Below are 110471 nucleotides of genomic sequence, written 5' to 3'. Positions count from 1 at the left end.
TGGTCGGCGCTGCCCAGCGTGTTCCAGATGTAGAGGATGGCGACGACCGGCACCAGGATGCCGAACAGCATCCAGCCAAGACCGAGGGTCAAAAGCCCGAGGAAGAACACCAATATGGCGAAGGGAATGGTGAGCAGGGCGACGATGATGTAGTCGAGCACGAAGGCCAGGATGCGCCTCGTGCGCACGCCTTCATAGGCCCTGACATCGTCAAGCCTTGTGTTGATGATTTCACCGTCGAGAACGCGCGCGTTCATGTCATTTCCTCGTAACAGGGCCCGACTTAGGGTGCGGGCCGCTCGATGATGAAATGGTGAAGGCCTGTGCCGGAATCAAGGTCGGCGCTTTTGGGAGCGCAGGGATCGAGCGACGCAAGACACAATCCGAATCGGTTGAATTTGCCGCGCGGATGGCATTAGCTTGTTGCGGCGCAACAAAAGCACTCTGAAGCAGAGGCGAGGGGACGGGGAAATATGGACTACGACATGCTGGTCATCGGCAGCGGCCCCTCGGGCCGCCGCGCCGCGGTGCAGTCGGCCAAGCTCGGCAAATCGGTGCTGGTGGTCGACCGCGGCCGGCGTCTCGGCGGCGTCTCCGTGCACACCGGCACCATCCCCTCGAAGACGTTGCGCGAGACGGTGCTCAACCTTTCCGGCTGGCGCGAGCGCGGTTTTTATGGACGCGGCTACAGGGTCAAGCAGGATATTTCCGTCGGCGACCTGATCGAGCGCCTGCACAAGACGCTCGATCATGAGGTCGAGGTGCTGCAGCACCAGTTCATGCGCAACACCGTCAAGAGCGCCCGCGCGGCGGTAAAATTTCTCGGCCCCAACAAGGTCAGCCTGACATCGGACAATGGCGACTACAGCGAAGTCGGCTTCGCCAATGCACTGATTGCGGTCGGCACCAGACCACACCGGCCGCGCGACGTGCCTTTCGACAAAACCCGCGTCTTCGACAGCGACGAGATGCTGGAGCTCGACCGCCTGCCGCGCACGCTGACGGTGATCGGCGGCGGCGTCATCGGCGTCGAATATGCGACGATCTTTTCCGCGCTCGACGTGCCGGTGACGCTGGTCGAGCCGCGCAACTCCATCCTCGATTTCGTCGACCGCGAGATCGTCGACGATTTCATCCACCAGATGCGCGATCGCGGCATGACGATAAGACTGGGCAGCGCGGTGAAGGAAATCCGCTCCAAACCCGAAGCCGCCGAGGTGGAACTGGCCGATGGTCGCACCATCCGGTCGGAGGTCGTGCTCTACGCCGCCGGCCGCACCGGCAATGTCGGCAGCTTGGGCCTCGACGTGGTCGGTATCGACGCCGACTCCCGAGGCCGTATCAAGGTCGATCCGCAGACCTTCCAGACCAGTGTGCCCAACATCTATGCCGCCGGCGACGTCATCGGCTTTCCGAGCCTCGCCTCGACCTCGATGGAGCAGGGCAGGGTGGCCGCCTGCCATGCTTTCGGCGTGACGTTGCCGCCGCCGCCGGAAACATTCCCCTACGGCATTTACGCCGTGCCGGAGATTTCAACCGTCGGCCAGTCCGAGGAACAGGTGCGTGAGGGTGGGGCCGCCTATGAGGTTGGCGTGGCGCGCTTTCGCGAGACCTCGCGCGGCCACATCATGGGCGTCAATACCGGCTTCCTGAAGCTGCTGTTCTCGATCGAGACACGCCGTCTGCTCGGCGCGCATATTGTCGGCGAGGGCGCCACCGAGCTCATTCACATCGGCCAGGCGGTCATCAATCTCGGCGGCACCGTCGACTTCTTCGTCAACAACACCTTCAACTATCCGACGCTGGCGGAAGCCTACAAGATCGCCGGGCTCGATGCCTGGAACCGGATGGGGCGGGGGTAGGGCAAAACGGGGTTTATTCAGCGGTTGCCGGCTCGATGATGCTCCGCACCTGCGAAATCCGGTCGGCTGGAAACCCCGACATTTCAGGATGCCGGCGGGCCAGGCCCTCGCACTGAGCCCAGTCTCTATCGGAGCGCTGTCAGCCCGTCCGCACCGCCGCTGCCGATTCCGTCAGCCATTGCCTGACGATGGTGACGTCTGGGTCACCGATCTCGTGGCCAGAGGCAACGATGCGCGCGTCAACCTCGGCGCCGTGCTGGTTGAGCAGCGTCACCAGCGCTGGCGCGAAGGGCCCGTAAGTCTCGTCGGCGGCGCCGGCGATGATCAGCGTCCGTGTTCCCGCGAGGTCGATCGCCGGTAGCTGGTCGAGCACGGGCATTGGCCTGAGCAGCGCCGCCCCGCGGACGATGCCGGGATGGAGCAGCATTAGGCTGGAAACCAGATTGGCGCCGTTCGAATAGCCGAGAAATGTAGCACGGGTAAGATCGAGCTTGTGGCGCCTGGCGACTTCGCTTGCGAATGCCGCGAAGGCAGCGGTTTCGACGAGGATGCTCTTTTGCTCGAAGCGTGTCGGTGTGATGCGCTCGAACCAGCGGAAACCGTCTTCTTGAGGGATACGGCCACGCACCGCGACCAGCGTGGCGCCGGGTGCGATCCGTCTTGCCAGCGGCACCAAAGTGGTCTCGTCGACACCCGATCCATGCAGCAGAAACAGGCATTCACGGCTGTCTTTGCCGGTGTCGTAAACGCGATAAGGAAAGGCCAGATCCTTGAGCAGCGGGCCGTTTTCGACGCTGTCGCCAGTCATCCCGCATCCTCTTGATTATATGAGGTTCCGCTGAATTTGCCGGCTTCAAAACGCAATATTTTCGTGCTCCGCGAAAGTTGATTGAACCAGGCGCATTCCAGCCCGTTTCTGCGCCGATACACTCCACGTGGAGGAATCGGAGCGGTGCGCCGGGGGTCGCATTGCTGGACATGAACAACCAGCTTTGAGGCCTTTTGTCGATGACTACCCCTGTTTTGTCGGATCGCAATTTGCGTATCCCGGATCGCAATTTGCGTATCCCCGAACGCGATACGCGTATCGATGTACTGCGCGCGCTCGCACTGCTCACCATTTTCGTCGACCATGTGCCGGGCACCGCGTTCGAGACCCTAACCTACAAGAATTTCGGCTTTTCGGATGCGGCCGAGGCGTTCGTGCTGATTTCCGGCATCTCGGTCGCGCTTGCCTACGGCACCAAGTTCCGGCCGGGTGGCCGGCTTCTGGCCACATTGAAGATGTGGCGGCGGGCGGGCATGCTCTACGTCGCCCATGTCGTCACGACGATGGTGGTGATCGCCTTGTTCTGCGCCGTGGCGGTGTTCACCAGGCGGCCGGAACTGCTCAAGCTGATCAACATCGAGCCGCTGATGAAGAACACGCCGGAAGTGCTGGTGGGCATCGTCACGCTCGGCCATCAGCTTGGCTACAACAACATCCTGCCGGTCTATGCCGCGCTGCTTTTGATGGCCCCGGTCTTCGTACTGTTCATCAGCTATCGGCCCGTCGCTGCCCTGGTCGCGTCCGGTGCGCTGTGGCTCATCGCCGGCATCTGGCAGATCGCCCCGCCCAACTATCCCGAGCCCGGCTTCTGGTTCCTGAACCCGCTGTCCTGGCAGTTCCTGTTCAACATCGGCTTGGCCGCCATGCTGCATGTCAGGCGTGGCGGCGTCATTCCGGTCAACCGCTGGCTGGTCGGCGCGGCCGCGGCCTATGTGGCGACGGCGCTGGTCTGGGTGCACAGCCCGCTCTGGGGGCAGATTACCTGGTTCAAGCTGCCCGTGGTCATCGGCGGCTTCGACAAGACCTTCCTGTCGCTGCCGCGTCTGTTGCACATCCTGGCGGTCAGCTACCTCGTCGTCGCCTTGCCGGCGCTGTCGAACCTGTTTCGCACCAGCCCGGACCATCCGCTGGCGATACTCGGCAAGCGCTCGCTGCCGGTCTTCATCGCTGGCACGGTGATCGCCATGGTCGCTCAGGTGATGAAGCTGATCAATCCGGGTGGGCTTGCCTACGACACCTTGCTCCTGTCAGCCGGCATCGCCATGCAGTTCGCGCTCGCCTTCTATCTCGAATGGCTGTCGACGATCGGCGGCGCGGGTAAGGTCCGCGCGACGCAAAAGGAAGTCGCGCCGGTGCGTGCGCCTTTCGGCATCTCCGCCTTGGCGAGGGTCAATCGCTGAGGCGCGTGCGGTTTCAGCCGCGAGGCGAAGCCGACGAGGCGCGCACGATCAATTCGACCGGCAGTTGCCGGCGATTTGTCGTGCCGTCATTTTCCAGAATCGCCTTGACGGCGAGACGGCCCATCTCGGCAATCGGTTGGGCGATGGTGGTCAGTGGTGGCTCGGATGCTGCGGCTTCCGGAACGCCATCGAACCCGACGATGGAGACGTCATTGGGGACGTTCAGCTTGCGCGCGCTCAGCCATTCGAGCGCCGCCAGCGCCATTCTGTCCGACATCGCCAGGATCGCCGTCGGGGGGTGGGCAGAGCCGAAGATGATCTCGAGTCCCGACTTTGTGCTGGCCGCATCGTTGGCGGTTGCGTAGACGGGCACACTGGATGTGTCGATGCCGACCCGCGAAAGCTCTTTGAAATAGCCGGTGAGGCGGTCGCGCGTTCCCGCATAAACCGCGGTCTGAACCTGCTCGGGTGAAACCAGGCCTGTCCTGCCGTCGACAAAGGGCAACGCCAGCACGGCAAAGCGGCGGTGTCCAAGATCGGTGAGATGGCGCGCCGCCATGGCGGCACCGGCGACGTTGTCGATGCCGATCGCGGCGACGGCGCCATCCTCGGAGTCCAGGTCGAGCGCCACGAAGGGCAATTTGCGCTCCCGTGCAAGTTCCACCAGGCGCGAACCGCCTTCGATGCAGAAGACGATAAAGCCGTCGACCAGGGCGCTCTGGATGTTCCAGGCGAGCTGTTCGTTGTTGGCGGCCGAAACCAGGGAGATGCCGGCTCCCGTCGCGTCGCAGGCCTGCGAGATGCTCGCCATCATGACGCGGGCGAAGGGATCGTCGAAGAAGTAGGAGAGGGGCTCGGCCGTGGCGACGCCGATGGCGTTGACCTTGCCCGCCCGCAACAGCCGACCCTTGGGATCCGGCCCGCCATAGCCCATTGCCTCTGCCGCCGCCTTGACCCGTTCACGGACTTCCTCGCGCACGATCTCGGGGCGGCTGAAGACATTGGATGCGGTGCCGTGCGAAACCCCTGCCGCCTTGGCTATGTCGGCCAGCCGGACGGGTCTTCGATTGCCTGCGGTGAGTGACGCCATTGTGCGTGCCTCCTGACATGCATTTAGCACGTTCCAGATTTGCATCTAGCACTTTCGTTGGATCGATTCAAATTTTGCTTGACCGGAGATGCTTGGAGGTCTAGGTTTGAATCGATCCAAAGTGGTGGATTTGTTCTACGAAACGACCTAGGGGAGGCACGCCATGCATCCCGGCAATTATCTGTTCGAAGACATCTGTCGCAACGACTGGAGCATCGGGTCGGGTACCAACAGGTCCAGACGCCGGGGCAGGACCGACCCATGGATTCGCGACCTTCGCTTCCTGGTGGAGCGCAAACGAAACTGATCGACGCGTTTTTTGCTCGCCGATTGGATCGATTCAATGGAGAAAACCATGCATCCCATCAAGCATTTGTTCGAGGACATCTATCGCAACTACTGGGGCATCGCGCCGGCCGCCGAGCGGCCGGTGGTGCGGCGCCTGACGAAGCCGGCCGCGCGCAATCGCGATCTCTGGGTCCGCACCGAACGTCCGAGGGACTGATCCCAGCGGATTTGGCCTTAAGGGCGCGGACGGGCCAGGGCAGAAATAGCTATCCCCAGCCAGCCGGCGATGAGCAGGGTTCCTCCGATCGGCGCCGACATCGGAAACAGTCTCGATCCCAGGAAATCGCGGGCGAGAAGGTCGCCCGCGAAAAGCAGAAGCCCGGCAAGCAGGATGACGCTCGCGATTCGCAGAAAGCGATTCGCGCCGATGAGGCCGATGGCCAGGAAAACCGGCGCGTGCATCAGGAGGAACGACGCCGCTGTGCCGGTGAAGGCACCGCCGCGATGCGCGGCCGCCGCCGACAGCGCCACGCCCGCGGCGCCGACGAGACCGCCGGCAAACGCGAGGACACGGCTGGGTTCGGCGGAATTCATGTCGGCTGGTTCCCTCTTGCAACGATCTGGAGCCCCTTAAGGCTCACTCGCTTCCAGCGCCATATGGCGTATGCGCCGCGATTGGACAATCCAGTTGTAGACGGCCCCGCCGGCCATCAGCACCGATGTGGCAAGAAATACCGAGCGCATGCCGAAATGACCGCCGACGAAGCCGCCGGTCAACGGTCCCGCAACCTGCCCGACATATTGCGCCGAGATCGCCAGGCCAAGCACGTTGCCGCCGACGCCATCCGGGATATTGTGGCGGATGACGCTGGTGATGCAGGGCAGCAGGCCGCCGAGCGCCAGGCCCATCAGGAAGCGCAACCCGATCAACTGCCAGCCATTGGTGACGAAGGCTTGCGGAATGAGGAGCAGGGCAGAGACGGCCAACGCCCCGACGACGACGTTCCAGTGGCCGACGCGGTCAGCAAGCTTGCCGAGCCAGGATGCCGACAGGATGGTGCCCAGCGCTGCCGCCGACATCACCACGCCGGCGACCATCGTCACCCGGCTCTGATCCTCGATGAGCTGCTGCACATAGACGGTGATGATCGGCTCGATCGACATGGTGGCGAAGGCGAGCAGCGTGCCGGTTATCAGCATGGCCACGACCGGTCGCTTGTCGGGGATCTGCGACCAGCCGCTTTTCGGCTTCGCCGCCGACGCGGCTTTGGCCGGCTTCGGGCGGGGGGTCTCCTTGATCAGGAAGGTCGTTGCCAGGAAAGCCAGGAAGATGACGCCGCCGGACAACAGGAAGGTGGCGCGAATGCCGATCACCGGCGGCAGCGCGCCGCCGAGCAAGGGGCCGACCAGCGAACCGGCCGTGATCCCCGCCGACAGGACGCCCAGCGCCCAGCCGGAGCGCTCCTTCGGCGTCTGCATGGCCACCAGTATGGTCGACCCCGAGGAATAGCCCCCGGCAAAGCCGATCAGCAGGCGCAGCAGCACCAGTTGCCAGACCGTCTCGACCATGCCCGTCAGCGACATGCAGATCGCCATGCCGAAGCTGGCGCGCACCAGCATCACCTTGCGGCCGTAGCGGTCACCCAATCGCCCCCATAACGGCGCGACCAAGGCCGCGGCGAAGAAGGTGGCGCCATAGGCGATGCCGGACCACTGCACGATCGCCGCATGGCCCTGCGCGCCGAGCTGTTCGACATAAAGCGGCAGGAAAGGCAGCAGCAGGGTCATGGCGATGAGCGTGCTGAACGAGCCGGCGAAACAGACGGCGAGATTGCGCCGCCAGTGGATGTTGTAACCGCTCTGTTGCGTGTCTTCCTGTACCATGTCCTGCCTGCTCGATATCAGCGCTTGTTGCGGATACCATCTTGGGATACCAAACTGGTATCCGTCATGAACTCCAACCCGGCTGCTGTCAATGCGGCTTCGGAACCAAGGAAGCGCGATGTCGCAGATGCAGAATGTCGAACGACAGTTGCGCGAGATGATCCTTGGGCTCGAGATCGGTCCAGGCGAGAAACTGACCGAGCGCTGGATCGAAGGCCGCTTCGGCGCCTCGCGCACACCGGTCAGGGCGGCCCTGCTGCGGCTGGAGACCGAAGGGCTTGTGGGCAGGGACGGCCGCGGCTGGACGGTGTCGCCCATCAATCTCGCCGAGCTCGAGCAGATCGCGGTCTATCGCGAAGCGGTCGAGGTCGCGGCCGTGCGGCTGACATGCACGCACGCCGACGGGAGCGCCATCGACGTTATCGAGGCGATGCTCGATTCCTGCGACGAAAACACTGCGCGAGAGGAATGGCATCGTGTCGGCATGGATTTTCACATCGAACTGGCGCGTATGTCGGGCAATGAATTCCTGTTCAAGGCCGTGCGCGATGCCATGACGCGCCTGTCGCGCGCTCGCTGGCTGGAGGTGCGCGACGAAGCAGCCCTTGGCCGCGCCTGGGCCGAACATCGCGCCATTCTGGCGGCCACGCGCCTTGGCGATGCCGATGAAGCGGCGCGCCGGCTTTCAGCCCACATCGTCGGCAGCCGCGACCGGCTGGTGACGTCGCTCGCCAACGACCGACGCGGTCTTCGCGCCAGGGGCTTTGCCGTCGTGGCCGCTTAACGCAAGTGCCAAGGGCAGCGCACTCGCTGGGCAAAAGAGGCGGCGTCTGACGCGAAGCACACTTTCGGCCTCGCTTCGCGGATGCCGATGGCGTAAGAGCGGCGATGGAAAACAACCGATTTGAAACACCCGTGACCGTCAAGTCCGTCACGGCGGGAAGCACCCAGCTCCTGCGCACGGCCCGTGAGGCTTCCGATTACCTGCTCAACAGCTGGCCCGGCAAGCGCAGCCCCAAGCATCGCGCAGCGCTGCAGGCCTGCCATGACGCGCTGGCCGGCGACAAGCCGGCGATGAACGCCCGACGCGCCTTCATCGCCGCGGCGCGTGAAGTGGACGTTTTTGTCAGCGACAAGGCGCCCGCCTGACGCAGGGCGACGATCTGGATTGAGACGAGGCCCGCATGTGCGGGCCTTTTGCCGTCATTCCGCTGTTTCGTTCTCGATCTCGGTCTCGGGCTTTGAACGTTCGCGCGCGGCAACCTTGGCCGCCAGCTTCTCTGCCTTCTTGGCCGCTTTCTGCCGGTCGCGTTCCTTGCGTTCCTGATCGTAGTTTGGTGCTCGCGCCATATCGGCTCCTTTTGTCCTGCCTTGCGGCTCTGACCCTGCCTAGGAGCATTAGCCGTCAAACACAACAGCTGAAGCGACAGTGCGGGCGCAGCCTTGGAAATCCGAGGGGGCTTGCCAGATCGGCGCCACAATGATGTAGGAAACGCGGGGCGCCGGCGTGTTGAGAGCTGCCTGTTTGTTTTGATCAAGTGAATCATGGCCACAATCGCGCGGACGTCGGCAAGGGTTTTCTACTATGCGCGAAACGCCGCGCGCGATATCGTTCCACAAGCCCTGTTCCGCCGCAGGCTGGCCGTTCGCCTGGAAAAGGCCAGGCTTTGCGATGAGGCGGCGCGCCGACGGTTGAATTACTACAACAAGCTGCAGGATGGTTTCACGCCCAGCGCCAATGCCATGCGCATCAGCAAGCTGCCCTTCACGCCGACCATGTACTATTACGACCTGAAGGAATTCGCCCGCTACTTCGACCCCGGATTGCTCATCGACATCGAATACGGCGACGTCAGGAATGTGCCGAAAGTGCCGACGATCGTGAAGGACCGGCCGATCCGTGATGATGACAAGAACGCGGTCATCATGAAGCTCGACAAGTTTCGTCACTTCCAGATGCCGGCTGACGCCATCTCGTTCGGTGACAAGCTGCCTGCGGTGGTCTGGCGCGGCGATCTTAACAATCCGATCAGGACACGGTTTCTGCAAGCGGTGCGCGACCTGCCGTTCTGCGATGCCGGCTCGCACAAGCCCAACGCGCCGGCAGAATACGCCAAGCCTTTTCTCAGCATCGGACAGCACCAGCGCTACCGCTACATCGTCTCGCTCGAAGGCAATGACGTGGCGACCAACCTCAAATGGATCTTGAACTCGAAGTCGCTTTGCCTGATGCCGCCACCGACCTACGAGACATGGTTCGCGGAGCGGCAGCTCGAGGCCAATGTCCACTATGTCCCGCTCGAACCTGATTTCTCCGATGTTGCCGAACATGTGGCCTATTTCGAACGGAACCCGGCCAGGGCAGAACGCATAATCGCGGCCGCGAATGCCTATTGCCGGACATTCGCCAACGAACAGACCGAACAGGCGATCTCGCTTCTGGTGCTCTACAAATATTTCGTTCTGAGCGGCCAGCTCAAACCGGATGCCGAGGTCTGGCGCTATATAACTGGCTAGTTGCCGGTCCCCTCGTCGAAGCGGGTCGTCATGCGCTGGATGACGACGCGGCCGGTGCAGTACCTGGCACAACGACGCGCGAGCGTGGCGCGGGAACAAACTCAGCCGTCGCGTGTTTTGGTCGCGTTTGTCCTGATCAACGTGAACCATGGCCAGCCTGAAACGAACGACGCAGAAGGTTTTCTATTATGCGCGAAACGTCATGCGGGATGTCGCACCCCAGGCACTCTTCCGACGAAGGTTGGCCGGCCGCCTGGAACAGGCCAGGCTCTCGGACGAGGCCGTGCGCCGGCGGTTGAACGACTACAACAAGCTGCAGGCCGCCTTTGCGCCCAGCCCAGATGCTGTGCGCATCGACAACATGCCGTTCGAACCGAGCATGTACTATTACGACCTGAAGGAGTTTGCCCGCTATTTCGACCCGGCATTGCTCCTCGACCTGGAGTTCGGCGACGTCATCGGGGTGCCGAAAGTGCCGACGATCGTCAAGGATCGGCCCATCCGTGACGACAACAGCAACGCGGTCATCCTGAAGTTCAACAAGTTCCGCCACTTCTACATGCCGGCCGACGCAGTCACCTTCGCCGACAAGCTGCCGGCCGTGGTCTGGCGCGGCGATCTCAACAATCCGATCAGGGTGCGGTTTCTGGACGCGGCCCGTGATCTGCCGTTCTGCGATGTCGGTTCACACAAAAGAAGTGCACCGGCCGAGTACGCCAAGCCCTTTCTCAGCATTAGCCAGCACCTGCGCTACCGCTACATCGTCTCGCTCGAGGGCAATGACGTGGCGACCAACCTCAAATGGATCATGAATTCGAACTCGCTCTGCCTGATGCCGCCGCCAACTTACGAAACGTGGTTCGCGGAGAGCCAGCTCGAAGCCAATGTCCACTATGCGCCGCTCGATCCGGATTTCGCTGATCTCGGCGAGAAGGTGCGCTATTTCGAACGGCATCCCGCCGCCGCTGAGCGCATCATCGCCGCGGCCAACGCCTATTGCCGGAAATTTTCCAATGAGCGAGACGAGCAGGCGATCTCCCTGCTCGTGCTCTACAAATATTTCGTGCTCAGCGGCCAGATCGAACCCGATCCCGAACTCTGGCGCTTCATCGAGGGCTAACGCTACTCCGCCTAATGATCAGATGACGCTGCGGTCGAGAACCATGTCGGCGGGGCCGAAGCGATCCCTCGCCGTCAGCTGCTGGTGCCAATAGGGGTAAAGCAGAGGCGGGCGGCTGACCGCGTCGAGCCGCTGGCGTTCCTCGGAGCTGAGCTCCAGGCTTGCGGCCGCGAGATTGTCCTTGAGCTGGGCGTCGTTGCGGGCGCCGATCACCAGCGAGGAGACGGCGGGCCGGCCGAGCAGCCAGGCAAGCGCCACCTGTGCTGCCGACACGCCGCGGGCGTTGCCGATCTCGGCCAGCACATCGACGATCCGCCAGAGCCGGTCCTCGTCGCGGATCGGCGGTTCGGACCAGCCGGCGAGCTGCCGTGCGGTCGGGCTGTCGCGGTGGTATTTGCCGGACAGCAAGCCGCCGGCGAGCGGGCTCCAGACCAGCACGCCCAGCCCCTGGTCGACCGAGATCGGCAGCAGTTCATATTCGGCCTCGCGGGCCTCCAGCGTGTAGTGGATCTGTTGGGTGACGAAACGCTGCTGGTGACGGTTGTCGCTGATCGAGAGACCCTTCATCACCTGCCAGCCGGACCAGTTGGAGCAGCCGATATAGCGCACCTTGCCCTGGCTGACCAAAGTGTCGAGCGCGGCGATGGTTTCCTCGACCGGAGTAAGGCCGTCCCACTGGTGGACGAAATAGATGTCGATGACGTCGGTCTTCAGCCGCTTCAGGCTCTTCTCGCATTCGCGGATCAGGTGGTGGCGCGACAGGCCTTCGTCGTTCGGCCCGCCGCCGATCCGCATGCGTGCCTTGGACGCGATCAGCACGTCGTTCTTGCGCTTGCCGCCCAGCGCCTCGCCGATGATCTCCTCCGACAAGCCGTTCGAATAGACATTGGCGGTGTCAATGAGGTTGATACCAGCGTCGATGCACATGTCGATCATGCGCTTGGCTTCGGCAAGATCGCTGTTGCCGACCGCGGCGAACGGGCCTGCGCCCCCGAAGGTCATGGTGCCCAAAGTCAGCGTCGAAACCTTCAGGCCGGAACGGCCAAGGGTACGGTATTCCATGTCAATCCTCGCGATTGTGTTGAATTGGGGCGCCGCCGAAGGGCCGCCCGGAATGCGACCAGGCATTTGTAGGACAATTTGGTCGCCTTGTCGCCATGCCAAGACGACGGATCGATCATACCTCGCGGGATTTGTGGCGACGGCAATCGCGCTTGGGCTGCAATAAAACCGTCACTGCCGGCCTATATTGAATTCGGCTAAGGTGTTTCCATTCCCGGCCGCAGGCCAGCAGTTTGGGGTGCCGGACATCAACCGACAGGCTTGCAAGCGGAGCGACCGATATGACCGAGCTAAGACAGAATTCTCCCGCCAAGGACTGGCTCGAAGCCGAGCTCGCAGACACGCTCGACGAAGATTACGAACTCGAAATGTCGGAGCCGGCGCTGTCGATGGAAATCGCCAAGATCTACAAGAACGCGCATCCGCCTTCGATCGACCGCATGCAATATTTCCGCGACCTGATCACCTTGCAATCCGAGCTGATCAAGCTGCAGTCCTGGGTCGCCTACCACAAGAAGAAGCTGGTGGTGATTTTTGAGGGCCGCGACTCCGCCGGCAAGGGCGGCGTCATCAAGCGCATCACCCAGCGGCTCAATCCGCGCATCTGCCGCGTCGTGGCGCTACCGGCGCCGACCGAGCGCGAGAAGTCGCAATGGTATTTCCAGCGGTATGTCCCGCATTTGCCGGCAGGCGGCGAGATCGTGCTGTTCGACCGCTCCTGGTACAACCGCTCCGGCGTCGAGCGGGTGATGGGCTTTGCCGATGCGGGCCAGGTCGAGGAATTTTTCCGCGACGTGCCGGAATTCGAGCGCATGCTGGTGCGCTCGGGCATCACTGTCGTGAAATACTGGTTCTCGATCACCGACGAGGAACAGCAGATGCGCTTCCTGATGCGCATCCATGACCCAATGAAGCAGTGGAAGCTGTCGCCGATGGATCTTCAGTCGCGCGTGCGCTGGGAGCAGTACACCAAGGCCAAGGAAGAAACCTTCGCCCGCACCAACATTCCCGAGGCACCCTGGTTCATCGTTGAGGGCAACGACAAGAAGCGGGCGCGGCTGAACTGCATCGATCATCTGCTCAAGCAGATGCCGTATGAAGAGGTGCCGCACGAGGAGATCACGCTGCCGGAGCGCGTCTTCAACCCCGAATACGAGCGCCAGACGCTGCCGCGTGAGCTTTACGTGCCGGAGAAGTATTGAGCACTTTTTCTTTCTCCTCGCTTCACGGGGAGAAAGAGCTGTAATTACGTCCGCTTGATCATCACATGCGTGGCAAGCGCCGTCGCCACTTGCTCGGTGCATTGATAACCAAGCTTCAGCATATCCAGGCCGGCGAAAAGGTGCTCGCCCCTGCCAAGCAGCACCGGCGAGATTGCCAGATGCATCTCGTCGATCAGCTTCTCCTGCAGATATTGCCGGATGGTGGCGACGCCGCCGCCAACGCGCACATCCTTGCCATCAGCCGCCGCCTTCGCCTGCTCGAGCGCCGAATGGATGCCGTCGGTGACGAAGTGGAAAGTGGTGCCGCCCTCCATCGTGATCGGCGCCCGCTTGTGGTGCGTCAGCACGAACACCGGCACATGGTAGGGCGGGTTGTCGCCCCACCAGCCTTTCCAGCTGTCGTCAGGCCATTCGCCGCGGATCGGCCCGAACATGTTGCGGCCGAGGATCCAGGCGCCGACATTTTCGAAACTGCGCGCCGCGAACGCCTCGTTGATATCGGTGGTGCCACCATCTTGCCCGAGCACCATCTTGCGGAAGGTGCGGGTGTCGACAAACCACTTGTGCAAGGATCCCCCACCGATGCCGAGCGGGTTTTGCAGATCCTGATCGGGACCGGCACCATAGCCGTCGAGCGACAGGGTGAAAGCGTTGACGCGAAGTTTGGACATGGAGCCTCCTAACCAATCATGTCTGCAGCCGGCTTTCTTGTAGCAAACTGATTGCAGATCACAAGCGGTGTTCCTCACGATGCAGACACGTCCTGACAACGTCGCCAAGTGACGTCCGAACTGTTCCGTATTGATGCGCTGGGGTGGCCACTGGTGGCCGCCGAAACAGCCGCGATATCAGGCTATTCGCCGGTGAGTTCAATGAAGCGGATGTGGTTGCTGAACGGGTAGATGACCTCGACCGTCAACCGCCCATCCTCGTGTTCCAGGCCGGGTTTCATGTAGCGGTAGTCCTTGCCGGTGCGGCTGCCGGCCGCCTCCGGCCGTGCCCGCATCATACCCGGAGCCGGCGCGTTCTGTCAGCGCAGAAAATCGCCGGTTGTCGAATGAAAAGCTATTCCATCGACAGGATGAGATTGCGCACGACGGGATAGATCTCGCGCTCCCAACGCTTGCCGTTGAAGACGCCATAGTGGCCGACATTGGCCTGCAGGTGATGGCGCTTCAGATGCGGGCGCAGCGATCGGCACAATTCATGGGCGGCCGAGGTCTGGCCCAGCGCACAGATGTCGTCACGCCCGCCCTCGACAGTGAGCAGCGCGGTGTTGCGGATCGCGCCCGGATCGACCCGGCTGCCACGGAACGTAAACGCACCGGTGGCTAGTTCTGCCTTGTGGAACACGCGGTCTATGGTTTCGATATAGAACTCCTCGGTGAGGTCGAGCACGGCCAGATACTCGTCGTAGAACGTTTTGATCTTCTCGGCCTCGGCGATCTCGCCGGCCGCCAGATGGTCATGCAGTTTGCGGTGGGCCTTGGTATGGCGATCCATGTTCATGGCCATGAAGGCGGCAAGCTGCAGAAAACCCGGATACACCCGGCGTCCGCCGCCGGCATGGCGCCACGGCACACGTGAGATGACGGCGCCTTGAAACCAGGCTAGCGACTTGCTGACGGCGAATTCGTTGACCTTGGTCGGGCTCTCCCGCGGATCGATCGGCCCCGCCATCAGCGTCATCGAGCGCGGTGTCGCCGGGTGCCTGTCCTCGGACATGACCGCGACGGCAGCAAGCGCCTGAACGCAGGGCTGGCAAACCGCCAGTATATGCGCGCCCGGGCCGATCGCCTGCAGGAAGCGGATGATGTAGTCGACATAGTCGTCCACCCCAAAGCGGCCAGCCGCGAGCGGCACGTCGCGAGCATTGGCCCAGTCGGTGATGTAGACCTCATGGTCAGCCAGAAGCGTTTCCACCGTACCGCGAAGCAGCGTCGAGAAATGCCCCGATAGCGGGGCAATCACCATCACCCGGGGCTGGCGTGTGTCCATATCCTTGGCGAAGCGCAGAAGCTTGCCGAACGGCAGGTCGAGGGCCGTCTCGACGCTGACCGGCACGTCGCGATTGCCCACCCTGACGGATTTGATATCGAAATCCGGCCGTGCATGGGTGAGCTTGAGCCGGGCGATCATCTCCAGCCCGGCGGCCAGGCGCTGTTTCACGCCGTCGCCCGAGACGCCCATCTTCGAACGCATCAGATCGGCGAAAAAGCGTGTCGGAGCGATAATGTCGTCCTGAAGCTGGTAGGCCTGGTACAGCATCGAATACGTCCCATTCCCAGCGGCCATGCGGCAGTGCAAAAAATCTAGTGCAAAATTTTGTGCATTGCGAGAGGATTGTTGCCGGCAAAGGGCTCGGAGGGTCGACGGCATGACGAAGGCGGCCAAGAACAAGGTGGCCATGAGTAAGGCGCCCGTGGCAAAGGCGACCACGGCGACATTGACGATTTCGTCGAAGAATTATTCGTCCTGGTCGCTGCGTGGCTGGCTGCTTTGCCGCATGGCCGGGCTGGAGTTCGAGGAGAAGCGCATCGATATCGATGATCCCGAGCAGCGGCAGGAATTGCTCTTGTTGTCGCCATCGGTGCTGGTGCCGCGGCTGACCCATGACGGAGTGACGGTATGGGACACGCTGGCGATCGCCGAATATCTGGCCGAGACCATGCCGGGAGCGGGGCTCCTGCCGACCGACCGCGTGGCGCGCGCGCATTGCCGCGCGGTGTCCGGCGAGATGCATTCAGGTTTTCACAATTTGCGCTCGGCGCTGCCGATGAGCCTGAAGGCCAGGCACAAGAGCTTCAAGATCTTCTCCGGCGCCCGGCCGGATGTGGAGCGGATCAAGACGATCTGGTCCGAATGCCTCGAGGCCTATGGCGGTCCCTGGCTGTTCGGCGCGTCGCCGACCGTGGCCGACGCGATGTACGCGCCTGTCTGCACCCGTTTCCGCACCTATGCGGTCGAACTCGAAGCGCCGCTCACCGCCTATTGCGACACCATCTTCGCTTGGCCGCTGATTCAGGAATGGACGCAGGACGCACTGGCCGAGCCCGAGGATATCATCGAGCTGGACGTCGAATTTTAAGGCCAACCGGGCCGTTGTAGAGCGGGGCCGGGCTGTATAAGGGCGCGCTGCTACCCCTTCAGCATCTGCGCCACTTCGGGCGCGAAATAGGTCAGGATGCCGTCGCAGCCGGCGCGCTTGAAGGCGAGCAGCGATTCCAGCATCGCTTTTTCGCCATCGATCCAGCCATTGGCGCCCGCCGCCTTGATCATCGAATATTCCCCCGACACCTGGTAGGCGAAGGTCGGCATCTGGAATTCGTCCCTCAGCCGGCGGATGATGTCGAGATAGGGCAGGCCGGGCTTGACCATCAGCATGTCGGCGCCTTCGGCGATGTCCTGCTCGGCTTCGCGCACCGCCTCGTCCGAATTGGCATGGTCGATGTAATAGGTCTTCTTGTCGCCCTTGAGCAGGCCGGCTGTGCCGACCGCCTCGCGATAGGGGCCGTAGAAGGCCGAGGCGAACTTCGTCGCGTAGGACATGATCGCCACGTCCTGAAAGCCGTTGGCGTCGAGCGCGTCGCGGATGGCGCCGATGCGACCGTCCATCATATCGGATGGCGCGATGATGTCGGCGCCCGCCGCCGCCTGGATGACGGCCGCCGCCGCGACCTGTTCCACCGTTTCGTCGTTGACGATGATGCCGTCGCGCAGGATGCCGTCATGGCCATGGCTGGTGAACGGGTCGAGCGCCGCGTCGGTGATGATGCCGATCCCGGGCACCGCGTCCTTGATAGCCCGGGTGGCGCGGTTGATGATGTTTTCCGGGTCAAGGATGTGCGAGCCGGTCTGGTCACGCAGGCCCAAGTCGACATTGGGGAAGGTGGCGAGCGCCGGAATGCCGAGCTTGGCGGCGCGTTCGGCCTCCTTGACGGCAAGGTCGACAGACAGGCGGAAGACGCCGGGCATGGCCGCGATCGGCTCACGCACATTTTTGCCCTCGACGACGAAGATCGGCCAGATCAGATCGTCGACGGTGAGCCGGTTCTCCTGCACCAGGCGGCGCGACCAGTCGGCCTTGCGCATGCGGCGCAGGCGGCGGCTGCCGGTGATGTCGTCGACGCTACGCGCGCCGGCTGGCTTGGTTGGGGTGAATTTGTTCATTGCCAAAACTCTCGGCCAAAACTCTCGTTCGGCGGCTTTTACCACGAGCCCTTGCCACTGACCAATGCGACACGATTGTGCCAGGCCGAAGCCGTCGCCTCTCAGGGCTGGCCATTGCCCGAAAGAATCTGCGCCGCGCCTCCGATTGCCACGCGGAACGCCTCGTCAAAGCTGACGCCTCGTATCTGCCAGCGATAGGTCTTGCCGTTGCCGGTCAGCCGCCAGTCGGCAATCCAGCCAAGCTCCTTGTGGCTCCATACGATGCTGCCGACGAGCGCTTGCGCGCCATTGGCCTGTTTGGCCAGCAGGTCCAGCCTTGCCATGTCATTCTCGCCCATGTCTTGCTCACCCAGGTCGGCCAGCTGCGCGGCCTTCGGAAACGCGACATGCATCGACAACGGATCGGCGGCATTGGCGAAAGACTCGCGCATCGTCTCGCCACGTTCCTCCTCGGCGCTTAGCAAAAAATGCCGAGCGCCCTGTTCGGTGCTGAGAAAGACGGTGAGGGTTGGCCGCTCGCCAAGCCAGGGCCGGCTGCCGAGTTGCGCGAGCAGCTTGTCGACCGTGGCGGGCTTGTAGAGACAGGTCAGATCATGCGGCCGGTCATGCGTGCCTTGCTCGTCATGGATCGGGATGCCCTCCAGCCGGTCGTGGTAGCGGAAAGAATCGACGAAACTGCCGGCCTTGTCGCGCAGAGCGGCCATTTCGGGTTTCTCTAGCAGCCGTTGGTCGCCTGAAACTCGGACCAGGACCCGGTCCAGGCAGTCCCTGAAGCCTATCTGGCGGTTCACTTCGCCCTGGCCGGTGACGATGGTCTGCGACTGGTAGAGTTCGTCCAGCGTGGCGGCGACTGCCGGGCGCGATGCAAGGCCGAAAATTATCAGCTCGATCGTCAAGAGTGCGGCACGAAGAAATCCGGGCATGGCCAACTGTCCCCCGAAGCCGCCCGCGCCGCCGTATCGGCGTGTCGCTTACAACGGCGGCGATCTTCGTAGCATCGGGCACCACTGGCCGCCAAGACTGCGGGAACAGGCTGCTGCCATTGACGCACCCATGCGCCGCCTTTAGCACTTCAGTCCCGCAGGCGCGGGGGAGGGATTCTCTGGCGATGGATTTTGGTGGAGGCGACGAAATTCGCTTCGAGCGATTGGGTCGAGCCGGTGTCGTCACACTGACGCGGCCGCAGGCGCTCAACGCCGTCACCCATCGCATGGTCCAGGCGCTGGGCCAGGCCCTGTATGCCTGGGAGCGCGACGACGGCGTGGACGTCGTCATCGTGAAGGCCGAGGGCAGGGCGTTTTCGGCCGGCGGCGACATCCTGCACATCTATGAGGCAGGCCGGGCTGGAAAGCCGCCGGTGGAGTTCTTTGCCGACGAGTATCGGCTAAATGCCCGCATCAACGGCTTCAAGAAACCCTATGTGGCACTCATCGACGGCATCGTCATGGGTGGCGGCGTCGGCATTTCCTTCCATGGCTCGCACCGGGTGATGACAGAAAATGCCCAGTTCGCCATGCCGGAGGTCGGCATCGGCTTTTTCCCGGATGTCGGCGCCAGCCATCTGCTGCCCGACCTTGGCGGTTCCTTCGGCATGTATCTGGCCCTGACCGGCAACCGCATCCGCTATGGCGACGCGCTGTGGTCGGGGCTGGCCACCCACACCATCAAGGCCGAAGACCAGGCAAGCTTCCTCGATCGGCTGGTGCTGACCGGCGATCCGGAATCGGTGCTGCGTGGTTTCTTCGTCCAGGCAAAGCGGGAGACCGACAGGCCGGCGCTTGAGGCGATCTCTCGCCATTTTAACCAGCCGTCGCTGCAGGATGTCGTCCACAGTCTGGATCGCGCGGCAAGCGCCGATGAATTCGCGGCCAAGACGCTGGCGACCATCCGTATGCGCTCGCCCACCAGCCTTCGCGTCGCCTGGCGGCAGATCAGCGCCGGGCAGACCTTGTCGATGGACGAATGCATGAAGATGGAGTTCCGCATCCTCAACCGCATGCTTGCCGGCCACGATTTCTACGAAGGCATCCGTGCCGCCATCATCGACAAGGGATCGAAGCCGCAATGGCGGCCGGCAAGTCTCGATGCGGTCGGTGATGCGGACGTCGAGGCCTATTTCGCCCCGCTCGGTGAACGGGAACTCCAGCTATGAGCGAGGTGACGTCGCGACGCGTCGTACTGCAGCCCTCGACGGTCGAGGTCATCTTCGCCTGGTTCCAGCGCGTCATTGCCGGCTACTGCCTGCTCTTCGGCATCCTGTACTGGATCAAGCTGATCGGCTTCTACCCAGGCCCGCTCTGGCGCTTCGATCTGATGCCGGTGCATTGGCAAGTGGCGGCGGTGATGCTCGCCGTGTTTTTCCCCTTTGCCGCGGCGGGGCTCTGGATGCTGGCCTCCTGGGGTCCGGTGATCTGGTTCATCTGCGCGGTCACCGAGACCGTGATGTATGCCGGTTTTCCCGAACTTTTCGGCCATCGCCTGCTGATCGTCATCTCGCACGCGGCGGTGGCGGTGCTCTACATCGTCTTTCGCGTCGTCATCTGGCTGCAGAAACGCCCCGTTCGGCACTAAGCCGTTGAAGGCATTGACGCCTTGGCAAGCGCCGGATTTGAGCCCCGCGAAAGGTGCCTAAGCCTTTAGGTTAATTATCCTTACTCGGGTGACCGTTCGTTAAGCCTCTTTCGAAACCTCTTACCGGTAAGCTCTTGTTAGCCCTAGCGTTTAAGTCGAATTTTATGAGTATTCGATAGTGTCGCGATCAAGGTGAAAAACAAAAAATCACCAGGGCGACAAACGAGAGGCAAAGACAATGATCAATTCGCGTCCGGCGGCGAAGACCGCTAACGTTTCCGACGATCGCCGCGAGGCTATCCGTTCCCTGTACATGGAATCTCTGCAGCTGGTCGAGCGGTTGCACCGCCGTCTGCTTGACGTGATCAAGGACGAGTTCGACCGCAACGGCCGTTCCGACATCAACGCCATCCAGGCGCTGCTGCTCTTCAACATCGGCAATTCCGAGCTGACCGCCGGCGAGTTGCGCTCGCGTGGCTACTATCTCGGCTCGAACGTCTCCTACAATCTGAAGAAGCTGGTCGATCTCGGCTTCATCAACCACCAGCGTTCGCGCATCGACCGCCGTTCGGTCCGCGTCTCGCTGACCCCGAAGGGCAATGAGGTGGCCGACGTCGTCGCCGGTCTCTATGAGCGTCATGTCGGCTCGATCGAGCAGGTCGGCGGCATCAACACCGACGAGTTCAAGCAGATGAACCGCGCCCTGCAGCGGCTCGACCGCTTCTGGAACGACACCATCGCCTACCGGATGTAAGCGATCCACGAACGGCAGCCGCGCCGCAGAAGCGCGGCCCGAACAGCGACCTTCAGTCAGGGGCCGGTGCCGAAAGCACCGGCCCTTTTTCTGATCATGGATGGCCGGCCAGGCGTTCAGCGGGTCGTCACTTGAGCAATGCCGTTGCACCTGGAGCCCGTGGGCCTCGACTTCTGCCGCACGCTTTGCTTTCGTCCCCGCAATGCCTAATGTCGCCGCCCAAGGGAGCAAGATGGGTCGAAGGTGCTTTGTCAAAATCTGTTCGGTCGCTGCGGTGCTCTTGCTGGCGCCGGAAATGGCCTTCGCTGAGGAATGGTGGAGAGATTCCTTCGCCACGGAAGGCAGCAGTCCCTGCGACAACAATGACTCCAGGGTGACGTTCACCGACAAGTCGGTGGAAATGTGGGAAGTTTGGTGCACGCTCGACAGGGTCCAGAAGCTCAGAGGCCTGGACGCCGTCATCCTGGACATGACCTGCTCGGACGACGAGCAGAGCGTCGAAAAGAGACGCGGGCTGTTGCTCAAGCTCGATGACAACAAGATATTGCGGTATCCCGAGAACCAGGTTCTGCAACGGTGTTCGGAACTGGAGGCCAAAACCGACCTAAAACTCTAACCGGGACGATGCGGTTCCTGCGTGCTGCGTCCGGCCCTGGCCACGCGGGTTCGGTACCGAAAAACCACGCCTCGTTCATTTCGCCATAGCGGGGCGGCCCAAATTGGGCGCAAGGCCACGTTGCCGCCATATTCCAGTGGAACCGAGGATGGCAGTGATGCTGTCGTGAAGACCATGCGTCCACCCGCAACCGTATCGCGCCTCGTGCGTTTCTCACCAATGTGATACGGGCCATGGTTGGCTAATTGTTAAGATTGCCAATTTTAGAGTGCGGGCGAGATCGCCCGATGATCGACGCAGCAAGTGATCGAACCGCTACCTATGTCTGGAACGTCCATGAGAACCAGCCGCCGCTTTTTCCTTTCCGGAGCCTCGTTGCTCGCCGCCGCCATGGTGGCCGGCCGTGCGAGCGCGCAGGATGTGATCGGGGATATCCTGAAATCCTCGGCCCGCGGCAATTGGGACGACCAGTTCGACGCCCGCGCCAGCGAAGGCGGCAAGGTGGCCTCGACGCTTCCGATCTTCAGCCCGCAGACCGTTGCATTCACGGAGCAGGCGGTCGCGCAATATCAGAACATCGTCGGGCAGGGCGGCTGGGTAGAGGTTCCAGCGACCAAGAAACTGGAACTCGGCGTCGATGATCCGGACGTGGTGCCGTTGCGCAAGCGCCTGATGATTGCGGGCGATCTGTCGCAGAGCGCCGGCATTTCGACGGCCTTCGATTCCTATGTCGACTCGGCCGTCAAGCGTTTCCAGTTGCGCCACGGCTTGCCGGCCGATGGTTCCATGGGCAAATACACCTACGCGGCGATGAACGTTTCGGCGCAGGTTCGGCTCGGCCAGCTGCAGACGAATCTGCAGCGGCTGAAGGAGAAGGCCGGCACGCTGGGCAGCCGTTATGTGCTGGTCGACATTCCGGCCGCGCAGATCGAAGCGGTCGAGAATGACCGCGTCGTGCTCCGCCACACCGCTATCGTCGGCAAGATCGATCGCCAGACGCCGATCGTCAATTCCAAGATCAACGAGATCATCGTCAACCCGTACTGGAACGCGCCGGTTTCGATCGTGCGCAAGGACATCATTCCGCTGATGCGGAAGGACCCCAACTATTTGAAGAACAGCCATATCCGCCTGTTCGCGCCGGATGGCAGCGAAGTCGATCCGATGAATGTCGACTGGTCGACGGATGATGCCGCCAAGTACCGGTTCCGCCAGGATCCCGGTTCGGAAAACGCCATGGCGTCGGTCAAGATCAACTTCCCGAGCCCGGACGGCGTCTACATGCACGACACGCCGCAGCAGAGCCTGTTCGGCAAGATGATGCGCTTCGATTCCTCGGGCTGCGTGCGCGTTCAGAACGTGCGCGATCTCGTCACCTGGATCCTGCGCGACACGCCCGGCTGGGACCGCCAGCATTTCGAGGCGGCGATCAAGACCGGCCAGAACACGCCGATCCAGGTCACCAACCCGGTGCCGGTGCACTTCCTCTATCTCTCGGCCTGGTCGACCGGACCCGGCGTCGTCCAGTTCCGCGACGACGTCTACGCGCTGGACGGCGCCAGCGAGCTGCAGATCACTTCTTCGCTGTAAGCGACTGATAATTTTGACGAAAGGCCGCCGAAGGCGGCCTTTTTGTTTGCGGGATTGTTAGTTTCGACGCAATTCCCAAGGGAAAGCGCTACGCGCTTTTCCCGGGAAAACCGCCTCCCACTTTTCCTGGAATTGCTCTAGATCAGCCGCTGGTTGACCAGCCGCGCCACTGCTTGCGCGCGGTTGACGGCGCCGAGTTTGCGCCTGGCATTGTCGACATGGAAGCGCACCGTCGCGTCGGCAATGCCGAGAATAACCGAGATTTCCCAATCCGTCTTGCCTTCGGCGACCAGCGCCAGGCTGTCGCGCTCGCGCACCGTCAGCCGGACAGTGGCGGTGGGCGGTGGCGTCGCCAAGTCCATCAGCCGTTCCGTCAGCACGAGGCCGGCCATCTGGATGGCAAAGCTCTCATCCGCCGTGAAGTCGCGTTCGTGGAAGCCGAGATGCAGCGAGGCGATAGTGCCGTCCGCGCCATAGGAGGTGGAACACAGCGCGTCATTGATCCTGGCCTCGCTGAGCGCCTCCCAATAGACGCCGAACTGCGCGCTGTCGCGCGGGGCAAACTCGGAGAAGCGGTAGCGTGTGCGGCTTTCGCGGATCGCGCCCAGCAGCGGGTTGCACTCGAAGCAGACATAGTCGAACGCTGGGCTGCCCGGCCAATCCGCCGGCGCCAGCCGCGTGATGAAGCCGCCTGCCGCCCAATGGCTGACGGAAGTCAGCGTCGATGATGGCCTCCGGTAGAGACGGGTCTGCAGATAGGAGGCACCGAAGCTTTCCATCGCCGCGAAATAAGCGGTGCTTGCACGCTCGGCCGTTTCCGACGCCAGGGCCGGTTCGGCATGTGCCATGATCCGCGACAGCATCGATCGAACCCCCCGCTCGGCAGCCGTGATCCAGCGTGGCACAGCCGAATATGACCCGCAAGGCTGCAGCCCGGCGAAAGCCATCTGTCAATTCCGCGCTATCGGGAGGTTGATGCTGGATCATGCTCGCGTATCCAGAGAAGGAGCGGCGCTGGCTTTCGGCATTCGTGCCCGAATGGCATTGACGCTCTGCATACGCATACCGACCGTTGGGGGGGCGGCGTGCGGCCGGCCACCTGGGTGCCCCTAGGCAGCCTTGCGCTGACGCCAAGTGCCGGCCTTTTTCTGCATCGGCTTGATGCTGGCCATACGGTCTGCTGCCGTCTCGGCGATCGCCGCGCTGCAGCCTGTCTGGACGCGACGCCGATGATTGCGCATGGTCCGGCAAACAGCCGGAACCGCACCATGCAAACCGCGATCTTCATTCTCGTCGTGCTCGTCTTCGTCGCCGTTTCCGGGGCGCTGGTGCGGCTGGTGCGGGTGCCGTTGCCGGTCCTGCAGATCGCGATCGGTGCCGCCCTTGCCTGGCCGGTGCGCGGCATCCATGTCGAGATCGATCCCGAACTCTTCCTGCTGGTGTTCATTCCGCCGCTGCTGTTCAGCGATGCTTTTGGCGCGCCCAAACGCGAGCTGATGGCACTGCGCGGGCCTATCCTCGACCTTGCCATCGGCCTCGTCTTCTTCACCATCGTCGGTTTCGGCTATGCCTTGCACTGGCTGGTGCCGAGCATTCCGCTGGTCGTTGCCTTCGCGCTCGCGGCCGTGCTGTCGCCGACCGATGCGGTGGCCGTCTCCTCGATCGTCGACAGGAACGTCGTCCCGGCGCGGCTGATGCACATTCTGGAGGGCGAGTCGCTGCTCAACGACGCGTCGGGCCTTGTCATGTTCCGCTTTGCCGTCGCGGCGGCATTGACCGGCAGTTTTTCCCTGGCTGTGGCCTCGCTGAGTTTTGTCTACGCCGTGGCGGTCGGTATCCTGGCTGGCGTTGCGGCCTTGTTCGTCGCCGCCAAGGCGCTGCAACTCTTGAACCGCATCGGCGGCGTGCCGGCCGAGGCGCAGGTGCTGATCACCATCCTGCTTCCCTTCGTTGCCTATCTCGGCGCCGAGCATTTTGGCGCCTCGGGCATCCTGGCGGCGGTGACCGCTGGTCTTTTGACCGGGAGCACCGGCATATTCCGCTTCCTCGGCGTCTCGGCGCGCATGCAGACGATCTCGCTGTGGACGACGTTTTCCTTCGTCTTCAACGGCGCGCTGTTCATCGTGCTCGGCCTGCAGCTACCCGAGATCATCCGCAAGGTGCCGCCCGAATTGTCCAGCCGCCATTGGTTTTTTGAGCCGGTCCTGACGGTTCTGCTGCTGACGCTGTGCCTGATAGGCCTGCGCTTCGTCTGGATCTGGATCGGCGACATCGCGGCGGGCTTTGCCGCGCGGCTCGGCAAGCGGCAGGCCGAACCCCTCGGCCTGCGCGTGCGGCTCGCCGGATCGGTGGCGGGCGTGCGTGGTGCCATCACGCTGGCCGGCATCTTGTCGCTGCCGGTGGCCTTGCAGGACGGCTCGCCATTCCCGGCGCGCGACCTCGTCATCTTTCTCGCCGCTGGCGTCATCATCTGCTCCCTGGTGATCGCCAGCCTGGCCTTGCCGGTGATTGCGCGCGGCCTGGTCGAACCTGGCGAGGATGCGGGTGCTGCCGAGGAGCGCCGGGCTCGTGTCGGCGCTGCCAATGCGGCGATCGTCCGCATCGAGAGCATGGCGGGCAGCAGCGACGACGACGGCGAGGTGCCCAGCGTCAGACTTGTCGCCGCCGAAAACATCGTCGCCGGCTACCGGCGCCGCATCGCCACCTCCGACGAGGCCGATGAAGCCCGAGCCGAGGCGCGCGAGGCCGGGCGGGTGGAGCTCGAAATGCGACTTGCCGGCATCGAGGCCGAGCGCACTGCCGTGCGCGCCATGCTTCAGCGCGGCGAGATCAATGATCACACGGCGCGAGCGCTGTTCACAGAGATCACCCTGACGGAGGCCCTTTTGAACGGCAGGCAGACGCGGAAATAGAACCGGTTCTGCCCAGGGGCTGTGGATTTGCAGGCTCTGCCGCAAACCGGCCAGCAAATTTCGCGCCGCAAACGTGGCGGGTCGAAAACAACTGTGTTAATGGCGCGGCAATGCGTGTCGCCCAAAAGTGCGCAGCGGTTTTGGGGCAACGCTATGCATAAATAAATTGCCCCGAACCGGAGGATTTCAGGCCATGGCAACAGCAGCGGCAGCGTCGAACAAATTCGAATCCTTCTTCGAAACCACGCTGGAAGACGCCGATCCGGAGATTTTCGGCGCCATCCGCAACGAACTCGGTCGCCAGCGCCACGAGATCGAGCTGATCGCTTCGGAAAACATCGTTTCCCGCGCCGTGCTCGAGGCGCAAGGGTCGATCATGACCAACAAATACGCCGAGGGCTATCCGGGCAAGCGCTACTATGGCGGCTGCCAGTTCGTCGACGTCGCCGAGGAACTGGCCATTGAGCGGGCGAAGAAGCTGTTCGGCTGCAATTTCGCCAACGTCCAGCCGAACTCCGGCAGCCAGATGAACCAGGCGGTGTTCCTGGCGCTGCTGCAGCCGGGCGACACGTTCATGGGCCTGGACCTCAATTCCGGTGGCCATCTCACCCATGGCTCGCCGGTCAACATGAGCGGCAAATGGTTCAAGGTCGTCTCCTATGGCGTGCGCAAGGAAGACCATCTGCTCGACATGGACGCGATCGAGAAGACCGCGCACGAGACCAAGCCGAAGCTGATCCTGGCCGGCGGCACCGCCTATTCGCGCATCTGGGACTGGAAGCGCTTCCGCGAGATCGCTGATGCGGTCGGCGCCTATCTGATGGTCGACATGGCCCACATCGCCGGCCTCGTCGCCGGCGGCGTGCATCCCTCGCCACTGCCGCACGCCCATGTGGTGACGACAACCACGCACAAGTCGCTGCGCGGCCCGCGCGGCGGCATGATCCTGTGCAACGACGAGGACATTGCCAAGAAGATGAACTCGGCGGTGTTCCCGGGTCTGCAGGGCGGCCCGCTGATGCATGTCATTGCCGCCAAGGCGGTGGCCTTCGGCGAGGCGCTGAAGCCGAGCTTCAAACTCTATGCCGAGAGCGTCGCCGCCAACGCCAAGGCGCTGGCTTCGAGCCTCAAGGAGACGGGTCTCGACATCGTTTCCGGCGGCACCGACAACCATCTGATGCTGGTCGATTTGCGTCCCAAGAACGCCACCGGCAAGCGTGCCGAGGCAGCCCTTGGCCGCGCCAACATCACCTGCAACAAGAACGGCATTCCCTTCGACCCGGAAAAGCCCTTCGTCACCTCGGGCGTGCGCCTCGGCACGCCGGCCGGCACAACGCGCGGCTTCGGCAAGGCCGAATTCCGCGAGATCGGCAAGCTGATCGCCGAAGTGTTGGATGGGCTGAAGGTTGCCAATTCGGACGAGGGCAATGCCGCGGTCGAAGCGGCGGTCAAGGCCAAGGTGGTGGCGCTGACCGATCGTTTTCCGCTCTATCCGTATCTCGGTTGACCATCCTCGATTGACCGGGCGCGAAGCGTCATCTCTTATTCGCCGGCGGTGCGTCACCCCTGATCGGGTGACGCATGGAACTGGAGACTGATGATGCGCAATTTTCGTGTCGCCTCACTCGGCGCTGTCGGCTGGCTGATCTTTTGCGGGTCCGCCTTGGCGCAGACGCAGCCCGCCCCGGAGACGCCCGCCACCGCCACCTTCGGCAAATGGACAACCATCGTCGATGTGCTCGACAGCGGCCAGGATACAAGCAAGACCTGCGCGGCTTCGACGGCGTTCTTTGATGCGAGCGGCAATTCGGGCACGCTGACCTTGTCGATCTCGACCGGCGATGCGCTGCCGCCCGATGGCTATCCAACCATCATGCTCACCGTTGACAACAAGCAACTGCCGACCGGCGAGAAGATCGCGGCGACGTTCGGCGATCCCGGCGTCAAGGTTTCGGCGACGGTCTATTCCAACAATGCCGTCATCGGCCGTCCGAGTTGGACGGTCGACAATCAGGCCAAGACCAGTCTCGCGCTCCTGCGTGCCATGCGCCAGGTCATTTCGCTTGATGTGACTTTCGGCAAGCAGGCCGTCGCCAGCATCCCGATGGACGGCTTTACCAAGGCCTACCGCAGCCTCGGAACATCCTGCGGCTTCCCGACCAAGGACGTCGCGCCGTGACGTCGACGGCCGGGTTGGAGTAGGGCCCGCGGATGGACATTCTCTGGAAGGGCGTAGTCGGCGGGCTGGTGACGGCGCTGATCGTCTGGCTGTCCAAGCGAGGCAATGTCCTGCCCGGGATCCTGCCGCTGGCGCCGACCTTTGCCGTCATCGCCTTGCTCGCCGTCGGCGCCAAGGGTGATCCGCGCGGTTTTCGTGATGCCTGCCTTGCCGGCATGAAGACAATTCCCGCCTATCTTGCCTTCCTCGGCGCCTGCTGGCTGTTCATCGACAAGGTCGACTATCGCCTGGCTGTCGTTGGCGGCATCGCCGTCTGGCTGGTTGCCGCGCTGGCAATCTTCCTCGCCCCTCGCTATCTCTGAAGAAACGGAACTGCTTCAATCCCGGCCGGAAAGGCTCTAAGCCTTTCGCCTCACCAGATTCGCGAACCCAAGGCTTTTCATGCGCTGTCCCTATTGCCAGTCCGAAGATACGCAGGTGAAGGATTCGCGCCCCGCCGAGGATGGCGCGGCGATCCGCAGGCGGCGTGTCTGCCCCGATTGCGGCGGCCGGTTCACCACCTTCGAACGCGTGCAGTTGCGCGATCTTGTCGTGGTCAAGAAGTCGGGCCGGAAAGTGCCGTTCGACCGCGACAAGCTGTTGCGCTCGGTCGAGATCGCGGTCCGCAAGCGCAATGTCGACCCCGAACGCATCGACCGCGCGGTGACCGGCATCGTGCGCCAGCTCGAAAGTTCCGGCGAGACGGAAGTGGCTTCCGGCGAGGTCGGCCGGCTGGTCATGGAGGCGCTGAAATCGCTCGATGACGTCGCCTATGTGCGTTTTGCCTCGGTCTACCGCAATTTCCGCGAGGCCAAGGATTTCCATGAACTCCTGGGCGAGTTGAAGGGCGACGAAGACAAGAGCGAAGAGGACGCCGGCTGAGCATGGCAGCATTGCAACCGAGCGGGGCCGAGCAAGCGGCCCTTGATCGTCGTTTCATGGCCGCGGCCCTGCGGCTGTCGCGCAGGAATGCCGGCCGCACCTCCACCAATCCTTCCGTCGGCACGATCATCGTGCGTGATGACGGCGCTGGGCCGATGATCGTCGGCACCGGCGTCACCGCTGTCGGCGGCCGGCCGCATGCCGAGACCGAGGCGCTGGCCGAGGCCGGCGAGTTGGCGCGTGGTGCCACGGCTTACGTTACTTTGGAGCCGTGCGCGCATCACGGCCGCACCCCGCCTTGCGCCAATGCGATGGTCAATGCCGGCATTGGGCGCGTCGTCGGGGCTGCCAGCGATCCGGATACGCGCGTCTCCGGCAAGGGCTATGCCATTCTGCGCGCCGCCGGCATCGAGGTGGTCGAGAAGGTGCTGGCCACGGAAGCCGCCGAGCAGATGGCCGGCTATCTCATTCGGTCGCTCAGGAAGCGCCCGGAAGTGATTCTGAAGCTTGCGCTTTCCAGTGATGGCAAGATCGGCCGGGAAGGCGCCGGCCAGGTCGCGATAACAGGCGATATCGCACGCCGCGAAGTCTATCTGATGCGGGCCGAGGCCGACGCCGTTCTGGTCGGCATCGGCACGGCGCTGGAAGACGATCCGGCGCTGACGGTCCGCTTGCCGGGGCTGGAGAACCGTTCGCCGGCGCGCATCGTGCTCGACCGGCAGATCAGGCTGCCGGAGGCCTCGAAACTGGCCTCCGGCGTGGATCGCGTGCCGCTCTACGTTGCCGCTTGCCTGGAAGCCGATCCGCAGCGCCGTGCAGCGCTCGAGCGCGCCGGCGTGCGCTTCATCGGCACCGAAACGCATGAAGGCGGCGTGGCATTGCCGGAATTGCTCGAGGATCTGGCGGCACTCGGCATGGCAAGCGTGCTGGTCGAGGGCGGCGCCAAGGTGGCAAGCGCTTTCCTGGCCGATGGGCTGGTCGACCGCATCGTGCTCTTCCAGGGGCCGGAAGCAATCGGCGAGGACGGCATTGCATCGCCTATCGACGCTGATCATATCCCGGCTGGATTTCGCAAGCTGCGCGAGATGCGGTTCGGCGAAGACAACTACGCCGAATGGGTAAGAGACCTCTAGACCATGATCCCGAAAAGTGGGACCCGGTTTTCGGACAAGGTTATGGTCAAAACGGGAAGATAGCGTCGATGTTTACCGGAATTGTCACCGATATCGGCACAGTCGCGGCCGTCAAGCCGCTCAGCGAAGGCGTCGGCTTGCGCATCGATACCGCCTATGATCCCGAGACCATCGCCATCGGCGCCTCGATCTCCTGCGGCGGTGTCTGCCTAACGGTCACGGCGCTGCCCGAACATGGCTCGAACGCGCGCTGGTTCGAGGTGGAAGCCTGGGAAGAGGCCTTGCGGCTGACCACGGCCTCGAACTGGAAATCCGGCACCAAGGTCAATCTCGAGCGGGCGCTGAAGATCGGCGACGAACTCGGCGGCCACATCGTGTCGGGCCATGTCGACGGCACCGCCGAGATCGTCGAGCGCAAGGACGAAGGCGACGCCGTACGCTTCACGCTGGAGGCGCCGCGCCATCTGGCGAAATTCATCGCGCCAAAGGGCTCCGTGGCGCTCGACGGCACCTCGCTCACCGTCAACAAGGTGGAGGGCACCCGCTTCGACGTGCTGTTGATCCACCATTCGCTGACCGTGACCACCTGGGGCGAACGCAAGGCCGGCGACCGCGTCAATCTCGAGATCGACACCATGGCCCGCTACGCTGCGCGGCTGGCCGAGGCGGCGAAAGAGGGGCTCTAGAGTCTGTCGGACCGGCCGGTCCAAGGCGTCTCATGCGCTTCCGACAATCTTCCGCTTGCGATCAATCCGGCTTCGGCCTAAGTCACCGGCAACCCCCCGGAGATTTTTATGGCAGGCACATCCCAACACGGCAAAGCCTTCATTCGTCCGAAGGCGAAGGCGCATCTGCTGATTGTCGAAGCGCGCTTTCACGACGACCTTGCCGACGCGCTGCTCGACGGCGCGACAAGCGCGCTCGATGAAGCGGGCGCGACCTACGACGTCGTCACCGTTCCAGGTTCGCTCGAAATTCCCGCAGTGATCACCTTCGCGCTGGACGGCGCGGCGGAAGGCGGCACAAATTACGATGGTTTTGTTGCGCTCGGCACCATCGTCCGTGGCGACACCTATCATTTCGACATCGTCGCCAACGAATCCAGCCGCGCGCTGATGGACCTGTCCGTGCAGGACTCTGTCTGCATCGGCAATGGCATCCTGACCACCGAGAACGATGCGCAGGCCTGGACGCGGGCCAAGCGCTCGGAAGGCGACAAGGGCGGCTTTGCCGCGCGCGCGGCGCTAACCATGATTGCGCTCAAGGAACAATTGGGAGCGCGATCGTGAGCGAACCCGCTTCGCCCGGACAGCCCGCGGTACGCCACGCCAACAAGCGCGGCGCCGCCCGTCTGGCCGCCGTGCAGGCGCTTTATCAGATGGATGTCGCCGGCAGTGGCGTCTTCGAGATCACCGCCGAGTATGAGGCATTCCGCCTTGGCAAGGAAGTCGACGGCGCGCTCTATCGTGAGGCGGACGCCCAATGGTTCCGCGCCATCCTGACCGGCGTCGTCGAGAACCAGAAGACCATCGATCCGGTCATCCGCCAGGCGCTGACCGATGACTGGCCATTGTCCCGGCTCGATTCGACGCTGCGCGCCATTATGCGCGCCGGCGTCTATGAACTGATGAAGCGCGAGGATGTGCCGGTGGCGGTTATCGTGTCGGAATATGTTGACATCGCCAAGGCCTTCTACGAGGAAGACGAACCGAAGCTGGTCAATGCCGTGCTCGACCGCGTATCACGCCGGGTGCGCGGCGAGGGGCGCGGCAAGGACGCATCGTGACATCAATCGCCGTCGGGACGGGCAAGGAGGCGCGGCGCACCGCTTTGATCCTCGCCGCCTCGCAGGCCATTATCGGCTCGGCGGCACCCATCGCCATTTCCATGGGCGCGCTGGCCGGGCAATATCTGCTCGGTGCCGACAAATCGCTGGCGACGGCACCGATCACTGGCTTCAACATCGGTGTCGCGCTCGGCGCTTTACCGGCCGCGGCCATCATCCGCAGGCTGGGCCAGCGCGGCGGCTTCATGACCGGAACCGTCGTCACCGCGCTTGGCGGCCTGATTGCCACACTGGCACTTTTCCACGGCAGTTTCTGGCTGTTTGCCTTCGCGCTGCTGGTGATCGGCATCGGTGGTGCCTTCGTCCAGCAGTTCCGCTTCGCCGCCGCCGACAACGCGCCGCCGCAGTTCAAGGCGCGCGCCATCTCCTTCGTGCTGGCCGGTGGTATCATCACCGCCATCCTTGGGCCGCAGATCGTCATCTTTACCCGCGAATTGTTCGCGCCGGTGATGTTTGCCGGGTCGTTCGCCTCCATCCTGCCGCTGGCTGCGGTTGGCGCCATTATCCTGTCGTTTCTGCGGCTGCCGGCGAAGGCGGCGAGCAAGGTTGAAATTGCCGACGGCGATGCCAGGCCCCTGTCCGAAATCGTCACCAGGCCGCGCTTCGTCGCCGCGCTGTTTTGTGCGGTCTGCTGCTATGCGCTGATGAGCTTCGTCATGACCGGCGCGCCACTGGCCATGGTCGGCTGCGGCCTGTCGGAGGACGATGCGACGCTGGGCATCTCCTGGCACGTCATGGCGATGTTCGCGCCGAGCTTCTTCACCGGCTCGCTGATCCATCGCTACGGCGCCGAGCGCATCGTCGCCATCGGTCTGATCCTGCTCATCGGCTGCGCCATTGTCGCCTTGTCGGGCCTGGCACTGTGGCAATTCTGGACGTCGCTGATCCTGCTCGGCCTTGGCTGGAATTTCGGCTTCATCGGCGCCACCGCCATGGTGGCGGCCAGCTATCGGCCGTCGGAAAAGGGCAAGGTGCAGGGTTTCCATGACTTCGTCCTGTTCGGCTCGGTTGCCTGCGCCTCACTTTTGTCGGGCATGGTCTACAACGCCTGGGGCTGGGAGATGCTGAACTGGATGATCTTCCCCGTCACCGTCCTGTGCTTCGTCGCGCTCGGCGCGCTCAAGCTGACGAGTCACCGCAAGGCGAGCGCCTGATCCCTAAACTGCTGTCGACCTGACATGATGTTGTCAGCATTGCTTCGGTTGAATTTGCCGCGCAGAAACAAAATTATTGCGCCTGTACCTATTGTTATGAAACCGTGTGCCCCGACTGGCCGTTGAAGCCATGCTCATATGCGGCCACCGCATTCCGGTTCACAGCAAGAGGTTTCCACAATGTTTTCAGTCAAGGTTTTCGCCGGCGCGGCATTGGCGCTGGCCGTCACGGCGGTATCCGCCAGTGCTCAGGTGGTCGTCTCCTCGAAGATCGATACCGAGGGTGGCGTGCTCGGCAACATCATCCAGCTCGTTCTCAACGCCAACAACATCAAGACCACGGACCGCATCCAGCTCGGCGGCACGCCGGTGGTGCGCAAGGCGATCACCGCCGGCGAGATCGACATCTATCCCGAATACACCGGCAACGCCGCCTTCTTCTTCGAGAAGGCTGATGACCCCGCGTGGAAGGATGCCGCCAAGGCCTATGAGGCGGCCAAGAAGCTCGACTATGACGCCAACAAGATCGTCTGGCTGTCGCCGGCGCCGGCCAACAACACCTGGGCGATCGCGCTGCGCAAGGAAGTGACGGACGGGAACAAGCTCGTCACGCTGTCGGACTTCGGTAAATATGTCGCCGGCGGCGGCAAGGTGGTGCTCGCGGCTTCCGCCGAGTTCGTCAATTCGGCGGCGGCCCTCCCGGCCTTCCAGACCACTTATGGCTTCACGCTGAAGCCGGACCAGCTGATCACGCTTTCGGGCGGCGACACAGCGGCGACAATCGCCGCGGCCGCCAACCAGACCAGCGGCGCCAACGCCGCCATGGTCTACGGCACCGACGGCGGCATCGCGCCGTCCGGTCTGGTCGTGCTCGAGGACGACAAGGGCGTGCAGCCGGTCTATCAGCCCGCGCCGATCATCCGCGAATCCGTGCTCAAGGAACATCCGGAGATCGAGACGTTGCTGAAGCCGGTCTTCGCCAAGCTCGACCTCGTCACGCTGCAGGAGTTGAACGGCCGCGTGCAGGTCGGCGGTGAACCGGTAAAGGGCGTCGCCGAAGACTTTTTGAAGAAGAACGGCTTTCTGAAGTAGGACGATTCCGGCGTGCCGCATGCGTGGCGCGCCGGGACGACCGACGGGGAGGGCGTGAACATCCGTTTCGACAAGCTTGGCGTGGTCATCGCCGCGATCGCGGCCTATGCGGCGTTCCTCGCCCCTTTCGCTACGTTCCGTGCCAACCGGATCGTTTCAGGCCAGGCGCGCTCGATTCTCGAGGCGTTGCCGGCAACGACGGGGGCGGTGCTGTTCGGCATCATCGTCGCCGCCGCGCTCATAGCACTGTTCAGGACACCGCTTGTGTTGCGCCTTGCCGCCAGCGTGGCGACGCTTGTCGCGCTCGCGCTGTTGATCGGCGTGGCCGGCACATTCCTCACACCGGCCGGCAACACCTTTGTCAGGGTATCGCCGGCCTCCGGTTTCTGGATCCTCATTTTTGCCTTTACGCTTTTACTGGCCGATGTGCTGACAAGGCTGAACCTGTCGCCCTTGGCGCGAATTGGTGTGCTTGTCGTCGCGGCTTTGGCGATCGGCCTGCTGTTGATGTCGGGAAGCTGGGACAATTTGTCGATCCTGAAAGAATATTTCAACCGCGCCGACAGTTTCTGGGCCGAAGGCTCCAAGCACGTGACGCTGGCGCTTGGCTCACTGGCCGCGGCGGTCATCATCGGCCTGCCGCTTGGCATCCTCTGCCACCGCGTCGAAAGGCTGCGGGCCGGCGTGCTCAACGTGCTCAACATCATCCAGACCATTCCTTCGATTGCATTGTTTGGCCTGCTGATCGCGCCGCTCGGCTGGGTCGCCACCCATGTGCCGGGGGCTGCCGCGCTCGGCATTCGCGGCATCGGCACAGCGCCGGCCTTCGTCGCGCTGTTCCTCTATTCGCTGCTGCCGGTGGTGGCCAACACCGTGGTAGGCCTCGCCGGCGTGCCGCGTGCCGCCAATGACGCGGCACGTGGCATGGGCATGACCGACCGCCAGCGCCTGTTCGGCGTCGAGTTTCCGCTGGCCTTCCCGGTGATCCTCACCGGCATCCGCATCGTGCTGGTGCAGAACATCGGCCTTGCCACCATCGCCGCGCTGATCGGCGGCGGTGGCTTCGGCGTTTTCGTCTTCCAGGGTGTTGGCCAGACGGCGATGGACCTGGTGCTGCTCGGTGCGGTGCCGACTGTGGCGCTCGCCTTCGCCGCCGCCATCATCCTCGATGCCGTGATCGAAATGACCGCCACCAAGCGCAGGGTTGAAACGGCATGATCGAGATCGAAGGCATTACCAAGCGCTATGACGCAACCACCGTCGTCGACGACGTGTCGATGGTCATCGAGCCACGCACGGTTTGCGTCATTGTCGGCACCTCCGGCTCCGGCAAGACGACGCTGCTGCGCATGATCAACCGGCTGGTCGAGCCGACATCAGGCATCATCAAGCTCGACGGTGTCGACAACAGCTCCGTGCCCGGTTACGAACTGCGCCGCAGCATCGGCTATGCCATCCAGGGCCACGGCCTGTTTCCGCATCGCACGGTGGCGCAGAACATCGCCACCGTGCCGGTGTTGCTTGGCTGGGACAAGGACCGCATCAAGGCCCGCGTCGCCGAGTTGATGACGCTCTACCAGCTCGATCCGCAGGCTTACGGGCCGCGCTATCCGCACGAACTGTCCGGTGGGCAGCAGCAGCGCGTCGGCGTGGCCCGTGCGCTCGCTGCCGAGCCCAACGTGCTTCTGATGGACGAACCGTTCGGCGCGCTCGACCCGATCATCCGCACCAAGGCGCAGGAAGATCTGCTGGCGATCCAGAAGCGCTTCGGCACCACCATCATCCTCGTCACCCATGACATGGAGGAAGCCGTGCATATGGGGGACAAGATCGCCGTCATGGATGCTGGCAAGCTCGTCCAATACGCCAGGCCCGCCGAGATCCTGGCAAATCCGGCCAGCAGCTTCGTCGAGACCCTGGTCGGCGCCAGCGAAAGGCCATTCCGGCTGTTGTCGCTCGGGCGGGTGCGTGACGCCGTGGAGAACGGAACCGCCGAAGGCGAAGCCATTCCTGGCGATGCCAGCCAGCGCGACGCATTGGCCGAGCTCCTATGGTCAGGCCGGCCGGCCCTGCCGGTGAAAGGCGCCGACGGCATACCGCTCGGCCGCGTCACCATCGACGGGCTGGTCAAGCGCGCGGCGAGGCCGGCATGAGAGCCTGGCTGCCGGCGCTGCTGCGGCTTGTCCTCTTGGCGCTGCTCGTCGCCTTCCTCACCAATCCCGGCTGGTTCGAGCCGCTGCTGAAGCCGCTCACCGAAAACAATGCGCCGGTGATCTACAATCAGGGCAGCCTGCTGACCTTGACGCTGCTGCATCTACGCACCGTCCTGCTCGCCACCTTGGCCGCGACCATCGTGGCTGTTGCGCTCGCCATCTTGGTCACAAGGCCAGCCGGGGCCGAATTCCTGCCGCTGTCGCGCAGCCTGGTCAACATCGGCCAGACCTTTCCTCCAGTGGCGGTCCTGGCGCTCGCCGTGCCGGCTGTCGGCTTCGGTGAGTGGCCAACGCTGATCGCGCTGTTTCTCTACGGTCTGCTGCCGATCTTCGAGAACGCGCTGACCGGGCTGACGACGCTGCCGGCCAATGTCGTCGAGGCGGCGCGCGGCGCCGGCATGACCGGCTGGCAAAGGCTCACAAAGGTCGAGCTGCCGCTCAGCGCGCCGATCATCCTGGGCGGCATCCGGTTGTCGGTTGTCATCGGTCTTGCCACGGCCACCATCGGCTCGACGGTTGCCGCCAAGACGCTTGGCGAGGTGATCATCGCCGGCTTGTTGTCCAACAATCTTGCTTTCATCCTGCAGGGCGGCCTGATCGTGGCGGCCCTTGCCGTGCTGATCTATGACGGACTGTCGGCGGTCGAGCGCTATGCGGCGCGGCGGATGGGACGTGAGGCGGAGTAGTCCTTTGCGACGCTGATGATCGTGTCGGGCACGATCCCCTTGCGTCATTTCAATCGATCTAAATGAAGGACCGTGCCGGCAGGGTCGTCGCGGCTTTTGTCTTTTGGGCGAAAGCCGGGCAAAAATCGAACAATATCTTGACGTTCCGAGCCCTGTTTCGCATACACCGATGCGAAGAGGTGGATTCCGTGCGCGGATTCCGGTCTTTGTCTCAACGGCCCAGGGAGGGGTTCTTTTGGGCCAGCAATCGAGGAAAATTCGGCAATGACCATACTTTACGCCGTCATCGCCTGCGGCTTGCTTTCTGTCCTTTACGCCATCTGGGCGACACGGTCGGTCCTTGCGTCCGATCAGGGCAATGCACGCATGCAGGAAATCTCCGCCGCCATCCGCGAAGGCGCGCAAGCCTATCTGGCGCGCCAGTACACCACCATCGCCATCGTCGGCGTGGTCGTGCTTTTGCTCGCCTGGTGGCTGCTTTCGATCTCCGCCGCGATAGGCTTCCTGATCGGCGCCGTCCTGTCGGGCGCCGCCGGCTTCATCGGCATGCATGTTTCGGTGCGGGCCAATGTGCGCACCGCACAGGCAGCCTCCAACAGCCTTGCCGCCGGTCTCGACATCGCCTTCAAGTCGGGCGCCATCACCGGCATGCTGGTCGCTGGCCTGGCGCTGCTCGGCGTGTCGATCTACTACCTCATCCTGACCGGTCCGATGGGCCTGCAGCCCAATGACCGCATCGTCATCGACTCGCTGGTCTCGCTCGGCTTCGGCGCCTCGCTGATCTCGATCTTCGCCCGTCTCGGCGGCGGTATCTTCACCAAGGGTGCCGATGTAGGCGGCGATCTCGTCGGCAAGGTCGAAGCCGGTATCCCGGAAGATGATCCGCGCAACCCGGCCACCATCGCCGACAATGTCGGTGACAATGTCGGCGATTGCGCCGGCATGGCCGCCGATCTGTTCGAGACTTATGCCGTCACCGTCGTCGCCACCATGGTGCTCGGTGCCATCTTCTTCGGCGGTACCGCCGCTCTGCAGACTGCGATGCTGTATCCGCTGGCCATCTGCGGCGCCTGCATCCTGACCTCGATCGTCGGCACCTTCTTCGTCAAGCTGGGCTCGAACGGCTCGATCATGGGCGCGCTCTACAAGGGCCTGATCGTGACCGGCCTGCTGTCGATCGTCGGCCTCGGCATCGCCACCTCCGCTACAGTTGGCTGGGGCGAGATCGGCACCGTTGCCGGCATGATCATCACCGGCAAGAACACTTTCATCTGCGGCCTGATCGGCCTCGTGGTGACCGGTTTGATCGTGGTGATTACCGAATACTACACAGGCACAGGCAAGCGTCCGGTGAACTCGATCGCCCAGGCGTCGGTGACCGGTCACGGCACCAACGTCATCCAGGGCCTCGCGGTCTCGCTGGAATCGACGGCGCTGCCGGCCATCGTCATCGTCGGCGGTATCATCTCGACCTATCAACTCGCAGGTCTTTTCGGCACGGCGATCGCGGTGACGACGATGCTCGGCCTTGCCGGCATGATCGTTGCTCTCGATGCCTTCGGCCCGGTCACCGACAACGCCGGCGGCATTGCCGAAATGGCCGGCCTGCCCAAGGAAGTGCGTCACTCGACCGACGCGCTCGACGCGGTCGGCAACACCACCAAGGCGGTGACCAAGGGCTATGCCATCGGCTCGGCCGGCCTCGGCGCGCTGGTGCTGTTCGCAGCCTATTCGAATGATTTGAAGTTCTTTGCCGCCAATGGCGACAAATATCCCTACTTCCAGGGCATGGGCGAGGTTTCCTTCGACCTCTCCAACCCTTACGTCGTCGCCGGCCTGATCTTCGGCGGCCTCATCCCCTATCTGTTCGGCGGCATTGCCATGACGGCCGTCGGACGTGCGGCAGGCTCGATCGTCGAGGAGGTGCGCAAGCAGTTCCGTGAAGATCCGGGCATCATGGCCGGCACCTCCAAGCCGAACTATGCGCGTGCGGTCGACATTCTGACCAAGGCGGCGATCCGCGAGATGATCATCCCGTCGCTGCTGCCGGTGCTGGCGCCGCTCGTCGTCTATTTCGGCGTGCTCTTGATCTCGGGTTCGAAGGCCTCGGCCTTCGCAGCCCTTGGCGCCTCGCTGCTCGGCGTCATCGTCAACGGCCTGTTCGTCGCCATCTCGATGACCTCGGGCGGCGGCGCCTGGGACAACGCGAAAAAGTCGTTCGAGGACGGTTTCGTCGACAAGGACGGCGTCAAGCACCTGAAGGGATCCGAGGCGCACAAGGCCTCGGTGACCGGCGATACGGTCGGCGATCCCTACAAGGATACGGCTGGTCCGGCGGTCAACCCGGCGATCAAGATCACCAACATCGTGGCGCTGTTGCTGCTGGCCGTGCTCGCGCACGGCTGAACGGAGCCAGCCGTCAGACAGAAACCCGCGGGGAGCGATTCCCGCGGGTTTTGTTTGGCTCCGCTCAGGTACGCTGCCTCAGTCGCCGTTCGGCTCGGCGCCATCGCTTTCGGCAAGCCCGCGATAGCGGGCCAGCAGGTCGTCCGGTCCTGGTTCCCGTTCAGGCATGGGCGGCAGGCCGCGCACCTTTCTCAGGCCGGGCATATAGGAATCACGTCCGTATTTGCGGCGAAATTCGACGGATCTCGGATGGATGCCGCATGCGGCCCAAAGCCTGCGTTTCAGATAGCTGGATTTCTTCAAGGGGCGAGGGGCCGTGGCTGCGGCAAGAACCTTGATGCGCAGGTCGTTCGGCATTCGCATGGCGTCGATAAGTTCTTCCTGTTCCACCGCCGTGTCTTCGACATAGCTGCCACTGCGCTGGCCGGAGAAGATGCTGAGCACCGTCAGGTGTGGCAGGGTCGCGATCACGGCCCCCTTTCGCCAGGCCCGGAAGAGCCAGTCCTGCGAACTTTCGCAGGCGCACTCGTTGGCGCGGCGCCAGGGGCCAAGCCAGCCCAGCGACGCCCGCCTGGCCATCTGTGCCGATCCGTATCCGGCTGTGATGACGGGATCGTAAAGCCCGCCCTTGCCCATCCCGTAGATTGAGGTCTTGAGAGGATCGCCTTTCATCCGAGCAGGTTCGATGATGGCGCCGCGCGCGATGACGATATCGGCGCCGGTCGCATCGATCCAGCCGGTCATCGCCGCGAGATGGTCTGGAAACCAGAGGTCGTCATGGTTGAGCAAGGCGACGAACCGACCGCGTGCCCTGGCAAAGCCGATATTGTTGGGGCCGGATTGCTCGCCGAAATTGACCGGCAGGTTGATATAGATGATGCGCGGATCGTCGAATTCGGCGGTGAGAGCCGCTGTTTCGGGGCGACAGGCATCGCCAATCACCAGAATTTCAAAGTCCTGCAAGGTCTGGCCCAGCACGCTGCGGAGCGCCTGTCGCAAGGCAGCGGGGCGGTTGTGGGTTGCAATCACCACCGAGACGAGCGGCGCGGTCTGCCCGGTTGCATCGGACCGGCCGGGTCGTTCCACGCTACACCAGTTTATAAGGGATGTGCTGCGTGTCCGCCGGCAGGCGCCAATGGTCCGGCGCGTCGTAGGCATAGGCCTTGTCGACAAGGTTGAGCAGCAGGGCGATTTCCGGCCCGAGCGCCGTCACGCCATGCCACACGCCTGGCGGGATGACGACGATCGCCGGCCGCAAGGCGCCGACGATCTTGTGCCAGACAGTGCCGAAGCTGGGCGAAGCCTTTCGGCCGTCATAGAGCGATATGCGCACACTGCCGGCACAGCAGAAAAGCCGATCCTGTGTCACCTTGTGTGCATGCCAGCCGGTCACCGCACCCGGATACATCGTGCGCTGGAAGACCTGGCCGACGGGCAGTTGATCGAGGTCCCACTCGTCCCGGAACACCTCGGTGAGATAGCCATTGGACGTCGCGACCGGTCTGATTTCCTTGATCCTGACGCCGTCGATTGCCGGTGGCTCGATGGCAAGCCAGTCCGGGCTCACGGTCTGCCGGTCAGGCGTCCCGGCGGCCATCCAGCCATCCGGCGCTACGCGCTCGCCACTGCTCATTCTCAAAATCCCAAAAACCCGCTGGATTTGATACGGGCTCGCCTCATCGCTGGCAAGCCGGGCTTGCCTTGGCCAAACAAAAACCCGTGAGATCGCTCCCACGGGTTTTCGGTCGCCTGAGATGTTGCTGCTTTCCCTGTAGGCAAGCAGGGTCTGATGATCAGGGAGTGCCGCCGCCGGGGACGCCGGGCGCCAGCTTGCTGGCGCCGTTGATGATCTGGCTGAGGAAGTTCTGGTCCTTGCCGCCAGTCGGCGTGGTGCGCGAGATGAAGTCGAAAATCTTGCCGTCCTTCAAGCCATAATTGGCGATCTGGGTGACGCGGCCATCGGCGCCGAAATAGACCGCCAGCACCTTCTGGTCGACGAGCCTGGGCTTGTCGAAGGCGACATAGCGCTTGCGCGTTTGCGAAATGTAATAAAACGCCTCATTGTCGAAAGTCGCGGTGGTCGACGGCGTGCCAAGCGCCAGAAGCACCTGCTCGCGGCTGGAACCGACGGGCACCGAATCGACGGCCTGCTGGTCGTAGACATAGCCTTGCGTGAACGTCTCGCTCGGATTGAGGTCGCCGATCATCTTGTTGGTGTGACACGCCGAAAGCGCCGAAACGACGAGCAGCAGCGAGATTGCGCCGGCAGGCCTGGACGAGAAGGTCGACTTGAAATTCAGCGCGCGCAACAACAATTCTCCATTATATCGCCGCAACTTGCGCTGGGCCGCAAAACCGGTAAACCAGCTTGCCTGCCGATGCAACAAGGCCAATTCAACAAACGGTCCCCGGAGACCATCCCCATGTTCCAGCGCCTTTTTGGTCGCGAACGCCACGCCAACCGCGCCATAACGGACGCGCTTTACGCACAAATCGTGGCGGCGGCGCGGCAGAGTGTATTTTATTCCCACTGGAATGTGCCGGACACGCCGCTCGGCCGTTTCGAGATGCTTTCATTGCATATGTTCTTGTTCCAGCATCGCTTGCGTGGCGAGGACGGCGTGGCGCAGGAGATCGCCCAGGTGTTGATCGACGAGTTCTTCCTCGACGTCGATCATTCGCTGCGGGAGCTGGGCATTGGTGATGTCGGCGTGCCCAAGCGCATGAAGAAATTGGCGAAGATGTTTTATGGCCGCACCGCCGCCTATGATGACGCGCTGGAAAGAAACGATCGCGACGGGTTGACCGCGGCTCTTGCCCGCAATATCCGGCCTGACGCCGGCACCTGGCCGGAGGCGCCGCAATTGGCCGACTATGTCGCCGATGCCTGTCGGCAGCTGGCCGCGCAGCCGTCCGAATCAATCGTGTCCGGCACGGCGGCGTTTCCGTTCGCCAGGGAGGTTGATCGATGAAGCATGCTGATCCGCTAAGCCCGGTTTCCTTTTTCGCGAATGTCGCCCGCCTGCCGCAGAAGGGGCTGCCCGTGGTGATCGAGGCTGACGCCGCACAGCGCGCCGCACTCGCCGAGGAGCACGGGCTGCTGTCGGTCGAAGCCTACCGCGCGGAACTTCTCGTGGCCTCCTGGAAGCGCAATGGCGTGAAGGTCAGCGGCCGCGTCGAGGCCGATATCACACAGGCCTGCATCGTCACGCTCGACCCCGTCGCGGCGCATATCGACGAGCCGGTCGAGGCGTTGTTGCTGCCCGAGGATTCCAAGCTTGGGCGGCAGGGATTCGAAGGCGGCGGTGAGATCCTGCTCGATGCGGACGGCCCTGACAGTCCCGAAACCTTCTCAGGCGACACGATCGATGTCGGGGCTCTCGCCGAACAATTCTTCGCACTGGCAATCGACCCCTATCCGCGCAAGCCGGGCGCGTCGCTGAATGCCGGCGGCGAGACCGAAGCGGTGGAGAATGAATTTCAGCAAAAACTGCGATCCTTGCTGGGAAAATCCTGAAAACCTTGCCCGCGATGGAAAAGTCGGTTGTGTGAAAAGCCAAAACCGCTATTTTCGCCGAACCTTCGCGACCACTAAAGCGACCTGCCGCATAACCGTGAGATAAATACCGCGTGATCAGGATTTCCATCGATGCCATGGGCGGCGATCACGGACCAGCCGTGGTCATTCCGGCGCTCATGACGGTCGCCACCCGCCGTCCCGACATCCGCTTCGTCATCTATGGGCGTGAGGAAGTCGTGCGCCCCGAACTGGCCAAGTTTCCCAAACTGGCCGAGGTGAGCGAATTCTTCCACTGCGAGATCGCCGTCAGGATGGACGACAAGCCGAGCCAGGCGCTGCGCCATGGCCGCTGGAAGTCGTCGATGTGGAAGGCGGTCGAAGCGGTCAAGTCGGGCGCCGCGGACGCCTGCATCTCCGCCGGCAACACCGGCGCCTTGATGGCGATGTCGAAATTCTGCCTGCGCACCATGGCCACCATCGAGCGCCCGGCGATCGCGGCATTGTGGCCGACATTGCGCGGCGAAAGCGTGGTTCTGGACGTCGGCGCCACCATTGGCGCCGATGCGCACCAACTCATTGATTTCGCCATTCTCGGCACCGGCATGGCGCGCTCCGTCTTCGGCATTGCCCGGCCCACCGTCGGCCTGCTCAATGTCGGTGTCGAAGAGATCAAGGGCCAGGAAGAGGTCAAGGAAGCGGGGCGCATGCTGCGCGAGGCCAACATGGCCTCGATGAACTATCATGGCTTTGTCGAAGGCGACGATATCGGCAAGGGCACGGTCGACGTGGTGGTGACCGAAGGCTTCGCCGGCAACATCGCGCTGAAGACGGCGGAAGGCACCGCGCGCCAGATCGCAGGCTATCTGCGTGCCGCGATGAGCCGCACGCTGATGGCCAAGATCGGCTATGTTTTCGCTAAGGGCGCTTTCGATCGCCTGCGCGAAAAGATGGATGTCGGCCGCTCCAACGGCGGCGTCTTCCTGGGGCTGAACGGCATCGTCGTCAAAAGCCACGGCGGTGCCGATTCGGATGGTTTTGCCGCGGCGATCGAGCTCGGCTATGACATGGTGCGCAACAATCTGCTGGACCGTATCGAGGCCGACCTGGACCTTTTTCATGCGCGCAACCCGCATGCCCTGTCATCCCGGAAATCCGACGTCGTTACCGACGCGAAGGAATAGGAAAGAACTTTGATCAGATCAGTCGTGCGCGGCACGGGCGCCGCGCTGCCCCGCCGCATCATGAAGAATGCCGATTTCGAGGGCATGGTCGAAACCTCGGATGAGTGGATCGCCCAGCGCACCGGCATCCGCCAGCGCCATATCGCGGCCGACGACGAGACGACGGCTTCGCTGGGCGAGGCGGCTGCCCGTGCCGCCCTTGCCGATGCCGGACTGACGCCGGACGATATCGACCTGATCGTGCTGGCAACGTCGACGCCCAACAACACATTCCCGGCCACTGCGGTCGAGATCCAGAACCGGCTCGGCATGCATCATGGCTTTGCCTTCGATATGCAGGCGGTGTGCTCGGGCTTCGTCTATGCGGTGACGACAGCCGACCTCTACATCCGTGGCGGCCTGGCCAAACGCGTGCTGGTGATCGGCTCGGAAACATTCTCGCGCATCCTCGACTGGAGCGACCGCTCGACCTGCGTGCTGTTCGGCGACGGCGCCGGGGCACTGATCCTGGAAGCAGGCGAGGGGGCCGGCACGATTGCCGACCGCGGCGTTCTGGCCGCCAGCCTGCGCTCCGACGGCGTGCACAAGGACAAGCTTTTTGTCGACGGCGGACCGTCGACGACGGGAACGGTCGGCCACCTCAGGATGGAAGGCCGCGAAGTCTTCAAGCACGCGGTCGGCATGATCACCGATGTCATCGAGGCAACCTTCTCGGCCGCCGGCATATCGGCCGAAGATCTCGACTGGTTCGTGCCGCACCAGGCCAATAAACGGATTATTGACGCTTCCGCCAAGAAGCTCGGTATTGCAGAACAAAAGGTGGTGGTTACGGTCGATTTGCACGGTAACACCTCGGCGGCTTCGGTGCCGCTGGCGCTTTCGGTGGCCGTCGCTGACGGTCGCATCAAGAAGGGCGACCTCGTCCTTCTGGAAGCGATGGGCGGCGGCTTCACCTGGGGCGCCGTTCTGGTTCGCTGGTAAGTGTAGAACGGCTCGGTTTCGGTCCTTGACCTTGCCGGATCAATTACTTAGGCTCAGCCGTTGTTGTGCCGATTTTGTGTTTTGAGCTGATGGGACGGTCGCATGGGGGGAAAGACACTTACGCGTGCCGACCTGGCGGAGGCTGTCTACCGAAAGGTCGGTCTGTCGCGCACTGAATCCGCCGAACTCGTCGAAGCGGTGCTGGACGAAATTTGCGAAGCCATCGTGCGTGGCGAGACGGTCAAGCTGTCGTCCTTCGCGACGTTCCATGTCCGCTCCAAGAACGAGCGTATCGGGCGCAATCCCAAGACCGGTGAAGAGGTGCCGATCCTGCCGCGCAGGGTGATGACCTTCAAGTCGTCGAACGTCTTGAAGAACCGCATCTTGCGCTCGCATCAGAACAGCAAGGCCAAGGGCGGCAAATAGCCTCCATTGTACGGTTGAAAACCGGCCCCGCCATGACGCCGGGCTTGAATATTGTTTCACAAACCGCTGAAATAAGGCCCGATTCGGCAGCATGGCCGGATTGGCGTTCCGCGTTGATCCATTCCACGCAAGTGGAATAAGCTTCTCTCTTTGTTGAAGCCTGATCTCGCTGAATACCGTTCCGGATCACGCTCCAGCGTGAGGATTTCGCCCATGGACAAGAGCCCTGACGCCTTCCGCACCATCTCAGAGGTCGCTGAAGATCTCGACCTGCCGCAGCATGTGCTGCGCTTCTGGGAGACGCGCTTCAACCAGATCAAGCCGATGAAGCGCGGCGGCGGCCGCCGCTATTACCGGCCGCAGGATGTCGAACTGATCAAGGGCATCCGCCACATGCTCTACGACCAGGGCTACACCATCAAGGGCGTGCAGAAGCTGCTGCGCGAGAATGGCAATCACTTCCTGGTCGCCATCGGCAATGGTGACATGGCCGCCGTCGAGGCGATCTCGCAACGAAAGCAGGCCGACCAGGTGCCGCTGACGCCGGCGGCGCAGCCGCGCGGCGGCGATGACGAGCTGGTTGGCCAGCCAAGGGTCAAGCCCAGCCGCCGCTTTTTCGGCCTGGGCAAGAGCGATGATGAAGGTCCGGTTCAGCCGGACTCGTCGAAACTCTCGCGCGACAATCGCGCGCTGCTGCAGGAAGCGCTGTTCGATCTCCTGGAATGCAAGCGCCTGCTTGACCAGGTGCGCTGACCGCCGCACGACGCGCTTTGAAGCCTCGAGGCCGGAACCCGCCTTCGGGTGAGGCGTTACGTTTCCTTCTGCAAGATATCCTTCTGCAAGATAAGGAAACGCATGATGGCATCATTTTCGACCCTATCGGACATCGACCTCGAAAGGCAGGTCGCGGCTCTCTCGAGGGAACTCGCGGCGTTGCGCAAGGCGATGTCAAAGCGGGGTGGCGCTTACTATGAAGATGGCCGCGATGCCGCTCTCGACACATATTCCGACCTTGCTGGGCGTCTGCGGGATGCGATGCCGGCAATCCGCAAACAAAGCAGGGTGATCGAGAAATCGGCCCGTGATCACCCGGCAGCGGTCGCCGCCGTTGGCCTTGTGGTGCTTGGCCTGGTCGCCAGTTTGCTGTTCAGCCGGCGCTGAGGAGCGATCACAGTGTCCCTTCCGTAGCAATGACGGCAAGAACAGCGGCCGCCTTTCGGAGCGGTCGCTGTCGTCTTTATCGAGGGCCGCTTAGTTCTCGAACCTGGCGCGGAGCGCGTCGGCATAGAGGCGCACAATCCCCTTGTGGCGCCGGCGCAGGAAGGCGGATTGGTCGAGCCGCCAGAGCCGCTCGATCTCGCCGGCGAACGCCGGATTGGTGGTGGTGCCATAGCCGGCGCCGGGATAGACGACGATCTCGCCGGCGTAGAGGCAATTGTCGGTGACCAGGAAGTCGATGCGGATGTAGTCGAGGTTGCCGGCGATGACAGGGGCGATCGATATAGCCTGCCGGACATAGTCGAGAAGCCGCGCATTGACAGGCACCGCCTGGTCTTCACGGGGATAGTCCGGATCGCGCCCCGGCAATGGATTGGCGTCCCGGTCCAAAAGCAGCGAACGCCCCGCTTCCTTATCCTCGACCCAGGCATGCGTTATCACGCCACCGCAAACATGCACTTTGATGTCGGTGGCGATCCTTGCGCCGGAAAGCGCCAGCCGCTCCTCCACGAAAACGGTGGGAACAACAGGCCAATAGGCCCATTCGCCATTGCGGCGGCCGTAGCGTTTTCGCAGCCAGTGCCTCGCCTTGGCGATGATCAGGCCGCGATTGGGGGCGCCATCGGCAACGAATATGTTCATCGCGCAGCCGTGGTTTGTCTTGACGATGACATCGCCGGCCAGCAGCTCGAGAGGAATGTCGGCAGGATCGCGCCCGGACCAGAGCGTCCGTGGCAAGGCGAGGTCGGGGCAGGCGCTGTGGATATGGGCCTTGGCAGCGAGCTTGTCGGTCAGCGTCACGAACAGCGGGTTGCGGTCGACGATTTTTCGCCAGAGCAACATTTCGTGGTATGTTTTTGGCGCCGCCAGATTGGGCAGATAGCCGAGTTTCATCACGAACCGCACCGTCAGCGCGGGGTGACGAAGGGTCAACAACAACCCAGCGACCGACAGAATAATGCGTCCTGTCCAGGAGGCCTCGGCAGTCATCGGGGGTACCTGGCCCTGTTCGTGAACGCCCGATCCAGTGCGATGCACCGTTCAGCAACATTCCTTGCCGTATCGCGATTTAGCGCCGCGTGAAAGATTTCTCTTCTCGTCGCGGTATCGGGATTGGCGTCGAAAGTCCTAGGCCAGCAGGATCGTCCGGCGAAATTCCACAGGCCCGGTTTGATGTCGGACCGGCAATGCATAACCAAGAGAAGACCAGCCTTGAACAAGAAGCCAAGGCCGGTCTTCTCGTTGACAGTCGGTATGCTTAGTAGGTCTTCTTTGCCATCTTCTTCACGTGGTGGTGGTGATGATGGTAGTGATGATGGTGGTAGTAGTGATGATGATGGTGGTGATGATGACGATGATGCTTTGCCATCGGGGCCGCGTCCGCGCTCGTCGCGCCGATGACCGGCGCCGTGAAAGCGAGTGCAACTGCAAGCCCGAGGGCCGAGAGCAGGGACTTCTTCATGGGTCGTTTCCTTCTTTCGTCGGCGGATCTTAAAAATCGGGTCGATGGCCCGATCGCCGCGCATGGAATTACGCTCCTGATTTTTTTCGTCAGTATTTCCCGATTGTAGAATTTTGTTTCCCGCATGTTTCTGGGGAACCGGCTTCCCGACACTTTATTGTGAGGGCCGAAAAGCCGGCTCTTGCCGCAAATTTTGGCTACATCGGCGGGATCACGCCATTGTTTCCCACCACGACGCGGCTGGAGCTCAGCGTCCCGTCAGCCTCGCGCTGGGCGGTAACGAAGATCGTCGCGCCTGGCTTGAGATCGGCCGACGTGGCTGAGGCGAAGGTCACGACGGGCGTGTTGTCGGGGATCGAAATCTTCTTGGTTTGCCCGTTGTCGTAGGTAAGCGTCACGGCGCGTCCGTTTATGTCGGTGACGTCGGCCACGGTGCCATTGGTCATGCGGCTGTTCGGCTGCAGGTCCCACGGACGGTCGCCCTCGCCAGTGCCTTTCAAGGCGGCTGGGAAGATCACCACTTCCAGGGCGCCGCTCCCGCCATCCGCTTTCGAGACGGAAGCAATGCCGAGGAAATCGCCCTGCTTGATGTCTTTTTCGGAGGCGCTGGCGACGCCCGAAATCTTCCAGCCGGTGTTGAGCTTGATCGCTGACGTATCGCCCTGGCGGGTTTTGACGGTGAGCAGCGACGGTTCGAAGCTGACCACCGTGCCGCGCACGCGCAAAGCGTCCGCCGCTTGGGCGCCGCCTACAGCGGCAACGGAAAGGCTGGAGATCGCACCGAGCACGACCATGAATGTCTTGAAGTTCATTGCAGGGATCCTTCTGGGAACGGGCTGGCTGGAACCGGATGGTTTTCACCCCAGCGCATCAGAACAACGAACAGGTGGGCCGAAACCTCCCCGCAAAAAGGTGTCGGGGTGTTCAAAAGAACTTGATGGCGCGGGTGAGAGCGCCTCGCAGGCATTCGGTTCACGATAGCGTGACGGCTTTCGGCTCTTGGCAAATCGCTTTTGAGCGGGCATGTTCCTGCTCGTCTCAGGCAACACTCCATTTTGATCAAACTCTTTCAGCCACCGGAGTTGCCAATGCCCAACAATGCAAAAAGCCATGCCCTCTCCGAACCGTTAGCCAGTGAGATCGGGCCGGATTACACCACCCTCAGAGCCATGCGGGAAAGCCGCGGATACAGCGTGGAAGAGCTTTCCCTGACCTGCGGCCTCTCGGTCGGCGAGATCGAGGATATGGAGAACGGCCGGGCGGCCGATCCGTCGAAGCTGCGTCGTATCGCGTCCGCGCTTCGCATGCCCCAGGACGCTCTCATCGCTTCCGCCACACCGACGCCGGCCGCACAAGGCCGACCCCTGGCATAGACCGGTACCAGGCATGCAGGAGAACCCGCCAAGGCCCGCTTGGCGGGTTTCTTGTTGATGTGACGGTGTTCTCCAACAGGCCGGGCTTGCCGATTTATCGATCGCACGTGTTTATATCTGCGGCATCCAAATCTGCGCCAATCGCGCATACCCCTGCATCGTGTTGAACCGTGGGTTTTTCGATATGAGCCTGGACTCCGTTCGCGCCTTCTTCGCCGCTCATGCGCCTGATATCGAGGTCATCGTCACGCAAGGGAGCTCGGCGACGGTGACGCTGGCGGCGGAGGCGCATGGCGTGTTGCCGGCGCAGATCGCCAAGACCATCTGCCTGCGCGTCGGCGGCCGCACCATGCTGGTCGTGACCAGCGGCATCGCCAGGCTGGACAACCGCAAGTTCAAGGACCAGTTCGGCGGCAAGCCGCGCATGCTGGACGCGGAGGAAGTCGTCGCCGCCACCAGCCATCCCGTCGGCGGCGTCTGCCCATTCGGCCTGCCGGCGCCGCTGCCGGTCTACTGCGACGTGTCGCTGCGCGAGTTCGACGAGGTGGTGCCAGCGGCAGGCGCCACCAACGCAGCGGTACGGATTGCACCACAGAGGATGGCCGATCTTATTGGGGCTGAATGGGTGGATATATGCCAGTAGCTATCGACGGGAAGTTGGAGTGGCAATCCAGCCTCTGTCTCCCATAGTGCTCCCGCGCCATAGCTTGAGAGGTCTTAAGCGATCGTTCAGCCAATCGGGCCAATATGTCTGCGGCTGCAGCTCGACTGTGATGTCGCATCGACCGGAATAATTCACCTGCAGGTTCACGGTCCCGAACAGCGTTGTGGAGCCGTCGCGAATGTCGGTCGCCACAATCATGTCCTGCACTTGCTGGTCAAGCAGAATGACGCCTGGGCAACTATCGCCAGCCGACCGTGGAACATTCCCTTTGGCGCTGTGTTGATGCGCAAAGGGAGAATTTCATGATCCGTTGGCTGGTCAGAATTGGGGCACTCTATGTCGCGTACAAATTCGGCGAAGAAGTCGGTCGCGCACAGGCTCGTGTCGAATTGTATCCGCAACCTCCATTGGATTACGAGCGCCTTCCGTCAGATCGGAACGAAGACGAGTTTGGAATCGAGCCCTTCTGACTTCTACGGCCATCGAGCCTGGCGGCCGCATCCAGTTCAGCGAGCCTCTGCCCGGCGAGGCCAAGGGATTTTCCATCTGCTCGACAAGGCCGGCCTTGAAGGAATGGTATCGAAGCGCCGCGACAGCAAATACCGCAGCGGCCCGTCGACAAACTGGCTGAAGGCCAAATGCTACTTGGTGGACGAATACGAGTTGCTCGGCGTCGAGCGTGAGGCTGGCAAACCTGCCTTTGCCTTGATGGCCGATCGGGCGACCGGCCGCTATGTCGGTTCGGCGTTCATCAATTCCAGCCAGGCTATCCGCGAGCGGCTGTGGAAGCGGTCCAGGAGCACGCCGGGCCGGCGCCACAGGGGATGAAGCGACCGGCGACGCAATGGGTGAAGCCCGGCATCATCGGCCATGTGAAGCATCTGCGCGGCGAGGAGGATCTTTGGCACGCTTCGCTGTAGGATTTCCGAGAGGAAGACGATGGCCGTGGCTAAGAAGGTCACGTGCCGGTAGCATCCGTGACCTATCCTCCGGCATAGCGCAGCTTGGCGGGGCGCTGCGAACCTCTAGTCGGCTTTCGAAGATAGCGCCCGAAGATCTCTAGCTTCTCTTCATAGCCAATGCGCACCCTATCCTTGCAGCCTTCGCAATTGAAAACCCCGATCGTTCGGAGCCAAGACCCTGGCTTCACGATAGGATGCGAGCAGATCGGGCATGAAAATTCGACCAGAACGTCGCGCAGTTCATCGGACAAAGGCATTTCGTCATTGCTCCTCAATCCGATGCCCGCCACCTCCGGTGAGTTGGCGGGCATCGATCTGACCGGCGATGAAGAAGGGCACTTACTCGGCGATCGATGTCCTAACCACGCACGGTCATTCGGGTTGCAGGCCTCAGACCTTTGCGCACAACAGCCCGACCAAAGTCGTAAGACGAGGAGCTTTCAGCCGATGGATTGGCCGGCGACAACCGCGCGAGAAGCGTCGGAGCGGTAGCAGAGCGGCCAGCCGGAAACGCGCGGTGGTCACGCCGTCCAGGCACGAGCGAAAGGCCATGATCAGCGAAGTGGAGAAGCGGGCAGCCTGAACTGACGCCCCTCTCGGCATGATCGGAATTCTGCCCCCTGCTATAATTTTTTGTAAGGTTTGCGTCATGTGATCGGATGAAGATCGATCGGGACGAGTGAATTTTATTGGCAAGCCCAGAATGGAGGTTGTTGTGATGGGCGGTTCTCATGGTGATGTGTTGACCGAGCGGTCATTCGAGGGGAGCTCTTATAGCGATTACCGATCGAGCCATCAGACCCCAGGCTACGGCACCGATTACACAAAAACCTTCTGTTCCGGCTACTATGCTGCCTTGTGGTTGCGTATCGAACGCCCCCTTGTGGAAGGCATTCTCAGGCCTCTTGGCGGGCCGGATCGCAGCTGCCTCGACTTCGCGTGCGGCACGGGGCGCGTCACAACTGTTGCAGGCCCATTGTTCGGTGAGGTCGTTGGCGTCGACGTCTCTCAATCCATGCTTGCTTGCGCGCGGGTTCCGAGCAACGTCAAACTGGTGAAAGCCGATCTGACGGTTGCCCCCCTTTCCAGAAGATTCGACGTGGTTACAGCTTTTCGATTCTTCTTGAACGCTGAAGACACTCTTAGGCGGGACGCACTGTCGGCCATTCATGAGCATTTGAACGACGGTGGGTTGCTGGTTTCGAACATCCACATGAACGCAACCTCGCCAATGGGGCTTGTCTGCCGCTTTCTCAACCGAATTCGGGGGCGCGTCGTGCGCAGTACGTTGAGCATCCACGCATATCGCCAGATGCTCGTTTCCAACGGGTTTGTCGTCGAACGGGTCATCGGCTATGGGTTTTTGCCGCGGCCCGGGTGGCTGGTACCAAGGCTTTGCGAAATGTTGGTCGGGCCTGTTGAAACGATATGCTGGCGAACTGGTCTCCCAGCACGCTTTGCTCAGAATTTCTTAGTGGTCGCCAGAAAGCGATAGTCGCAGAAGCCGGCTATTGCTTTCGTCGATCCACGCTCATCGTCAGGGGCGGCGTCGGATCCACAGGGGAGTAGGGTGCCGATCGGCCGTGTTGCCTGGCACCGCGTTCTAAACCCTGCGCAGCTCTGATCACGGCCTCGCGGCTGTTGCCGTGTTTTAGGATCAACTCCCAGACCAGATCCGCTGTCAAACCGTTCTCCGAAGCGAAACATTCGACCTCATGGTCGTGTATAGCATCATGCCAAGGCTTAAAGCCGCCCATTTGGGACTCCGCTCTAGGCGCCGCATGGCAAGTATATGCGTTGATGCTAATATAATCGAAACGTGCGAACGAAGGACGTAAGGCCCTGGCGATGTCTGAGAATCCCGTCACAACGTACATCGTAAGCGTCTTCGACAAACCGCACTGGCGCACCATCCTCACCACCAAGGACAAGGCTGAAGCTGAGGCAATGGAACAGGCAATTCTACGGGACGGCGTTAAGGCGCAGATCGAAGAAATCACGCCGAAGGCAAAAAGCGGTAATGGGCGGCGGCGAGCCGCAGCCACCTGCCAGAAACCCCAACAGCTCGCCGTCGGCAGAGCTACGAGGCCTAGACGTGTTTAGTTTCACTGAAAACGGCCGGCGCCGCCTGAATGCGCCGGCCAGACGAGCCTGCGGTCGCTTATGGATGTGGATCCTTGCCGCGACAGGATGATACTGGGTGACAGCCTGAAGCCGATTTGCGGCATTGGCAGTCAGCATTCTGGCGGGAATGCTGCTCGATCCGCGTATCGCGGCATAGACCAAGCCACGCGCCCACTGCCGGCCACTAGTTTATCGCCCGATCCGGTCAAAGAAGTAGTCGGCCTGTACCAACGGCTGATATTTCCAATTGTATGCTCGAATCTCACTGTGCAGCGGGGAGTCGAAATCTTTCCCTCGTGAACCGTGAAAATCCTCTTCGTGCCAGAGATTCCCAGGATTGGCGCTGAGGCTGCGGACGTACACAAGTACATCAGCTTTGATCCCCGCACTTTCGAGGGCAGCAAGCAGGCAAACACCTTCCACTATCGATGGCAGATGAGATTCGGGAGTAACGGCCTTGGCGAGATTCCCAAGATCGAGATTTTGAAGATAGGCGCCCGCATTTTTCTTGATGAGCAGGCAATCCAGTTCAAAAACTTGGGCATTCAGAGCCATGCTGATCTGTCGGCCAAGAAAGCTCTTTCCCGATCCGTCGTGCCCATCGACACCGACAATCTTGGCGTCACGACGGGCAATTTCTGCCGCGAGTGCTTGTGGGTCCGTAACACCGGACGCTCAACGTTGTGGCCGCGCCAGAGACGGCGGCCAGTCGATTCGTCGTATGCGAAGGGATCCGGCTCTTCTATAGGACGCCCAGTTTTTGAACCGCATAACTGGCGGGTCGGCACAGCGCCGGCTGGCTACAAGGTGGCTGTAAATTTTGTAGCCATCTCTGGGGGAAACGGCTAACTCTTTGTTTTTGTTGGTCGGAGTGGCCGGATTCGAACCGACGACCCCTTGACCCCCAGTCAAGTGCGCTACCGGGCTGCGCTACACTCCGGACCGGTCGCGATGTATCGTGATAACCCCGCCCGGGTCAACCGAAATTCGGCGTTTATTGCGCTGGTATGGATGTGATCGCCGACAGGCCCGGAAATGCCGGCCGCAACAGAAGCTGATGGCGGTATTCGAGCGCGATGGCGCCCCAGACCAGCCCGAGCAGCAGATACATATGGCGCCAGTGGTCGATGTCGATGAAGGTGCCGAGTCCGATATTGCCGATGAAGGCGACATAGGCGCACAGGAGATAGGGCTGCCACGGCCGGTCGCGCAGCAAGATGCGGAACCCGGCCACCATGGTCCAGACGACGAGCGTCAGGAACGAGACGAAGCCGAGCCAGCCATAGTCCATCAGCATTTTCAGCCAGATGTCGTGCGTGTCCTCGCCGAACATCTTGCCGAAGACCAGCGGCCCGATGCCGAACGGACGCTCCATCGCCATCTGGAAGCCGATTCCGTAGCGGGCGAAGCGGCCGAGGCGGGCGGTGTCATAGCTCTGTTCGAGATGCGCGCGGCTGGAGAACATCTCCGACACACCGGGCAATTGCAGGATGACGATGATGGCGATCGTCAGCAAGGACAGCGCGGCGATGGTCATGATCACCACGCGCAACCGGAACTTGCCGCTGGCGCTTTGCAGGAACAGGCAGCCGGTGAGCAGCACGGCAGAGACGGCGAACATGCCCCAGGCGCCGCGCGAGAAGGAGAAGAAGATGCCCAATGTGATGATCAGCAGCGGCACCGCCAGCAGCGGCATGCGCGAGATCGAACCGGTCAGGATGAGATAGAGCAGATAGATGCCGGGCAGCACCAGAAAAGGCCCAAAAACGTTCGGGTCCTGGAAGGCGCCGGCGGCGCGGTCGTATTTGGTGAACATTTCGGCGCCGGGGAAGGCGTGGAAATAACCTGCTATGCCGAGCAGCGAGGTTGCCACCGCTGAGACGACATAAGCGTTGAAGATCAGCGGGTAGAGGCCTGGCCGCGTGGCGGTCACGGAGGCGAAGAACACCGCGCTGAAGGCGAGAAACAGCGACACGGAGAGATAGAGCGGCGTGAAGGCGAGGTCCGCCATCTGCGTCATCGAGATCATGCCGCCGATGTTCATCGTCACCAGCAGCACCAGCAAAGGCATGGCCGCACGCGAAATCCGCAAGCCGAACAGAGCCCAGATGGCGATCAGCCCGGCCATGTAGATTTCGTAGGGCGCCGGCTCGCTGATCACGAAGCCGGACAGAAGGATGCCGACCACCACCGCACTGGAGGAAATCAGCGCGATCAGCTTGGCGTTGACCGCGGCCTGCGGCAGCTCATGGGAAATCGCGCTCAATAGGCGTTTTCCGTGTTGAGCAGCCGGATCGGCGTCAGGAACAGGATTCTGAGATCGAACAGCAGCGACCAGTTCTCGATGTAGTAGAGGTCGTATTCCGTGCGCATGCGGATCTTTTCGTTGGTGTCCATCTCGCCGCGCCAGCCATTGATCTGCGCCCAGCCGGTGACGCCGGGCTTGACCTTGTGGCGGGCGAAATAGCCGTCGACCACCTCGTTGTAGAGCAGGTTGTGCGACTGTGCGGCGATCGCATGCGGGCGCGGGCCGATCAGCGACAGAGTGCCCAGCAGCGAATTGACGAATTGCGGCAGCTCGTCGATCGAGGTCTTGCGGATGAAGCGGCCGACGCGGGTGACGCGCGGATCGTTCTTGGTCACCGTCTGCTTGGCGGTCGGATCCGACCGGTCGGTGTACATCGAGCGGAACTTGTAGACCTCGATGATCTCGTTGTTGAAGCCGTGCCGCTTCTGCTTGAACAGCACTGGTCCCTTGCTGTCGAGCTTGATGGCGATGGCGGTCGCCAGCATCACCGGCGAGAAGACGATGATGCCGATCAGCGAGAAAATGATGTCGAAGGCGCGCTTGGCGACCGAATCCCAGTCGTTGATCGGCTTGTCGAATATGTCGAGCATCGGCACCGAGCCGATGAAGGAATAGGCGCGCGGACGGAACTGCAGCGCGTTGGAATGCGCCGAAAGCCGGATATCGACCGGCAGCACCCAGAGCTTCTTCAACAGCTGCAGCACGCGCGTTTCGGCGGTGAGCGGCAGCGACACGATCAGCATGTCGATACGGGCGATGCGGGCGAATTCGATCAGTTCCGAAATGGTGCCGAGCTTGGGATAGCCGGCGACGATCGGCGGCGAGCGCTTGTCGGAACGGTCATCGAAGATGCCGCAGATGCGGATGTCGTTGTAGGGCTGCTTTTCGACCGAGCGGATCAGGACTTCCGCTGCCTTGCCGCCGCCGACGATGACGGCGCGCCGCTCCATGCGGCCATCGCGCGCCCAGCGCCGGATCAGCCTCGACATCACCAGCCTGAGGCCGAAGAGCAGGACGAAACCGACGACGAACCAGGTGCCGAACAACAGCCGCGAATAGTCCTCCGACATCTTCGTGGCGAAGGCCGTCAACGCCATCAGCGCGAAAGCGCCGGCCCAGACCAGCAGGATGCGGCCAAAATTGGCGATCGGCCGCATCAGCGAAACCACCTGATAGCAATCGGTGACGTCGAGCAGCACCACGGCAAGGAATGACGCGGAGGCGATCGTCACCGGATATTGCCAGGCGAGATAGTTGAAGAAACCGACAAAGTAGAAATAGACGCAGAGCCCCGAAAGGAACAGGATCCCGAATTCGACCATGCGCAGGACGCCGCTGACCATGATCGGCGACATCGTATCGCGCCGGTATTGCGATGCGACCTGCCGGGCAACGTCGTTCATGCCGCCGGGCACATCGCCATCGGTCGGGCCGTCGAATTTACGCACCGCTTCGGGTGAAAAGCGGCGCGCGGGGTCGATCTCATTCATTGGGCTTTCCGCAAGCTTCCCCTCGGTCAATAGCAAAAGAGAGCTAAGAAACCCTTGAAACAACGCGTGGCTTTGGAAGGGCTCGGGCGTTACCTGCCGAGCGCGGCGAAGTAGGCCTTCTCGATTTCGGCGGCCATGACGTCGGCGCCGAAGCGCGCCCTGAGGCCGGCGACATCGGGCATCAGCCTGCCATAGGCGGCAAGGTCGGCCAGCGCCTCGCTTATCTTGTCGGCGAGTTCGGCCGGATCGGGCCGGATCAAGGCAGGGGAGTCGGAACCGAAGATCTCCGGTATGCCGCCGACGGCGGTGGCGATCATGGGTCTCGCCGCGGCAAGCGTCTCCAGCACGATATAGGGCATGGCTTCCGCGCGCGAGGGAACGACCACCAGCGCCGCCAGCGCGAAGGCCTCCCTGGCCGGCATTGGCGGCAGGAAGCGGACATGGCCTTGCAGTCCCAGGCGCTCCACCTGCGCGTGGTAGCGCGGCAGGTCGTCGCCGTCGCCGACCATCACGGCGCTCAGCGCGCGGCCAAGCCGGGGGCCGGCGGTTGCCAAGGCATCGATGAAGATGTCGGGTCCCTTCAGGTCCCGCATCATGCCGATATAGAGCAGGTCCGCCGCGTCCGGTGCGATGAGTACCGGCTCGAATTCGGCGGCGCGCAGTCCGTTGTAGACCAGAATGTTGGGGATCGGCGGCTCGCCCACCTTCCTGCGATAGGTCCGCCGCTCGTAGTCCGAGACGAACAGCAGGCAATCGGTGAAGCGCGCCATGGAGCGCTCGAGCGCGAAGAACAGCTTCCCCGTGGCTGTCGTTTCGTCATAGTGGAGTGAGCCGCCATGCGGCGAATAAAGGCGGGCTACGCGAGACCTTGATACCCGCAACAATGAGCCGAACAGACGGGCATAGGCGCCACCCTTGGCGCCGTGCCCGTGCAGCACGTCCGGCCGCAATTCCTTGATGATCCTGTAGGTGCGCCGCGCCGAGGCGAGGTCGCCCGGGCCGACATGGCGCTGCATTGGCGTGCGATGGATGCCGAGCGCCAGCATGTCCTTCATCTGCTCGAACAGGTGCTCCTCGAATTCGCCGCCGGTGGTCGAATCGCAGACGATGCCGACCACATGACCGGCAGCGACCTGCGCTTCGGTCAGGTCGCGCACATGCCGGAAAATTCCTCCGACCGGTGAACGAAAGCAGTGGACGATCCTGAGCTTGTCCGCCACGTGGTGTCTGTCAGAACAGGCGTTCGCGGACGTAGACGGTATCTCCGGGCAGCAGCGGATCGGATGTGACCACGCGGCCGGTCATCACCTTGCCGTTGATGTCGCGGGTGATGTCGACGCTTTCCTGGTTGGCGCGGGGCGAAAAGCCGCCGGCAATGGCGATGGCCTTCTGCACGGTCAGGCCTGGCACGTAGGAATACTGGCCGGCAGCCCCCACTTCGCCCATGACGAAGATCGGCCGATAGCGATCGATCTCGACCGAGACGTCGGGGTCGCGCAGATAGCCTTGCCGCAATTTGTCGGCGATTTCCTTTTCCATCTGTTGCGCGGTGTGGCCACGCGCCGGAATGGCGCCGACGAGTGGGAAGGAGAGGTAGCCGGACTGGTCGACACTATAGGTGTTGGTCAGTCCGTCCTGTTCGAACACGGTCACGCGGATGCGGTCGCCGGCGCCGAGACGGTAGGGTTGGTCGAGGACCTCGTGGAAGGCTGCCGGCGTCGGCCGGTAGCTGGAGCAGCCGGCGAGCATCGATACGGCAAGCAGAGCGTGAAAGAAGGAAGCAGTGCTTTTCATGACCGGATACGTACCTTCGACTGGCCGCTGCGGCGTCGCAGCAAACATCTGGGATCGGGTTCGTTATCATCCTGTTAGGGTTAATGGCCGGTAAAGGAGCCGGCCGATACCGCTCGCGCCAGCAAGGGTTTTGCCATTTTTATCGATTTTCTTGGGCGCTCGCAGTAATCCCTAACGGAGTATTACCGCGATCTTAACGGCTGAGTTACCATAGTTGTTTACGGTGCATCCTGACCCAGTTTCGGAGTAGGGATGCATGTCCGTTCAGTCCGCGGCCGCAGATGTCGACGTTGACCTCAGGCAGCTCTTCGCCAGCCTGGCGAGGAACTGGCTGCGCATAGTGCTCTTCGTTCTGGTGGTGACGGGTCTGGCGTTTGCCTTCGCTTCGTTGGCGACCAAGCACTACAAGGCCCAGACGCAGGTGGAAATCGCCCCGCGTGAATCCGTCTACACCCGTCCGGCCGGCAGCAACAATGACGGCGACAAGCCGATCCTCGACGAGCAAGGGGTCGCCACCCAGGTCCAGATCATTTCGTCCAACGAAATCCTCAAGCAGGTGGCGCAGAAACTCAACCTGTCGCGACTGCCCGAATTCGACGAAGCGAGCAACATGTCGTACCTGAGCCGCGTGCTGGTCCTGCTTGGGCTGAGGAACGACCCGACGGATGTTCCTCTCGACGAGCGTGTCCTGAAGAAGATGCGCGAGAAGCTCAACGTCTTTGGCGTTGAAAAGACCCGCATCATCGCCATCGAGTTCTCCTCCGAGGATCCCAAGCTCGCCGCCGCCATCCCCGATGCCATCGCCGCTGCCTATATTGCCGGGCAGGGCGCGGCCAAGAGCGAATCGAACACCGCCGCCGCGGACTTTCTGGCGCCCGAAATCGCTGACCTGTCGAAACAGGTCAGGGATGCCGAGGCCAAGGTCGCGGCCTATCGCGGCCAATCCGGCCTGTTGATGGGCGGCAACAATGCCACCCTGGCCACCCAGCAGCTGGCCGAGTTGTCGACCGAATTGTCGCGGGTGCGGGCCAACCGCGCCGCGGCCGAAGGCACCGCCGACAACGTGCGCAAGGCGCTGCAGAATGGTGGCTCTCTGGATTCGCTGCCGGAAGTGCTGTCGTCCGACCTGATCCAGCGTTTGCGGGAGCGGCAGGTTGAGCTGCGCGCCACCATCGCAGACCTGTCGACGACGATGCTCGACAACCATCCGCGCGTTCGCGCCGCGAAGTCACAGCTCGCCGATCTCGACGCGCAGATCCGCAGCGAAGCCCAGAAGATCATGAAGGGCCTGGTGATGCAGGCCGATGCGGCCAAGGCGCGCGAAAGCCAGCTCATCTCCGACGTCAACCAACTGAAGGCAGCATCGGCACAGGCCGGCAACGAGCAGGTCGGTCTCGACGCGCTGCAGCGCGATGCCGCCGCCAAGCGCCAGCAGCTTGAGCTCTATCTGACCAACTACCGCGAGGCGGCTTCGCGTCAGGACCGCAACTATGTGCCGGTCGACGCCCGCGTCTCCTCACCGGCTTCGGTGCCCTCCGAGCCATACTTCCCCAAGGTCGGGCCGATCGTTGGCGCGGCTGCGGCTGCTTCGCTGCTGCTGGCGGCCATATTCACATTGCTCAGGGAACTCTTCTCGGGCCGCGCCATGCGCCCGGCCCCGGGCGCCCGTTTTGCGCCGATCGACGAAGTGGCGATGCCGCCCACTACTTACCAGGAGCAGGCAGCTCAGGAGCCATCCGTCCGCCTTGAGCCGGCCGTCGCCAGTGCCAATCATGATGCCGCCGGGGCGCAGTGGCCCGAAACGGTGCCGGAACCGGAGATGGTGGTGCAGTCGCAGCCCGTTGCCGAGCCTGTTGCCACAGCCGCGCCTGCCGCCAAAGTGGAGGCCGTATCAGTCGCCGAGCCGGAGCCTGCCGTAGAGGCCCAGCGGCCGCGCTCGGTGCTCGGCGAGATCGACATCGAGAAGGCTGCTGAAAAGCTGATCGCCAGCGGCGCCGCACGCGCCATATTCGTTTCGCCCGAAGGCGACGAGGCGGCCGCGTCGGCGATCCTGGTGGCACGCGAAGTGTCCGACGCCGGCCTGCGCGTCCTCCTGCTCGATCTGACCGCCTCGGGTGCGGCGTCGCGGCCGATGCTGGACAGCGGACTTTTTCCCGGCATCACTGATCTGCTCGCTTCGCAGGCACAGTTCAGCGACGTGATCCATGCCGATCTCTATTCCGACTGCCATGTGATTCCCGTCGGCACCGCCGATCCGGTTCGCGCCATGCGCGCCGCCGACCGGCTGCCGATCATCATGCAGTCGCTGACCACCGCCTATGATCTGGTGGTGGTCGAATGCGGGCCGGCCGATGCACAAGGCATCAGCCGGCTGGGCGGCCAGGCCACGGAAGTGTTCCTGTCCATGCTCGAGCCGGACGACGAAGTGACGAAGGCCGCGGTCAAGCTGATCGAGAGCGGCTACCCCGACCTGACGCTTGTGACGCCGCTTGGCCATGAGCCGCCAGGCACGCCGGGTCGGCGCTCCGCGGCCTGACGGCCGAGCCCTCGGCCTATCCCAGCTCCAGCGTCGTCACGCCGAATATTCTCTGGGCATCGAGCTTCGGCGGGGGCCCCTTGTACATGCGGGTGGTGCTGAAGGTCGGTGCGAAACCCGCTGCATCGAGCGCCGCGATGAAATCCACCTGGGTGGCCGGGACGTCGATATTCAGTTCGCCACCCTCGCATGCGGTTGCCAACTCCCCGAGCAAATCGAGTGCTGTCTGCACGTCGTCGGCGAAGAGCGGGCCGATCTTGAAGCCGCTGCGGCAGGATCGCGCCACCGCATAGCCGGCCGTTCCCCGCGATGTGATCGCCGCCAAGGCATGGTGAGGCGGCTGCAGCCAGCGCTGCAGGAAAGAGCGCCGGGGCGCGGGAAAGCAAAGCGCGTCATATCCGATGATGTCGGGTCCCGGTCGCGCACTCACCACGCGAGGCCGCCCGGCGCCGACGGGCGGGAACGCGGCGCGCCCGCTGTAGCGGATGGTCTCGTAAACCGGCTCGAACCCCTTGCTCCGATAGTTGGCCTGCTGCTCTTCGACGCCGTCGAGGCCGATGGTGCGCCCGGCCAGCCTGTCCATGCCCGCGGTCCACACCGCTTTGCCGTAGCCCTTGCCGCGCATGTCCGGACGGCAGATGTAGAGGCCGATGAAACCGAAATCCCGTCCATAGGCCACCGCCGAGATCGCGGCGACCATTTCGCTGCCGACAAAGGCACCGATGAAACCCTCCGGATCCGCCGCCTGGAACATTGCCGCATCTTCGAGGCCTGGGTTCCAGCCCTCCGCCGCCGCCCAGTCGATGAGAACTCCCAATTCCTGAAGGGACAGCGTGCGGATGGTCGGTTTCATGTGCTTACTCCGCGGCGACAGCTCCCGGCGAGAACGATTTCAGCACACCACGATAGGGCTTGGCCAGCGGGCTGGCATAGGCGCCGCGCTTCGATGTCGACAGGCCGAGCGCAATCAGCGCTTCGGCCTGCTTGATCGCGGCGCCGACACCGTCGATGACCGGCAGTCCGAAATCCACCTGCAACTGGTGGGCAAGATCCGCCATGCCGGCGCAGCCAAGCACGATGGCCTCGGCACGATCCTCTTCGACGGCCCGGGCGATCTCGTCGCGCAGCTTGCCAACCGCTCCTGATGCTGGATCCTCGAGCGCCAGCACCGGAATGTCGGCCGCCCGCACACGCGCCCGTCCCGCCATGCCGTAGCGCTGCACCAACCCCTCCACCGGCACGCGCGAGCGTTCGGTGGTGGTCACGACGGTGAAGCGTTGGGCGATGAAGGAGGCCATGCTGAGGGCGGCCTCGCAAATGCCGATGACGGGGATGCTTGCCATGGCGCGCGCGGCGTCGAGGCCGGTGTCGTCGAAACAGGCGATGATCGCCGCCCGGGCACCGCGGCGTTCGCCGGCGGCGATCTCCATCAAAAGGCCCGGCACGGCCAGAGCCTCGTCATAATAGCCCTCGATCGAGGCCGGTCCCGTCGACGAGGTGACGGCGACGATTTCGGTCGAGACGCCGGCGACTGCGCGCGCCGCCGCACCAATGGTCTCGGTCATGCTGGCCGTCGTGTTGGGGTTCACCACCAGAATCTGCACGGTCACGCTCTCGCCCGGCGGCGGCCGACATAGAGGATGGCGCCCAGCGTCGCCAGGATCACCAGGAAGGAGAACACGGTGGTCACCGTGCCCAGCGCGTAGAGCACCGGCGTCGTGACATTGGTGGTCATGCCATAGATCTCGAGCGGCAGCGTGTTGAAGGTTCCCGAAGTCATCAGCGTGCGGGCGAACTCGTCATAGGAAAGCGTGAAGCCGAACAGGCCGACGCCGATCAGGCTCGGCGCGATCATCGGCAGCACGACATGGATGAAGGTCTGCCAGGAGGTGGCGCCGAGATCGCGCGCGGCTTCCTCATAGGCCGGCGAGAAGCGGTTGAAGACGGCGAACATGATGAGCACGCCGAACGGCAAGGTCCAGGTCAGATGCGCGCCGAAGGCCGACGTATACCAGGCCGGGCGCAAGCCGACCTGCTGGAAGACCACGCCGATGCCGAGCGAAATGATGATGGAGGGCACGACGAGACTGGCGACCGCCAGATAGAACAGAGCGGTCGCGCCGCGAAATTTCTGCCGGAAGGCGAGCCCCGCCAGCAGCGACACGACGACGGTGACGATCATGACCACCAGGCCCAGCACCAGCGAGCGTTTGAAGCTGCCGCCGAAATCGCCGACCGCCTGGCGCTCGAACAGATTGGCGAACCAGTGCAGCGACACACCATTAAGTGGGAAGGTGAGGCCGCCGGTCTCGCCCTGGAAGGAGAGGATCAGGATCGCCGACAGCGGGCCGTAGAGGAACAGCACGAACAGCGCGAAGAAGGCGGCGAGCACGTAAAATTCGAGGGTGCGTTTTTCGTGGCTCACGTCAAAGCTCCCGGCGGATGTCGACGATGCGCAGGATGCCGGCGACCATTAGCAGCACCAGCACCAAAAGCACCACGGCGTTGGCGGCGGCGGCAGGATATTGCAGCAGCGACATCTGGTTCTTCATCATCAGCGCCACCGACGCGCTCTGGCCGCCCGACATCACCTGCACGGTGGAGAAGTCGGCCATGACCAGCGTGACGACGAAGATGGTGCCGATCGCCATGCCTGGCTTGGCCAGCGGGATGATGACGTTCCACAGCACCTGCCAGCCGGAGGCACCGGCGTCGCGCGCAGCCTCGACCAGCGAGCGGTCGATGCGCATCAGCGTGTTGAAGATCGGCGTCACCATGAACAACGTGTAGAGATGCACCATGGCCAGCACGACGGCGAATTCGGAATAGAGCAGCCATTCGATGGGCTTTGGCACAAGCCGCAGATGCACCAGCGTCGAGTTGATCAGCCCGTTGCGGCCGAGCACCGGGATCCACGAGATCATGCGGATGATGTTGGAGGTCAGGAACGGCACGGTGCAGACCAGGAACAGCACCATCTGCATGGCCGTCGTGCGGATGTGGAAGGCGAGGAAATAGGCAACCCAGAAGCCGATGAACAAGGTCAACGCCCAGACGATGGCCGCGAATTTGATGGTGTTGAGATAGGTCTTCCACGTGACCCACGAGCCCAGCACATCGGAATAGTTGGTGGTGAGAAAGTCAGGATACATGGCGGCGAAGTCGTAATCCCAGAAGGACACGACGACGATCATGATGATGGGCAAAAGCAGGAACGCGCCCAGGATCAGCGCCAGCGGAGCCGACTGCAGATAGGGCGTGACGGCACCGAGCGAAAAGCGGCGGCGTCGGACTGGTTTCGCCGCGGCGATGGCGGGGCGTTCGAGCGCGACTGTCATCTAGGTTCCTGAGCAGGTTCGCGATGCGGGCGGAGCGGCCTTTCCTTCTCCCCTTGTGGGAGAAGGTGGCCTCACGAAGTGAGGTCGGATGAGGGGTGTTCCAGGGAAAGCCGACGTCTCACTCCGCTGGAGCACCCCTCATCCGTCTCGGCGCTGCGCGCCGATCCACCTTCTCCCACAAGGGGAGAAGGCGGTGGCGCAGGCCCTTCCCTTACGCTGCAATGAACTCGTTCCAGCGCTTCACCATGTAGCGGTCCTCATCCATCACCGAGTTCCAGCAGGCGACCTTGCCCATGCGCTCCTCGAACGAGCCGCCATCGCGCACGGCGCCGGCCTTTTCCATGACGGTGCCGTCCGGCGCCTTGATCTCGCCCTTGGCCGGCTTGCCCTCGATCCAGTAGCCCCACTCGTCCTCGGTCATGAACTTCTTGGCCGAGACCATGTTGGCCGAGTAGTAGCCCTGGCGGTTCAGGTAGCCGCCGACCCAGCCTGACGTGTACCAGTTGATGTATTCATAGGCCGCGTCGAGCTCGGCGCCCTTGAGATGGGCGGCGAGGCCAAGGCCGCCGCCCCACGAACGGTAGCCTTCCTTGAGCGGCTGGAAGCGGCAAGGGATGCCCTTGGAGCGCACGGCGGCCACCGCCGGCGACCACATGGACTGGATGACCACTTCGCCCGACGCCATCAGATTGACGCTCTCGTCGAAGGACTTCCAGAAGGCGCGGAACTGGCCAGCCTGCTTAGCCTTGATCAGGAAGTCGATCGTCTTGTCGATCTCGTCCTTTGTCATGTTGCCCTTGTCGGCATATTTGATGTTGCCGGTGGCTTCCATGATCATGGCAGCGTCCATGATGCCGATGGACGGGATGTTGAGGATGGCGGTCTTGCCCTTGAAGGCCGGGTCCATGATGTCGGCCCAGGTTGTGATGTCGCGGCCGACAAGGTCGGGGCGGATGCCCAGCGTATCGGCGTTGTAGATGGTCGGCACCATGGTGAACCAGTTGGTCGGCGCCTTGGCGAAAGTCTTGGAGTCCTGCGCCTCGACATAGCCGACCGTATGCGGCGCCGTGCCCTGGGCAATCACGCTGTCGGGGGTGAGCTTGCCGGTTTTGAACAGCGGCACCAGTTCGTCGTAATATTTCAGCTTGCTGACATCCATCGGCTGCAGCACGCCGGTGGGGAACACCTTCTTGCAGATCCAGTATTCGATGTCGGCGATGTCGTAGCTGTCGGGCTGGGTCACGGCGCGCTGGGCGGCGGCGTCGGAATCGGTCGCCGTCATCTCCAGCGTGATGCCAAGGTCGGCCTTGCACTTGTCGGCAATGGCGTTGAGGTTCGACACACCGGTGCCGAACTGCCGCAGCGTGATGTTGGACTGCGCCCAGATGGTCGGGAAGCCGGTGATGACGCCCGAGCCGGCGGCGAGGCCGACGGCGGCGGCACCTGTCTTGAGCAGAGAGCGGCGCGAAATGCCAGTCTTGGTTTCTTTGGTGTTTGTCATGTCTATTCCCCTGTCTTGTTTTGCTTGGTTGGAGTCATGAATGAAGGCGGCCAAGGACGATCGCGTCTTGCGGGTCCCAGGCGAGCGGTACGGCGTCGCCAATGGCGACGGGTTTGGCGAAGAAGTCGGAATCGTCGACGATGACGGTGAAGTCGTCGATACCGGCACCGGTGACGGAAAGCTTCACCGTGGCGCCGCGGTACTCGATGTTGGCGACGATGCCGGTGAAGCCGAGGCCGGGCGAGGGCGCATCACCGATGCGCACATGGTCGGTGCGGATGGCGATGTCGATCGGCGCTCCCGCTTCCTGCGGTGCACCGCTGGCGGCGAGCGAGCCGCCGCCATTGACACCGAAAGTGACCATACCGTCCTGGCTGCCGGTGACCCGGCCGGAGATGACATTGTGGTCGCCCATGAAGCGCGCGACAAAGGCCGTGGCCGGCCGCTCGAACACGTCGCGCGGCGGCGCCGCCTGTTCGATGCGGCCGTCATTCATCACCACGATCAGGTCGGCGAGCGCCATCGCCTCCTCCTGGCTGTGGGTGACGTGAACGAAGGTGATGCCGAGCGAAGTCTGCAGCTTCTTCAGCTCGGCGCGCATGCGGATCTTCAGGAACGGATCGAGTGCCGAAAGCGGCTCGTCGAGCAGCAGCGCTTCCGGGTCGGTGATCAGCGCGCGGGCGAGCGCGACGCGCTGCTGCTGACCGCCGGAAAGCTGTGCCGGGCGGCGCGTCGCATAGGCCTCCATCTGCATCAGCTTCAGCATATCGAGCGCCTTGGCGCGGCGCTCACTCTTGTCGACGCCCTTCATCTTCAGGCTGAAGGCGACATTGTCGATGAGGTCGAGATGCGGAAACAGCGCGTAGGACTGGAACATCATCGCCGTGCCGCGCTTGGCCGGCGGCAGGTCGGTGACGACGGTGTTGCCGAGGCGGACATCGCCGGACGAGATGCTCTCATGGCCGGCGATCATGCGCAGTGTCGAGGTCTTGCCGCAGCCTGAAGGGCCGAGCAGGCAGCAATAGGTGCCTGCCGGTATCTTCAGGCTGATGTCCTCGACGGCGGTCGTCGTGCCATAGATTTTCGAAACAGACACGATGTCGATCTCGGCGGCTTTGGACATTCAGGCTTCCCCGTTTGGTCGCATTAACCAAAGCATCATGCGTGCCAATCTCGGGATGAACGGCCAAGTATTTGAATTGGCCGTGAAATCCTGATTCCTGCCTGCCGCTCACTGAACGGGCTGGCTTGTGCATTGCACAAATTATGGGCGATTGTCAGCGATCTGCACAAAAATCGTATGCAATCTTTTTTGCCTTCGTATCCACTTTGCCTCTCGTGCTCGCGTCACGAGTCGCGTTAGAAAGGGCGGAAAGAATTTCCATCATGAACATCGCCGACCAGATCTATTCTGCCACCGACAGCGCCACGCAGGACCGCGCCCAGGCGATCCGCGACCAGCTGCGCGACGCCATTGTCGACCGCCGACTGGCGCCGGGCACCAAACTGTCCGAAGGCGAGGTCGGCACGCTGTTCGACGTGTCGCGCACCGTCGCCCGCGCGGCCTTGCAGATGCTGTCCTTTGAAGGCCTGGTGCGCACGGAGCGCAACCGCGGCGCTTTCGTCGCCAACCCGTCGCCCGAGGAGGCACGCCAGGTGTTCGCCTCGCGCCGGCTGATCGAACCAGGCATCGCCATCGCCGCCTGCGCGCGCGTCACCGCAGCCCATATCGTCGCCTTCAAGGCGCAGCTCGACGAGGAGGGCCGTTTCATTGCCGAGCGCGGCCCGAATGCGCGGCGCTCCGAGATCAAGGCATCAGGCGATTTCCATCTGCTGCTGGCATCTGTCGCCGGCAATGCCATCCTGCAGCGCTTCATGGAGGAGCTGGTGGCGCGCTCGTCGCTGGTCATCGCGCTTTATGGGCGCTCTGGCGTGTCAGCCTGCGGGCACAGCGAGCATACGGAAATTGTCGGCGCGCTGGAAAGCAGCGATTGCGAACGGGCCAGCCAACTGATGCTGCACCACATCGATCATATCGAGGCCGATCTCGATCTGCGCGTCAGGGCCGGCCCTGCGCTCAAGGAAGCTCTCAATTTTTGAGAGTTAGCTCTCGTCCTCGCCAGCCGTGGGCGCTGCCTGTCCGGCGGCCTTGCGGCGCAGCATCTTGGTTAGCTTCCAGATCGTCGGGCTGTTCTTGACGAAGGCCTTCAGCCGCGCGCCCTGGCGAAGCGTCTGCGCCAGGGCGCGACCCTTCAGCGTCAGCGGGACCAGCACCTCGAAATGCCGGGTTTCGATATCGCACCACTGCCGCTTGTAGGGCTCGTCGCCGACGGAGAAATCATAGACGGCAAAACCGGTCTCACAGGCTTCCTGGATGTTGTCGAAGAACAGGAAATCGCCGGGACTGCTGTGCGCGAGATCGTCCTCGGCGATCGCGCCGAACTCGCAGATCAGGCGCTTGCCGGAACGGCTCGACCCGGTGACGGCGCGCAGCTTGCCGGCAACCTCCAGCCCGTGCAGCACGAAAGACGGCTTGTCCTCGGCCAGGGCCTGCGTGAACAGCCCCCGGAAGAAGGCGCGTGTCCGGTCGTCGCCGAAGACATTGGCAATGCCCATCTTGCGAAAGCGATGCTCCTTCATCTCGAAGAAGGCGTCGAGCTGCCTGTCCACCTCGTCCGGTGTGAGCGCCTCGATGCGCCTGTGGCTGCCGACGGCCTCGAATTTGCGTGTCTGCGACCGATGCTTCTTGCGTTTGCGCTTGCCGCTGGCGCGCAGCAGCAACGCATCGAAGCCACCGGCAAGGTCGACGGCCAGCGAAAGATTGGGGCTGGCGAAATGATCGAGCGATGCGAGCGGATTGGCGATGCCGTCGAGATCGGGCAGCAATCGCTCCAGCGTGATGAGATCGATGTCAGGACGGGCCTTGGCGATGGCCGCAAAAACCGAGCGGACGGTCGCTGTATCCGCCCCGGCCAGCCATTGCGGGTCGGCGGCGGCGAAATTGCCATTGGCGTGGCGGCCGCCCATGAAACGGGCGACCCGGAACGGACCTTGGCTGACGACCTCAAGCGCCAGCGCGAAGGCCGGTTTGCCTTCAAGTGAGAGCGTCGCCACGACAAGATCGGGCTTGAGCTGCGCGCCCCAGTTCAGGATCCAGGTCGCGCCCTGTGCTGGCGCATGGAGCGCCGAGCGGCAAAACCCCGCATAGGCCGCCAGCCCTTCGGCGCCCACGACGGAAACCGACAACCCCTCGCCATCCTTCGGCAGGGCGCGTGGCGACGCCTCGGTCGCCGCGAGCCGATTGCCGTCAAATGACGCCATTGCGTCAACCATACCTCAATCCTTAAGGCGTATTGATCCCGATTTGGGGGGCGCTCAGGCGTATTCCGTGCTTGGATCAGCCTAGGCGCAAAAGGTGAATGAATGATCGACGGTGGGGAGGCAATCCGGAAGCTGGCGCTCAACGTCGCGCGCTATACCGGCCTCGCACCGCTGGCCAGGCCGTTTGTCGGCGGCATCGGCGCCATCCTGATGCTGCACCGCGTGACGGCGACACCAGAGAAGCCAAACAGCGTCAACCGCCACCTCAACATTGCGCCCAGTTTCCTTGACGCCGTCATCGCCGACATGAAGGCGGACGGCTATGCCTTCGTTTCGATGGACGAAGCCGTGGAGCGCATCAAGGCCGGCGGCAAGGGCGGCCGGTTCGCCACCATCACCGCCGACGATGCCTATCGAGACAACATGACCGAGGCCCTGCCGGTGCTGGAAAAGCACGGAGCGCCGATCACCATCTACGTCGCGCCGGGGTTGATCGACGGCACCGCCGATCTGTGGTGGGATGTGGCCGAGGACATCGTCAATGCGTGCGACCGCCTGACCTTGGCGACCTCGAACGGTCCGGCGGTGATCGATTGCGCGACCCCCGCCAGGAAGGGCCAGGCGATAACCCGGCTGCATGCCTATCTCGCCACCGAGGTTCGCGAGGAAGATCTGCGCACCGTGCTGCGCGATCTGGCCAGCTCAAATGGCGTCGACGCGGACGCCTCGCGCCTGCGGACCCTGATGAACTGGGATGAGATCCGCAGTGTCGCTGCCCATCCGCTGGTGACGATCGGCGCGCATACGATCAACCACAGCAACCTGAAGCGGCTTTCCGAGGCCGATGCGCGGCACGAGATCGGGGCCGTGAGGGACATGTTGCGGGCCGAACTCGGCAGCGAACCCAGCCATTTCGCCTATCCCTATGGCTATCCCAGCGCCGTCGGCTGCCGCGAAGTCGGCTTTGCCCGCGACGCCGGCTATGTCTCCGCCGTGACGACCCGCCATGGCGTGCTGCGCGCCGAACATGCCGGCTTCCTGCATGCCTTGCCGCGCATTTCAATCAATGGCCGCTACCAGAACCTTGCCCACATCCGCACCATGCTGTCGGGCGTGACGACGCCGCTCGCCAATGCCGGCAAGATGCTCGTCACCATCTGATCGACGGGCACGCTCAGCGCTTCGCCCGCGGCTCCAGCATCAGCCACTTGATGATGCCCATCGCCGGCAGCACCCAGAGCAGGCCGCTGAACAGGAAGAACAGGAACTGCACCAACGCGCCCGATTCCGACAGCCGCGCGACCGCGAAGATCGATGCGACCAGCGCATAGATGATGACCAGTGCCACCAGCAGGAACATTCCGATCAGCTTTTTCAGGCGAATGGGCATGGTATGGTCTCGTTGATGGCTATCGCTTAGGCCGAACGCAAGACGCACGCAACCCGCGACATCAGGCGCGACGGCGTGCCGCGCTGCATGGTCTTGCCAGCACGGATGTGATGGTTCACCAATCCGCCACTTCAACCGGACGGGACAAGATCATGGCTGCCCTATCAGCCGCGGCGCCATATGTCGCCCGCGACCGCGACCTGCGCAACCGGGCGCTCGTGCGCGGCTGGCTTTATGTCGTGGTGCTGGTGCTGTTTGCGCTGGTGCTGGTCGGCGGCGCCACGCGGTTGACCGAATCCGGCCTGTCGATCACCGAATGGCAACCCATCCACGGCGTCATCCCGCCGCTCAACGACGCCGAGTGGCAAGAGGAATTCCAGCGCTACCAACAGATTCCGCAATATACCGAGCTCAACAAGGGCATGACCATCGAGGCGTTCAAGTCGATCTTCTGGTGGGAGTGGGCGCACCGTATCCTGGCGCGTAGCGTCGGCCTGGTCTTTGCCCTGCCGTTGCTGGTCTTCTGGGCAACACGCCGCATCGAGCGTGGCCTGGGGCCAAAGCTGGTCGGCATTCTGCTTCTCGGCGGCCTGCAGGGCGCCATCGGCTGGTGGATGGTGGCTTCCGGCCTGGTCGACCGAGTTTCCGTCAGCCAGTACCGGTTGGCGACTCATTTGACGCTGGCGGCGCTGATCTTCACCGCCACCATGGTGGTGGCTCGTGGGCTGGCGCCGCATTCGGAGCCCGCCGCCGATCGCTCGACGCAGCGCCTGGCCGGCTTCATCGTGCTTCTGGCGCTGATCCAGATCTACCTCGGCGGGCTGGTCGCCGGGCTCGACGCCGGTCTGAGCTACAACACCTGGCCGCTGATGGACGGCAAGATCATCCCCGGCGATCTGCTGATCCTCGAGCCGGCATGGCGCAATTTCTTCGAGAGCCCGAAGACGGTGCAGTTCGTCCACCGGCTCGGCGCCTATACGGTCTTCGCCGTCGCGCTCTGGCACATGATCGCCACGCATCGGCGCCTGCCCGGCTCAACCCATGCCCGCCGCGCGACGCTGTTGTTCCTGCTGGTGCTGGTGCAGGCCTCGATCGGTATCGGCACGCTGCTGATGCATGTGCCGCTGCATATGGCGCTCACCCATCAGGGCTTTGCACTGATCGTCCTGGGCTTTGCCGCCGCACATTGGCGCGGTACCAAGGGTGCTTACCCCTTGCCGCACCAGATCGCGCTCAGGGCCTGATCCCTAGAGCAATTCCAGGAAAAGTGTGAAGCGGTTTTCCGTCCGGAATTGCGTCAAAACAAAGAGTTAGAGCAGTTAGCCGTTTCCATGAAACGGTGAACTGCTCGAGCCTATCGGCCCGTCACATCCAGAATTCGTTGGACTGCGTGGTTTTCTCGCCGTCGAATTCGGCCTGACGCACAGCGGCGGCGGACGGCGTTGATTGGCTTTGGGCGGCTTTCGCTGCCTTGTCGGCGTCGGCGGCTCTGAGCGCGTCAAGCTTGGCCTGGGCGACGGCGATATCCTGCCGCACCTGGGCGGCCTTGACCTCATCCGTGATCGCCTTGGCCTGGTCTTCCAGCTCCTGGATCTGCTTTTCGAGCGCGGCCTCCTGGGCGGCATTGCTCGAGGAACTGGACGAGGAATATCGGGCTGCGGAGGAGGAGCCCGAGATCGCGCTGACCATGAGAAATCCTTGGGTGGGAGCCAAGGCTCATCGGTAGCCGATCATGGTGAATAAGTGTTTACCAATATCCTCGCTTGATCAGAAATCCGCCCGCATCGCCCGGATCGCCTCGGCGATCGACAATTCGCGGTTCTCCTCGACCGTATTGTGGTCCTCGTGGTGCCAGGCCGCGGACAGGCAGCCATAGGCGATGGCATGGTCCAGTATCGCTGCCGGTGACTGCCCCAGCGTCTTGGCAAAAACTTCGGCCATATGCGCGATCCGCACGGGATCGAGGCAAAGCGCGTCGCGGTCGAGCGGGTTGTAGAACATGTTGGCGGCATCGAAGCCGGGATCGCCGAGCACGCCTTTCGGATCGATCACCAGCCACCCACGCGGTCCGTGCAGGATGTTGTCATGGTGGAGATCGCCATGCAGCGGCCGGATGTCATGCGAGTTGGACAGCAGCCGATCGGCGATTGCCGCGGCCTCGACATAGAGGCTGGCATCACCGGTGGCCCGATCGGTTGCGGCTTTCCTGAACAGGCTGACGTACCGCTCCCTGAGCGGCTGAAGTTCGGGCGGGTAGGGATGTTGCGACGACGAAAACAGCTTCGCCATCACCTCAGCCGCGATCGCGGTCGCCGCGTTGTCGCCCTGTTCGTCGAGAACCCGCGTAAGCAGTGTTTCGCCGGCATATTCGAGCAGCATCGAGTGGCCGTCGCGGCCAAGCAGGCGCACCGCGCCTTCACCGCGCCGCCAGGCGAGAAAATGCTCGCCGCGCAGCTCATCGGCGACATCGTCGAAAGGCTTTAGCGCCTTGACGACAGCCGGCGAGCCGTCCTCGCGAACAACCTTCCAGATGCGGCTCGAAAACGTCTCGGCAATGAGTTCGGGCGCGCTGATTTTCCAGCGCGCCGGGAAGGCTGGTGCGTCCATCAAAGGCCGAGCATCAGGTCCATGTTCTGGACGGCTGCGCCCGAGGCACCCTTGCCGAGATTGTCGTAGACTGCCAGCAGCAGCGCCTGCGCGCGCTTGTCGTTGGCAAAGACATAGACCTTCATGCGGTTGGTGCCGTTGTAGATCTCGGGATCGATCTCCGGCATGCGCTCCAGATGGACGTAGGGCGCCACTTCGACCACGCCGCCCTTGATCGCGGCGAAATGGTCGGCAATGGCGGCATGCAACTCCGCACCCGTCGGCACATGGTCGAGGCTGCCAAGCTGTAGCGGCACCACGGTGATCATGCCTTGCGCGAAATTGCCGACCGCCGGCTGCATGATCGGGTCATGCGACAGTTTTGCATAGGCCCGCAACTCCGGCACATGCTTGTGCTGTAGGGTCAGGCCATAGGGCAGGAACTCCGAGGCGTCCTCGCCCTTGGCGACATAATCCTCGATCATCGGGCGTCCGCCGCCGGAATAGCCCGAAATGCCGTTGACCGCGATCGGGAAATCGGCGGGCAGCAGGCCTGATGTGACCAGGGGCCTGAGCGTTGCGATCGGTCCCTGCGGCCAGCAGCCGGGATTGGCGACGCGCTTGGCCGTAGCGATCGCCTTGGCCTGATCCTTGTCCATCTCGGCGAAGCCATAGGCCCAGCCTTCGGCGACGCGATGCGCGGTCGACGCATCGATGACCTTGGTGGTGTCGTTGGCGATCAGCGAAACGCTCTCCTTTGCCGCATCGTCCGGCAGGCACAGGATCGCGATATCGGCGGCATTGAGGAATTCGGCGCGCGCCGCCGTTTCCTTGCGGCGCTCGGTGGGAATGGAAATGATCTCCAGGTCGCCACGCTCGGCAAGCAGCGCCCGGATCTGCAGGCCGGTGGTGCCGTGCTCGCCGTCGATGAAGATTTTCGGTTTCATGACCTGATCAAATTCCCTGATATTCCAAGATTATATGCCGTTACCATGATTTACCGCGGCACCATTGTGATTGCCGTTGTTCATCTCTTCCTGCCGCGCCTTTCGCTCAGCCAGCAGGCCGAGATACTGCATGGCCACCATCGAGCCTGCGATCGCCGTTATATCGGCGTGATCGTAGGCCGGCGCAACCTCTACGACGTCGGCGCCGACAATGTCGACCTGATTGAGTTGGCGCAGCGTCGACAGGATTTTTGCCGAGGACGGGCCGCCGGCCACCGGCGTACCGGTTCCCGGCGCATAGGCCGGGTCGAGGCAGTCGATGTCGAAGGTCACATACGTCTTCTTGCCGCCGGTGCGGTCGACGATGGCGTAGGCGATGTCGGACGCGCGCATCTCCTCGATTTCGTGGCCGTAGAGGATCTTGATGCCGAACGTGTCGGGCGCGTGCGTGCGGATGCCGATCTGGATCGAACGGTCGGGATCGATGATGCCTTCCTTCACCGCGCGGCCGACAAAGGATCCGTGGTCGATGCGCTTGCCGTCATCCTCCCAGGTGTCCTGATGCGCGTCGAACTGCACCAAAGAGAGCGGTCCGTGGATCGCGGCATGCGCCTTGAGCAGCGGCCAAGTGACGAAATGGTCGCCGCCGAGCGTCAGAAGAAAGGCGCCTGATTTCAGAATCTTGGCCGCCTCGCGCTCGATCGTGCCGGGCGTCTTCTGATGGTTGCCCGAGTCGAGCAGGCAATCGCCATAGTCGACCACCGCGAGGTGCTCGAACAGATCGCGCGAGAACGGGTATTGCGGGTCATTGTCGAGGATCGCCGAGGCGCGGCGAATCGCTTGCGGCCCGAATCGGGCGCCCGGCCGGTTGGTGACGGCGGCGTCGAAGGGGATGCCCCACACCACCGCGTCCGCGCCCTTCACGTCCTTGGTGTATTTGCGCCGCATGAACGACAGCGCGCCGGAATAGGTCGGCTCAAGGGCGCCGCCCGTTTTGGAGCGGGCGGTGAAGGCATGGTCGATGTTTTTGGTCGCCATTACTGGTCCTCGTTTTCATCGGGGTGCAACAACTACAGAACCGGCATGGAAGATGCCAGTCACAGCTTGGGGAGACGAAACGGCGCCACCCGGGTGCCACGGCAAGACAGGATTTGTACCATCATGACGCAGGCCGCGTTTATTAATCCGTCCCATGCCATGGTGTCGACCCATGCCGGCACGATAGCAGGCGAGCGCTTCCAGGTTCTCGATTCGTGGCGCGGCATCTGCGCGCTTCTCGTAGCGCTGTTTCATTTCCCGACCGCTTCCGCGATCTCGCAGAGCGCCTTCATCGGTTCGTCCTATCTTTTCGTCGACTTCTTCTTCGTCCTTTCCGGCTTCGTCATCGCCAGCAGCTACGGTGATCGGTTCAGCCAGCCGGCAGAGGTCGCCCGCTTCGCCTTGGTGCGTTTCGGCCGCATCTACCCGCTGCATCTCATCATGCTCGCGGCCTTTGCCGGGTTCGAGCTGCTGCGGCTGATGCTGCCGCAACTGCATGGCACCGGCGCTGCGCCCTTCACCGGCGGTTTCGATTTGAAGAGCCTGCTTGCCAACCTGCTTCTGCTGCAAGGGATGGGCTTCGAGGATCATCTGACCTGGAATGCGCCAAGCTGGAGCATTTCGGCGGAGTTCTTCGCCTATCTGCTGTTCGCGGGCGTGGTCTTCGTCGCCGGCGCGCGTGCCTGGATATGGTTCGTCGCCGCCGCCGTCACCGCGCCGCTGTTCCTGCTTGGCTTCTCCACGCATCATATGGACGTGTCCTACGATTTCGGCTTCATCCGCTGCCTCTACGGCTTCTCGCTCGGCGCCCTGCTGGCCTGGTTTCAGCATGATTCCATTGCAGGGGCGCGACAGCTCCTCGCCAGGAGCGGCCCGCGGCTGAGCTGGACCCTTGCCGAAACCATCATGGTGGCGGTCATCGTCCTCTTCGTCTCACTGGCGGGCGGCAATGATTTCGGCATCGCCGCACCCCTGGTGTTCGCGCTGGCGCTGTTTCTCTTTGCCCATGAAGGCGGCTGGATTTCCGCCTTGCTGCGGGCGCCTTTCATGCTGACGCTCGGCGCGTTGTCCTACTCGATCTACATGGTCCACATCTTCGTCCAGGCACGCCTGGTCAACGTTGCCGGGCTCGTCGAGCGCAAGCTCGGCCTGGGCCTTGTCGGCGACATCGTGCTGCGCGGCGAGCCGGCGACGGGCTTCGGCACCGGCTGGACCGGAACCGTGGCAATCGTCGTCATGCTCGTCGCCACCATCGCAGCCTCATGGATCACCTGGCGGCTGGTGGAGATGCCGGCCATGGCCTGGTTCCGCCGGCTGTCGAAGCGCATCTGACGCGGGCATCTTGCGAAGCCGCTAGCCGGCTTCGTTCACCCAGGTGTCACGGGCATCGCCTATTCGGGCTTCGATCCGGCAAGGAGCGATTCTCGATGCGGACAATCTGGCTGAGCCTTCTGCTTTCCACGGCACTTGCGGTCGCCTCCGGTCAGGCCTTGGCCAGCGAAAGCCGCGCCAGGCAGATCCTCGACCGCTTCGAACATGCCAATCAATGGCGCGACCATGTCATGGTGGCCGCGCATCGGGCCGGCAGCATGCAGGCCGGCAAGACGCTCTACGCGGAAAATTCGCTTGCCGCCGTCGAAGGCTCGATTGCCATGGGCGCCGAGATCGTCGAGGTCGACATCAGGCGCTCGAAGGACGGCGAGCTGGTCGTCATGCATGACAGCTGGCTCGACCGCACCACGACCTGCAAGGGCGAGGTGGTCAAATACACGCTGGCCGAACTCAGGACATGCCGGCTGGTAATCGAGGGCACCCGCGCCGTCACCGACGAGAGGGTTTCGACGCTGCGCGAGATGTTGATGGCAACCAGGGACAGGATCCTCATCAACCTCGACAACAAGCTCGATGTCGGCGATCTGCCAGGCATGATCGCGGCGGCGCGCGATCTCGGCATGGCCGACCAGGTCATCGTCAAGGAGAACCTCTGGAACCAGAGCAGGATCACCACGGTGAAGGCGGCCATGGCTGCCATCGGCGGCGGCTTCCAGTTCATGCCGATCATCGCCGATGACGCTGTACACGATGCCGGTTTCGCTGAAACGGTCGACCACGCCTTCTCGCCACGCGCGATCGAACTGATCAACTGGCGGGCGGGCGCCGAGATGCTGACCGAAACCGGTGGACCGCTGTTCAGCGCACGCATGCGCGCGGCCGCTGTTCGGGGCAACTGGCACATCTGGGCCGACACCTACGCCATCGTCAACAAGCCGGGCGGCTTCCTCGCCGGCGGCCGTGGCGACGAACTGGCGGTGCAGGCCAGCCTGCCGCGCGAAGCCTGGGGGTTCTGGGCCGACCGCGGCGCCACCATCATCCAGACCGACGAGCCGAAGGCGGCAATCAACTGGCTGTCGGCGAACGGCTATCGCGTGCCTTATGCCGGGACGGGCGAACGCATCGAGCCCGCCGCGACCTCCAGCATCAATTGAGCCAGAGCTCCGAGCGCATGGTGCTTTTCAACAGCGACGATCCGGACGCACTTGTAAGGCGCCGCACGCATCAAGCGGCCTTTCGCCCCTTGATCGCCGTCGACCAGGCGTGAATCGTGATCGCTCCCGTGGCGCTTGCCGGCAGTCTGTCCTTTAGTCGGCGTCTCAGCTCCGCGCTCTCCGCATCCGACAGCTTCCCGGCGATTCCGCTCGGGCTGCTCACGACCATGGATAGCCAATAATCGTCGAAGTCGGCGAAGGTGCGTTCGACGACAAGCTCGCGCGTCTCGACATCGCGGATGCCGAGCTCCGCCCAAAGCGCCTTCAGCGCCGCGAAACGCGAGACCTCCGCGCTCGGCGGACGTGCGGCCGGTTTGCCCATCGCGTCCATCTCCTCCCACAAATGCTGCGTAGGGGTGCCGCCGCGCATGACGTCCCAGGTGTAGGACGCGACAATGCCGCCGGGCTTGGTGACGCGGAGCATTTCCGAGGCGCCCTTGCGCGGGTCGGGGACGAAGAACAGCACCAGCGCCATCACCGCGACGTCGAAGCGGTTGGCGTCATAGGGAAGGGCCATCGCATCGCCAATCGACAGCTCGACCTGCTTTGCCGAGATTCTTTGCCGAGCAGTCGCAATCTGCGCGTCGGAGGGATCGATCGCGCAAACGGACGAAGGGGCGGACTTCGCTAGAATGAGCTCAGTGAACGCGCCGTTGCCGGCACCGACATCAACCCAGGCCCGTCCGGAGTCCGGCGCCAGCCAGTCGAGGAACAAAGCCCCGGCGGATCGGCTCCAGGGAGCCATGAAGCGCTCGTAAGCCGCGCCGTCGGTGAATTTGATCGGTTCGGGTGACGACATCTGAGATCTCCCCTAAGAATTACCTATCCAGATATCCTTTGGACCGAAAAGGCCGGTCCCTGTTTCGTAGCATGGTGCCGCGCCGCCCGCGACGGGCCGCGGCAAATTTGCCGAACCTGACATTTTCCGGATGTGCAACACGGCTTGCATCTATCGCGACGCAAATCATTCCGCCGGATAGGATGCGCGCAATGCAAAAAGGCCGCCCGGAGGCGGCCTTTTCGATTGTCTGAAGTTTCGTAGCGCTTAGCGCTTCGAGAACTGGAAGCTGCGGCGGGCCTTTGCCTTGCCGTACTTCTTCCGCTCGACGACGCGGCTGTCGCGGGTCAGGAAACCGCCCTTCTTGAGCACGGCGCGCAATGCCGGCTCGTAGTAGGTCAGCGCCTTGGAGATGCCGTGACGAACAGCACCGGCCTGGCCGGAGAGGCCACCGCCGACGACAGTGGCGACGATGTCGTACTGGCCCGAACGGTTGGAAGCGATGATCGGCTGGTTGAGGATCATCTGCAGGACCGGACGCGCGAAATAGGTCGCGAATTCCTTGTCATTGACGACGATCTTGCCGGAACCCGGCTTCACCCAGACGCGCGCGATGGCGTTCTTGCGCTTGCCGGTGGCATAGGCGCGGCCCGACTTGTCGAGCTTCTGGACGTGGACGGGGGCTGCCGGCTGGGTGTTGGTATTGCCCGTGGCGGCGCCCAGTTCTGCGAGCGAGGAAAGCTCAGCCATCTTATGCGACCTTCTTGTTCTTGGAATTCAGCTTGGCCACGTCGAGGACTTCTGGCTGCTGGGCGACATGCGGATGCTCTGCGCCTGCATAGACGCGCAGGTTCTTCATCTGGCGACGGCCGAGCGGGCCACGCGGGACCATGCGCTCAACGGCCTTCTCGACGACACGCTCGGGGAAACGGCCTTCGAGCAGCTGGCGCGCGGTGCGCTCCTTGATGCCGCCGGGGTGGCCGGTGTGCCAGTAATAGACCTTGTCGGTGAACTTCTTGCCGGTGAACACCACCTTGTCGGCATTGATGACGATGACATTGTCGCCATCGTCGACATGCGGGGTGAAGGTCGGCTTGTGCTTGCCGCGAAGATGATTGGCGATGACAGTGGCGAGACGACCAACGACGAGACCTTCGGCGTCGATCAGGATCCACTTCTTCACCACATCCGCAGGCTTCTGCGAAAAGGTTGTCATGTTTTCTGCTCTCGGTTCTGACCTTCACGGGGAAGGCGTTTCTTGTTGCTTGGATTGGCGATAAGCGCTTGCCCGCCGCCAATAACAAAACGGCGGCCTTTGCGGGCCGCTGCTTCGTGAGGGCTTATAGGCGAGGGGGCTTTGCGCGTCAAGCCGACCGAAAAGTCATCAAGCGAAGAAATATTAGCAAAAACAATTAGTTAGGTAAAAGGTATTATTTTACCACATCGCTGCTTCGCTTCGGCGGGATCGAATAGGTGCCCGTGGCGTGCGCGATCGTCTGTCCCTCAGGACCGGCGACGATGTCGATGTCGAACACCATCAGGCTCTTTCCCAGCTTCAGGATGCGGCAATGGCCATCGATCGGCCCGGCCTCGGCCTTGCGCACGAAGTTGATGTCGAGGTTGACCGTGACGGACAGCGCATCGGGCCCGGCATGCGAGAGCACGCAGACATAGCCGCCAATGTCGGCCAGCGTGAACAGCGACGGGCCGGACACGGTTCCGCCCGGACGCAAATGCCGCTCGCCGGCATTGAGCCGCACGGTGCAGCCGCCCGGGAAAACGTTGATCGCCTCGTAATATTTGAACTGCTCGTTGAGTTGCGGATAGACGGTTTCCATCAGCACATTGACTTGTGCCGCGGTCAGCACCGGTTTGAGATTGGTCTGGGCGGGCATGTCGGTCTCTCATTCTGCGCCAGCCCTGTATGAGCGCGGCAGGGCGTTCCTGGCAACACCTTCGATCCCCTGGCGCAAGCGATGGGTGTTGGATGAAAGCCGATCCGATATTAGATAGTCTGCCAGCCCGACCGGAATCGTGGAGACCCTAGCCATGGCCGAAATCCTTGCCATCAAGCCTGCTCCTGTTGAAGGTCCGGTTGTCGCACAACTGGACAAGGGCGTGCTGCGTCTCACGCTCGCCAATCCCCCCGCCAACGCTCTGTCGCTGGCGGTGATGGCGGCGCTGACGGCGGAACTCGACCGCGCCAAGGCCGACAAGGCCGTTCGCGTCATCATCCTGTCGGCGGCCGGCAAGGTGTTCTGCGCCGGCCATGATCTCAAGGAAATGACCGCGCGTCGCGCCGACGCCGATCGCGGCAAGGCCTTCTTCGAAGAGACGTTTGCCGCTTGTGCCCAGTTGATGCAGGCGATCGTGCGCCATCCCTTGCCTGTCATCGCCGAAGTCGATGGCCTGGCCACCGCTGCCGGCTTGCAGCTTGTCGCCAGCTGCGACCTGGCGATCGCTTCGCATGAGGCGACCTTCTGCACACCGGGCGTCAACATCGGCCTGTTCTGCTCGACGCCGATGGTGGCGCTCTCGCGCAACGTCTCGCGCAAGCAGGCGATGGAGATGCTTTTGACCGGTGAAACGATCGACGCGGCAACGGCCAAGGACTTCGGCCTGGTCAATCGGGTCGTACCGCGCGAATACCTGAATCAGATCGTCACCAAATACGCGCAAACCATTGCTTCCAAATCATCTTTGGTGGTCAAGACCGGCAAGGAGGCCTTTTACGCGCAGGCCGAAATGGGGCTGGCGGACGCCTATGCCTATACCGGCCGCATCATGGTCGAGAACATGCTGGCGCGCGACGCGGAAGAAGGCATCGGCGCCTTTATCGGCAAGCGCAAGCCGGAATGGACGGACGAGTAACCTTGGAACCGCGCATCTCCATCATCACGATCGCGACGGACGATCTCGATCGCGCGGTGCGTTTCTACGAGGCGATGGGCCTGAAACGGCATGCCGGCATCACCGACGGCGTCGCCTTCTTCCAGATGGGTGGCGCCATTCTCGGCCTGTTTCCACGCAAGAGCGCCGAAGAGGATTCCGGCATCACCTTCGCCAAGGCGCCGTCCGCCGTCTATCTCGCCTACAACACCCGCTCCGATGCCGAAGTCGACGAGGTGCTGGCGATGGCCGAGAAAGCCGGCGGCCGCATCGTCAAGCCGGCCGGTCGCGCCTTCTGGGGTGGCTGGTACGGCTATTTCGCCGATGCCGACGGCCATGTCTGGGAAGTGGCGCACAATCCGGCCTTTCCGATCGCGGAAGACGGCACGATTTCGCTGCCTGATTGATGTTGACCAGGTGATGGCCTACCGCAAGCAGCTGACGCGGCTCAGGGCCCCCTATCTCAAGCGCATCCTGCTTGAACCGACGCGAGTCGAGGACTGGGAAAAATACCCCTGGAACCTGCCACTGTTTCGCGGCCACGAATTCGAACTCGAATTCACCACGCCGATCACCATCATCGTCGGTGAGAACGGCACCGGCAAATCCACGCTTCTTGAGGCGATCGGCGCGCTGGCCGGCTACGACGAGGCCGGTGGCGGCAAAGGCTATCGCCCAGTCGACCACTCCGGCGCCATCGACAAGAGCGGCGCTGCGCTGGCAGACACATTCCGGGGTCACTGGCTGCCAAAAGTCACTGCCGGCTGGTTCTTTCGCGCCGAATCCTTCTACTCGGTCGCTCGTTACCTCGATCAGGCGGCGCTGACGTCTGGTGGGGCTCCGCCGGATTTCCTGTCCTGGTCGCATGGCGAAGGCTTTATCCGTTTCTTCGAGGAACGCTGCCGCAGGCAAGGCATCTACATCCTCGATGAGCCGGAAAGCGCGCTGTCTCCATCGCGCCAGATCGAATTGCTGAAGATGCTGCGGCGCATGGACCAGTCGGGCACCGCGCAGGTGATCATGGCGACGCACTCACCGCTGTTGATGGCTTGTCCCGGTGCGCGGCTGTTCCGCATCAGCCGGTTCGGGCTCGAGCCCGCCGACTTCCGGGATACGGACCACTTCCGCATGTTGCGCGATTTCAGCAATGATCCGGATGGTTTTCTCGCCGAGGCGTTGTATGAGGACGAGGCATGAATCACGATAGCTACGACAACGCCTACATCGGCGACATCCTCAATTCGGTGAAGACCATCGCCATGGTCGGCGCGTCGGCCAATGACGTCAGGCCGAGCTATTTCGTGCTGAAATACCTGCTGGCCAAGGGCTTTTCGGTGTTTCCGATCAATCCCGGTCAGGCCGGCAAGGAAATCCTCGGCCGCATGACCTATGCCAGGCTGGCTGACATTCCGGAGCCGATCGACATGGTCGATATCTTCCGCGCCGCGACCGCGGTGCCGGGCATCGTCGACGAGGTGTTGCGGCTCGATCCCTTGCCGAAAGTCATCTGGATGCAGCTCGGCGTGCGTCATGACGAGGCGGCCGCGCGCGCCGAAGCCGCCGGCATCAAGGTGGTGATGAACCGCTGCCCCAAGATCGAATACGGCAAGCTCTCCGGCGAAATCGGTTGGACCGGCGTCAATTCGGGCGTCCTGTCGTCCAAGAAACCGCTGATGCGCCAGGGGTTCCAGAGTTTCGGCGTGCGCCAGAAATAGGCAGCGGCCGAAAAGCGCAAAATTATTCCGGCTGACGCCGTATTTTCCTGCGGCTTGGTCGAAGGTCCCACGTCGAAGGGTATTTTCTTCTTTGCATTCCGAGCCGGGCTTCGCCAAGAATGCCCGGCGATTTTCAGAAGGTTCTCGAGGGAGGTTTTCAGTGACCCGTACGCCCGGTTTCAACACACTCGCCGTCCATGCCGGCGCCAAGCCCGATCCGGCCACTGGCGCGCGCGCCACGCCGATCTACCAGACGACCTCCTTCGTCTTCGACGATGCCGACCACGCCGCCTCTCTGTTCGGCCTGAAGGCCTTCGGCAACATCTACACCCGCATCATGAACCCGACCCAGGCCGTGCTTGAAGAGCGCGTCGCGGCACTAGAGGGCGGCACGGCCGCCCTCGCGGTCGCATCCGGCCACGCCGCGCAGGTCATCGTCTTCCACAATCTCATGCAGCCAGGTGACAATTTTGTAGCCGCGACAAGGCTCTATGGCGGCTCGATCAACCAGTTCGGCCATGCCTTCAAGAACTATGGCTGGGAGGTGCGTTGGGCCGACACCAACGACATCTCGACCTTCGAAAGCCAGATCGACGACAGGACCAAGGCGATCTTCATCGAGAGCCTGGCCAATCCGGGCGGCACCTTCGTCGATATCGAAAAGATCGGCGACATCGCCCGCAAACACGGCCTGCCGCTGATCGTCGACAACACCCTGGCCTCGCCCTATCTGATCCGGCCGATCGAGCATGGCGCCGACATCGTCGTGCACTCGCTGACCAAGTTCATCGGCGGCCATGGCAATTCCATCGGCGGCGTCATCGTCGATGGCGGCACCTTCGACTGGTCGAAGTCGGGCAAGTACCCAATGCTGTCGGAGCCGCGTCCCGAATATGGCGGCCTCGTGCTGCACGAAACCTTCGGCAATTTCGCCTTCGCCATTGCAGCCCGCGTGCTTGGCCTGCGCGATCTCGGCCCGGCGATCTCGCCCTTCAACGCCTTCCTCATCCTGACCGGGCTGGAAACCTTGCCGCTGCGCATGCAGCGCCACTGCGACAATGCGGTCACGGTCGCCGGCTGGCTGTCGAACCATCCGAAGGTCGCCTGGGTGAACTATCCCGGCCTGCCCAGCGACAAGAACAATGCGTTGCAGAAGAAATATTCGCCGCTCGGCGCTGGTGCGGTGTTCACCTTCGGCCTCAAGGGCGGCTACGAAGCCGGGGTCAAATTCGTCGAGGCGCTGGAGCTGTTTTCGCACCTGGCCAATGTCGGCGACACCAAGTCGCTGGTCATCCACCCGGCCTCGACCACGCACCGCCAGCTTTCCGATGAGCAGAAGGTCAAAGCCGGCGCCGGCCCGGACACCGTGCGGCTTTCGATCGGCATCGAGGATGTCACTGACATCGTCGCCGACCTCGAACAGGCGCTCGCCAAGGTTTGATTTTTACCCTCCTCCTTGTGGGGAGGGTCGGCGCAGGCGCCGGGGTGGGGGTGAGCCGGCCTGTGGCCGGCTCTTTCATGGAGGCAAATCCTGTCCACGCATTATCTGACAATATCGACTGACACCGTCGACGCCGAACATGGCGCTCCTGCTGCGGATCGCCTGATCTCGGGTGATCCGAAATTCCGCACCTGGAACGTCGAGGAGCGGGATGGCGGCCTCTATGCCGGCCTCTGGGAATCGACCCCGGGCAAGTGGCGCATCGTCTATGACGAATGGGAATTCTGCCACATCCTGTCCGGCGTTTCGGTGATCGCGGAAGACGGCGGGCAAGCGCGTACCGTCAAGGCCGGCGACAGTTTCGTGCTGAGGCCGGGCTTCAAGGGCAGCTGGGAAGTGCTTGAAACGACTCGCAAGGAGTATGTAATCAAGCTGTAGGCGGCCGATCAGATGGCGCGATCAACATCGCTATTGGAAATGCATACCGCGGATCTGGCTCAGCGGCCATAACTGTCGGCAGTGACGCAAAGTTGACTGCAGTTTGGCGCGCTCATATAGAACCTTTGAACGGCTACAAGGACTGCCGGTGAACTTCCTGTCCAAAGCGGAGACACGAAGTAAAGATCGCTAATGGCTTTCATGCCTCGGGGAACCACGGTGAAGTGTCTGGTGATCAATCTTGACCGGTCCCCTGATCGGCTGGCTGACGTCACGGCGGAATTTTCGCGCATTGGAATTCCCTTCGAACGCGTTTCGGGAGTTGATGCGGCGACTGGGGCTCCTGTCGTCGCTCCCCCGCTCACCGCGGCGGAGGTCTGCTGCTTTCTCAGCCACCGTCTGTGCTGGCAAATCATCGCGGATGGCCCCGATCGATATGGCGCAGTCTTCGAGGATGACGTTGTGTTCAGTCATGACGCCGGTGCAATGCTGGCCGGTGACGACTGGGTCCCGCAAGACGCGGACGTGGTCAAGCTTGAAACATTCTTTGTCCCCGTGAGGCTTGGAAACCGGCAGGTTCCCGTCAAGAACGGATACTCCGCAACGCGGCTCGTCGGTCAGCACATGGGCACATGCGGTTATATCCTTTCGAAGAAGGTCGCACGAAGGCTGCTCAAGAGCACCAGGCGCCTCAAGGCGACGGTCGATTTCGTGCTCTTCAGTCCAACAGAGATGACCACCGCGCGCAGCACGACCTATCAGTTGATGCCCGCGCTCTGCGCCCAGGCCCAGTTCGTTTCGGAGGACCGCGGCCCTTCGACTTTGATCCAGTTCGCTCCGCCGCCGCCGAGAAACAAGCGCGTCATTGACAGGATAAAGGCAGAGGCCACTCGCGCCTTCGCGCATCTTCGAAACAGAAGCTTTTTTGCGACACTGAAGGTTGACGCCGTGCCGCTGCGTTTTCCGCTGGCTATGCAGGCCAACATAGACCCCGGCCCGATCCCGGCATAGGTGCCTCTCGGAGGTTTTCGCCAAACGAGCGTCGATCTTGCCTCGGTCAGCGGTTACAGCGATCTACTTCGCTGGAAATTGGCTAAGGCAGGCTTCCGATGCCTTGTCGTGCGCGGTCAGCAAGTCGGCGTCCTGTGCCTCGACATCGGCGTCCGATATCTCGTCGCGATAATATTGCGCCAGGAGGTCGAGCCCGTCCTGGCTGACGCCATAGGTCGGGATCTCCCGGGCGAGGCAGCCGCAAAGCGCGAGTGCGCGATCGGGCGAGCCGATCTTGTGGTTGGTCAGGATGAAATCCTGCGCCGGGCAGGCATCGAGAAATGCGCCGAAGTTCAGCTTCTGCTGAGGCTTATCGCCATGATCGAAATAGGCCAGCGGCCATTGGCTTTTGCCGCTTGCGACATCGCAGCCTGTGGCGACGTCCTGGGCACTTTTCGACAAAGCGAGCCAGGCATCCTCCTTGTCGCCGATGGGATACTCAACATCCTGCCCGGCAATCGAAGCCGTATAGGCATCAAGGTCGGCCTGTTTGAAGCCGACGACCTGAAATCGGTTGAACTGGCATTGGCATGCCGTGGCCGCCTGTTCCGCTTCGCCCTCGGCCGGCTGCTCGCCCAACTTGCTTTTCTGGCAGGCGGCCACGAAGGCTGCGCCATCGAGCGTCGAAGCTGGAAAAGTGGAAGTGTCGACATAGCGCGTTCCATCCCAACCAATCGTCATCGTGTCGGACTGGATGTCGAAAAAGCCGTTTCGCTTGAAGGGGCTGAGCGCGATCTTGTCCTGTGGCACCAGCCGCGCGCCGGGAATATCGCCCAAAACCTCATGGTAGCTGTCGCCCTCCAGGACGAACAGGAAGTTGCCGCATTTGACGCCGTCGCAGCCCGGCGCGTAGCGGTAGGCGAAGATTTCAGGCAAGCCGTCGAGATTGAGATCGGCCTCGATGGCGAAGGACGCCAGCGGCAGGCCTTTCGATCCGGTCTGCCGTTCCAAAAGCCCCATCGCCATTTTCTGGGCGATGGCCATGCTGTTTTCCCAGGGAATGTTTTCCGGCTGTTGCTGGGCGCGTGCGACACCCAGGCAGGCGCATAGCAAGGCCAATGCGAACGCCGTCGCCGGTCTCCAGAACAGTCTCATCGCGCAGCCCCAGGCCCGCGATCGTTCAGAAGCCGACGGCGAGCGTTTCCAACCCATGGAAGTGGTAAGTGTCGCGGAAGCGGGGCTGTTCGGCAAGATGCAGTTGCGGATGCCGTTCGAACAAAGTCTTCAGCGACACCTGCAATTCGAGCCGCGCCAGCGGCGCGCCGATGCAGAAATGGATGCCGGCGCCGAAGGACACGTTCTTCTGGTCGGTTCTATCAGGCCGGAAGGCCTGCGGTTCCGCAAAGGCGCGCGGATCGTGATTGGCCATGCCGAGCAAAAGCCCGATGGTCTGTCCCGGCTGCACGACGATCCCGGGCGCAATCTCAATCTCCTGATAGGCGTAGCGCATGAACATATGCAGCGGCGCGTCGAAGCGCAGGCATTCCTCGACCGTTGCAGCGGCCGCTTCCGCCGAGGTGAAGAAGCGGCCGGGATCGCCGCCTTGCGCCAGGATCGAGCGCACCGCATTGCCGGTCTGATGCACGGTCGCCTCATGGCCGGCATTGAGCAGCAGGATGGCCGAGGACACCATCTCATCCTCGGTCAGTCTCTGGCCGTCCTCCTGCGCCGAGATCAGCAGTGAAAGCAGGTCGTCTCCAGGGTTCTTGCGCCGCTCGGTGACGTAACCGCGCAGGAAATCGGCAAATTGGCCCGCAGCGCGATTGGCCGTCTCCTCGGTCTCGCGCGTGCGGCCATGGATGTACATGGCGACCATCTGATGTGACCAGTCGAGCAGTTGCGGCCCCATCTCGACCGGCACGCCAAGCATTTCGGCGATGATGATGATCGGCAGGGGGGAGGCGAAGGCGGGCAAAAGGTCGACCGGTCCGGTCGGGTCAAACCGGTCGATCAGCTCGTTGGCGAGCGCTTCGACACGCGGCCGCAGCCGCTCGACCTGGCGCGAGACGAAGGCGCGGTTGACCAGTGTCCTCAGCCGCGTGTGCACCGGCGGTTCCAGCTCAAGCATGGAGTTGGCTTCAATGCCGTCGAACGCCTTGAGATGGCTGCGATCCTGGCCGACGCCGCGGCTGTCGGGAATGCCGGCGGGGTTCTGGCGGCCGAAGCGGCGGTCGCGCAGCAGCCGGTTGACATCGTCGAAGCCGCCAAAGCACCAGAAGCCGAATTCGTCCCAGAAAAAGGCATTCGAGACGCGGTGCAGGAAACCATAGGCCTCGTACGGGTTCAGGAAGAAAGCCGGCTCGTGCGGGTCGAGCCTGAGGCGCCGGGTGGCTGGATCAAGGGCGAGGTAAGGGAGGGTCGATTTGGTCATGCCAGACCCATAGCGCGGCTTGCAGGCCTCATTCCAGACCGTATGTTGGCGCCCGCAACCCAATGAATTGAACCAGCCGATACGGCCGCGGAAGGCCTGACGGGTGTGACTGTCGTTGGCGCGGGGTTTGCCGGTCTCTCCACGGCCTCGTCTTTGGCCAAAGCCGGCCACAGCGTGTCGAGGGTGGCAACGGCGATATCGCCGGCCTGAAGACGTGGCTGCGAACGGAGGAGGCCTGAGTGCAGGCCAGATCGCTGCGGCTCAGGCTATGCCATGCCCGTTAATCCTGGCAATGCCTGGGAATATGCACGCGCCGCCAGCCTGACGACCCTTCGCGCACCAGCACGCGCCGCGCCACGGTCTGGTAGGAGGCTGGAACGTCGATGATGCGTCTTTGCTCGGGCTGCACCAGCACTTCCTCGGCGATCCGGTCATATTGCGCCGGGATGACGACCCGCCGCGTGCGTTCAGGCTGGATCACCACCGTCTCGGCGACGCGTTCATAGCGTGCCTTATGCCAGATCTTGCAGAGCACCTTGCGACCATGGATGACGCGCCATTCCCAGGAATAGCCACCGTCGTCGACTTGCACCGTGTGATAGACGGTTCGTGTGACGGCGGGCACGACCTCGTAGGTCACCTGAGCCGGGACGGTCATCACCACGCGTTCACGCGTGCCGTAGATGGGCGGGGTGTAGTCGACCTGCTGGCCGGGTGGGTTGACCATCACGTCTTCATAGACCGTGTCGTAGACATCGGGCGTGCGGACCGGTTCGTAACACTCTACGGCGCGGCCGCCGGCAGCCGTCTGCGAAGTGGTGCCGAGCATGACCAGCCCGGCAACAGCGAAGGATGCGCTTCTCCTGAACATGACACTCCCCCTGTTTGAACCTTGCACACAAGTTCAACGTTGAATTGTAGGGGAAGCCGCGGCTGAGAAAAGCGGTTTTGCCGCATTTCGTTAAGTGACGCGGTTAAGAAATTGCTACGTTGCGGACCGGTTCCGCCTGCTCCAGGCCGGCGCAGACGTCCGGCGATGCGAATCCTTGGCCGTAAAGCTTGATTCGACTTACCCAGATGGCTAGGACGGGTCGGCCTTGCACAAGGATGAGCCGGCATCCTATCTACGGAACAACGATCCAGAACCGATTCTGCCCGAGCGGCCAGCATTCCCGGCGCCGGAATCCCCACCGCGAGATAAGAGATAACCGATGAAGAACCCCGTCGAAACCTACATGAACCTCGTTCCGATGGTGGTCGAACAGACCAATCGCGGCGAGCGGGCCTACGACATCTTCTCGCGCCTCCTCAAGGAGCGCATCATTTTCATCACCGGTCCGGTCGAGGACGGCATGGCGACGCTGGTCTGCGCGCAGCTCCTGTTCCTCGAAGCCGAGAACCCGAAGAAGGAAATCAACCTCTATATCAATTCGCCGGGCGGCGTCGTCACCTCCGGCATGGCGATCTACGACACCATGCAGTTCATCAAGCCGGCCGTTTCGACGCTCTGCATCGGCCAGGCTGCCTCGATGGGCTCGCTTCTTTTGACCGCCGGCCACAAGGACATGCGCTTCGCCACGCCGAACGCCCGCATCATGGTTCACCAGCCGTCCGGCGGCTTCCAGGGCCAGGCCTCCGACATCGAGCGCCACGCCATGGACATCGTCAAGCTGAAGCGCCGTCTCAACGAGGTCTATGTCAAGCACACCGGCAAGAGCTACGAGGAGATTGAACGCACGCTCGACCGCGACCATTTCATGACCGCCGACGAAGCCAAGGATTTCGGCCTCATCGACAAGGTCATTTCGTCGCGCGAACCGGCTGAAAGTGCCGTGGCATAAGGGCTTGGTGGCAGTTGGATGACACCATCACGCGCTTTTGGCGTGTTTTGCGGCATTTCGGCCACAATTGGCTGTTCCCTCGACGGTCGGGATTGCCTACGTTAAGGCTATGTTGATTTTCGACGGCTTAGCTTTGTGTGGGGTTGCTGCGAATCATTGCCACGTTTTCTGATTTGTGTTTCGTACGGAATACGTTGCGGGAGCCGGGACACTGGCGGCGGCGGATTCCCGCGATAAATAGAGTATGCGCCCTTTCAGCCAGACCATCGGCGGGCGGCCATGAAAGGACAGGAAAATGAGCAAGGTCGGCAACAACAGCGGTGACTCGAAGAACACGCTTTATTGCTCGTTTTGCGGCAAAAGCCAGCATGAGGTGCGCAAGCTGATCGCCGGTCCGACGGTCTTCATCTGCGACGAATGCGTCGAGCTCTGCATGGACATCATCCGCGAGGAGAACAAAACCTCGATGGTGAAGTCGCGCGAGGGCGTGCCGACACCGCAGGAGATCCTCAAGGTTCTCGACGACTATGTCATCGGCCAGCCCTACGCCAAGCGCGTGCTGTCGGTGGCGGTGCACAACCACTACAAGCGCCTCGCGCATGCCGGCAAGAACAACGATGTCGAGCTGGCCAAGTCCAACATTCTGCTGATCGGCCCGACCGGTTGCGGCAAGACGCTGCTCGCGCAGACGCTGGCCCGCATCATCGACGTGCCGTTCACCATGGCTGACGCCACGACGCTGACCGAAGCCGGTTACGTCGGCGAGGACGTCGAGAACATCATCCTGAAGCTGCTGCAGTCGGCAGACTATAATGTCGAGCGGGCCCAGCGCGGCATCGTCTACATCGACGAGATCGACAAGATTTCGCGCAAGTCCGACAATCCCTCGATCACCCGTGACGTGTCGGGCGAGGGCGTGCAGCAGGCGCTGTTGAAGATCATGGAAGGCACGGTCGCCTCCGTGCCGCCGCAGGGCGGCAGGAAGCATCCGCAGCAGGAGTTCCTGCAGGTCGACACCGCCAACATCCTGTTCATCTGCGGCGGCGCCTTCGCCGGGCTGGACAAGATCATCTCGGATCGCGGCAGAAAGACCTCGATCGGCTTCGGCGCCATCGTCGCTTCGCCGGAGGATCGCCGCACGGGCGATGTGTTCCGCCTGGTCGAGCCCGAGGATCTGTTGAAGTTCGGCCTCATTCCGGAGTTCGTCGGCCGTCTGCCGGTCCTGGCGACGCTGGAGGACCTCGACGAGCCGGCGCTGATCCAGATCCTGACCGAGCCGAAGAATGCGCTGGTCAAGCAGTACCAGCGGCTGTTCGAGATGGAAAATGTCGACCTGACCTTCCACGAGAACGCCCTGTCGGCGATCGCCAAGCGCGCCATCGAGCGCAAGACAGGCGCGCGCGGCCTGCGTTCGATCATGGAAGCGATCCTGCTCGACACCATGTTCGAACTGCCCGCGCTTGAAGGCGTGCGCGAAGTGGTGATTTCGGAGGAAGTGGTGACCGGCAGCGCCCGGCCGCTCTACATCTACTCCGAACAGAAGGAAAAGAAGGGCAATGTCAGCGCCTGATATGGCACTTGACCCCATATTTTTGTGGAACGGCGCCGTTGCGGCGCCGTTTTGCTGTGAAGGGCACGCGGCCTTTGCCATGGAGTGGATTTGCAGGCGATGTTAACTCTTGATCTTTGCCCTGCTTGCATCCACCTAACACGAGAAGGCCGAGGTGCCCGATTTCTGTGCTGTAAAACTCCCGTCACAAACGGTGGTAGGCGGAACGATCCCCGGTCGTTAATATAAGATTCGCGGTTGGCCTGATGGTGGCCGCGACATGAAAGGTTGGACAATGGCCAAAATATCCAAGGCTCCCAGCGACGGCGTCTTCGCAGTCCTCCCACTGCGCGACATCGTGGTGTTTCCGCACATGATCGTTCCGCTCTTTGTCGGGCGCGAGAAGTCGATCAAGGCGCTGGAAGAGGTGATGGGTCAGGAAAAGCAGATCCTGCTTGCCACCCAGATGAATGCCGCCGATGACGATCCCGAGCCCGATGCCATCTTCGACATCGGCACGCTCGCCAATGTGCTGCAATTGCTGAAGCTGCCCGACGGCACCGTCAAGGTTCTGGTCGAGGGCGCTTCGCGTGCCAAGATCGTTTCGTTCACCGACCGTCCCGATTTCCACGAAGCCAGCGCCGCGGCGCTGGTCGAACCGGAAGAGGAAGAGGTCGAGGTCGAGGCGTTGGCGCGCTCGGTCGTCACCGACTTCGAAAACTACGTCAAGCTGAACAAGAAGATCTCGCCTGAAGTGGTGGGTGCCGCCAGCCAGATCGACGACTATTCCAAGCTCGCCGATACGGTTGCATCGCATCTCGCCATCAAGATCCCTGAAAAGCAGGAAATGCTGGCCACGCTCTCGGTCAAGGAGCGGCTGGAAAAGGCGATGGGCTTCATGGAAGCCGAAATCTCCGTGTTGCAGGTGGAGAAGCGCATCCGCTCGCGCGTCAAGCGCCAGATGGAGAAGACGCAGCGCGAATACTACCTCAACGAGCAGATGAAGGCGATCCAGAAGGAGCTCGGCGAAGGCGAGGACGGCCGTGACGAGGCCGCCGAGATCGAGGCGCGGATCAAGAAGACCAAGCTCTCCAAGGAGGCCCGCGAAAAGGCGGAAGCCGAGTTGAAGAAGCTCAGGACGATGTCGCCTATGTCGGCGGAATCAACTGTCGTGCGCAACTATCTCGACTGGCTGCTGTCGATTCCGTGGGGCAAGAACTCCAAGGTCAAGCAGGACCTGGCCTACGCGCAGAACGTGCTCGACACCGATCACTTCGGCCTCGACAAGGTCAAGGACCGCATCGTCGAGTACCTGGCCGTGCAGAGCCGTCAGAAGAAGCTGAAGGGGCCGATCCTGTGCCTCGTCGGCCCTCCCGGCGTCGGCAAGACCTCGCTCGGCAAGTCGATCGCCAAGGCGACCGGTCGCGAATTCATCCGCATGGCGCTCGGCGGCGTGCGTGACGAAGCCGAGATCCGTGGCCATCGGCGCACCTATATCGGCTCGATGCCCGGCAAGGTCATCCAGTCGATGAAGAAGGCGAAGAAGTCCAATCCGCTCTTCCTGCTCGACGAGATCGACAAGATGGGCCAGGACTTCCGTGGCGATCCTTCATCGGCGCTGCTCGAGGTGCTCGATCCTGAACAGAACTCGACGTTCATGGACCATTACCTCGAGGTCGAATACGACCTGTCGAGCGTGATGTTCGTGACGACGGCCAATACGCTGAACATCCCTGCGCCCTTGATGGACCGCATGGAGATCATCCGTATCGCCGGTTACACCGAGGACGAGAAGATCGAAATCGCCAAGCGGCACCTGATGCCGAAGGTGATCCGCGATCACGCGCTGCAGCCGAAGGAGTTCTCCGTCGGCGAGGATGCGATCCGCGCCATTATCCAGACCTACACCCGCGAAGCGGGCGTCCGGAGTCTGGAGCGCGAGCTGATGAAGCTTGGGCGCAAGGCCGTGACCGAGATCCTGAAGACGAAGAAGAAGACGGTGAGCATCACGGCGACGAACCTCGCCGACTACCTTGGTGTCCAGCGTTACCGGTTCGGTCAGGTCGAGGCTGACGATCAGGTCGGTGTCGTCACCGGTCTTGCCTGGACGGAAGTCGGCGGCGAGCTGCTGACGGTCGAAGGCGTCATGATGCCCGGCAAGGGCCGCATGACGGTGACCGGCAATCTGCGCGACGTGATGAAGGAATCGATTTCGGCGGCGGCTTCCTATGTCCGCTCGCGCGCCATCGATTTCGGCATCGAGCCGCCGCTGTTCGACAAGCGCGACATCCATGTCCACTTGCCGGAAGGCGCCACGCCGAAGGACGGCCCGTCTGCCGGTGCCGCCATGGCGACGGCCATTGTGTCGGTACTGACGGGTATTCCGGTCAGGGCCGATGTGGCGATGACTGGCGAGATAACGCTTCGCGGCCGCATCTTGCCGATCGGCGGCCTCAAGGAGAAGCTGCTCGCCGCTCTGCGCGGCGGCATCAAGAAGGTGCTGATCCCGGAAGACAACGCCAAGGATCTGGCGGAGATTCCGGACAATGTGAAGAACGGCATGGAGATCATTCCGGTCTCACGCGTCGGTGAGGTGTTGCGGCACGCATTGGTGCGTATGCCGGAGCCGATCGAATGGGTCGAACCGGTCAATCCACCGGCCTCGACCGACAGCGCCGATGATGCCGGAAAGTCGCTTGCGCATTAGGTTTTTCCTAAGGTTGCAGTGCTCAAACGGAAAGCCGGGCCTCGCGCCCGGCTTTTTCATGTGAAAAACCCCGGATTTCCGGGCTTTTTCCGCTTTTTTCCTGCCTTTTCGACTTGGTTGCGGGAACGCTTCTTTCTAAAGTCCGTTTCCTGCCGGATGAGTCGTTAGTTCCGGTGTTCTCATGGAAGGGAATTTTTATGAACAAGAACGAACTGGTGTCCGCTGTCGCCGACGCCGCGAGCATTTCGAAGGGTGACGCGCAGTCGGCGGTCGATGCGGTATTTTCCGTGATCACCGGCGAACTGAAGAAGGGCGGCGATGTCCGGCTTGTCGGCTTTGGCAATTTCACCGTGTCAAAGCGTGCGGCCTCGACCGGCCGCAACCCGCAGACCGGCGCCGAAGTGAAGATCCCGGCACGCACCGTGCCGAAGTTCTCGGCCGGCAAGGGCCTGAAGGACGCAGTCAACTAAGCGCGTTTTTCTTTTTCAGAGACACAGAAAAGCCGGGCTCGCCCGGCTTTTCATTTTTGTGCCTGCGGCAGTGAATGACCGCCGCGTCATGCGGTCGGCGCATCAGCGCGCATCAGGCCTTCCTTCTTGAGGTCCGCCCAGAGCGCCGCCGGCAGCTTCGCGTCGAGCAGCGCGCGGTTGCTTTCGACCTCGCTTGGCCGCTGGCCGCCGGGGATCACCGAGACGACCGACGGATGCAGCGCCGGAAATTGCAGCGCCGCCTCGATCAGCCTGACGCCATGGCGCGTGCAGACCGCCTCGATGCCGGCGACCCGCTCAAGAATGTCCTTCGGTGCTTCGGAATAGTTGTAGTAGGCACCGGGCTTCGGTCCTGTTGCCAGGATGCCGGAATTGTAGGGACCGCCCAGAACGATGCCGATGCCGCGCTTCTGGCAAAGCGGCAGGAAGGATGTCAGCGCCTCCTGTTCCAGCAGCGTGTAGCGCCCGGCAAGCAGGAACAGGTCGAAATCACCGCGCTCGGCCAGTGTCTGGGCAACCTGCCATTCGTTGATGCCGCCGCCGAACGCCTTGATCGCCCCCTGGTCGCGCAGCGACAGCAACCCGTAATAACCCGAGCGCATGAATTCCTCGATGCGCCGGTCGGATGCCTCCTTGCTGCCATGGGTGAAGATGTCGACATCGTGCACGAACAGGATGTCGATCCGGTCGACGCCGAGCCGCTCGAGCGAGGCCTCGAACGAGCGCATCACGCCATCATAGCTGTAGTCGTAGACTTCCCTGCGCGACGGCGTGTCGAAGAACTTGCCGATGCCCGTGCGCTCTTCCGGCGGGCAGGCGCGCATCAGGCGGCCGACCTTGCTCGACAGCACATAGTCGTCGCGCTTCTTGCCGCGCAGGAACGGATTGAGCCGTGTTTCCGACAGGCCGAGCCCATAGAGCGGCGCTGTGTCGTAGTAGCGGCAGCCGGTCGCCCAGGCGGCGTCGAGCGTGGCATTGGCATCCGCGTCCGAAACGGCACGGTATAGATTGCCGAGCGGTGCCGTGCCGAAGCCGAGCTCCGTAAAGGTGAGGCCGCCATTGCCGATGCGGTCGAAATGCCGTGTCTTCATGTCCTGCAGTTTTCCTGGGTTTGATCTGTCTGAGCTGATTTGTCTGACATGACACTATCACGCCTGTGGCCCCGCAAAAGCGTTGCGCGGCGTTGGACACGCATTTTCGCGGTTGCTAGCATGAACGAAATCAAGCTGTTCGTGGAAAAATCCCAGGACAATTTCGAGGGCGAGTTTGCCGTGAGCGACCGGAACGAAAACCTGTTCAAGACCGCGCTCGACGAACTCGGCGGCGTGCTGGCGCGGGTGGATGGCAGCCAAATCGACGCCGCCTGCAAGCTGTTGGCCGAAGCCAGGCAGATCGTCGTCTATGGCTGCGGCCGCGAGGCCTTGCAGGTCAAGGGTTTCGCCATGCGGCTCTACCACCTCGGCCTACCGGTCGCGGTGGTCGGCGACATGACCACGCCACCGCTGGGGCCTGGCGACGTCTTCCTCGCCAGTTCCGGGCCGGGAGAAACCTCGACGGTGCTCACCTTGATGCGCGTCGCGCGCGATGCCGGCGCGACCAACCTGCTTTTGACCGCCCAGGCCGGCGGCAATGCGGCAAAACTGGCCGACGCCACGCTGCTCATCCCGGCCCAGACCATGGCCAATGACCAGGGATCGCAAAGGACATCGGTGCTGCCGATGGGGTCGGTGTTCGAAGGCGCGCTGTTCCTGCTGTTCGAGGTGATGGTGCTGAAGCTCAAATCCCTGACCGGTGCGTCGCCTGAAGCCATGCGTGCCCGCCACACCAACATGGAATAGATCATGCGCTATGAACTGATGCTGCCGCACCAGATCCGCAAGGCGATTGCCGAGAATTGGCCGGTCGCCCTGCCACTCGGCGTGCTCGAATACCATGGCGAGCACATGGCCGTCGGCATGGACACTCTGGCCGTCATCAAGACGCTGGAACTGTTCGAGAAGGAGAGGAACATCGTCATCCTGCCGCCCTTCTACTACGGTGCTGCGAGCTACGCGGTGGCGCCGCCGGAGGGTACTGGCTCGGTGCAGGTCGGCGGCAATCAGCTGGCGCCGTTCGGCGAGGAACTGTTTTACAGCCTGCTGCGCATCGGTTTTCGCAACATCCACGCCATCGTCCATCATCAGACCGAGAATTTCGCCGCCGGCATGCCGACCGATCTCGCCTTCAAGACCGCCGGCCGCCAGGCGATCTTCCGCTTCCTTGAGAAGCAGCGGGGCGAGGGGTGGTGGGGCTCAAAGGACATGGCCGACTATTATGCCGGACATGCCGCGGGAGAAAATTTCTTCAACTGGGTGCAGGTGCATCCACTGATGCCGGCCGCCATGAACGGCAAGTACCCGTTCGACCATGCCGGCATCGGCGAGACTTCATTGATGCTGGCGCTATGTCCGGAGGCCGTCGATGCCGCCCGCTTCGCCGACAATACCGGCTGGTATACGGCTGATGCCAAGGACGCATCGGCTGAACTGGGGCAAAAGGGCGTCGCCATGATCATGGACCACCTGCGCGTGATCCTGAAGGCCTAACCCCGGCCTTTCAACCGCTCCGCCCGGTAGTCGGCGATCGACTTGTCCGGATCGCTCTTGGTGGCCACGCCCCAGATGAACGTGCCGGCGCCGGCTATCGCCAGGATGACGTAGAGGGCTATGCCAAGCGCCAGGTGATCGGCGTAAAAGCCCACCAGGGCCATGAGCAGGCCGCCGCAGAGCATCGCCAGCACAAAGCCGGCGATGACGGCGCGACCCTGCCAGGCGATCGGCATGACACCCTTGCCATAGCGGTCGCGGCCGACATAGCCGACACGGATGTTGCGTGCGAACCAGTATTGGTTCGTCACTTCACGGCTCCGGCGGTCATGCCCATGATGAGATAGCGTTCCAAAGCAATGCCGATGACCGCCAGCGGTGCGATCGCCGCCGTGGCAAGGGCAGCCATCGACCACCAGTTGATGCCTTGCGAGCCGGTCTGGCTCGCCACCATGACGGGAATGGTCTTGGCATCGGTCGAGGTCAAAAGGGCGGCGAAAAAATACTCGTTCCAGCACAGCACCATCGCCAGGATGAAGGCGGCGACCATGCCCGGCAGCGCGATCGGCATGACGATGCGGAAGAACGCGCCCCAGATCGACAGGCCATCGACGAGAGCTGCTTCCTCCAGTTCGACCGGGATCGAATTGAACTGGTCGCGCATGATCCAGATGACGATCGGCAGCACCATCAGCGTGTAGAGCAGGATCAGTCCGATGCGCGTGTCGAGCAGGCCGACTTCCCGGTAGAGCACCAGGAAGGGCAGAGCGAGCACGACGGGCGGCAGGATCAGCTGCGACAGGAAGAAGAAGGAGATGTCCTCGTTCTTGAACCAGGCGAACTTGTAGCGGTAGCGTGTGAGGCCGTAGGCGGCGAGGCTGCCGATGACGATGGCGAGGCTCGACGCGCCGACCGAGGTGATGACCGAGTTCATGAAGCGCTTGAAGAACTCATCGCGCACCGTCGAGGTCTCGAAGATCGAATCCGGCGAGAGGCCGAGCGATCGCCAGCCCTTCCAGTCCGGCTGGAAGTCGACGAAGGGAATCAGATGGCCCTGGGTGACATCGACCGCCGATTTGAACGAGGTCGTTAGCGTCCAGTAGATCGGGAACAGGCAGATGAAAGCCCAGAACACCAGCGCGCCATAGATGAAGACCCGGCTGGTGATGAAGCTCGCCGGAGAGCGGATTTCGGAAACGGTGTATTCGGTGGTTTGAACGCTCATGATTCCACCGCTCAATTGACGTTGCGCACGAAGCGGTTGGCGAATTTCAGCAGCCAGGTCACGAACACGACGATGATGACCAGATAGGCCATCGCCAGCATGGTGCCGTAGCCGACATTCGAGCGGTCGCGGTATTCGCGGTAGATGAAACTGGAGACGGAATCAGTGGCGCCACCAGGTCCGCCCGAGGTCACCGTGATGATGATGTCGGCCAGCTTCAGCTTGAAGATGATGCGCAGGATGACCGCCGTCACCGACACCGGCAGCATCAGCGGAAAGGTGACCTGCCAGAAGGTCTGCCACGCATTGGCGCCGTCGACCCGCGCGGCTTCGAGGATTTCGCGTGACATCGCCTGCAGGCCGGCGAGCAGCATGATCATCATGAACGGGATGAAGGTCCAGGCATCCAGCACCATGATCGAGATGCGGGCGATGATCGGATCCGAGAAGAAGGCCGGGTTTTCCCAGCCGAGATGGCGCGCCAGCGTCGCCGCCGGGCCGAAGCGATATTCCATCAGTGACTTGCCGACCATCCACGACACCGCCACCGGCGACAGCATCAGCGGCATCAGGAAAACGACGCGGAAGAATTTGCGCGCCCGAATCTGCGCGTTGAGCAGCAGCGCCAAGCCGAAGGCGATGACATATTCGACCAGCACGGCCAGCACGTAGAGCACCATGTTGAACAGCGCATTGCGATAGTAGGGATCGCCCAGCATCTGCCAGAAATTGTCGAGCCCGTTGAACCTGCGTCCGCTGAAGGAGGAGAGGTTCCAGTCGGTCAGCGCGATGTAGAAACCGAACAGCGTCGGGAAGATCACCATGGCGATGGTGAACAGCAGCGCCGGCAGCAGGAACAGCGCGCGCTGGCCGTCCTCGCCACGCGTCAGCACCTGGCCGATGCCGAGTGCCACGCCCCACAGCACATAGGCGTAGACCACGGGACGCCATGTCTCGAAGCCGATCGTGTCGACCTCGCTCTTGTAGAGGATCTGGACCAGGATCGTTGCCAGCAGGCCAAGCGTTGCAGCGGCCATCACCGCCCAGCCCAAGCGTTTGCGGCCTGGCGGTATCAGGTCGGATGGGACGGCGTTTGCCGGCCAATCCTTGGTGGGCAAAATCTGGTCAGCCACGCGTCTCGTCCGGTTGCAGAAGGCACTTCGCGACCGGCGGTGCCGGTCAAGGCAGGGTCCGGCGGCTTTCGTCGCCGGACCCTGGTTTACGCTACGATCAGGCCAGGCCGAGCGAGGCCTTGTAGAGCTTGATCTGCTTTTCGCGGCCGATCTGGTCGGTGAGCTTTTCCCAGGCCGCGGCGATGGCATCGGCGCCTTCCTGTGCCTTCATCTTGCCGGCGAAGGTGTTGGCCAGAATGTCCTCGGCGGCGGAATAGTACTGGAAGATGCCGGGGATGCGTGGCTCGATCGCCGCGTTCGGATGATTGTAGCTGTCGCCTTCCGACTTGAGGTAGGAGGTGATGAAGGCCTCGTCGTAGCCGGCCGCCACCCACTCCGGAATATCGAAATGCGAGTTGCGGTAGGGCTGGAAGCCGGACGGATACATCGCCGTCCAGATCGACAGGTCCTTGCCGCCGAGATGGGCGGCCGCGGACCAGGCCGCCTTTTTCTTCTTCTCGTCCTTGTCGACGCGGGCCATGACATAGACGCCCCAGCCGAGATAGGCGCAGTTCGGCGAATAGTTCGGCCCGCTGGCGAGCTTTTCCCACTTGCCGGTCTTGGAATTGTAGACGTCGTCCGAACCCGGCAGGATCGAGAAGCCGGTGACGTCGCCGATGACCGAGGAATCGTTGGTCTTGACGTTGGAGCCGATGTCGCCCCACCAGGGGATCATCGAACCCGTGCCGGCCAGGAACTGCTGGAAGCCGGTGGTGTTCGGGTCGGCGTTGATCTGGTCGGCCGGTTCGGAGGGCAGCGCGTCGATCACGTCCTGGATGGCGCGCACCCAGGCCGGATTGTTGATGCGCGGTTTCATCGTGTCGGCGTCGAACAGCCATGCCTTGTCATCGGGATGCTTGGCATAGGCGGTGGCGCGGCTGCCGAGGAAGTAGAAGCCGAAACCGCCCCAGGGCTTGGGCGCATCGAGATAGCCATAAACGTCCTGGCCCTTGAATTTCTTGCCCTTGAGGAACTTGGTCACGGCCTGTACCTGCTGCCATGTCTTCGGCACGCCCCATTCTCCTGCCCCGCCGCCGTCCTTCCACTGCTTGGCGAGGTCGGCATCGGCGAACACGTCGGTGCGGTAGTTGAAGTTGTGCGTGTCGCCGTCGATGGTGACGCGATACTGCTTGCCGTCCCAGGTGCCGACTGGCGGCTTCAGGTAGTTCACCAGATCGTCGAAATCGATCTGCTTCTTGACCCAGTCGGGCATCTCGGAGGTGAGGCCCTTGCCGCAGACATCGCCTTCGAAGGGCGCGCCCATCTCGATGATGTCGAAGTCGACCGTGCCGGTGGCGATCGACTGCTGCAGGCGGGCATTGTAGTCGGCCTGCGCCAGGTCGATCCAGCTGATCTTGGCGCCGGTATAGGCCTCCCACGGCTTCAGGAAGCCACGGAACAGCACATTGTGCAGGTTCTGGTTGTTGAGGCCCATGAAGGTCAACTCGACACCGGCGAATTCGCCTTCCTTGACATTGGCCTTGGTCGCCTCGAGGCAGAGTTCGCCGACCTTCTGGAAATCGGCATCGGTCGGCTGACCTTTGCCAACGCCAGGAATCTGCAGGATCTTCGAGCGCAGTTCGCTTGCGGCGGAAGCCGGGCGCGTGAAGGCGCCGAGCCCGGCGCCGGATGCCGCCGCGATCGCGGCCATACTGGCCGCACCCTTCAAGACGTCGCGCCGCGTGGCGCCGGCACGGACCAGTTTATCGTAAAGACCTGTTCTCATCGACTATTCCTCCCAGAATCAGTGTGAATGGATGTGGCCGCCTGTCGGACGCTGAAGCACAACGATGCTCCCGGCTCGGATACGAATTAGGCAGGACCCCACCCTGCGTCGATTAAAGTCCCGATTGCGGATCGGTGCCGACATTTGGACCAGCGCCTGCCACTATTCTCACAACCAAACGCCGTGTCAACGAGGCCGGGTTTTTATCTATAAGAGACCGACTTGCCCTGACAGGTCGCGTTGGTTAGCTTCTGCGCCTACGGCCAGTTGGAGCCGATGGGGGAGATATGGCTCAAGTCGCAATCAGCAAGGTGGCCAAAGCGTTTGGGACCGTCAAGGTTCTGCACGAAGTCAGCGTCGACATCGCTGACGGACAGTTCGTGGTGCTGGTCGGCCCCTCGGGTTGCGGCAAGTCCACGCTGCTCAGAATGGTGGCCGGGCTGGAGACCGTTTCCGGTGGCACGATCGCCATCGGCGACCGCATCGTCAACCATTTGCCGCCGGCAAAACGCGACATCGCCATGGTGTTCCAGAACTACGCGCTCTACCCGCACAAGACGGTCGAGCAGAACATGGCCTTTGCCCTCAAACTGCGCAAAACCGACCCGGCCGTGGTCGCCGAGCGGGTCAAGCGCGCCGCCGACATCCTCGACCTCAGCCCTTATTTGAAGCGCTATCCCCGGCAGCTCTCCGGCGGCCAGCGCCAGCGCGTGGCCATGGGGCGCGCCATCGTGCGCAACCCGCAGGTGTTCCTGTTCGACGAGCCGCTCTCGAACCTCGATGCCAAGCTGCGCGTGCAGATGCGCACGGAGATCAAGGAACTGCATCAGCGGCTGAAGACCACCACGATCTACGTCACCCACGACCAGATCGAGGCCATGACCATGGCTGACAAGATCGTCGTCATGCGCGACGGCCGCATCGAGCAGGTCGGCGCGCCGCTGGAGCTGTTCGACCGGCCGGCCAATCTGTTCGTCGCCGGCTTTATCGGCTCGCCGTCGATGAACCTGCTCAAGGGCGTCATGCGCAAGGGCGGCAAGCCCGGCGTCGACATTGCGGGCACATTGTTTCCGATTGGCGACAATGCCGCGCAGGACGGACAGGCCGTCGTCTATGGCGTGCGCCCGGAGCATCTGGAAATCCATCCCGACGGCGTGCCGGCGAAGATTTCGGTGGTCGAGCCGACCGGCTCGGAAACGCTGGTGTTCCTGCGCTTCGGCGACGGCGAGATGGTGGCGCTGTTCCGTGAACGCCACGACTTCAAGCCTGGCGACACGCTGACGCTGAAGCCGAGGCTCGACCAGATCCATCTTTTCGACGCCGAGACCGGCCAGCGTCTCTGATCTCAACGTCTCTGATCTCAAACGCACTTCACGAGGACTATCATGCTCAAAGGCATCAATCCGCTGCTCAATGCCGACGTGCTGCAGGCATTGCGGGCGATGGGGCACGGTGATGACCTGATCATCGCCGACACCAATTTCCCCTCCGATTCGGTGGCGAAGCAGACCGTGCACGGCAAGCTCTTGCGCATCGATGCGCCGGCGGCGCAGGTGGTCAAGGCCGTGCTGTCGCTCTATCCGCTGGACACGTTCGTCGATGATTCCGTCGCGCGCATGGAAATCGTCGGCAAGCCGGACGAGATCCCAGCGGTGCAGAAGGAAGTGCAAAAGGAGATCGACAAGGCCGAAGGCAAGGCCTGGCCGATGATTTCCGTCGAGCGCTACGCCTTCTACGAGCGTGCAAAAAAAGCCTATTGCGTCATCCAGACCGGCGAGCGCCGCTTCTATGGCTGCTTCGCCTTCCGCAAGGGCGTCATCCCGCCGGATGCGGAGTAGCAGCATGGCCTCCGGCAAGCCTGTCGTCATATTGGGCGTCTTCGTCGCCGACACCGCCTATCGCGCCGACCGCCAGCCGCGCATGGGCGAGACGATCCTCGGCAACTCGTTCAAGCTGGGTCCGGGTGGCAAGGGATCGAACCAGGCCGTGGCCGCCGGCAAGCTCGGCGCCGACACCACATTCCTGACCCGGCTTGGCGTCGATGCCTTCGCCGACATGGCCAAGCGGACCTGGCAGGACGCCGGCGTGAAAAGCGCCGTCATCGACACGCCGGACAGCTATACGGGTGCGGCCTACATCTTCGTCGAGGAGGGCAGCGGCAACAACGCCATCATCGTCAGCCCGGGTGCGGCCATGCTTATCTCGCCAGCCGATATCGAGGCCAATGCCGCCCTGATTCGTGGCGCCGGCGTCTTCGTCACACAGCTCGAACAGCCGATCGATGCCGCGATGCGGGCGCTGCAGATCGCGCGCGGGGCAGGGGTGACAACCATCCTCAATCCCGCTCCCGCGGCAAAGCTTCCCGATCGCATCTACGCGCTCTGCGACTATCTCACGCCGAACGAGACCGAAACGGAGGAATTGACCGGACTGAAAGTCTCCTCGGTCGATGAGGCGCGGGCCGCCGCGGGCAAGCTGCTCGAAAAGGGCGTCGGCACGGTCATCGTCACGCTCGGCGACAAGGGGGCGCTGCTGCACACCAAGAATCGCTCCGAGCATGTCCCCGCCATCAGCGCCGGACCAGTGGTCGAAACCACCGGCGCGGGAGACGCCTTCAACGGCGGCTTCGCCGCAGCCCTGTCGCGAGGCGTGGAGCCGCTGCAAGCGGTGCGCTTTGCCTGCGCGGTGGCTGGTATCTCGGTGACGCGCCCGGGTACTGCGCCGTCGATGCCGACGCTGCAGGAGGTCGAGGCGCTGCTGGCCAGGGGTTGAGCGCGACAGCATCCCTTACGGCTTCACCAGTCTCGGTTGTTGTCCAGCCAATATGCATCACGGCAACCGAATTGGCGTGGGATGCCGAGCCGCCGTTTAGCGTCGAATGCCATTTCTGAACGAGTCCACGGTGAGTTGCCCTCGGTCACGCTGGGCACGATGGTGTGCCCATCTACGATCAACTGCAGCCGCATTTCGTCGAAGTGCCTTTTGAAACCATTCTCGATGCGACTTTCCAGGTAGCGCCGTCCATGCAGGCATTCCTGGCCCAGAATGCCAGAATACATCTGTGCACTGATCATTCTGAGCGCGTCTTCGGAGATATGCTTATCGGTGTCGTTAGACCGCATCGGCCTGCCGACGCTTCCAGCGTCGCGGCCAACAACTCTGCCAAAAACCTCGCCACCGCTGGTCCTTCTGGGTGGCACATTAGCAACAGATAATGTTAATCGGCAATCCGGCCTTGCGCAATTGGCGAAGGTGTCCCGTAATGGGTCATTGCATTTGGCGCAGCAATTGCATTGCCAGCAATGCCGCGGTCAACCATCAACTCGGCAATCGGGGGGCAAATTGGGGGCCCCGCCGCTCCGTTCGCGGAGCGGCGGGTCTTTAACGGCCGAAAATCGCCAAACCGTCAAAACGTGGTGCTGCGCATATGTATTTTCCGCAATTTTTGGTGGGCATGTTCGCGGCGTCGTTCACCGTGGCGATCTGGGCTGAGATAGAAACCGGCTCCATCTGGAAAGCGCTCGGTTGGGCTATTCTTGCGCTCATTATTCTTCAGGTGGGATACATCGGCCTGGTCCTCGGCCAGATCTTCAACCGGGGACCTAAGGGCGCAGTGGCGGACCTGGCATCGGCAAATTCCACGCGACCGCTCCGTGACGAGTTGGGAAAAGTTCGGCAGGGATGGAATCGAGCGCGTCCGCGATAGTCGGTTCGAACTCGCGCCGCAACGCCGCCAGCCATGAGCGCATGACGCCGAAAGGGATCGCGAGAGCATGCGCCCAAGATGGCCGAAGCGGCACGCTTGGCAGAGGGCTGCACACCCGCCTGCGCTGCATCGGGATCAGTCTGATGCCTATTCGGTCTTTGGCGGCACGTCTTTCTTGATGATCTTAGTGTCAGCGGCCTTCGACATGTCGGTCTTCTCGACACTCGCTGTCGTCGTCTGAGTGTCGACTGATGCCGATACCTTGGAGTGATTATAGCCGCACTCTGCCGAAGCGGCCGACACGCACAGGCCCAGTGCGGCAGCGATAGCGAGGAACGTTTTCATCGTCTTCTCCTCTTTCATTGCTGACGCAACGTAACCTATCTGTTGCCACTCACAAAATCACATTTACCCCCCCCCAGGGGGTCGTGACGGACTTGGCGCCGGTCTGCACGCCTACCGGTTCCGCCCAAAAGCGCACATTTTTCCAATTGAAAATATGGGGGGGCAACCATGGCCAGACCTCCAGTTATTGACGGCAACAAGACGACTTGCTTTCTGTCATTCAAGAGGTTGGGCTCGACATCCGGCCAACATAGTAAGTCTTGTTAGCTATTGTGTTATCGTTTTTCTCTTGGGGGGAACGATTCGGCCAATGGATGTGAAGCCACAGAGGGTCCGCGACCCGCTACACGATCTCATCGAGTTCTCAACTACGTCCTTTGAGCAAGCTCTATGGCACGCTATTAACGCTGCGGAATTCCAGCGTTTACGTCGCGTCAAGCAGCTTGGGTTTTCCGAATTGGTCTACCCAGGCGCTACACATACGCGTCTGGCTCACAGCCTTGGCGTTTTCCACACCGCTCGGCATCTGGCCAGCCACGTCAGAAGGCTTCTAGGCCAATCTGCATTTGACGAAGATCGATGCAAAATTGCCCTGGCCGCTGCACTGGTGCATGACCTTGGCCACGGTCCTTTTAGCCACGCATTTGAAACCGCCATGGAGAAAATCGCCGCGGCGCGCGGCGAAAAATTTGAGAAACGACACGAAATTTGGACAGCCGAGATCATTTTGGGGGACACCGACATTGGTGGTCGAGTCGAAAAGGGCCTGGGCAAGGACAGCCGCGACGCGATAGCCACACTGTTGCTACAAGAAACTCCAACCGACCTCTATTCCGGGATCGTCTCAAGCCAATTCGATGCCGACCGTTTAGATTATTTGCGACGTGATCGACTCATGACCGGGGTTAGCCATGGGAGTTTCGACTATTCCTGGCTGTTGGCAAATCTGGAGGTCGATAGTGTCGCTTTCGCAACGGACGGCGAAAATTACGCCACGGTGGACAGCTTAATCCTTGGCAGCAAGGCATTTCAGGCTGCGGAAGCGTATGTTCTCGGTTTGTTTCACATGTATTTTGCTGTATATTATCATAAGGCGACGCGGTCGGCGGAGAAGATTCTATCGGCCATTCTCGTTCAAATAGGGCAATTGGTATTGAATGGAAAAGCGTCTGCCACTGGCTTGGAAAAGTCGCACCCTTTGATTCGGTTTTTGACCGATGCTTCGCTCGGGAATTATCTAGCTCTTGACGACACGGTGATTTGGGGCAGTTTGCCTATGATGATGAACGCGGATGACCATCATATAAAGGCGCTTTCGTCACGGCTCCTTCGGCGCGATTTGTACAAGGCGTTCGATGTCGCGGAGCATTTTGGATCACGGGGTGGCGCTGCTTCGGTCGCCAAATTTCGAGCCGCGCTGGCTGAAGCCAATAAGTCCGGAGCTTTCGAAGAGCTTGAGGTCTTTGAGGATTCTCCTGCACGGGATCCGTATAAACGACGAGGATATGACTCACCGGACGCGCTCTCCAAGGTCCTTATCCGTGGATCGGTCGGAGGGCCCTATCAAGATTTATCCGAGTTGTCAGAGGTCGTAAGCGCGCTTCAGAAGCGTACTGCGTATCGAGTGTATGCAAGCAATGCTCGTGCAATGTCGATATTAACGGAAATAGCGAAGGGAGTTGGATGATGACGAGGGCAATCGACGTCGCCAAAATACTGCATCTGAATGGAGGCGAGTTGGTCGGCAAGACACGTCTTCAAAAGTCATTCTATTTTTTGGAGAAAATCGGCTTAGGGTTCGGGTTTGATTTCCAGTATCATCACTACGGGCCTTATAGTGAGGAGCTGACTACGGCTACTCAAGATGCCATTGCTTTGGGATTGGTGAAGCAAGAGAAGCGCGTTGGCTCCCAATCTCAACCCTATTCGGCTTTTAGATTGATGGCGGATGTTACGGAGGAACCTATTGACGCCGCCAGATCGAGGATCCTAAAGATACTTGCTGGCCAAGACGCGATTACATTAGAGTTAGCGGCGACGGCAGATTTTCTTGAGGTGGCTGGGTATGACGATCCTTGGGCGGAAACCGTAGTAAGGAAGTCATCCAAGGCATCTGCAGAACGAGTCGTAAAGGCAAAAACACTGCTTTCGGATTTGTCCGTCTGATCGTTTTTGCGATTTTTTTTGTAGCTAGGCCGCCCATCGAGGCGGCCTTTTCATTTTAGGAACCCAACATGATCGATTTCGAACGCGCCACGGCGCGACCGCATAACGTCGGCCAACGCCACTACCCCGAGCGGTCGCGTACCGCACTGACGTCCGTCAATGGTCGATAATGTCGTTCTCTCTTGAGCATACCCGCGCGGCCTTCCACGGCCCGCGCGGGTAGCCGGGTTAGCGGACGACTTTGAAGCCAACAGATTCCAGCGAGGCCAGTGCTGTTTCTGCAAAGGTAGCGCAGTTGTCAAAGGGATCGTTGTTTTCATAGAGTGTCGCTTGATAAGCCGCGAGAATGCCTTCATGGATGGCGGTGAGTACTTGGTCGCGTTGGCGCCTTTCGTCGTCAGAAGCCACCGCATCTTCAACATCCCGATCTAGCCTGAGAGTCGGCCTATCTGGACCTTGGCCTTCCATAAGGAACTGGACTAGAGCGGACATCAGCTGCTCGGCTGTGTCCCTGTCCAATTCGAGGCTGACTGTGTCATCGTCGTCTGTCACGAGTTCCAGAGCGCCTCGTAGCGGCTTCCTCGAGAGCACGCTCACATCAGCGTCTTGGTATTCGACAAGCTTGGTCATCACTTTGCTCCATGTTTTTTTAGTGGCCGCAACGCCGCTGTATGAGGCGTGGAAGCCGGATTGTTGTTATTAGGAGTGTGCTTGGGCAGCCGTGCTGCTCGTTGTCTACGACGTAAGGGCTCCCCCATCGTCGGTTATCATGCGGCTTGATCCTAAAGATGCCCCGGGCCGCTTCTCTCAAGGCACAGCGGAAAAATGATCCATCCCGCAAAGTGCGTCAAGAGGATCGCGCAACGACAGTCGGACGCCTGCAAAAATATGGATCAAGTTGCCTCTCCCGACTTGATAGCTACCGCAGGCCAGGGCTCGGGGCGGGGGCTTTGCGGCCAACATAGGTCCCATCTTGCTCGCAAATGTCGCGCGCTAGGCTCTAAGGTGCTAGTATAAACCTCAGAGGAGGGAATCAGATGCGGTACCTCATAGACTATTTCGAGGCTGGACTCGTGGCTTGGTCCGATATCTCCATCAACGATCTTGCGCTTGCAAAGCACATGGCCAGCGCAGCCGTAACGGACGGTTTGGCCGAGCGCACCGAAATTCGGGACCAAGATGGTCGGTTGCTCAACTATTATCCTCGGATGTTGCGCGTCGCATAAACGGCGGCGGTGTGGTCAGCTTCGGGGCGTAGTGCGCGGCGATGGCAGCACTGCTGTGCCCGTCACGTTGCCGTAGACGGCGCAACCGCCCAAAACAAGCATAAGAGCAGCAGGACACCAAACCATAAAGAAGACGCCCAAGCCCCACGAAAGGTGCATGAGCAGCAAGCCGTAACCGGCGAGCGTCAACACCAAGGAGACGATAAACGTCGCCAACGCTACAGGGCCACCATACTCGACCATGTTGAGTGACTTCGACGCCGGATGCGCGATTGCGTACACGGTTAGCATGAGCGGCACTACGATCGAAAAGCAAATCAAGGCGCTGAAGACGTAGTTGTCAAAGGTTGGGCCCACATAGGCGGTCAGGATTCCGGCCAAACTGGCGCTAGCCAAGCCAAGTGACATCGACTGCTCGATGTCCCACGTTGCTGCTGCTTCAGCCTCAAGATCGTCAGTCATTTAAAAACCCCGCGAAATCATAACCCGGTATCTATGTAGGAGGGCGGGTGAGGTTTGGTAATACCCGAGCGGGCCTCGGGCTGCTGGACAGTGGAAAAGGCCGCCGTGAGGCGAAACGTGAGTTGCGAAAATCGCAACTTCCCAGCAGTATCGGTGTACACGGAAAGGGGTGGTTGCCGCTAACAACCACCCCTCTGCGGGCGTAGCGCCATACATACTGGCACGCGGAGTTTGCGGCACTTGTCTTTGTCAGAGACGCCGCAAACTCCAGCCAGCGGTACCTAATGTACAGGCAGTTGCGCGAAACTGCCCGCTAAGGCTGGCTTTTCCCACAAGGTTTTTGTTCTTTTTCTGTTCTTCTGTGTAT

Annotated in this window: 122 protein-coding genes and 1 tRNA gene (2 of these 123 only partly in view); 69 read left to right on the top strand and 54 right to left on the bottom strand. The window is 62.3% G+C overall.

All coding sequences use genetic code 11. The annotated features are described in order from the left end of the window. On the bottom strand, positions 1-257 hold the 5' portion of the coding sequence (locus JN279_RS25865) for an RDD family protein (protein WP_202350609.1). It extends 214 nt beyond the left edge of the window; only the first 257 of its 471 coding nucleotides appear in the window; it begins with the start codon at positions 255-257; its stop codon lies off the left edge, out of view. A gap of 216 nt (positions 258-473) precedes the next feature. Between JN279_RS25865 and sthA the strand changes: the two genes are divergently transcribed. After that, the gene (sthA, locus tag JN279_RS25860) at positions 474-1862 is read left to right on the top strand and encodes a Si-specific NAD(P)(+) transhydrogenase (RefSeq protein WP_202350608.1); all 1389 of its coding nucleotides are present in this window, start codon (positions 474-476) and stop codon (positions 1860-1862) included. Between the two features lie 139 nt (positions 1863-2001). Here sthA and JN279_RS25855 read toward each other — a convergent pair whose 3' ends face one another. Further along, positions 2002-2670 (bottom strand): alpha/beta hydrolase, encoded by a 669-nt coding sequence (locus JN279_RS25855; RefSeq protein ID WP_202350607.1) that lies wholly within the window; start codon positions 2668-2670, stop codon positions 2002-2004. 200 nt (positions 2671-2870) lie between these two features. Between JN279_RS25855 and JN279_RS25850 the strand changes: the two genes are divergently transcribed. Then, on the top strand, positions 2871-4091 hold the full coding sequence (locus tag JN279_RS25850) for an OpgC family protein (RefSeq protein WP_202350606.1): 1221 nt from the start codon (positions 2871-2873) through the stop codon (positions 4089-4091). Between the two features lie 13 nt (positions 4092-4104). Here the strand turns inward: JN279_RS25850 and JN279_RS25845 are convergent, their stop codons facing one another. After that, on the bottom strand, positions 4105-5181 hold the full coding sequence (locus JN279_RS25845) for a LacI family DNA-binding transcriptional regulator (protein WP_202350605.1): 1077 nt from the start codon (positions 5179-5181) through the stop codon (positions 4105-4107). Between the two features lie 355 nt (positions 5182-5536). Between JN279_RS25845 and JN279_RS25840 the strand changes: the two genes are divergently transcribed. Further along, positions 5537-5686, top strand: coding sequence for a hypothetical protein (locus JN279_RS25840; RefSeq protein ID WP_202350604.1), 150 nt, complete (start codon positions 5537-5539; stop codon positions 5684-5686). Positions 5687-5703: 17 nt separating this feature from the next. Here JN279_RS25840 and JN279_RS25835 read toward each other — a convergent pair whose 3' ends face one another. Beyond that, complete coding sequence (locus tag JN279_RS25835) at positions 5704-6063, bottom strand: DUF423 domain-containing protein (protein ID WP_202350603.1); 360 nt, start codon at positions 6061-6063, stop codon at positions 5704-5706. A 36-nt stretch (positions 6064-6099) separates the two neighbouring features. After that, positions 6100-7353 carry an MFS transporter gene (locus JN279_RS25830; RefSeq protein WP_202350602.1) on the bottom strand — a complete coding sequence of 418 codons (1254 nt, stop codon included), beginning with the start codon at positions 7351-7353 and terminating at the stop codon, positions 6100-6102. A 118-nt stretch (positions 7354-7471) separates the two neighbouring features. On the opposite strand from JN279_RS25830, the gene JN279_RS25825 reads away from it, so the two are divergent. Together JN279_RS25825 and JN279_RS25820 are read left to right on the top strand one after the other, a co-directional pair. After that, entirely contained in the window at positions 7472-8137 is a 666-nt protein-coding gene (locus JN279_RS25825; protein WP_202350601.1) for a GntR family transcriptional regulator, read from the top strand. A gap of 104 nt (positions 8138-8241) precedes the next feature. Next, positions 8242-8502, top strand: coding sequence for a DUF982 domain-containing protein (locus JN279_RS25820; protein WP_027028494.1), 261 nt, complete (start codon positions 8242-8244; stop codon positions 8500-8502). Between the two features lie 54 nt (positions 8503-8556). Here JN279_RS25820 and JN279_RS25815 read toward each other — a convergent pair whose 3' ends face one another. Further along, positions 8557-8703 (bottom strand): hypothetical protein, encoded by a 147-nt coding sequence (locus JN279_RS25815; RefSeq protein WP_081294707.1) that lies wholly within the window; start codon positions 8701-8703, stop codon positions 8557-8559. Between the two features lie 195 nt (positions 8704-8898). Between JN279_RS25815 and JN279_RS25810 the strand changes: the two genes are divergently transcribed. Beyond that, entirely contained in the window at positions 8899-9870 is a 972-nt protein-coding gene (locus JN279_RS25810) for a glycosyl transferase family 90 (protein ID WP_202350600.1), read from the top strand. A gap of 148 nt (positions 9871-10018) precedes the next feature. Next, positions 10019-10990 (top strand): glycosyl transferase family 90, encoded by a 972-nt coding sequence (locus JN279_RS25805; protein WP_202350599.1) that lies wholly within the window; start codon positions 10019-10021, stop codon positions 10988-10990. An 18-nt stretch (positions 10991-11008) separates the two neighbouring features. On the opposite strand, the gene JN279_RS25800 is transcribed toward JN279_RS25805, so the two are convergent. Next, complete coding sequence (locus tag JN279_RS25800) at positions 11009-12052, bottom strand: aldo/keto reductase (protein WP_202350598.1); 1044 nt, start codon at positions 12050-12052, stop codon at positions 11009-11011. A 281-nt stretch (positions 12053-12333) separates the two neighbouring features. Here JN279_RS25800 and ppk2 point away from each other — a divergent pair, with 281 nt between their 5' ends. After that, positions 12334-13254: a polyphosphate kinase 2 gene (ppk2, locus tag JN279_RS25795; RefSeq protein ID WP_044550210.1), complete on the top strand. Its 921-nt coding sequence runs from the start codon at positions 12334-12336 to the stop codon at positions 13252-13254. A 44-nt stretch (positions 13255-13298) separates the two neighbouring features. Here ppk2 and JN279_RS25790 read toward each other — a convergent pair whose 3' ends face one another. The 3 genes from JN279_RS25790 to JN279_RS25780 all read right to left on the bottom strand — a co-directional run bounded on the left by JN279_RS25790 (position 13299) and on the right by JN279_RS25780 (position 15543). Beyond that, on the bottom strand, positions 13299-13946 hold the full coding sequence (locus JN279_RS25790) for a dihydrofolate reductase family protein (RefSeq protein WP_202350597.1): 648 nt from the start codon (positions 13944-13946) through the stop codon (positions 13299-13301). A gap of 182 nt (positions 13947-14128) precedes the next feature. Further along, a complete protein-coding gene (locus JN279_RS25785; RefSeq protein WP_202350596.1) occupies positions 14129-14284 on the bottom strand; it encodes a glyoxalase superfamily protein in 156 nt (51 codons plus the stop codon). A gap of 56 nt (positions 14285-14340) precedes the next feature. Further along, positions 14341-15543 carry a polyhydroxyalkanoate depolymerase gene (locus JN279_RS25780; protein ID WP_202350595.1) on the bottom strand — a complete coding sequence of 401 codons (1203 nt, stop codon included), beginning with the start codon at positions 15541-15543 and terminating at the stop codon, positions 14341-14343. A 139-nt stretch (positions 15544-15682) separates the two neighbouring features. Here JN279_RS25780 and JN279_RS25775 point away from each other — a divergent pair, with 139 nt between their 5' ends. Then, on the top strand, positions 15683-16363 hold the full coding sequence (locus JN279_RS25775) for a glutathione S-transferase family protein (protein WP_202353797.1): 681 nt from the start codon (positions 15683-15685) through the stop codon (positions 16361-16363). A 50-nt stretch (positions 16364-16413) separates the two neighbouring features. Here the strand turns inward: JN279_RS25775 and hemB are convergent, their stop codons facing one another. Both hemB and JN279_RS25765 read right to left on the bottom strand, forming a co-directional pair. After that, positions 16414-17445, bottom strand: coding sequence for a porphobilinogen synthase (gene hemB, locus JN279_RS25770; protein ID WP_096456973.1), 1032 nt, complete (start codon positions 17443-17445; stop codon positions 16414-16416). Positions 17446-17546: 101 nt separating this feature from the next. Continuing rightward, the gene (locus JN279_RS25765) at positions 17547-18368 is read right to left on the bottom strand and encodes a DUF2066 domain-containing protein (RefSeq protein WP_096456975.1); all 822 of its coding nucleotides are present in this window, start codon (positions 18366-18368) and stop codon (positions 17547-17549) included. Between the two features lie 185 nt (positions 18369-18553). Here JN279_RS25765 and JN279_RS25760 point away from each other — a divergent pair, with 185 nt between their 5' ends. From JN279_RS25760 to JN279_RS25740, 5 genes are all read left to right on the top strand, one after another. Next, a complete protein-coding gene (locus JN279_RS25760; protein WP_096456978.1) occupies positions 18554-19597 on the top strand; it encodes an enoyl-CoA hydratase/isomerase family protein in 1044 nt (347 codons plus the stop codon). Beyond that, complete coding sequence (locus JN279_RS25755; RefSeq protein ID WP_096456981.1) at positions 19594-20016, top strand: DUF6163 family protein; 423 nt, start codon at positions 19594-19596, stop codon at positions 20014-20016. Before JN279_RS25760 ends, JN279_RS25755 begins: the two co-directional genes overlap by 4 nt. Before the next feature lie 238 nt (positions 20017-20254). Then, positions 20255-20770: a transcriptional regulator LdtR gene (gene ldtR / locus JN279_RS25750; RefSeq protein ID WP_013896002.1), complete on the top strand. Its 516-nt coding sequence runs from the start codon at positions 20255-20257 to the stop codon at positions 20768-20770. A gap of 295 nt (positions 20771-21065) precedes the next feature. Beyond that, positions 21066-21386, top strand: coding sequence for a hypothetical protein (locus tag JN279_RS25745; protein ID WP_244734150.1), 321 nt, complete (start codon positions 21066-21068; stop codon positions 21384-21386). Between the two features lie 336 nt (positions 21387-21722). Beyond that, complete coding sequence (locus tag JN279_RS25740) at positions 21723-22976, top strand: L,D-transpeptidase family protein (RefSeq protein ID WP_096456984.1); 1254 nt, start codon at positions 21723-21725, stop codon at positions 22974-22976. A gap of 137 nt (positions 22977-23113) precedes the next feature. On the opposite strand, the gene JN279_RS38745 is transcribed toward JN279_RS25740, so the two are convergent. Next, positions 23114-23839, bottom strand: a complete 726-nt coding sequence (locus tag JN279_RS38745; RefSeq protein WP_274608589.1) for a helix-turn-helix transcriptional regulator — start codon at positions 23837-23839, stop codon at positions 23114-23116. 405 nt (positions 23840-24244) lie between these two features. Between JN279_RS38745 and JN279_RS25730 the strand changes: the two genes are divergently transcribed. The 15 genes from JN279_RS25730 to JN279_RS25660 all read left to right on the top strand — a co-directional run bounded on the left by JN279_RS25730 (position 24245) and on the right by JN279_RS25660 (position 39518). After that, positions 24245-25888 carry a Na+/H+ antiporter gene (locus tag JN279_RS25730; RefSeq protein WP_096459174.1) on the top strand — a complete coding sequence of 548 codons (1644 nt, stop codon included), beginning with the start codon at positions 24245-24247 and terminating at the stop codon, positions 25886-25888. Between the two features lie 193 nt (positions 25889-26081). Next, positions 26082-27395: a serine hydroxymethyltransferase gene (gene glyA / locus JN279_RS25725; RefSeq protein ID WP_202350594.1), complete on the top strand. Its 1314-nt coding sequence runs from the start codon at positions 26082-26084 to the stop codon at positions 27393-27395. Positions 27396-27488: 93 nt separating this feature from the next. After that, on the top strand, positions 27489-28067 hold the full coding sequence (locus tag JN279_RS25720; protein WP_202350593.1) for a hypothetical protein: 579 nt from the start codon (positions 27489-27491) through the stop codon (positions 28065-28067). A 32-nt stretch (positions 28068-28099) separates the two neighbouring features. Then, a complete protein-coding gene (locus JN279_RS25715; protein ID WP_202350592.1) occupies positions 28100-28429 on the top strand; it encodes a GlpM family protein in 330 nt (109 codons plus the stop codon). A gap of 79 nt (positions 28430-28508) precedes the next feature. Then, a complete protein-coding gene (gene nrdR, locus JN279_RS25710; RefSeq protein ID WP_010915593.1) occupies positions 28509-28988 on the top strand; it encodes a transcriptional regulator NrdR in 480 nt (159 codons plus the stop codon). 2 nt (positions 28989-28990) lie between these two features. Continuing rightward, on the top strand, positions 28991-30121 hold the full coding sequence (gene ribD, locus JN279_RS25705) for a bifunctional diaminohydroxyphosphoribosylaminopyrimidine deaminase/5-amino-6-(5-phosphoribosylamino)uracil reductase RibD (RefSeq protein ID WP_202350591.1): 1131 nt from the start codon (positions 28991-28993) through the stop codon (positions 30119-30121). Positions 30122-30189: 68 nt separating this feature from the next. Further along, positions 30190-30807: a riboflavin synthase gene (locus JN279_RS25700; protein ID WP_202350590.1), complete on the top strand. Its 618-nt coding sequence runs from the start codon at positions 30190-30192 to the stop codon at positions 30805-30807. Between the two features lie 108 nt (positions 30808-30915). Further along, on the top strand, positions 30916-31410 hold the full coding sequence (gene ribH / locus JN279_RS25695) for a 6,7-dimethyl-8-ribityllumazine synthase (RefSeq protein WP_096456999.1): 495 nt from the start codon (positions 30916-30918) through the stop codon (positions 31408-31410). Then, complete coding sequence (nusB, locus tag JN279_RS25690) at positions 31407-31907, top strand: transcription antitermination factor NusB (RefSeq protein WP_019857616.1); 501 nt, start codon at positions 31407-31409, stop codon at positions 31905-31907. Before ribH ends, nusB begins: the two co-directional genes overlap by 4 nt. Then, a complete protein-coding gene (locus JN279_RS25685; RefSeq protein WP_202350589.1) occupies positions 31904-33121 on the top strand; it encodes an MFS transporter in 1218 nt (405 codons plus the stop codon). Before nusB ends, JN279_RS25685 begins: the two co-directional genes overlap by 4 nt. 180 nt (positions 33122-33301) lie before the next feature. Further along, complete coding sequence (gene osmF / locus JN279_RS25680; RefSeq protein ID WP_096459183.1) at positions 33302-34213, top strand: glycine betaine ABC transporter substrate-binding protein OsmF; 912 nt, start codon at positions 33302-33304, stop codon at positions 34211-34213. Between the two features lie 54 nt (positions 34214-34267). Continuing rightward, on the top strand, positions 34268-35431 hold the full coding sequence (locus JN279_RS25675; RefSeq protein ID WP_202350588.1) for an ABC transporter permease: 1164 nt from the start codon (positions 34268-34270) through the stop codon (positions 35429-35431). Further along, positions 35428-36366: an ABC transporter ATP-binding protein gene (locus JN279_RS25670; RefSeq protein ID WP_202350587.1), complete on the top strand. Its 939-nt coding sequence runs from the start codon at positions 35428-35430 to the stop codon at positions 36364-36366. The genes JN279_RS25675 and JN279_RS25670 overlap by 4 nt, the downstream gene beginning before the upstream one ends. Beyond that, on the top strand, positions 36363-37112 hold the full coding sequence (locus JN279_RS25665) for an ABC transporter permease (RefSeq protein WP_096457013.1): 750 nt from the start codon (positions 36363-36365) through the stop codon (positions 37110-37112). The genes JN279_RS25670 and JN279_RS25665 overlap by 4 nt, the downstream gene beginning before the upstream one ends. Before the next feature lie 264 nt (positions 37113-37376). Further along, positions 37377-39518, top strand: a complete 2142-nt coding sequence (locus tag JN279_RS25660) for a sodium-translocating pyrophosphatase (protein WP_202350586.1) — start codon at positions 37377-37379, stop codon at positions 39516-39518. A gap of 78 nt (positions 39519-39596) precedes the next feature. On the opposite strand, the gene JN279_RS25655 is transcribed toward JN279_RS25660, so the two are convergent. The 3 genes from JN279_RS25655 to JN279_RS25645 form a co-directional block, all read right to left on the bottom strand. Continuing rightward, complete coding sequence (locus JN279_RS25655) at positions 39597-40604, bottom strand: glycosyltransferase family 2 protein (protein WP_244734149.1); 1008 nt, start codon at positions 40602-40604, stop codon at positions 39597-39599. A gap of 1 nt (position 40605) precedes the next feature. Continuing rightward, positions 40606-41151, bottom strand: a complete 546-nt coding sequence (locus tag JN279_RS25650; protein WP_202350584.1) for a dTDP-4-dehydrorhamnose 3,5-epimerase family protein — start codon at positions 41149-41151, stop codon at positions 40606-40608. A 160-nt stretch (positions 41152-41311) separates the two neighbouring features. Beyond that, a complete protein-coding gene (locus tag JN279_RS25645; protein ID WP_202350583.1) occupies positions 41312-41827 on the bottom strand; it encodes an outer membrane protein assembly factor BamE in 516 nt (171 codons plus the stop codon). Between the two features lie 114 nt (positions 41828-41941). Here JN279_RS25645 and JN279_RS25640 point away from each other — a divergent pair, with 114 nt between their 5' ends. The 7 genes from JN279_RS25640 (at position 41942) to JN279_RS25610 (ending at position 46787) form a co-directional block, all read left to right on the top strand. Continuing rightward, positions 41942-42490, top strand: a complete 549-nt coding sequence (locus JN279_RS25640; RefSeq protein ID WP_202350582.1) for a ubiquinol-cytochrome C chaperone family protein — start codon at positions 41942-41944, stop codon at positions 42488-42490. Beyond that, positions 42487-43035, top strand: coding sequence for a YceD family protein (locus JN279_RS25635; protein WP_202350581.1), 549 nt, complete (start codon positions 42487-42489; stop codon positions 43033-43035). Before JN279_RS25640 ends, JN279_RS25635 begins: the two co-directional genes overlap by 4 nt. Before the next feature lie 113 nt (positions 43036-43148). Next, a complete protein-coding gene (gene plsX / locus JN279_RS25630; RefSeq protein WP_096457025.1) occupies positions 43149-44219 on the top strand; it encodes a phosphate acyltransferase PlsX in 1071 nt (356 codons plus the stop codon). Between the two features lie 9 nt (positions 44220-44228). Next, positions 44229-45200 carry a beta-ketoacyl-ACP synthase III gene (locus JN279_RS25625; RefSeq protein ID WP_202350580.1) on the top strand — a complete coding sequence of 324 codons (972 nt, stop codon included), beginning with the start codon at positions 44229-44231 and terminating at the stop codon, positions 45198-45200. Between the two features lie 102 nt (positions 45201-45302). Further along, on the top strand, positions 45303-45626 hold the full coding sequence (locus JN279_RS25620; protein ID WP_010915609.1) for an integration host factor subunit alpha: 324 nt from the start codon (positions 45303-45305) through the stop codon (positions 45624-45626). A gap of 213 nt (positions 45627-45839) precedes the next feature. Continuing rightward, positions 45840-46379, top strand: coding sequence for a MerR family transcriptional regulator (locus JN279_RS25615; protein WP_202350579.1), 540 nt, complete (start codon positions 45840-45842; stop codon positions 46377-46379). A 105-nt stretch (positions 46380-46484) separates the two neighbouring features. Next, entirely contained in the window at positions 46485-46787 is a 303-nt protein-coding gene (locus tag JN279_RS25610; RefSeq protein ID WP_202350578.1) for a hypothetical protein, read from the top strand. A gap of 90 nt (positions 46788-46877) precedes the next feature. Here JN279_RS25610 and JN279_RS25605 read toward each other — a convergent pair whose 3' ends face one another. The 3 genes from JN279_RS25605 to JN279_RS25595 form a co-directional block, all read right to left on the bottom strand. After that, complete coding sequence (locus JN279_RS25605) at positions 46878-47834, bottom strand: ATP-grasp fold amidoligase family protein (RefSeq protein WP_202350577.1); 957 nt, start codon at positions 47832-47834, stop codon at positions 46878-46880. 268 nt (positions 47835-48102) lie between these two features. Further along, a complete protein-coding gene (locus tag JN279_RS25600; RefSeq protein ID WP_096457034.1) occupies positions 48103-48306 on the bottom strand; it encodes a hypothetical protein in 204 nt (67 codons plus the stop codon). 197 nt (positions 48307-48503) lie between these two features. Then, complete coding sequence (locus JN279_RS25595) at positions 48504-49118, bottom strand: hypothetical protein (protein ID WP_202350576.1); 615 nt, start codon at positions 49116-49118, stop codon at positions 48504-48506. 276 nt (positions 49119-49394) lie between these two features. Between JN279_RS25595 and JN279_RS25590 the strand changes: the two genes are divergently transcribed. The 6 genes from JN279_RS25590 (at position 49395) to JN279_RS25565 (ending at position 53408) form a co-directional block, all read left to right on the top strand. Continuing rightward, a complete protein-coding gene (locus tag JN279_RS25590; protein WP_202350575.1) occupies positions 49395-49679 on the top strand; it encodes a helix-turn-helix domain-containing protein in 285 nt (94 codons plus the stop codon). Between the two features lie 184 nt (positions 49680-49863). Further along, entirely contained in the window at positions 49864-50322 is a 459-nt protein-coding gene (locus JN279_RS25585; protein WP_202350574.1) for a YbaK/EbsC family protein, read from the top strand. A 323-nt stretch (positions 50323-50645) separates the two neighbouring features. Continuing rightward, positions 50646-50813 carry a hypothetical protein gene (locus JN279_RS25580; protein WP_095201709.1) on the top strand — a complete coding sequence of 56 codons (168 nt, stop codon included), beginning with the start codon at positions 50646-50648 and terminating at the stop codon, positions 50811-50813. A 103-nt stretch (positions 50814-50916) separates the two neighbouring features. Next, on the top strand, positions 50917-51171 hold the full coding sequence (locus tag JN279_RS38335; RefSeq protein ID WP_244734148.1) for a hypothetical protein: 255 nt from the start codon (positions 50917-50919) through the stop codon (positions 51169-51171). Positions 51172-52008: 837 nt separating this feature from the next. Next, a complete protein-coding gene (locus JN279_RS25570) occupies positions 52009-52800 on the top strand; it encodes a class I SAM-dependent DNA methyltransferase (protein WP_244734147.1) in 792 nt (263 codons plus the stop codon). A gap of 353 nt (positions 52801-53153) precedes the next feature. Beyond that, positions 53154-53408, top strand: coding sequence for a hypothetical protein (locus JN279_RS25565; RefSeq protein ID WP_096457040.1), 255 nt, complete (start codon positions 53154-53156; stop codon positions 53406-53408). 210 nt (positions 53409-53618) lie between these two features. On the opposite strand, the gene JN279_RS25560 is transcribed toward JN279_RS25565, so the two are convergent. The 6 genes from JN279_RS25560 to JN279_RS25535 all read right to left on the bottom strand — a co-directional run bounded on the left by JN279_RS25560 (position 53619) and on the right by JN279_RS25535 (position 59021). Next, complete coding sequence (locus tag JN279_RS25560) at positions 53619-53984, bottom strand: hypothetical protein (RefSeq protein WP_202350573.1); 366 nt, start codon at positions 53982-53984, stop codon at positions 53619-53621. A 308-nt stretch (positions 53985-54292) separates the two neighbouring features. Further along, positions 54293-54369: transfer RNA gene (locus JN279_RS25555), tRNA-Pro, on the bottom strand. Positions 54370-54423: 54 nt separating this feature from the next. After that, positions 54424-55695 (bottom strand): O-antigen ligase family protein, encoded by a 1272-nt coding sequence (locus JN279_RS25550; RefSeq protein ID WP_202350572.1) that lies wholly within the window; start codon positions 55693-55695, stop codon positions 54424-54426. Next, entirely contained in the window at positions 55692-57227 is a 1536-nt protein-coding gene (locus JN279_RS25545) for an undecaprenyl-phosphate glucose phosphotransferase (protein ID WP_202350571.1), read from the bottom strand. Before JN279_RS25545 ends, JN279_RS25550 begins: the two co-directional genes overlap by 4 nt. An 89-nt stretch (positions 57228-57316) precedes the next feature. Then, complete coding sequence (locus JN279_RS25540) at positions 57317-58447, bottom strand: glycosyltransferase (RefSeq protein ID WP_096457052.1); 1131 nt, start codon at positions 58445-58447, stop codon at positions 57317-57319. Between the two features lie 10 nt (positions 58448-58457). Next, entirely contained in the window at positions 58458-59021 is a 564-nt protein-coding gene (locus tag JN279_RS25535) for a polysaccharide biosynthesis/export family protein (RefSeq protein ID WP_096459198.1), read from the bottom strand. A 256-nt stretch (positions 59022-59277) separates the two neighbouring features. Between JN279_RS25535 and JN279_RS25530 the strand changes: the two genes are divergently transcribed. Continuing rightward, a complete protein-coding gene (locus tag JN279_RS25530; RefSeq protein WP_202350570.1) occupies positions 59278-61557 on the top strand; it encodes a GumC family protein in 2280 nt (759 codons plus the stop codon). Between the two features lie 16 nt (positions 61558-61573). On the opposite strand, the gene JN279_RS25525 is transcribed toward JN279_RS25530, so the two are convergent. The 6 genes from JN279_RS25525 to JN279_RS25500 form a co-directional block, all read right to left on the bottom strand. Further along, the gene (locus JN279_RS25525) at positions 61574-62410 is read right to left on the bottom strand and encodes a GNAT family N-acetyltransferase (protein WP_202350569.1); all 837 of its coding nucleotides are present in this window, start codon (positions 62408-62410) and stop codon (positions 61574-61576) included. A 4-nt stretch (positions 62411-62414) separates the two neighbouring features. Next, the gene (locus JN279_RS25520) at positions 62415-63161 is read right to left on the bottom strand and encodes an aspartate/glutamate racemase family protein (RefSeq protein ID WP_202353795.1); all 747 of its coding nucleotides are present in this window, start codon (positions 63159-63161) and stop codon (positions 62415-62417) included. A 2-nt stretch (positions 63162-63163) separates the two neighbouring features. Next, entirely contained in the window at positions 63164-63982 is an 819-nt protein-coding gene (locus tag JN279_RS25515; protein ID WP_202350568.1) for an ABC transporter permease, read from the bottom strand. A gap of 1 nt (position 63983) precedes the next feature. Next, a complete protein-coding gene (locus tag JN279_RS25510) occupies positions 63984-64895 on the bottom strand; it encodes an ABC transporter permease (RefSeq protein ID WP_202350567.1) in 912 nt (303 codons plus the stop codon). A 211-nt stretch (positions 64896-65106) separates the two neighbouring features. Further along, entirely contained in the window at positions 65107-66396 is a 1290-nt protein-coding gene (locus tag JN279_RS25505; RefSeq protein ID WP_095201559.1) for an ABC transporter substrate-binding protein, read from the bottom strand. Positions 66397-66430: 34 nt separating this feature from the next. Further along, positions 66431-67519 (bottom strand): ABC transporter ATP-binding protein, encoded by a 1089-nt coding sequence (locus JN279_RS25500; protein ID WP_096457072.1) that lies wholly within the window; start codon positions 67517-67519, stop codon positions 66431-66433. A gap of 263 nt (positions 67520-67782) precedes the next feature. On the opposite strand from JN279_RS25500, the gene JN279_RS25495 reads away from it, so the two are divergent. Then, positions 67783-68496, top strand: coding sequence for a GntR family transcriptional regulator (locus JN279_RS25495; RefSeq protein WP_202350566.1), 714 nt, complete (start codon positions 67783-67785; stop codon positions 68494-68496). 3 nt (positions 68497-68499) lie between these two features. Here JN279_RS25495 and JN279_RS25490 read toward each other — a convergent pair whose 3' ends face one another. After that, entirely contained in the window at positions 68500-69729 is a 1230-nt protein-coding gene (locus JN279_RS25490) for a GNAT family N-acetyltransferase (RefSeq protein WP_202350565.1), read from the bottom strand. A 90-nt stretch (positions 69730-69819) separates the two neighbouring features. Here JN279_RS25490 and JN279_RS25485 point away from each other — a divergent pair, with 90 nt between their 5' ends. Continuing rightward, positions 69820-70878, top strand: a complete 1059-nt coding sequence (locus JN279_RS25485) for a polysaccharide deacetylase family protein (RefSeq protein WP_202350564.1) — start codon at positions 69820-69822, stop codon at positions 70876-70878. Between the two features lie 13 nt (positions 70879-70891). Here JN279_RS25485 and JN279_RS25480 read toward each other — a convergent pair whose 3' ends face one another. Next, complete coding sequence (locus tag JN279_RS25480; RefSeq protein WP_023764097.1) at positions 70892-71107, bottom strand: DUF2842 domain-containing protein; 216 nt, start codon at positions 71105-71107, stop codon at positions 70892-70894. A 152-nt stretch (positions 71108-71259) separates the two neighbouring features. On the opposite strand from JN279_RS25480, the gene JN279_RS25475 reads away from it, so the two are divergent. Continuing rightward, positions 71260-72351: a COX15/CtaA family protein gene (locus JN279_RS25475; protein WP_202350563.1), complete on the top strand. Its 1092-nt coding sequence runs from the start codon at positions 71260-71262 to the stop codon at positions 72349-72351. A gap of 121 nt (positions 72352-72472) precedes the next feature. Here the strand turns inward: JN279_RS25475 and JN279_RS25470 are convergent, their stop codons facing one another. The 4 genes from JN279_RS25470 to speB form a co-directional block, all read right to left on the bottom strand. After that, the gene (locus JN279_RS25470) at positions 72473-72796 is read right to left on the bottom strand and encodes a hypothetical protein (RefSeq protein ID WP_096457084.1); all 324 of its coding nucleotides are present in this window, start codon (positions 72794-72796) and stop codon (positions 72473-72475) included. Positions 72797-72874: 78 nt separating this feature from the next. After that, entirely contained in the window at positions 72875-73714 is an 840-nt protein-coding gene (locus JN279_RS25465) for an aminoglycoside phosphotransferase family protein (RefSeq protein ID WP_446720362.1), read from the bottom strand. After that, entirely contained in the window at positions 73714-74640 is a 927-nt protein-coding gene (argC, locus tag JN279_RS25460) for an N-acetyl-gamma-glutamyl-phosphate reductase (protein WP_202350561.1), read from the bottom strand. Before argC ends, JN279_RS25465 begins: the two co-directional genes overlap by 1 nt. A gap of 30 nt (positions 74641-74670) precedes the next feature. Then, complete coding sequence (gene speB, locus JN279_RS25455; RefSeq protein ID WP_202350560.1) at positions 74671-75678, bottom strand: agmatinase; 1008 nt, start codon at positions 75676-75678, stop codon at positions 74671-74673. A gap of 123 nt (positions 75679-75801) precedes the next feature. On the opposite strand from speB, the gene JN279_RS25450 reads away from it, so the two are divergent. Together JN279_RS25450 and JN279_RS25445 are read left to right on the top strand one after the other, a co-directional pair. Further along, a complete protein-coding gene (locus tag JN279_RS25450) occupies positions 75802-77010 on the top strand; it encodes an acyltransferase family protein (protein WP_202350559.1) in 1209 nt (402 codons plus the stop codon). 95 nt (positions 77011-77105) lie between these two features. Next, on the top strand, positions 77106-78164 hold the full coding sequence (locus tag JN279_RS25445; protein WP_202350558.1) for a glycerophosphodiester phosphodiesterase family protein: 1059 nt from the start codon (positions 77106-77108) through the stop codon (positions 78162-78164). A gap of 70 nt (positions 78165-78234) precedes the next feature. On the opposite strand, the gene JN279_RS25440 is transcribed toward JN279_RS25445, so the two are convergent. The 4 genes from JN279_RS25440 to JN279_RS25425 all read right to left on the bottom strand — a co-directional run bounded on the left by JN279_RS25440 (position 78235) and on the right by JN279_RS25425 (position 80897). Further along, positions 78235-79023 (bottom strand): class I SAM-dependent methyltransferase, encoded by a 789-nt coding sequence (locus JN279_RS25440; RefSeq protein WP_096457100.1) that lies wholly within the window; start codon positions 79021-79023, stop codon positions 78235-78237. 246 nt (positions 79024-79269) lie between these two features. Further along, on the bottom strand, positions 79270-79752 hold the full coding sequence (gene rpsI / locus JN279_RS25435) for a 30S ribosomal protein S9 (RefSeq protein WP_027028580.1): 483 nt from the start codon (positions 79750-79752) through the stop codon (positions 79270-79272). Position 79753: 1 nt separating this feature from the next. Next, positions 79754-80218 carry a 50S ribosomal protein L13 gene (gene rplM, locus JN279_RS25430; RefSeq protein WP_010915638.1) on the bottom strand — a complete coding sequence of 155 codons (465 nt, stop codon included), beginning with the start codon at positions 80216-80218 and terminating at the stop codon, positions 79754-79756. A 214-nt stretch (positions 80219-80432) separates the two neighbouring features. Next, positions 80433-80897, bottom strand: a complete 465-nt coding sequence (locus tag JN279_RS25425) for a PaaI family thioesterase (protein WP_096457103.1) — start codon at positions 80895-80897, stop codon at positions 80433-80435. Between the two features lie 154 nt (positions 80898-81051). Between JN279_RS25425 and JN279_RS25420 the strand changes: the two genes are divergently transcribed. From JN279_RS25420 to JN279_RS25390, 7 genes are all read left to right on the top strand, one after another. Next, positions 81052-81873 carry an enoyl-CoA hydratase gene (locus tag JN279_RS25420; RefSeq protein ID WP_096457105.1) on the top strand — a complete coding sequence of 274 codons (822 nt, stop codon included), beginning with the start codon at positions 81052-81054 and terminating at the stop codon, positions 81871-81873. 2 nt (positions 81874-81875) lie between these two features. Then, on the top strand, positions 81876-82298 hold the full coding sequence (locus tag JN279_RS25415) for a VOC family protein (RefSeq protein ID WP_096457108.1): 423 nt from the start codon (positions 81876-81878) through the stop codon (positions 82296-82298). 13 nt (positions 82299-82311) lie between these two features. Next, positions 82312-83088, top strand: coding sequence for an AAA family ATPase (locus JN279_RS25410; protein ID WP_096457111.1), 777 nt, complete (start codon positions 82312-82314; stop codon positions 83086-83088). Continuing rightward, positions 83085-83606 carry a CoA-binding protein gene (locus JN279_RS25405; protein ID WP_096457114.1) on the top strand — a complete coding sequence of 174 codons (522 nt, stop codon included), beginning with the start codon at positions 83085-83087 and terminating at the stop codon, positions 83604-83606. Before JN279_RS25410 ends, JN279_RS25405 begins: the two co-directional genes overlap by 4 nt. A 160-nt stretch (positions 83607-83766) precedes the next feature. Continuing rightward, positions 83767-85047, top strand: coding sequence for an O-acetylhomoserine aminocarboxypropyltransferase (locus tag JN279_RS25400; RefSeq protein WP_019857664.1), 1281 nt, complete (start codon positions 83767-83769; stop codon positions 85045-85047). 90 nt (positions 85048-85137) lie between these two features. Next, on the top strand, positions 85138-85485 hold the full coding sequence (locus JN279_RS25395; protein ID WP_446720425.1) for a cupin domain-containing protein: 348 nt from the start codon (positions 85138-85140) through the stop codon (positions 85483-85485). A gap of 231 nt (positions 85486-85716) precedes the next feature. Next, a complete protein-coding gene (locus tag JN279_RS25390) occupies positions 85717-86496 on the top strand; it encodes a glycosyltransferase family 25 protein (RefSeq protein ID WP_202350557.1) in 780 nt (259 codons plus the stop codon). 63 nt (positions 86497-86559) lie between these two features. Here the strand turns inward: JN279_RS25390 and JN279_RS25385 are convergent, their stop codons facing one another. Together JN279_RS25385 and JN279_RS25380 are read right to left on the bottom strand one after the other, a co-directional pair. Continuing rightward, positions 86560-87630 carry a hypothetical protein gene (locus JN279_RS25385; RefSeq protein WP_244734146.1) on the bottom strand — a complete coding sequence of 357 codons (1071 nt, stop codon included), beginning with the start codon at positions 87628-87630 and terminating at the stop codon, positions 86560-86562. Positions 87631-87655: 25 nt separating this feature from the next. Then, positions 87656-88906: a cytochrome P450 gene (locus JN279_RS25380; RefSeq protein ID WP_096457126.1), complete on the bottom strand. Its 1251-nt coding sequence runs from the start codon at positions 88904-88906 to the stop codon at positions 87656-87658. A gap of 105 nt (positions 88907-89011) precedes the next feature. On the opposite strand from JN279_RS25380, the gene JN279_RS25375 reads away from it, so the two are divergent. Further along, positions 89012-89116, top strand: coding sequence for an NAD(P)-binding protein (locus JN279_RS25375; protein ID WP_244734145.1), 105 nt, complete (start codon positions 89012-89014; stop codon positions 89114-89116). A 70-nt stretch (positions 89117-89186) separates the two neighbouring features. On the opposite strand, the gene JN279_RS25370 is transcribed toward JN279_RS25375, so the two are convergent. Further along, positions 89187-89777 carry a hypothetical protein gene (locus tag JN279_RS25370; RefSeq protein ID WP_096457129.1) on the bottom strand — a complete coding sequence of 197 codons (591 nt, stop codon included), beginning with the start codon at positions 89775-89777 and terminating at the stop codon, positions 89187-89189. A gap of 340 nt (positions 89778-90117) precedes the next feature. On the opposite strand from JN279_RS25370, the gene clpP reads away from it, so the two are divergent. The 4 genes from clpP (at position 90118) to JN279_RS25350 (ending at position 95473) form a co-directional block, all read left to right on the top strand. Then, positions 90118-90747: an ATP-dependent Clp endopeptidase proteolytic subunit ClpP gene (gene clpP / locus JN279_RS25365; RefSeq protein WP_010915650.1), complete on the top strand. Its 630-nt coding sequence runs from the start codon at positions 90118-90120 to the stop codon at positions 90745-90747. Positions 90748-91042: 295 nt separating this feature from the next. Continuing rightward, complete coding sequence (clpX, locus tag JN279_RS25360; RefSeq protein ID WP_023759839.1) at positions 91043-92317, top strand: ATP-dependent Clp protease ATP-binding subunit ClpX; 1275 nt, start codon at positions 91043-91045, stop codon at positions 92315-92317. A 274-nt stretch (positions 92318-92591) separates the two neighbouring features. Beyond that, positions 92592-95003 (top strand): endopeptidase La, encoded by a 2412-nt coding sequence (lon, locus tag JN279_RS25355; RefSeq protein ID WP_202350556.1) that lies wholly within the window; start codon positions 92592-92594, stop codon positions 95001-95003. 197 nt (positions 95004-95200) lie between these two features. Beyond that, positions 95201-95473 carry an HU family DNA-binding protein gene (locus tag JN279_RS25350; protein WP_006201846.1) on the top strand — a complete coding sequence of 91 codons (273 nt, stop codon included), beginning with the start codon at positions 95201-95203 and terminating at the stop codon, positions 95471-95473. 86 nt (positions 95474-95559) lie between these two features. Here JN279_RS25350 and JN279_RS25345 read toward each other — a convergent pair whose 3' ends face one another. Then, positions 95560-96582 (bottom strand): aldo/keto reductase, encoded by a 1023-nt coding sequence (locus JN279_RS25345; RefSeq protein ID WP_202350555.1) that lies wholly within the window; start codon positions 96580-96582, stop codon positions 95560-95562. 120 nt (positions 96583-96702) lie between these two features. Here JN279_RS25345 and JN279_RS25340 point away from each other — a divergent pair, with 120 nt between their 5' ends. Further along, entirely contained in the window at positions 96703-97329 is a 627-nt protein-coding gene (locus JN279_RS25340; protein WP_446720360.1) for an SIS domain-containing protein, read from the top strand. 3 nt (positions 97330-97332) lie between these two features. Then, positions 97333-98076, top strand: a complete 744-nt coding sequence (locus JN279_RS25335) for a creatininase family protein (protein ID WP_202350554.1) — start codon at positions 97333-97335, stop codon at positions 98074-98076. On the opposite strand, the gene JN279_RS25330 is transcribed toward JN279_RS25335, so the two are convergent. From JN279_RS25330 to JN279_RS25315, 4 genes are all read right to left on the bottom strand, one after another. Beyond that, entirely contained in the window at positions 98073-98387 is a 315-nt protein-coding gene (locus JN279_RS25330) for a hypothetical protein (RefSeq protein ID WP_202350553.1), read from the bottom strand. The two genes, JN279_RS25335 and JN279_RS25330, sit on opposite strands and share 4 nt — an antisense overlap. Next, the gene (locus JN279_RS25325) at positions 98384-99301 is read right to left on the bottom strand and encodes a carbohydrate ABC transporter permease (protein ID WP_095201531.1); all 918 of its coding nucleotides are present in this window, start codon (positions 99299-99301) and stop codon (positions 98384-98386) included. Before JN279_RS25325 ends, JN279_RS25330 begins: the two co-directional genes overlap by 4 nt. Before the next feature lie 11 nt (positions 99302-99312). Continuing rightward, positions 99313-100434 carry a carbohydrate ABC transporter permease gene (locus JN279_RS25320; protein ID WP_202350552.1) on the bottom strand — a complete coding sequence of 374 codons (1122 nt, stop codon included), beginning with the start codon at positions 100432-100434 and terminating at the stop codon, positions 99313-99315. 97 nt (positions 100435-100531) lie between these two features. Further along, entirely contained in the window at positions 100532-102199 is a 1668-nt protein-coding gene (locus JN279_RS25315) for an ABC transporter substrate-binding protein (RefSeq protein WP_202350551.1), read from the bottom strand. 287 nt (positions 102200-102486) lie between these two features. Here JN279_RS25315 and JN279_RS25310 point away from each other — a divergent pair, with 287 nt between their 5' ends. From JN279_RS25310 to rbsK, 3 genes are read left to right on the top strand one after another with little or no spacing between them, the layout of a single operon-like run. Then, entirely contained in the window at positions 102487-103542 is a 1056-nt protein-coding gene (locus tag JN279_RS25310) for an ABC transporter ATP-binding protein (RefSeq protein ID WP_202350550.1), read from the top strand. 42 nt (positions 103543-103584) lie between these two features. After that, positions 103585-104037, top strand: coding sequence for an RbsD/FucU family protein (locus tag JN279_RS25305; RefSeq protein WP_202350549.1), 453 nt, complete (start codon positions 103585-103587; stop codon positions 104035-104037). 4 nt (positions 104038-104041) lie between these two features. Further along, positions 104042-104971, top strand: coding sequence for a ribokinase (gene rbsK, locus JN279_RS25300; RefSeq protein ID WP_202350548.1), 930 nt, complete (start codon positions 104042-104044; stop codon positions 104969-104971). A 23-nt stretch (positions 104972-104994) separates the two neighbouring features. Here the strand turns inward: rbsK and JN279_RS25295 are convergent, their stop codons facing one another. Then, positions 104995-105273: a hypothetical protein gene (locus JN279_RS25295; protein WP_202350547.1), complete on the bottom strand. Its 279-nt coding sequence runs from the start codon at positions 105271-105273 to the stop codon at positions 104995-104997. Between the two features lie 353 nt (positions 105274-105626). Here JN279_RS25295 and JN279_RS25290 point away from each other — a divergent pair, with 353 nt between their 5' ends. Then, positions 105627-105905, top strand: coding sequence for a hypothetical protein (locus JN279_RS25290; protein WP_202350546.1), 279 nt, complete (start codon positions 105627-105629; stop codon positions 105903-105905). A gap of 147 nt (positions 105906-106052) precedes the next feature. On the opposite strand, the gene JN279_RS25285 is transcribed toward JN279_RS25290, so the two are convergent. Next, positions 106053-106250 carry a hypothetical protein gene (locus JN279_RS25285; protein WP_202350545.1) on the bottom strand — a complete coding sequence of 66 codons (198 nt, stop codon included), beginning with the start codon at positions 106248-106250 and terminating at the stop codon, positions 106053-106055. Positions 106251-106560: 310 nt separating this feature from the next. On the opposite strand from JN279_RS25285, the gene JN279_RS25280 reads away from it, so the two are divergent. Next, positions 106561-107937 carry an HD domain-containing protein gene (locus JN279_RS25280; protein WP_202350544.1) on the top strand — a complete coding sequence of 459 codons (1377 nt, stop codon included), beginning with the start codon at positions 106561-106563 and terminating at the stop codon, positions 107935-107937. Then, positions 107937-108416, top strand: a complete 480-nt coding sequence (locus JN279_RS25275) for a hypothetical protein (RefSeq protein WP_202350543.1) — start codon at positions 107937-107939, stop codon at positions 108414-108416. The genes JN279_RS25280 and JN279_RS25275 overlap by 1 nt, the downstream gene beginning before the upstream one ends. A gap of 228 nt (positions 108417-108644) precedes the next feature. Here the strand turns inward: JN279_RS25275 and JN279_RS25270 are convergent, their stop codons facing one another. Next, a complete protein-coding gene (locus JN279_RS25270; protein ID WP_202350542.1) occupies positions 108645-109046 on the bottom strand; it encodes a hypothetical protein in 402 nt (133 codons plus the stop codon). A 407-nt stretch (positions 109047-109453) separates the two neighbouring features. Here JN279_RS25270 and JN279_RS25265 point away from each other — a divergent pair, with 407 nt between their 5' ends. Beyond that, entirely contained in the window at positions 109454-109642 is a 189-nt protein-coding gene (locus JN279_RS25265; protein WP_202350541.1) for a hypothetical protein, read from the top strand. Positions 109643-109657: 15 nt separating this feature from the next. Here JN279_RS25265 and JN279_RS25260 read toward each other — a convergent pair whose 3' ends face one another. Both JN279_RS25260 and JN279_RS25255 read right to left on the bottom strand, forming a co-directional pair. After that, on the bottom strand, positions 109658-110104 hold the full coding sequence (locus tag JN279_RS25260) for a hypothetical protein (RefSeq protein ID WP_202350540.1): 447 nt from the start codon (positions 110102-110104) through the stop codon (positions 109658-109660). A gap of 249 nt (positions 110105-110353) precedes the next feature. Continuing rightward, positions 110354-110471, bottom strand: the 3' end of a protein-coding gene (locus tag JN279_RS25255) for a hypothetical protein (RefSeq protein WP_202350539.1). It continues 179 nt past the right edge of the window; only the last 118 of its 297 coding nucleotides appear in the window; its start codon lies off the right edge, out of view; it ends in the stop codon at positions 110354-110356.

This window comes from Mesorhizobium sp. 113-1-2 (assembly GCF_016756475.1).
GTDB lineage: Bacteria > Pseudomonadota > Alphaproteobacteria > Rhizobiales > Rhizobiaceae > Mesorhizobium > Mesorhizobium loti_C.
This window is presented reverse-complemented; position numbering and strand designations above follow the sequence as displayed.

Coding starts and splice junctions, on each gene's coding strand:
- sthA (WP_202350608.1), top strand. CDS start 474: ATGGACTACGACATGCTGGTCATCGGCAGCGGCCCCTCGGGCCGCCGC.
- JN279_RS25855 (WP_202350607.1), bottom strand. CDS start 2,670: ATGACTGGCGACAGCGTCGAAAACGGCCCGCTGCTCAAGGATCTGGCC.
- JN279_RS25850 (WP_202350606.1), top strand. CDS start 2,871: ATGACTACCCCTGTTTTGTCGGATCGCAATTTGCGTATCCCGGATCGC.
- JN279_RS25845 (WP_202350605.1), bottom strand. CDS start 5,181: ATGGCGTCACTCACCGCAGGCAATCGAAGACCCGTCCGGCTGGCCGAC.
- JN279_RS25840 (WP_202350604.1), top strand. CDS start 5,537: ATGCATCCCATCAAGCATTTGTTCGAGGACATCTATCGCAACTACTGG.
- JN279_RS25835 (WP_202350603.1), bottom strand. CDS start 6,063: ATGAATTCCGCCGAACCCAGCCGTGTCCTCGCGTTTGCCGGCGGTCTC.
- JN279_RS25830 (WP_202350602.1), bottom strand. CDS start 7,353: ATGGTACAGGAAGACACGCAACAGAGCGGTTACAACATCCACTGGCGG.
- JN279_RS25825 (WP_202350601.1), top strand. CDS start 7,472: ATGTCGCAGATGCAGAATGTCGAACGACAGTTGCGCGAGATGATCCTT.
- JN279_RS25820 (WP_027028494.1), top strand. CDS start 8,242: ATGGAAAACAACCGATTTGAAACACCCGTGACCGTCAAGTCCGTCACG.
- JN279_RS25815 (WP_081294707.1), bottom strand. CDS start 8,703: ATGGCGCGAGCACCAAACTACGATCAGGAACGCAAGGAACGCGACCGG.
- JN279_RS25810 (WP_202350600.1), top strand. CDS start 8,899: ATGGCCACAATCGCGCGGACGTCGGCAAGGGTTTTCTACTATGCGCGA.
- JN279_RS25805 (WP_202350599.1), top strand. CDS start 10,019: ATGGCCAGCCTGAAACGAACGACGCAGAAGGTTTTCTATTATGCGCGA.
- JN279_RS25800 (WP_202350598.1), bottom strand. CDS start 12,052: ATGGAATACCGTACCCTTGGCCGTTCCGGCCTGAAGGTTTCGACGCTG.
- ppk2 (WP_044550210.1), top strand. CDS start 12,334: ATGACCGAGCTAAGACAGAATTCTCCCGCCAAGGACTGGCTCGAAGCC.
- JN279_RS25790 (WP_202350597.1), bottom strand. CDS start 13,946: ATGTCCAAACTTCGCGTCAACGCTTTCACCCTGTCGCTCGACGGCTAT.
- JN279_RS25785 (WP_202350596.1), bottom strand. CDS start 14,284: ATGATGCGGGCACGGCCGGAGGCGGCCGGCAGCCGCACCGGCAAGGAC.
- JN279_RS25780 (WP_202350595.1), bottom strand. CDS start 15,543: ATGCTGTACCAGGCCTACCAGCTTCAGGACGACATTATCGCTCCGACA.
- JN279_RS25775 (WP_202353797.1), top strand. CDS start 15,683: ATGAGTAAGGCGCCCGTGGCAAAGGCGACCACGGCGACATTGACGATT.
- hemB (WP_096456973.1), bottom strand. CDS start 17,445: ATGAACAAATTCACCCCAACCAAGCCAGCCGGCGCGCGTAGCGTCGAC.
- JN279_RS25765 (WP_096456975.1), bottom strand. CDS start 18,368: ATGCCCGGATTTCTTCGTGCCGCACTCTTGACGATCGAGCTGATAATT.
- JN279_RS25760 (WP_096456978.1), top strand. CDS start 18,554: ATGGATTTTGGTGGAGGCGACGAAATTCGCTTCGAGCGATTGGGTCGA.
- JN279_RS25755 (WP_096456981.1), top strand. CDS start 19,594: ATGAGCGAGGTGACGTCGCGACGCGTCGTACTGCAGCCCTCGACGGTC.
- ldtR (WP_013896002.1), top strand. CDS start 20,255: ATGATCAATTCGCGTCCGGCGGCGAAGACCGCTAACGTTTCCGACGAT.
- JN279_RS25745 (WP_244734150.1), top strand. CDS start 21,066: ATGGCCTTCGCTGAGGAATGGTGGAGAGATTCCTTCGCCACGGAAGGC.
- JN279_RS25740 (WP_096456984.1), top strand. CDS start 21,723: ATGAGAACCAGCCGCCGCTTTTTCCTTTCCGGAGCCTCGTTGCTCGCC.
- JN279_RS38745 (WP_274608589.1), bottom strand. CDS start 23,839: ATGCTGTCGCGGATCATGGCACATGCCGAACCGGCCCTGGCGTCGGAA.
- JN279_RS25730 (WP_096459174.1), top strand. CDS start 24,245: ATGCAAACCGCGATCTTCATTCTCGTCGTGCTCGTCTTCGTCGCCGTT.
- glyA (WP_202350594.1), top strand. CDS start 26,082: ATGGCAACAGCAGCGGCAGCGTCGAACAAATTCGAATCCTTCTTCGAA.
- JN279_RS25720 (WP_202350593.1), top strand. CDS start 27,489: ATGCGCAATTTTCGTGTCGCCTCACTCGGCGCTGTCGGCTGGCTGATC.
- JN279_RS25715 (WP_202350592.1), top strand. CDS start 28,100: ATGGACATTCTCTGGAAGGGCGTAGTCGGCGGGCTGGTGACGGCGCTG.
- nrdR (WP_010915593.1), top strand. CDS start 28,509: ATGCGCTGTCCCTATTGCCAGTCCGAAGATACGCAGGTGAAGGATTCG.
- ribD (WP_202350591.1), top strand. CDS start 28,991: ATGGCAGCATTGCAACCGAGCGGGGCCGAGCAAGCGGCCCTTGATCGT.
- JN279_RS25700 (WP_202350590.1), top strand. CDS start 30,190: ATGTTTACCGGAATTGTCACCGATATCGGCACAGTCGCGGCCGTCAAG.
- ribH (WP_096456999.1), top strand. CDS start 30,916: ATGGCAGGCACATCCCAACACGGCAAAGCCTTCATTCGTCCGAAGGCG.
- osmF (WP_096459183.1), top strand. CDS start 33,302: ATGTTTTCAGTCAAGGTTTTCGCCGGCGCGGCATTGGCGCTGGCCGTC.
- JN279_RS25670 (WP_202350587.1), top strand. CDS start 35,428: ATGATCGAGATCGAAGGCATTACCAAGCGCTATGACGCAACCACCGTC.
- JN279_RS25665 (WP_096457013.1), top strand. CDS start 36,363: ATGAGAGCCTGGCTGCCGGCGCTGCTGCGGCTTGTCCTCTTGGCGCTG.
- JN279_RS25660 (WP_202350586.1), top strand. CDS start 37,377: ATGACCATACTTTACGCCGTCATCGCCTGCGGCTTGCTTTCTGTCCTT.
- JN279_RS25650 (WP_202350584.1), bottom strand. CDS start 41,151: ATGAGCAGTGGCGAGCGCGTAGCGCCGGATGGCTGGATGGCCGCCGGG.
- JN279_RS25640 (WP_202350582.1), top strand. CDS start 41,942: ATGTTCCAGCGCCTTTTTGGTCGCGAACGCCACGCCAACCGCGCCATA.
- JN279_RS25635 (WP_202350581.1), top strand. CDS start 42,487: ATGAAGCATGCTGATCCGCTAAGCCCGGTTTCCTTTTTCGCGAATGTC.
- JN279_RS25620 (WP_010915609.1), top strand. CDS start 45,303: ATGGGGGGAAAGACACTTACGCGTGCCGACCTGGCGGAGGCTGTCTAC.
- JN279_RS25615 (WP_202350579.1), top strand. CDS start 45,840: ATGGACAAGAGCCCTGACGCCTTCCGCACCATCTCAGAGGTCGCTGAA.
- JN279_RS25610 (WP_202350578.1), top strand. CDS start 46,485: ATGGCATCATTTTCGACCCTATCGGACATCGACCTCGAAAGGCAGGTC.
- JN279_RS25605 (WP_202350577.1), bottom strand. CDS start 47,834: ATGACTGCCGAGGCCTCCTGGACAGGACGCATTATTCTGTCGGTCGCT.
- JN279_RS25600 (WP_096457034.1), bottom strand. CDS start 48,306: ATGAAGAAGTCCCTGCTCTCGGCCCTCGGGCTTGCAGTTGCACTCGCT.
- JN279_RS25595 (WP_202350576.1), bottom strand. CDS start 49,118: ATGAACTTCAAGACATTCATGGTCGTGCTCGGTGCGATCTCCAGCCTT.
- JN279_RS25590 (WP_202350575.1), top strand. CDS start 49,395: ATGCCCAACAATGCAAAAAGCCATGCCCTCTCCGAACCGTTAGCCAGT.
- JN279_RS25585 (WP_202350574.1), top strand. CDS start 49,864: ATGAGCCTGGACTCCGTTCGCGCCTTCTTCGCCGCTCATGCGCCTGAT.
- JN279_RS25580 (WP_095201709.1), top strand. CDS start 50,646: ATGATCCGTTGGCTGGTCAGAATTGGGGCACTCTATGTCGCGTACAAA.
- JN279_RS38335 (WP_244734148.1), top strand. CDS start 50,917: ATGGTATCGAAGCGCCGCGACAGCAAATACCGCAGCGGCCCGTCGACA.
- JN279_RS25570 (WP_244734147.1), top strand. CDS start 52,009: ATGGAGGTTGTTGTGATGGGCGGTTCTCATGGTGATGTGTTGACCGAG.
- JN279_RS25565 (WP_096457040.1), top strand. CDS start 53,154: ATGTCTGAGAATCCCGTCACAACGTACATCGTAAGCGTCTTCGACAAA.
- JN279_RS25560 (WP_202350573.1), bottom strand. CDS start 53,984: ATGGCTCTGAATGCCCAAGTTTTTGAACTGGATTGCCTGCTCATCAAG.
- JN279_RS25545 (WP_202350571.1), bottom strand. CDS start 57,227: ATGAATGAGATCGACCCCGCGCGCCGCTTTTCACCCGAAGCGGTGCGT.
- JN279_RS25535 (WP_096459198.1), bottom strand. CDS start 59,021: ATGAAAAGCACTGCTTCCTTCTTTCACGCTCTGCTTGCCGTATCGATG.
- JN279_RS25530 (WP_202350570.1), top strand. CDS start 59,278: ATGTCCGTTCAGTCCGCGGCCGCAGATGTCGACGTTGACCTCAGGCAG.
- JN279_RS25525 (WP_202350569.1), bottom strand. CDS start 62,410: ATGAAACCGACCATCCGCACGCTGTCCCTTCAGGAATTGGGAGTTCTC.
- JN279_RS25510 (WP_202350567.1), bottom strand. CDS start 64,895: ATGACAGTCGCGCTCGAACGCCCCGCCATCGCCGCGGCGAAACCAGTC.
- JN279_RS25505 (WP_095201559.1), bottom strand. CDS start 66,396: ATGACAAACACCAAAGAAACCAAGACTGGCATTTCGCGCCGCTCTCTG.
- JN279_RS25500 (WP_096457072.1), bottom strand. CDS start 67,519: ATGTCCAAAGCCGCCGAGATCGACATCGTGTCTGTTTCGAAAATCTAT.
- JN279_RS25495 (WP_202350566.1), top strand. CDS start 67,783: ATGAACATCGCCGACCAGATCTATTCTGCCACCGACAGCGCCACGCAG.
- JN279_RS25490 (WP_202350565.1), bottom strand. CDS start 69,729: ATGGTTGACGCAATGGCGTCATTTGACGGCAATCGGCTCGCGGCGACC.
- JN279_RS25485 (WP_202350564.1), top strand. CDS start 69,820: ATGATCGACGGTGGGGAGGCAATCCGGAAGCTGGCGCTCAACGTCGCG.
- JN279_RS25480 (WP_023764097.1), bottom strand. CDS start 71,107: ATGCCCATTCGCCTGAAAAAGCTGATCGGAATGTTCCTGCTGGTGGCA.
- JN279_RS25475 (WP_202350563.1), top strand. CDS start 71,260: ATGGCTGCCCTATCAGCCGCGGCGCCATATGTCGCCCGCGACCGCGAC.
- JN279_RS25470 (WP_096457084.1), bottom strand. CDS start 72,796: ATGGTCAGCGCGATCTCGGGCTCCTCCTCCGCAGCCCGATATTCCTCG.
- JN279_RS25465 (WP_446720362.1), bottom strand. CDS start 73,714: ATGGACGCACCAGCCTTCCCGGCGCGCTGGAAAATCAGCGCGCCCGAA.
- argC (WP_202350561.1), bottom strand. CDS start 74,640: ATGAAACCGAAAATCTTCATCGACGGCGAGCACGGCACCACCGGCCTG.
- speB (WP_202350560.1), bottom strand. CDS start 75,678: ATGGCGACCAAAAACATCGACCATGCCTTCACCGCCCGCTCCAAAACG.
- JN279_RS25450 (WP_202350559.1), top strand. CDS start 75,802: ATGACGCAGGCCGCGTTTATTAATCCGTCCCATGCCATGGTGTCGACC.
- JN279_RS25445 (WP_202350558.1), top strand. CDS start 77,106: ATGCGGACAATCTGGCTGAGCCTTCTGCTTTCCACGGCACTTGCGGTC.
- JN279_RS25440 (WP_096457100.1), bottom strand. CDS start 79,023: ATGTCGTCACCCGAACCGATCAAATTCACCGACGGCGCGGCTTACGAG.
- rpsI (WP_027028580.1), bottom strand. CDS start 79,752: ATGGCTGAGCTTTCCTCGCTCGCAGAACTGGGCGCCGCCACGGGCAAT.
- rplM (WP_010915638.1), bottom strand. CDS start 80,218: ATGACAACCTTTTCGCAGAAGCCTGCGGATGTGGTGAAGAAGTGGATC.
- JN279_RS25425 (WP_096457103.1), bottom strand. CDS start 80,897: ATGCCCGCCCAGACCAATCTCAAACCGGTGCTGACCGCGGCACAAGTC.
- JN279_RS25420 (WP_096457105.1), top strand. CDS start 81,052: ATGGCCGAAATCCTTGCCATCAAGCCTGCTCCTGTTGAAGGTCCGGTT.
- JN279_RS25410 (WP_096457111.1), top strand. CDS start 82,312: ATGGCCTACCGCAAGCAGCTGACGCGGCTCAGGGCCCCCTATCTCAAG.
- JN279_RS25405 (WP_096457114.1), top strand. CDS start 83,085: ATGAATCACGATAGCTACGACAACGCCTACATCGGCGACATCCTCAAT.
- JN279_RS25385 (WP_244734146.1), bottom strand. CDS start 87,630: ATGAGACTGTTCTGGAGACCGGCGACGGCGTTCGCATTGGCCTTGCTA.
- JN279_RS25380 (WP_096457126.1), bottom strand. CDS start 88,906: ATGACCAAATCGACCCTCCCTTACCTCGCCCTTGATCCAGCCACCCGG.
- JN279_RS25370 (WP_096457129.1), bottom strand. CDS start 89,777: ATGTTCAGGAGAAGCGCATCCTTCGCTGTTGCCGGGCTGGTCATGCTC.
- clpP (WP_010915650.1), top strand. CDS start 90,118: ATGAAGAACCCCGTCGAAACCTACATGAACCTCGTTCCGATGGTGGTC.
- clpX (WP_023759839.1), top strand. CDS start 91,043: ATGAGCAAGGTCGGCAACAACAGCGGTGACTCGAAGAACACGCTTTAT.
- lon (WP_202350556.1), top strand. CDS start 92,592: ATGGCCAAAATATCCAAGGCTCCCAGCGACGGCGTCTTCGCAGTCCTC.
- JN279_RS25350 (WP_006201846.1), top strand. CDS start 95,201: ATGAACAAGAACGAACTGGTGTCCGCTGTCGCCGACGCCGCGAGCATT.
- JN279_RS25345 (WP_202350555.1), bottom strand. CDS start 96,582: ATGAAGACACGGCATTTCGACCGCATCGGCAATGGCGGCCTCACCTTT.
- JN279_RS25340 (WP_446720360.1), top strand. CDS start 96,703: ATGAACGAAATCAAGCTGTTCGTGGAAAAATCCCAGGACAATTTCGAG.
- JN279_RS25335 (WP_202350554.1), top strand. CDS start 97,333: ATGCGCTATGAACTGATGCTGCCGCACCAGATCCGCAAGGCGATTGCC.
- JN279_RS25325 (WP_095201531.1), bottom strand. CDS start 99,301: ATGAGCGTTCAAACCACCGAATACACCGTTTCCGAAATCCGCTCTCCG.
- JN279_RS25315 (WP_202350551.1), bottom strand. CDS start 102,199: ATGAGAACAGGTCTTTACGATAAACTGGTCCGTGCCGGCGCCACGCGG.
- JN279_RS25310 (WP_202350550.1), top strand. CDS start 102,487: ATGGCTCAAGTCGCAATCAGCAAGGTGGCCAAAGCGTTTGGGACCGTC.
- JN279_RS25305 (WP_202350549.1), top strand. CDS start 103,585: ATGCTCAAAGGCATCAATCCGCTGCTCAATGCCGACGTGCTGCAGGCA.
- rbsK (WP_202350548.1), top strand. CDS start 104,042: ATGGCCTCCGGCAAGCCTGTCGTCATATTGGGCGTCTTCGTCGCCGAC.
- JN279_RS25295 (WP_202350547.1), bottom strand. CDS start 105,273: ATGATCAGTGCACAGATGTATTCTGGCATTCTGGGCCAGGAATGCCTG.
- JN279_RS25290 (WP_202350546.1), top strand. CDS start 105,627: ATGTATTTTCCGCAATTTTTGGTGGGCATGTTCGCGGCGTCGTTCACC.
- JN279_RS25285 (WP_202350545.1), bottom strand. CDS start 106,250: ATGAAAACGTTCCTCGCTATCGCTGCCGCACTGGGCCTGTGCGTGTCG.
- JN279_RS25280 (WP_202350544.1), top strand. CDS start 106,561: ATGGATGTGAAGCCACAGAGGGTCCGCGACCCGCTACACGATCTCATC.
- JN279_RS25275 (WP_202350543.1), top strand. CDS start 107,937: ATGACGAGGGCAATCGACGTCGCCAAAATACTGCATCTGAATGGAGGC.
- JN279_RS25270 (WP_202350542.1), bottom strand. CDS start 109,046: ATGACCAAGCTTGTCGAATACCAAGACGCTGATGTGAGCGTGCTCTCG.
- JN279_RS25265 (WP_202350541.1), top strand. CDS start 109,454: ATGCGGTACCTCATAGACTATTTCGAGGCTGGACTCGTGGCTTGGTCC.
- JN279_RS25260 (WP_202350540.1), bottom strand. CDS start 110,104: ATGACTGACGATCTTGAGGCTGAAGCAGCAGCAACGTGGGACATCGAG.